101 protein-coding genes, 1 rRNA gene and 2 pseudogenes are annotated in these 103,486 nt (G+C 60.0%); 46 read left to right on the plus strand and 58 right to left on the minus strand.

The window, feature by feature from the left end:
- A 5S ribosomal RNA gene (gene rrf, locus ACJ8QI_RS23540) occupies positions 1–115 on the plus strand.
- A gap of 72 nt (positions 116–187) precedes the next feature.
- Here rrf and mobB read toward each other — a convergent pair.
- Positions 188–706: a molybdopterin-guanine dinucleotide biosynthesis protein MobB gene (mobB, locus tag ACJ8QI_RS23545; protein WP_442533170.1), complete on the minus strand. Its 519-nt coding sequence runs from the start codon at positions 704–706 to the stop codon at positions 188–190.
- Positions 703–1,293: a molybdenum cofactor guanylyltransferase MobA gene (gene mobA, locus ACJ8QI_RS23550; RefSeq protein ID WP_336844458.1), complete on the minus strand. Its 591-nt coding sequence runs from the start codon at positions 1,291–1,293 to the stop codon at positions 703–705. Before mobA ends, mobB begins: the two co-directional genes overlap by 4 nt.
- A 148-nt stretch (positions 1,294–1,441) precedes the next feature.
- Here mobA and ACJ8QI_RS23555 point away from each other — a divergent pair, with 148 nt between their 5' ends.
- The 3 genes from ACJ8QI_RS23555 (at position 1,442) to dsbA (ending at position 3,449) form a co-directional block, all read left to right on the plus strand.
- Positions 1,442–1,711, plus strand: coding sequence for a YihD family protein (locus tag ACJ8QI_RS23555; RefSeq protein WP_004931268.1), 270 nt, complete (start codon positions 1,442–1,444; stop codon positions 1,709–1,711).
- Positions 1,712–1,809: 98 nt separating this feature from the next.
- Positions 1,810–2,796, plus strand: coding sequence for a serine/threonine protein kinase (locus ACJ8QI_RS23560; RefSeq protein ID WP_084827033.1), 987 nt, complete (start codon positions 1,810–1,812; stop codon positions 2,794–2,796).
- A 29-nt stretch (positions 2,797–2,825) separates the two neighbouring features.
- Positions 2,826–3,449 (plus strand): thiol:disulfide interchange protein DsbA, encoded by a 624-nt coding sequence (dsbA, locus tag ACJ8QI_RS23565; RefSeq protein ID WP_004931264.1) that lies wholly within the window; start codon positions 2,826–2,828, stop codon positions 3,447–3,449.
- Positions 3,450–3,492: 43 nt separating this feature from the next.
- Here dsbA and ACJ8QI_RS23570 read toward each other — a convergent pair whose 3' ends face one another.
- Positions 3,493–4,389, minus strand: a complete 897-nt coding sequence (locus ACJ8QI_RS23570; protein WP_015379457.1) for an acyltransferase — start codon at positions 4,387–4,389, stop codon at positions 3,493–3,495.
- A gap of 497 nt (positions 4,390–4,886) precedes the next feature.
- On the opposite strand from ACJ8QI_RS23570, the gene polA reads away from it, so the two are divergent.
- Both polA and ACJ8QI_RS23580 read left to right on the plus strand, forming a co-directional pair.
- Positions 4,887–7,685: a DNA polymerase I gene (polA, locus tag ACJ8QI_RS23575; RefSeq protein ID WP_164268752.1), complete on the plus strand. Its 2,799-nt coding sequence runs from the start codon at positions 4,887–4,889 to the stop codon at positions 7,683–7,685.
- 191 nt (positions 7,686–7,876) lie between these two features.
- A complete protein-coding gene (locus ACJ8QI_RS23580; protein WP_071892919.1) occupies positions 7,877–7,924 on the plus strand; it encodes a spot 42 RNA, inhibition of DNA synthesis in 48 nt (15 codons plus the stop codon).
- A gap of 276 nt (positions 7,925–8,200) precedes the next feature.
- Here the strand turns inward: ACJ8QI_RS23580 and yihA are convergent, their stop codons facing one another.
- On the minus strand, positions 8,201–8,845 hold the full coding sequence (yihA, locus tag ACJ8QI_RS23585) for a ribosome biogenesis GTP-binding protein YihA/YsxC (RefSeq protein ID WP_019452177.1): 645 nt from the start codon (positions 8,843–8,845) through the stop codon (positions 8,201–8,203).
- A 734-nt stretch (positions 8,846–9,579) separates the two neighbouring features.
- Between yihA and yihI the strand changes: the two genes are divergently transcribed.
- Both yihI and hemN read left to right on the plus strand, forming a co-directional pair.
- Entirely contained in the window at positions 9,580–10,119 is a 540-nt protein-coding gene (gene yihI / locus ACJ8QI_RS23590; RefSeq protein ID WP_071890410.1) for a Der GTPase-activating protein YihI, read from the plus strand.
- Between the two features lie 182 nt (positions 10,120–10,301).
- Entirely contained in the window at positions 10,302–11,675 is a 1,374-nt protein-coding gene (gene hemN, locus ACJ8QI_RS23595) for an oxygen-independent coproporphyrinogen III oxidase (RefSeq protein WP_100397012.1), read from the plus strand.
- A gap of 34 nt (positions 11,676–11,709) precedes the next feature.
- On the opposite strand, the gene ACJ8QI_RS23600 is transcribed toward hemN, so the two are convergent.
- The 4 genes from ACJ8QI_RS23600 to glnA all read right to left on the minus strand — a co-directional run bounded on the left by ACJ8QI_RS23600 (position 11,710) and on the right by glnA (position 16,018).
- Positions 11,710–11,832, minus strand: a complete 123-nt coding sequence (locus ACJ8QI_RS23600; RefSeq protein ID WP_015379453.1) for a YshB family small membrane protein — start codon at positions 11,830–11,832, stop codon at positions 11,710–11,712.
- A gap of 112 nt (positions 11,833–11,944) precedes the next feature.
- Positions 11,945–13,357 (minus strand): nitrogen regulation protein NR(I), encoded by a 1,413-nt coding sequence (gene glnG, locus ACJ8QI_RS23605; RefSeq protein WP_015379452.1) that lies wholly within the window; start codon positions 13,355–13,357, stop codon positions 11,945–11,947.
- Positions 13,358–13,365: 8 nt separating this feature from the next.
- A complete protein-coding gene (gene glnL, locus ACJ8QI_RS23610; protein ID WP_004931246.1) occupies positions 13,366–14,415 on the minus strand; it encodes a nitrogen regulation protein NR(II) in 1,050 nt (349 codons plus the stop codon).
- 193 nt (positions 14,416–14,608) lie between these two features.
- A complete protein-coding gene (gene glnA, locus ACJ8QI_RS23615; protein ID WP_019452181.1) occupies positions 14,609–16,018 on the minus strand; it encodes a glutamate--ammonia ligase in 1,410 nt (469 codons plus the stop codon).
- A gap of 370 nt (positions 16,019–16,388) precedes the next feature.
- On the opposite strand from glnA, the gene typA reads away from it, so the two are divergent.
- From typA to fabY, 5 genes are all read left to right on the plus strand, one after another.
- Complete coding sequence (gene typA / locus ACJ8QI_RS23620; protein ID WP_004931243.1) at positions 16,389–18,212, plus strand: ribosome-dependent GTPase TypA; 1,824 nt, start codon at positions 16,389–16,391, stop codon at positions 18,210–18,212.
- Between the two features lie 166 nt (positions 18,213–18,378).
- Positions 18,379–18,969, plus strand: coding sequence for a glucose-1-phosphatase (gene yihX / locus ACJ8QI_RS23625; RefSeq protein WP_060425015.1), 591 nt, complete (start codon positions 18,379–18,381; stop codon positions 18,967–18,969).
- 51 nt (positions 18,970–19,020) lie between these two features.
- Positions 19,021–19,914, plus strand: a complete 894-nt coding sequence (locus tag ACJ8QI_RS23630) for a virulence factor BrkB family protein (RefSeq protein WP_049201866.1) — start codon at positions 19,021–19,023, stop codon at positions 19,912–19,914.
- Positions 19,911–20,348, plus strand: coding sequence for a D-aminoacyl-tRNA deacylase (gene dtd / locus ACJ8QI_RS23635; protein WP_025304712.1), 438 nt, complete (start codon positions 19,911–19,913; stop codon positions 20,346–20,348). The genes ACJ8QI_RS23630 and dtd overlap by 4 nt, the downstream gene beginning before the upstream one ends.
- Before the next feature lie 21 nt (positions 20,349–20,369).
- Positions 20,370–21,317, plus strand: coding sequence for a fatty acid biosynthesis protein FabY (fabY, locus tag ACJ8QI_RS23640; protein ID WP_004931235.1), 948 nt, complete (start codon positions 20,370–20,372; stop codon positions 21,315–21,317).
- 38 nt (positions 21,318–21,355) lie between these two features.
- Here the strand turns inward: fabY and ACJ8QI_RS23645 are convergent, their stop codons facing one another.
- Both ACJ8QI_RS23645 and ACJ8QI_RS23650 read right to left on the minus strand, forming a co-directional pair.
- Positions 21,356–23,017: an AsmA family protein gene (locus tag ACJ8QI_RS23645; RefSeq protein WP_442533171.1), complete on the minus strand. Its 1,662-nt coding sequence runs from the start codon at positions 23,015–23,017 to the stop codon at positions 21,356–21,358.
- A 128-nt stretch (positions 23,018–23,145) separates the two neighbouring features.
- Positions 23,146–24,546 carry a nucleobase:cation symporter-2 family protein gene (locus tag ACJ8QI_RS23650; RefSeq protein WP_019452186.1) on the minus strand — a complete coding sequence of 467 codons (1,401 nt, stop codon included), beginning with the start codon at positions 24,544–24,546 and terminating at the stop codon, positions 23,146–23,148.
- Between the two features lie 240 nt (positions 24,547–24,786).
- On the opposite strand from ACJ8QI_RS23650, the gene gltS reads away from it, so the two are divergent.
- On the plus strand, positions 24,787–25,998 hold the full coding sequence (gene gltS, locus ACJ8QI_RS23655) for a sodium/glutamate symporter (RefSeq protein WP_038872558.1): 1,212 nt from the start codon (positions 24,787–24,789) through the stop codon (positions 25,996–25,998).
- Positions 25,999–26,040: 42 nt separating this feature from the next.
- Here the strand turns inward: gltS and recG are convergent, their stop codons facing one another.
- The 6 genes from recG to ACJ8QI_RS23685 form a co-directional block, all read right to left on the minus strand.
- On the minus strand, positions 26,041–28,122 hold the full coding sequence (recG, locus tag ACJ8QI_RS23660) for an ATP-dependent DNA helicase RecG (protein ID WP_060441442.1): 2,082 nt from the start codon (positions 28,120–28,122) through the stop codon (positions 26,041–26,043).
- Positions 28,119–28,814, minus strand: coding sequence for a tRNA (guanosine(18)-2'-O)-methyltransferase TrmH (gene trmH / locus ACJ8QI_RS23665; RefSeq protein ID WP_060425007.1), 696 nt, complete (start codon positions 28,812–28,814; stop codon positions 28,119–28,121). Before trmH ends, recG begins: the two co-directional genes overlap by 4 nt.
- 5 nt (positions 28,815–28,819) lie before the next feature.
- Entirely contained in the window at positions 28,820–30,931 is a 2,112-nt protein-coding gene (gene spoT / locus ACJ8QI_RS23670; RefSeq protein ID WP_019452189.1) for a bifunctional GTP diphosphokinase/guanosine-3',5'-bis pyrophosphate 3'-pyrophosphohydrolase, read from the minus strand.
- 18 nt (positions 30,932–30,949) lie between these two features.
- Positions 30,950–31,225 (minus strand): DNA-directed RNA polymerase subunit omega, encoded by a 276-nt coding sequence (gene rpoZ / locus ACJ8QI_RS23675; RefSeq protein WP_004931221.1) that lies wholly within the window; start codon positions 31,223–31,225, stop codon positions 30,950–30,952.
- A gap of 54 nt (positions 31,226–31,279) precedes the next feature.
- Positions 31,280–31,903, minus strand: coding sequence for a guanylate kinase (gene gmk / locus ACJ8QI_RS23680; RefSeq protein ID WP_004931218.1), 624 nt, complete (start codon positions 31,901–31,903; stop codon positions 31,280–31,282).
- A gap of 205 nt (positions 31,904–32,108) precedes the next feature.
- A complete protein-coding gene (locus ACJ8QI_RS23685; protein WP_089186608.1) occupies positions 32,109–33,632 on the minus strand; it encodes an MFS transporter in 1,524 nt (507 codons plus the stop codon).
- Between the two features lie 115 nt (positions 33,633–33,747).
- Here ACJ8QI_RS23685 and ACJ8QI_RS23690 point away from each other — a divergent pair, with 115 nt between their 5' ends.
- Entirely contained in the window at positions 33,748–34,644 is an 897-nt protein-coding gene (locus ACJ8QI_RS23690) for a LysR family transcriptional regulator (protein ID WP_336844449.1), read from the plus strand.
- On the opposite strand, the gene ACJ8QI_RS23695 is transcribed toward ACJ8QI_RS23690, so the two are convergent.
- Positions 34,638–35,255, minus strand: a complete 618-nt coding sequence (locus tag ACJ8QI_RS23695; RefSeq protein ID WP_025304704.1) for a trimeric intracellular cation channel family protein — start codon at positions 35,253–35,255, stop codon at positions 34,638–34,640. The genes ACJ8QI_RS23690 and ACJ8QI_RS23695 overlap by 7 nt on opposite strands.
- Positions 35,256–35,508: 253 nt before the next feature.
- On the opposite strand from ACJ8QI_RS23695, the gene ACJ8QI_RS23700 reads away from it, so the two are divergent.
- Positions 35,509–35,943 carry a DUF3574 domain-containing protein gene (locus tag ACJ8QI_RS23700; RefSeq protein WP_055317175.1) on the plus strand — a complete coding sequence of 145 codons (435 nt, stop codon included), beginning with the start codon at positions 35,509–35,511 and terminating at the stop codon, positions 35,941–35,943.
- A gap of 34 nt (positions 35,944–35,977) precedes the next feature.
- Here the strand turns inward: ACJ8QI_RS23700 and ACJ8QI_RS23705 are convergent, their stop codons facing one another.
- Entirely contained in the window at positions 35,978–37,162 is a 1,185-nt protein-coding gene (locus ACJ8QI_RS23705; RefSeq protein WP_102779649.1) for a NupC/NupG family nucleoside CNT transporter, read from the minus strand.
- 360 nt (positions 37,163–37,522) lie between these two features.
- Here ACJ8QI_RS23705 and ACJ8QI_RS23710 point away from each other — a divergent pair, with 360 nt between their 5' ends.
- Positions 37,523–37,912: a hypothetical protein gene (locus ACJ8QI_RS23710; protein ID WP_442533172.1), complete on the plus strand. Its 390-nt coding sequence runs from the start codon at positions 37,523–37,525 to the stop codon at positions 37,910–37,912.
- Positions 37,913–37,967: 55 nt separating this feature from the next.
- On the opposite strand, the gene ACJ8QI_RS23715 is transcribed toward ACJ8QI_RS23710, so the two are convergent.
- Positions 37,968–38,831 (minus strand): YicC/YloC family endoribonuclease, encoded by an 864-nt coding sequence (locus ACJ8QI_RS23715; RefSeq protein ID WP_015379441.1) that lies wholly within the window; start codon positions 38,829–38,831, stop codon positions 37,968–37,970.
- 126 nt (positions 38,832–38,957) lie between these two features.
- On the opposite strand from ACJ8QI_RS23715, the gene rph reads away from it, so the two are divergent.
- Both rph and pyrE read left to right on the plus strand, forming a co-directional pair.
- Entirely contained in the window at positions 38,958–39,674 is a 717-nt protein-coding gene (rph, locus tag ACJ8QI_RS23720) for a ribonuclease PH (RefSeq protein WP_025160305.1), read from the plus strand.
- Between the two features lie 96 nt (positions 39,675–39,770).
- Complete coding sequence (gene pyrE / locus ACJ8QI_RS23725; RefSeq protein ID WP_004931204.1) at positions 39,771–40,412, plus strand: orotate phosphoribosyltransferase; 642 nt, start codon at positions 39,771–39,773, stop codon at positions 40,410–40,412.
- A 31-nt stretch (positions 40,413–40,443) separates the two neighbouring features.
- Here the strand turns inward: pyrE and slmA are convergent, their stop codons facing one another.
- The 3 genes from slmA to coaBC form a co-directional block, all read right to left on the minus strand.
- On the minus strand, positions 40,444–41,040 hold the full coding sequence (slmA, locus tag ACJ8QI_RS23730; protein WP_004931203.1) for a nucleoid occlusion factor SlmA: 597 nt from the start codon (positions 41,038–41,040) through the stop codon (positions 40,444–40,446).
- Positions 41,041–41,291: 251 nt separating this feature from the next.
- Positions 41,292–41,750: a dUTP diphosphatase gene (gene dut / locus ACJ8QI_RS23735; RefSeq protein WP_016929680.1), complete on the minus strand. Its 459-nt coding sequence runs from the start codon at positions 41,748–41,750 to the stop codon at positions 41,292–41,294.
- Positions 41,728–42,945 carry a bifunctional phosphopantothenoylcysteine decarboxylase/phosphopantothenate--cysteine ligase CoaBC gene (coaBC, locus tag ACJ8QI_RS23740; protein ID WP_442533173.1) on the minus strand — a complete coding sequence of 406 codons (1,218 nt, stop codon included), beginning with the start codon at positions 42,943–42,945 and terminating at the stop codon, positions 41,728–41,730. The genes dut and coaBC overlap by 23 nt, the downstream gene beginning before the upstream one ends.
- 183 nt (positions 42,946–43,128) lie before the next feature.
- Here coaBC and radC point away from each other — a divergent pair, with 183 nt between their 5' ends.
- The 4 genes from radC to mutM all read left to right on the plus strand — a co-directional run bounded on the left by radC (position 43,129) and on the right by mutM (position 45,387).
- On the plus strand, positions 43,129–43,812 hold the full coding sequence (gene radC, locus ACJ8QI_RS23745) for a RadC family protein (RefSeq protein WP_025304698.1): 684 nt from the start codon (positions 43,129–43,131) through the stop codon (positions 43,810–43,812).
- 262 nt (positions 43,813–44,074) lie between these two features.
- On the plus strand, positions 44,075–44,311 hold the full coding sequence (rpmB, locus tag ACJ8QI_RS23750; protein ID WP_004931195.1) for a 50S ribosomal protein L28: 237 nt from the start codon (positions 44,075–44,077) through the stop codon (positions 44,309–44,311).
- A gap of 11 nt (positions 44,312–44,322) precedes the next feature.
- Complete coding sequence (rpmG, locus tag ACJ8QI_RS23755; RefSeq protein ID WP_002442576.1) at positions 44,323–44,490, plus strand: 50S ribosomal protein L33; 168 nt, start codon at positions 44,323–44,325, stop codon at positions 44,488–44,490.
- A gap of 81 nt (positions 44,491–44,571) precedes the next feature.
- Positions 44,572–45,387 (plus strand): bifunctional DNA-formamidopyrimidine glycosylase/DNA-(apurinic or apyrimidinic site) lyase, encoded by an 816-nt coding sequence (gene mutM, locus ACJ8QI_RS23760; protein ID WP_004931185.1) that lies wholly within the window; start codon positions 44,572–44,574, stop codon positions 45,385–45,387.
- A gap of 3 nt (positions 45,388–45,390) precedes the next feature.
- Here the strand turns inward: mutM and coaD are convergent, their stop codons facing one another.
- Genes coaD through waaA form a run of 3 tightly spaced genes read right to left on the minus strand, consistent with a single transcriptional unit; the run spans position 45,391 to position 47,931 of the window.
- On the minus strand, positions 45,391–45,876 hold the full coding sequence (gene coaD / locus ACJ8QI_RS23765) for a pantetheine-phosphate adenylyltransferase (protein ID WP_004931181.1): 486 nt from the start codon (positions 45,874–45,876) through the stop codon (positions 45,391–45,393).
- A 3-nt stretch (positions 45,877–45,879) separates the two neighbouring features.
- Entirely contained in the window at positions 45,880–46,653 is a 774-nt protein-coding gene (locus ACJ8QI_RS23770) for a glycosyltransferase family 2 protein (RefSeq protein ID WP_038872579.1), read from the minus strand.
- Positions 46,654–47,931: a lipid IV(A) 3-deoxy-D-manno-octulosonic acid transferase gene (waaA, locus tag ACJ8QI_RS23775; RefSeq protein ID WP_025304695.1), complete on the minus strand. Its 1,278-nt coding sequence runs from the start codon at positions 47,929–47,931 to the stop codon at positions 46,654–46,656.
- A gap of 125 nt (positions 47,932–48,056) precedes the next feature.
- On the opposite strand from waaA, the gene ACJ8QI_RS23780 reads away from it, so the two are divergent.
- Positions 48,057–49,070, plus strand: coding sequence for a glycosyltransferase family 9 protein (locus ACJ8QI_RS23780; RefSeq protein ID WP_049201837.1), 1,014 nt, complete (start codon positions 48,057–48,059; stop codon positions 49,068–49,070).
- 44 nt (positions 49,071–49,114) lie between these two features.
- On the opposite strand, the gene ACJ8QI_RS23785 is transcribed toward ACJ8QI_RS23780, so the two are convergent.
- Genes ACJ8QI_RS23785 through rfaQ form a run of 3 tightly spaced genes read right to left on the minus strand, consistent with a single transcriptional unit; the run spans position 49,115 to position 52,424 of the window.
- Entirely contained in the window at positions 49,115–50,215 is a 1,101-nt protein-coding gene (locus ACJ8QI_RS23785) for a glycosyltransferase (RefSeq protein WP_142110688.1), read from the minus strand.
- Between the two features lie 2 nt (positions 50,216–50,217).
- Complete coding sequence (locus ACJ8QI_RS23790) at positions 50,218–51,345, minus strand: glycosyltransferase family 4 protein (protein WP_343181987.1); 1,128 nt, start codon at positions 51,343–51,345, stop codon at positions 50,218–50,220.
- Positions 51,342–52,424: a putative lipopolysaccharide heptosyltransferase III gene (gene rfaQ / locus ACJ8QI_RS23795; RefSeq protein WP_147840659.1), complete on the minus strand. Its 1,083-nt coding sequence runs from the start codon at positions 52,422–52,424 to the stop codon at positions 51,342–51,344. The genes ACJ8QI_RS23790 and rfaQ overlap by 4 nt, the downstream gene beginning before the upstream one ends.
- Before the next feature lie 210 nt (positions 52,425–52,634).
- Here rfaQ and ACJ8QI_RS23800 point away from each other — a divergent pair, with 210 nt between their 5' ends.
- Both ACJ8QI_RS23800 and ACJ8QI_RS23805 read left to right on the plus strand, forming a co-directional pair.
- Entirely contained in the window at positions 52,635–53,591 is a 957-nt protein-coding gene (locus tag ACJ8QI_RS23800) for a polysaccharide deacetylase family protein (protein WP_442533174.1), read from the plus strand.
- Between the two features lie 8 nt (positions 53,592–53,599).
- The gene (locus tag ACJ8QI_RS23805) at positions 53,600–54,694 is read left to right on the plus strand and encodes a glycosyltransferase family 9 protein (RefSeq protein WP_060424994.1); all 1,095 of its coding nucleotides are present in this window, start codon (positions 53,600–53,602) and stop codon (positions 54,692–54,694) included.
- A 36-nt stretch (positions 54,695–54,730) separates the two neighbouring features.
- Here ACJ8QI_RS23805 and ACJ8QI_RS23810 read toward each other — a convergent pair whose 3' ends face one another.
- From ACJ8QI_RS23810 to rfaD, 6 genes are read right to left on the minus strand one after another with little or no spacing between them, the layout of a single operon-like run.
- Positions 54,731–55,708 carry a glycosyltransferase family 2 protein gene (locus ACJ8QI_RS23810; RefSeq protein ID WP_442533175.1) on the minus strand — a complete coding sequence of 326 codons (978 nt, stop codon included), beginning with the start codon at positions 55,706–55,708 and terminating at the stop codon, positions 54,731–54,733.
- Positions 55,705–56,946 (minus strand): O-antigen ligase family protein, encoded by a 1,242-nt coding sequence (locus tag ACJ8QI_RS23815; RefSeq protein WP_442533176.1) that lies wholly within the window; start codon positions 56,944–56,946, stop codon positions 55,705–55,707. The genes ACJ8QI_RS23810 and ACJ8QI_RS23815 overlap by 4 nt, the downstream gene beginning before the upstream one ends.
- A gap of 28 nt (positions 56,947–56,974) precedes the next feature.
- Positions 56,975–58,141, minus strand: coding sequence for a glycosyltransferase family 4 protein (locus tag ACJ8QI_RS23820; protein WP_442533177.1), 1,167 nt, complete (start codon positions 58,139–58,141; stop codon positions 56,975–56,977).
- On the minus strand, positions 58,138–59,103 hold the full coding sequence (rfaC, locus tag ACJ8QI_RS23825) for a lipopolysaccharide heptosyltransferase RfaC (RefSeq protein ID WP_047729607.1): 966 nt from the start codon (positions 59,101–59,103) through the stop codon (positions 58,138–58,140). Before rfaC ends, ACJ8QI_RS23820 begins: the two co-directional genes overlap by 4 nt.
- A 2-nt stretch (positions 59,104–59,105) precedes the next feature.
- On the minus strand, positions 59,106–60,152 hold the full coding sequence (rfaF, locus tag ACJ8QI_RS23830) for an ADP-heptose--LPS heptosyltransferase RfaF (RefSeq protein WP_047729608.1): 1,047 nt from the start codon (positions 60,150–60,152) through the stop codon (positions 59,106–59,108).
- 22 nt (positions 60,153–60,174) lie between these two features.
- The gene (rfaD, locus tag ACJ8QI_RS23835) at positions 60,175–61,104 is read right to left on the minus strand and encodes an ADP-glyceromanno-heptose 6-epimerase (RefSeq protein ID WP_047729609.1); all 930 of its coding nucleotides are present in this window, start codon (positions 61,102–61,104) and stop codon (positions 60,175–60,177) included.
- 239 nt (positions 61,105–61,343) lie between these two features.
- Here rfaD and kbl point away from each other — a divergent pair, with 239 nt between their 5' ends.
- Together kbl and tdh are read left to right on the plus strand one after the other, a co-directional pair.
- The gene (kbl, locus tag ACJ8QI_RS23840) at positions 61,344–62,540 is read left to right on the plus strand and encodes a glycine C-acetyltransferase (protein ID WP_004931154.1); all 1,197 of its coding nucleotides are present in this window, start codon (positions 61,344–61,346) and stop codon (positions 62,538–62,540) included.
- Between the two features lie 9 nt (positions 62,541–62,549).
- Positions 62,550–63,575 (plus strand): L-threonine 3-dehydrogenase, encoded by a 1,026-nt coding sequence (gene tdh / locus ACJ8QI_RS23845; protein WP_025304682.1) that lies wholly within the window; start codon positions 62,550–62,552, stop codon positions 63,573–63,575.
- Positions 63,576–63,615: 40 nt separating this feature from the next.
- On the opposite strand, the gene ACJ8QI_RS23850 is transcribed toward tdh, so the two are convergent.
- The 3 genes from ACJ8QI_RS23850 to gpmM are packed head-to-tail and all read right to left on the minus strand — an operon-like array spanning position 63,616 to position 67,460.
- Entirely contained in the window at positions 63,616–64,569 is a 954-nt protein-coding gene (locus tag ACJ8QI_RS23850; RefSeq protein WP_442533178.1) for a divergent polysaccharide deacetylase family protein, read from the minus strand.
- Between the two features lie 2 nt (positions 64,570–64,571).
- Positions 64,572–65,906, minus strand: a complete 1,335-nt coding sequence (gene envC, locus ACJ8QI_RS23855) for a murein hydrolase activator EnvC (protein ID WP_049201812.1) — start codon at positions 65,904–65,906, stop codon at positions 64,572–64,574.
- 9 nt (positions 65,907–65,915) lie between these two features.
- Positions 65,916–67,460, minus strand: coding sequence for a 2,3-bisphosphoglycerate-independent phosphoglycerate mutase (gene gpmM / locus ACJ8QI_RS23860; protein ID WP_100397026.1), 1,545 nt, complete (start codon positions 67,458–67,460; stop codon positions 65,916–65,918).
- A 297-nt stretch (positions 67,461–67,757) separates the two neighbouring features.
- Between gpmM and ACJ8QI_RS23865 the strand changes: the two genes are divergently transcribed.
- From ACJ8QI_RS23865 to cysE, 5 genes are all read left to right on the plus strand, one after another.
- Positions 67,758–68,192, plus strand: a complete 435-nt coding sequence (locus ACJ8QI_RS23865; RefSeq protein ID WP_038872623.1) for a rhodanese-like domain-containing protein — start codon at positions 67,758–67,760, stop codon at positions 68,190–68,192.
- A gap of 28 nt (positions 68,193–68,220) precedes the next feature.
- The gene (gene grxC / locus ACJ8QI_RS23870) at positions 68,221–68,469 is read left to right on the plus strand and encodes a glutaredoxin 3 (protein WP_004931142.1); all 249 of its coding nucleotides are present in this window, start codon (positions 68,221–68,223) and stop codon (positions 68,467–68,469) included.
- A 57-nt stretch (positions 68,470–68,526) separates the two neighbouring features.
- Positions 68,527–68,997: a protein-export chaperone SecB gene (gene secB / locus ACJ8QI_RS23875; RefSeq protein WP_025304678.1), complete on the plus strand. Its 471-nt coding sequence runs from the start codon at positions 68,527–68,529 to the stop codon at positions 68,995–68,997.
- The gene (gene gpsA / locus ACJ8QI_RS23880; RefSeq protein WP_038872626.1) at positions 68,997–70,016 is read left to right on the plus strand and encodes an NAD(P)H-dependent glycerol-3-phosphate dehydrogenase; all 1,020 of its coding nucleotides are present in this window, start codon (positions 68,997–68,999) and stop codon (positions 70,014–70,016) included. The genes secB and gpsA overlap by 1 nt, the downstream gene beginning before the upstream one ends.
- Positions 70,017–70,119: 103 nt before the next feature.
- Positions 70,120–70,941 carry a serine O-acetyltransferase gene (gene cysE, locus ACJ8QI_RS23885; RefSeq protein WP_149571895.1) on the plus strand — a complete coding sequence of 274 codons (822 nt, stop codon included), beginning with the start codon at positions 70,120–70,122 and terminating at the stop codon, positions 70,939–70,941.
- Between the two features lie 61 nt (positions 70,942–71,002).
- Here the strand turns inward: cysE and ACJ8QI_RS23890 are convergent, their stop codons facing one another.
- The 5 genes from ACJ8QI_RS23890 to cpxR all read right to left on the minus strand — a co-directional run bounded on the left by ACJ8QI_RS23890 (position 71,003) and on the right by cpxR (position 75,220).
- Positions 71,003–71,674 carry a DUF3313 domain-containing protein gene (locus ACJ8QI_RS23890; protein WP_038872629.1) on the minus strand — a complete coding sequence of 224 codons (672 nt, stop codon included), beginning with the start codon at positions 71,672–71,674 and terminating at the stop codon, positions 71,003–71,005.
- Between the two features lie 104 nt (positions 71,675–71,778).
- Positions 71,779–72,552 (minus strand): CHAD domain-containing protein, encoded by a 774-nt coding sequence (locus ACJ8QI_RS23895; RefSeq protein WP_442533179.1) that lies wholly within the window; start codon positions 72,550–72,552, stop codon positions 71,779–71,781.
- Between the two features lie 61 nt (positions 72,553–72,613).
- Positions 72,614–73,087 carry a tRNA (uridine(34)/cytosine(34)/5-carboxymethylaminomethyluridine(34)-2'-O)-methyltransferase TrmL gene (trmL, locus tag ACJ8QI_RS23900; RefSeq protein WP_004931130.1) on the minus strand — a complete coding sequence of 158 codons (474 nt, stop codon included), beginning with the start codon at positions 73,085–73,087 and terminating at the stop codon, positions 72,614–72,616.
- A 43-nt stretch (positions 73,088–73,130) separates the two neighbouring features.
- Positions 73,131–74,525 carry an envelope stress sensor histidine kinase CpxA gene (gene cpxA, locus ACJ8QI_RS23905; RefSeq protein ID WP_048232185.1) on the minus strand — a complete coding sequence of 465 codons (1,395 nt, stop codon included), beginning with the start codon at positions 74,523–74,525 and terminating at the stop codon, positions 73,131–73,133.
- Positions 74,522–75,220: an envelope stress response regulator transcription factor CpxR gene (gene cpxR, locus ACJ8QI_RS23910; protein ID WP_004931124.1), complete on the minus strand. Its 699-nt coding sequence runs from the start codon at positions 75,218–75,220 to the stop codon at positions 74,522–74,524. The genes cpxA and cpxR overlap by 4 nt, the downstream gene beginning before the upstream one ends.
- Positions 75,221–75,368: 148 nt before the next feature.
- Here cpxR and cpxP point away from each other — a divergent pair, with 148 nt between their 5' ends.
- The 4 genes from cpxP to ACJ8QI_RS23930 all read left to right on the plus strand — a co-directional run bounded on the left by cpxP (position 75,369) and on the right by ACJ8QI_RS23930 (position 79,253).
- Positions 75,369–75,848: a cell-envelope stress modulator CpxP gene (cpxP, locus tag ACJ8QI_RS23915; protein WP_004931122.1), complete on the plus strand. Its 480-nt coding sequence runs from the start codon at positions 75,369–75,371 to the stop codon at positions 75,846–75,848.
- Positions 75,849–75,980: 132 nt separating this feature from the next.
- Complete coding sequence (gene fieF, locus ACJ8QI_RS23920) at positions 75,981–76,883, plus strand: CDF family cation-efflux transporter FieF (RefSeq protein ID WP_033649885.1); 903 nt, start codon at positions 75,981–75,983, stop codon at positions 76,881–76,883.
- Positions 76,884–77,114: 231 nt separating this feature from the next.
- Positions 77,115–78,077 carry a 6-phosphofructokinase gene (pfkA, locus tag ACJ8QI_RS23925; protein ID WP_004931116.1) on the plus strand — a complete coding sequence of 321 codons (963 nt, stop codon included), beginning with the start codon at positions 77,115–77,117 and terminating at the stop codon, positions 78,075–78,077.
- Positions 78,078–78,263: 186 nt separating this feature from the next.
- Positions 78,264–79,253: a sulfate ABC transporter substrate-binding protein gene (locus ACJ8QI_RS23930; RefSeq protein ID WP_025160374.1), complete on the plus strand. Its 990-nt coding sequence runs from the start codon at positions 78,264–78,266 to the stop codon at positions 79,251–79,253.
- A gap of 65 nt (positions 79,254–79,318) precedes the next feature.
- Here the strand turns inward: ACJ8QI_RS23930 and tpiA are convergent, their stop codons facing one another.
- On the minus strand, positions 79,319–80,086 hold the full coding sequence (tpiA, locus tag ACJ8QI_RS23935; RefSeq protein ID WP_004931113.1) for a triose-phosphate isomerase: 768 nt from the start codon (positions 80,084–80,086) through the stop codon (positions 79,319–79,321).
- 127 nt (positions 80,087–80,213) lie between these two features.
- Positions 80,214–80,798, minus strand: a complete 585-nt coding sequence (locus ACJ8QI_RS23940) for a DUF1454 family protein (RefSeq protein WP_047729614.1) — start codon at positions 80,796–80,798, stop codon at positions 80,214–80,216.
- A gap of 199 nt (positions 80,799–80,997) precedes the next feature.
- On the opposite strand from ACJ8QI_RS23940, the gene ACJ8QI_RS23945 reads away from it, so the two are divergent.
- Positions 80,998–81,417 carry a DUF805 domain-containing protein gene (locus tag ACJ8QI_RS23945; protein ID WP_019452229.1) on the plus strand — a complete coding sequence of 140 codons (420 nt, stop codon included), beginning with the start codon at positions 80,998–81,000 and terminating at the stop codon, positions 81,415–81,417.
- Between the two features lie 11 nt (positions 81,418–81,428).
- Here the strand turns inward: ACJ8QI_RS23945 and fpr are convergent, their stop codons facing one another.
- Both fpr and ACJ8QI_RS23955 read right to left on the minus strand, forming a co-directional pair.
- Positions 81,429–82,175 carry a ferredoxin--NADP(+) reductase gene (fpr, locus tag ACJ8QI_RS23950; protein WP_149571897.1) on the minus strand — a complete coding sequence of 249 codons (747 nt, stop codon included), beginning with the start codon at positions 82,173–82,175 and terminating at the stop codon, positions 81,429–81,431.
- Between the two features lie 3 nt (positions 82,176–82,178).
- Positions 82,179–82,790 (minus strand): helix-turn-helix transcriptional regulator, encoded by a 612-nt coding sequence (locus ACJ8QI_RS23955; RefSeq protein ID WP_060424972.1) that lies wholly within the window; start codon positions 82,788–82,790, stop codon positions 82,179–82,181.
- Positions 82,791–83,087: 297 nt separating this feature from the next.
- On the opposite strand from ACJ8QI_RS23955, the gene emrD reads away from it, so the two are divergent.
- From emrD to ACJ8QI_RS23970, 3 genes and pseudogenes are all read left to right on the plus strand, one after another.
- Positions 83,088–84,272: a multidrug efflux MFS transporter EmrD gene (gene emrD, locus ACJ8QI_RS23960; protein ID WP_004931102.1), complete on the plus strand. Its 1,185-nt coding sequence runs from the start codon at positions 83,088–83,090 to the stop codon at positions 84,270–84,272.
- A gap of 134 nt (positions 84,273–84,406) precedes the next feature.
- Positions 84,407–84,691: pseudogene (locus ACJ8QI_RS23965) on the plus strand (dicarboxylate transporter/tellurite-resistance protein TehA); the annotation flags it as partial.
- A gap of 35 nt (positions 84,692–84,726) precedes the next feature.
- Positions 84,727–84,939, plus strand: a pseudogene (locus ACJ8QI_RS23970) (dicarboxylate transporter/tellurite-resistance protein TehA); the annotation flags it as partial.
- 40 nt (positions 84,940–84,979) lie between these two features.
- On the opposite strand, the gene glpX reads toward ACJ8QI_RS23970, so the two are convergent.
- From glpX to ACJ8QI_RS23985, 3 genes are all read right to left on the minus strand, one after another.
- On the minus strand, positions 84,980–85,990 hold the full coding sequence (gene glpX, locus ACJ8QI_RS23975; protein WP_070913792.1) for a class II fructose-bisphosphatase: 1,011 nt from the start codon (positions 85,988–85,990) through the stop codon (positions 84,980–84,982).
- Between the two features lie 127 nt (positions 85,991–86,117).
- Positions 86,118–87,626, minus strand: a complete 1,509-nt coding sequence (gene glpK / locus ACJ8QI_RS23980; protein WP_019452234.1) for a glycerol kinase GlpK — start codon at positions 87,624–87,626, stop codon at positions 86,118–86,120.
- A 42-nt stretch (positions 87,627–87,668) separates the two neighbouring features.
- On the minus strand, positions 87,669–88,514 hold the full coding sequence (locus ACJ8QI_RS23985) for an MIP/aquaporin family protein (protein ID WP_038872721.1): 846 nt from the start codon (positions 88,512–88,514) through the stop codon (positions 87,669–87,671).
- A 524-nt stretch (positions 88,515–89,038) separates the two neighbouring features.
- On the opposite strand from ACJ8QI_RS23985, the gene zapB reads away from it, so the two are divergent.
- Positions 89,039–89,278 carry a septal ring assembly protein ZapB gene (zapB, locus tag ACJ8QI_RS23990; protein WP_004931092.1) on the plus strand — a complete coding sequence of 80 codons (240 nt, stop codon included), beginning with the start codon at positions 89,039–89,041 and terminating at the stop codon, positions 89,276–89,278.
- Positions 89,279–89,338: 60 nt separating this feature from the next.
- On the opposite strand, the gene rraA is transcribed toward zapB, so the two are convergent.
- From rraA to priA, 7 genes are all read right to left on the minus strand, one after another.
- Positions 89,339–89,824 carry a ribonuclease E activity regulator RraA gene (gene rraA, locus ACJ8QI_RS23995; protein ID WP_038872664.1) on the minus strand — a complete coding sequence of 162 codons (486 nt, stop codon included), beginning with the start codon at positions 89,822–89,824 and terminating at the stop codon, positions 89,339–89,341.
- A gap of 75 nt (positions 89,825–89,899) precedes the next feature.
- On the minus strand, positions 89,900–90,817 hold the full coding sequence (locus tag ACJ8QI_RS24000) for a 1,4-dihydroxy-2-naphthoate polyprenyltransferase (RefSeq protein ID WP_015379416.1): 918 nt from the start codon (positions 90,815–90,817) through the stop codon (positions 89,900–89,902).
- 96 nt (positions 90,818–90,913) lie between these two features.
- Positions 90,914–92,248, minus strand: a complete 1,335-nt coding sequence (hslU, locus tag ACJ8QI_RS24005) for an HslU--HslV peptidase ATPase subunit (RefSeq protein WP_025304663.1) — start codon at positions 92,246–92,248, stop codon at positions 90,914–90,916.
- A 12-nt stretch (positions 92,249–92,260) separates the two neighbouring features.
- Complete coding sequence (gene hslV / locus ACJ8QI_RS24010; protein WP_004931085.1) at positions 92,261–92,791, minus strand: ATP-dependent protease subunit HslV; 531 nt, start codon at positions 92,789–92,791, stop codon at positions 92,261–92,263.
- Positions 92,792–92,893: 102 nt separating this feature from the next.
- Positions 92,894–93,823, minus strand: a complete 930-nt coding sequence (gene ftsN, locus ACJ8QI_RS24015; protein ID WP_070913791.1) for a cell division protein FtsN — start codon at positions 93,821–93,823, stop codon at positions 92,894–92,896.
- Between the two features lie 65 nt (positions 93,824–93,888).
- Positions 93,889–94,917: a DNA-binding transcriptional regulator CytR gene (cytR, locus tag ACJ8QI_RS24020; RefSeq protein WP_038872675.1), complete on the minus strand. Its 1,029-nt coding sequence runs from the start codon at positions 94,915–94,917 to the stop codon at positions 93,889–93,891.
- Positions 94,918–95,208: 291 nt separating this feature from the next.
- Positions 95,209–97,404, minus strand: a complete 2,196-nt coding sequence (priA, locus tag ACJ8QI_RS24025; RefSeq protein WP_442533180.1) for a primosomal protein N' — start codon at positions 97,402–97,404, stop codon at positions 95,209–95,211.
- 199 nt (positions 97,405–97,603) lie between these two features.
- On the opposite strand from priA, the gene rpmE reads away from it, so the two are divergent.
- Positions 97,604–97,819 carry a 50S ribosomal protein L31 gene (gene rpmE / locus ACJ8QI_RS24030; RefSeq protein ID WP_004931078.1) on the plus strand — a complete coding sequence of 72 codons (216 nt, stop codon included), beginning with the start codon at positions 97,604–97,606 and terminating at the stop codon, positions 97,817–97,819.
- A gap of 77 nt (positions 97,820–97,896) precedes the next feature.
- On the opposite strand, the gene metJ is transcribed toward rpmE, so the two are convergent.
- Entirely contained in the window at positions 97,897–98,214 is a 318-nt protein-coding gene (metJ, locus tag ACJ8QI_RS24035) for a met regulon transcriptional regulator MetJ (RefSeq protein ID WP_006317756.1), read from the minus strand.
- A gap of 304 nt (positions 98,215–98,518) precedes the next feature.
- Between metJ and metB the strand changes: the two genes are divergently transcribed.
- From metB to metF, 3 genes are all read left to right on the plus strand, one after another.
- Complete coding sequence (gene metB, locus ACJ8QI_RS24040; protein WP_060448501.1) at positions 98,519–99,679, plus strand: cystathionine gamma-synthase; 1,161 nt, start codon at positions 98,519–98,521, stop codon at positions 99,677–99,679.
- A 2-nt stretch (positions 99,680–99,681) separates the two neighbouring features.
- Positions 99,682–102,117 carry a bifunctional aspartate kinase/homoserine dehydrogenase II gene (locus ACJ8QI_RS24045; RefSeq protein ID WP_201966961.1) on the plus strand — a complete coding sequence of 812 codons (2,436 nt, stop codon included), beginning with the start codon at positions 99,682–99,684 and terminating at the stop codon, positions 102,115–102,117.
- A gap of 228 nt (positions 102,118–102,345) precedes the next feature.
- Positions 102,346–103,242, plus strand: a complete 897-nt coding sequence (metF, locus tag ACJ8QI_RS24050) for a methylenetetrahydrofolate reductase (RefSeq protein ID WP_089186590.1) — start codon at positions 102,346–102,348, stop codon at positions 103,240–103,242.
- 110 nt (positions 103,243–103,352) lie between these two features.
- Here metF and ACJ8QI_RS24055 read toward each other — a convergent pair.
- A partial coding sequence (locus tag ACJ8QI_RS24055) for a phosphoenolpyruvate carboxylase (protein WP_268629757.1) occupies positions 103,353–103,486 on the minus strand: 134 nt, incomplete at its 5' end.

The following is a 103,486-nucleotide window of genomic DNA, read 5'->3' on the forward strand; positions in this document are numbered from 1 at the left end:
CTGGCGGCAATAGCGCGGTGGTCCCACCTGACCCCATGCCGAACTCAGAAGTGAAACGCCGTAGCGCCGATGGTAGTGTGGGGTCTCCCCATGCGAGAGTAGGACACTGCCAGGCATCAAACAAAGCAAAAAGCCCTGAACATCAGTTCAGGGATTTTTGCTATGCGTAAAATGCAAAAAAGCGCAGCTACGCTGCGCCGTTCAACCACTCGACAATAAAATCGGCGATGCTTTCCGGTTGATTGAGATCCAATTGCTTAGCCGCGATGGATAGCGGCCGATCGCTGGCTACCGCCACGACAAACTGATCCAGCATGCCTTCCAACGGTCTGCCGATCTCGGCCCGATAAAGCAGGATCTTGCTGACCGGCTCATGTTTGAACCCTTCCACCAGAATCAAATCGACCTTATCGGCATCAAAACGTTCTGCCAGGTAGAGCAGGTCCAAAGGTTGTTGTTCCGGCGTTTCGGTCATTAATGCCCAGCGGCGATCGCTGGCGACCAGCGTTTGGTCGGCACCCGCTTTGCGCAGCTCATAGCTGTCTTTGCCCGGCGTATCCACATCCATGTCATGATGCGTATGCTTTATCAACCCAACCCTCACCTGGCGCTGTTTCAGCATCGGGATCAGCTGTTTGAGCAGGGTGGTTTTTCCCGTTCCACTATAGGCAGCGATGGCCAGCAAGGGGGGCAATGAACGATTCATTTCTTTAGCTCTCGTGCTTGCTGCCAATTCCGGCAGTCTTCCGGCGTATTCAGATTATGAAATGCCGCTTGTTGCCCGCGGAACACCACGCGTTGTGCGTTAATCTGATGCAAGAACAGCATCAGCTTGCGTTCACCCCGCGTCAGATAGTCAGCCAGCTGCGGCGCTGTTTGGGTATGCAATAACGCCAGCGTAGGGTGATCTCGTTCACCATCGCTGGCAAAGGCCGCTGGCGCTGCGCCTTTTTGCTGCCATAGCTGCGCGACTAAGTCGGCGGGAAAGTCGGGGACGTCACAAGGGACGAAGGCCACCCACTCGTTGGGAGATTGCTTGAGCCCGGCGAGCATCCCGGCCAACGGCCCGGCGAAATCGGGCGTCAGATCGCCAATCACCGGCAAACCGCTCGCCTGGTAGCGTGCCTGATTGCGGTTGGCGCTGATGGCGACGGAAGCCACCTGCGGCCGTAACCGGGCCAGAACATGCTGATAGAGTGCGATACCGCCAATCGACACCAGTCCTTTATCCTCACCGCCCATGCGCGTGGCTCGCCCGCCGGCCAAAATTACGCCGCTGATTTCTTTATGCATCTCGTTTATCCCGCCTTGTCGATGCGCTGATTGTAGCGCTAAAGCCGGCGAGACATCAGGATTTACCTTTATTGACAAGCCGGTTCTTTCACTGCGTGGGTAAGCCTGTTACTTTGTGAGTTTATTCATGCTATTGGACGATATTGAGATGAAAACGCATCGCGTAAACGAGTTGATCGAGCTGTTGCACCCGGCCTGGCAGGAAGATCCCGATCTCAATTTGATGCAGTTTTTGCAAAAACTGGCGAAGGAAGCGGGCTTCCAGGGCGAGTTGTCCGAGCTGAGCGATGATATTCTTATTTATCACCTGAAAATGCGCGGCAGCGCCGGCACGGATCAGATCCCGGGCCTGAAGAAAGATTACGAAGAAGATTTTAAAACGGCGCTGTTGCGCGCTCGCGGGGTTATTAAGGACTGACCTTCGTGCGGTGCGAGAAAGCATAGCTCGTGAAACGTGCCATTAATGCTACTATTTCTCATTCCCGGCACCGTGCTGTCAGCGATCAAACGAACGTTATGAATAACTCTGCTTTTAATTTCGACACTCTGTCGCCCGACTTGATTATGGACGCGCTAGAAGGGGTTGGCCTGCGCGTCGACTCCGGTCTGACGGCGCTGAACAGCTACGAGAACCGCGTCTATCAGTTTATGGATGAAGATCGCCGGCGCTACGTAGTGAAGTTTTACCGCCCGGAGCGCTGGAGCGCTGCGCAGATCGGTGAGGAGCACCAGTTCGCTCTGGATCTGGCGAAGGCGGAGATCCCGGCGGTAGCGCCGTTGGCGTTGCAAGGCGCTACGCTGCATACGCACGCTGGGTTCTTCTTTACCCTGTTCCCCAGCGTGGGCGGGCGGCAGTACGAGATAGACAACCTGGATCAGTTGGAATGGGTGGGTCGTTTCTTGGGGCGTATCCATCAGGTCGGTGGTGAGCGTTTGTTCGCCGAGCGGCCGACGATGGGGGTTGAAGAGTATCTCACCGCCCCGCGTCAGGTGTTGGCCGGTTGCGAGCTGTTGCCGGCAGCGCAGCGTGAGGGGTTCCTGCAGGCGACGGATAACCTGATCGCGGCGATCAAGCCGCACTGGCATCTGAACTGGCAGCCGCGCCGTTTGCACGGTGATTGCCATCCGGGCAATATTTTGTGGCGCGACGGCCCGCTGTTCGTCGATCTTGATGACGCACGTAATGGCCCTGCGGTGCAGGACTTGTGGATGCTGCTGCACGGCGAACGCCGCGATCAACTGATGCAGTTGGACGTCTTGCTGGAGGCGTACGGTGAATTTGCCGAGTTCGATCAGCGCGAGTTGGCGTTGATCGAGCCGCTGCGGGCGATGCGCATGGTGTATTACCTGGCCTGGGTCGCCCGCCGTTGGCAGGATCCGGCCTTTCCTAAGAGTTTTCCGTGGATGGCGGAGTCTGATTTCTGGTTGTCTCAGACTGCGGCCTTCACCGAACAGGTTAAGCTGTTGCAGGAGCCTCCTCTGCAGCTGACGCCAATGTATTGAAGCTTTAACACAATGGAGAGTTTAGTCTTATGAAAAAAATATGGTTGGCGCTCGTTGGCATGGTGATGGCATTCAGTGCCTCGGCGGCACAGTTTAGCGATGGCGCTCAGTACGTGACCCTGGACAAGCCGGTGACCGGCGAGCCGCAGGTGCTGGAGTTCTTCTCCTTCTACTGCCCGCACTGCTACCAGTTCGAGCAGGTCTATCACGTGTCTGAAAACGTGAAGAAGGCCTTGCCTGCCGGCACCAAAATGACCAAGTACCACGTGGAGTTCCTGGGGCCGTTGGGCAAACAGCTGACTCAGGCATGGGCGGTTGCGATGGCGCTGGGCGTGGAAGACAAAGTAAGCCCGCTGATGTTTGAAGCGGTACAGAAAACCCAGACCGTGCAAACGCCGGACGATATCCGTAACGTCTTCGTGAAAGCGGGCGTGACCGCCGCTGATTATGACGCGGCCTGGAACAGCTTCGTGGTGAAATCTCTGGTGGTTCAACAGGAGAAAGCCGCGGAAGATCTGCAGCTGCGCGGTGTGCCGGCGGTATTCGTGAACGGCAAATACATGGTTAAAAACGATGGCCTGGACACCAGCTCGATGGACGCGTACGTGAAGCAGTTCGCCGACGTGGTTAAATTCCTTAGCCAGCAGAAATAAGCCTGATTCAGCATGAAAAACGCCGGCATTGCCGGCGTTTTTTTTACCCGTATTGCCGCTTCAATTTATCCAGCAACCGATCTTTTTCCTGCCACAGCGTATTCAGCCACAGCTGGAAGCGCCGCTTGAACTGTTTGTCGTTGAAGTAGTCCCCGTGCAGGGTTTCATCGATCGGCAGCGTTTCTATTCTTACCACGATACGCGTCAGCCGCCCACACAGCATATCCATAAAGGGCCGTTGGTTATTTTCCGGATAGAGCAGGGTAACGTTCAACACTTTGTCGAACTGATTGCCCAGCGCGCTGAGCGTAAACGCAATGCCGGCGGCTTTGGGCGCCAGCAAATTGCGATACGGCGAATTGCTTTTAATTTTCTTGGCTTCCGTGAAGCGCGAACCCTCGACGAAATTGACGATGGTGGTTGGACGCTGACGGAATTTTTCGCAGGAACGGCGCGTCGTTTCGATATCCTTGCCGCGTTTCTCCGGATGCTTGAGTAAATAGGCGCGGGAGTAACGTTTCATGAATGGCATGTCCAGCGCCCAACAGGCCAGACCTACAAAAGGCACCCAGGCTAACTGTTGCTTGAGGAAGTACTTATTCATTGGAATATGATTTCTGAACAGCACGCACAATACGACAATGTCCGACCAACTTTCGTGGTTGCTGATCAGCAGATACCAGTTTTTTCGATCCAGCCCCTCCAGCCCTTCAATATCCCAACGTAATTGCCCGTTAATGCGCAATAACAGCGCCAGCCCCTGACACCAGCACCACATCATGAAATCGGCAAAAGCCGAGATATATCGCCAAACGGCGGGAATGGGCACCAGGAGTTTCACGATGCCGGCCAGCGTGATGGGGATGGAGCACAACACCGTCACCAGAATCGTGAGTATGACGGAAATGATAAAGATAACAGGCGTTAACAATCTTGGCATGGTTATGGGCTGACGGTTGTTGAGAACATCGTTGCATGCCGAAGCGCATGAACAAAAACATATTTTAACAGAAATCGCCGGGGTAAAGCGCCGCTAAAAATGACTGTTTTTCGTCTCATTGGATAACCATTTGCTGAGTTTTCGTGCAACTTTCCCAGCTTGTGCTAGGGTAATTGAGGCGCCGAATTTGATTAATAGTGCGATTAAAATCCGGCGAAAGTTATATCCACAAATCCAATAAAAGCCAGTAATAAAGCGTCGCCGGAATTCGTTCTTTTAACGCGGTGATTTAAATAGGAATTTTATTCGCCGTTATAACGATAATCGGAGCGTTATAATTCGGTCTCTTTTCTATGCACAAAGTTATCCACAGGTAAGATCTTGCGGATCCTCACGCACCATCACATCATTTTCGTCCGTAATGCACGCTAAGGTTCGTCTCCGGCGGCCAGCTATGGCATGCTTACCCCTATGTCCGATCACGATAAAGAAACGCTATGGCCCAGATTGCAGAAAACCCACTAATCCTGGTTGACGGTTCCTCCTACCTCTACCGCGCTTATCACGCCTTCCCGCCGCTGACCAACTCGGCGGGCGAGCCGACCGGCGCGATGTACGGCGTGCTGAATATGCTGCGCAGCCTGTTGCTGCAGTATCAACCGAGCCACGTTGCCGTGGTGTTTGATGCCAAAGGGAAGACTTTCCGCGATGAGCTGTTCGCCGAATACAAGTCGCACCGGCCGCCGATGCCGGACGATCTGCGAGCGCAGATCGAGCCGTTGCACAACATGGTCAAGGCGATGGGCCTGCCGCTGCTGGTGACGCCCGGCGTTGAGGCGGACGACGTTATCGGTACGCTGGCGCTGGAGGCCGAAAAGGCCGGCCACGCGGTGCTGATCAGCACCGGCGACAAAGACATGGCGCAGCTGGTGACACCGAACGTCACCCTGATCAACACCATGAACAACACGATCCTCGGCCCGCAGGAAGTGTGCGACAAGTACGGTATTCCGCCGGAGCTGATCATCGACTTCCTGGCGTTGATGGGCGATTCGTCGGACAACATTCCCGGCGTGCCGGGCGTGGGCGAGAAAACCGCCCAGGCGTTGCTGCAGGGCATCGGTGGGCTGGATGCTTTGTACGGCAATCTGGAGAGCATCGCCACGCTGAGCTTCCGCGGTGCCAAAACCATGGCGGCCAAGCTGGAGCAGAATAAAGAGGTCGCGTATCTCTCCTATAAGCTGGCGACGATCAAAACCGACGTCGAGCTGGATCTGACCTGCGCTGAGCTGACGGTGTCCGAGCCGGATGTCGATACGCTGCAACAGCTGTTCAAACAGTACGAGTTCAAACGCTGGTTGGCGGACGTGGAAGCCGGCGTATGGCTGGAAAACAAGAAAGGCGCGGGTGCGAAAGCTGCCGGCGCCGCCAAACCGGCCGCCGCGGCGGAAGCGCCGAAGGCGCTGGCGGAGGCCAAGCTGTCCCAGGAGGGGTATGTCACTATCCTGGATGAAGCGACCTTTACCGACTGGCTGGCGCGGCTGAAAAAGGCCGACGTGTTTGCCTTCGATACCGAAACCGACGGCCTGGATACCCTGACCGCCAACCTGATCGGTCTGTCCTTCGCGATTGCACCGGGCGAAGCGGCTTATTTGCCGGTGGCGCACGATTATCTGGATGCCCCGCCACAGCTGGATCGCGCCTACGTGCTGGAAGCGCTCAAGCCGCTGCTGGAGGACGATAAAGCGCTGAAGGTCGGGCAAAACCTGAAGTTCGATATGAGCCTGCTGGCGCGCTACGGCATTGAGATGCGCGGTATCGCCTACGACACCATGCTGGAGTCCTATGTGCTGGACAGCGTCGGCGGCCGTCATGATATGGACAGCCTGGCCGATCGTTATCTGGGCCACAAAACCATCACCTTCGAAGAAATCGCTGGCAAGGGCAAGAACCAGCTGACGTTCAACCAGATCGCCCTGGAGCAGGCGGCGCCTTACGCCGCCGAAGACGCGGATGTCACGCTGCAGCTGCACCTGGCGATGTGGCCGCAGCTGAAGCAGAGCGCAGAGCTGCTGACGGTGTTCAACGAGATTGAAATGCCGCTGCTGCCGGTGCTCTCGCATATTGAACGCACCGGGGTGCTGATCGATCCGGCCATTTTGTCGGCCCACTCCCAGGAGCTGGCCAAGCGTCTGGCGGAACTGGAGGCGCAGGCCCATGAGCTGGCGGAAGAGCCGTTCAACCTGGCGTCGACCAAGCAGCTGCAGGCTATCCTGTACGAAAAACAAAAGCTGCCGGTGCTGAAGAAAACCCCGGGCGGGGCGCCCTCCACTAACGAAGAAGTGCTGGCCGAGCTGGCGCTGGACTACCCGCTGCCGAAGGTGATCCTGGAATACCGCGGCCTGGCGAAGCTGAAGACCACCTATACCGACAAGCTGCCGCTGATGATCAATCCGGTCAGCGGCCGGGTGCATACCTCGTACCATCAGGCGGTGACCGCGACCGGGCGTCTCTCCTCGAGCGATCCGAACCTGCAGAACATCCCGGTGCGCAACGATGAAGGGCGACGCATTCGCCAGGCCTTTATCGCGCCGGAAGGTTACCGCATCGTCGCGGCCGACTACTCGCAGATCGAGCTGCGCATCATGGCGCATCTGTCACAGGATGAAGGGCTGCTGAAGGCCTTCGCCGAAGGGAAAGACATTCACCGCGCCACGGCGTCGGAAGTCTTCGGCGTGCCGTTGGATAAAGTGACCGGCGAACAGCGCCGCAGCGCCAAGGCGATTAACTTCGGTCTGATTTACGGCATGAGCGCCTTCGGCCTGGCGCGTCAGCTGGGGATCCCGCGTGGGGAAGCCCAGCGCTATATGGATCTGTACTTCGAGCGTTACCCGGGCGTGCTGGACTACATGGAGCGCACCCGCCAGCAGGCTTCCGAACAGGGCTATGTCAGCACGCTGGATGGGCGCCGCCTGTATCTGCCGGACGTCCGCTCCAGCAACGCCATGCGCCGCAAGGCGGCCGAGCGTGCCGCCATCAACGCCCCGATGCAGGGCACGGCGGCCGACATTATCAAACGTGCGATGATCGAGGTCGACGCCTGGCTGCAAGGGCAGGAGAAGCCGCTGGTGCGCGCGATCATGCAGGTGCACGATGAATTGGTGTTTGAGGTGCACGAGTCGGTGATCGAAGAAGCCAGCCAACGTATCCGCCAATTGATGGAGGGCAGCATGACGCTGGCGGTGCCGTTGAAGGTCGACGTGGGCGTCGGCATGAACTGGGATGAGGCGCACTGATCGCCGGTTTATCGCCGGATGTGCTAACTGGCGAGAACCTAAGCATTTTTCGTAATTAAGCTACAAGATGCGGCGATAGTTTCCCCAACTTCGCCGTTCTTGCGCCGCAAATTGTGTAAGTAAACTACAAAAAATTCTTTTTCCCTGCGAAAAAATGATGTAGAGTTACAGGCGTAGGGTACAGAGGTAAGATGTTCTATCTTTCAGACCTTTTACTTCACGTAATCGGATTTGGCTGAATATTTAGCCGCCCCAGTCAGTATTGACTGGGGCGTTTTTTATTGTAAAAACAGCAGCAAACCATACTTTTTTCCTATCTCTTCGCACCGTTTTTCGTTCCCGCTCCCGCTCCCTCAACGCCGTGATTTGGTGAGATCAGCCTGCCTGGCGATAAGTTTTTATGATGGCTTTATTTCAGAACTGTAATTAGATAACAAAAAATCCCGCCTGTGGCTGAACTGCGGGCATAAAAAAGCCGATGCGGTGAGGCATCGGCTCTGGCGTTCAGCCTGGGCTTATTCGCCGGCTTCGTCTTCCGGCAGCACTTCCGGCGGGATCTCGTTAAACCAGGTATCCAGCTTCTGGCGCAGCTTGTCGACGCCGATTTTCTTCAGCGACGAGAAGGCTTCAACCTGGATATCCCCCATAAACGGCAGCACCGCTTCACGCACCATATTGAGCTGCGCCTTGCGTGCGCCGGAGGCCAGTTTGTCGGCCTTGGTCAGCAGCACCAGCACCGGGGTGCCGACGTCGACCGCCCACTGGATCATCTGCTGGTCGAGATCTTTCAGCGGATGGCGGATATCCATCAGCACCACCAGGCCCTTCAGGCTGTTGCGCATCTGCAGGTATTCGCCCAGCGCGCGCTGCCATTTGCGCTTCATCTCTTCCGGCACTTCGGCGTAGCCGTAACCCGGCAGGTCGACCAGGCGGATGCCGTCTTCCACTTCGAACAGGTTGATCAGCTGGGTGCGCCCCGGCGTTTTACTGGTGCGCGCCAGGCTTTTTTGGTTGGTCAGGGTATTCAGCGCGCTGGATTTCCCGGCGTTGGAACGGCCGGCAAAGGCGACTTCAATTCCTGCATCCCCCGGCAGATGGCGAATATCGGGTGCGCTGGTGACGAAATGGGTCACATGATAGTTGTAGTTCTTGCTGGTCAAAATTTTTCGTCTCCGTGAGGATGGCTAACTGGTTGGCGATTATAACTGCATCAGCGGTAAAAATGGCGTGTTTCTCGGTTTTTAAGCGGTGGGACGCGATAAAACGACAGTTATGCCGCGCGTAGGTTGTGAGACATTTGCCATTCGAATCGCGGGTAATGTCGCTTTATTCGAAAGTGATATTTCTGTTTTTATTTTAAAAACAACATGTTGTTTTTTCGTTGTAGGGAAATGTCATCCAAAACGGTGTCAGGTGCCTTGAGCCTTCGCAACAATAACGTAAAGTAGTCGTTAACGCAGGGTTGCGCAGGATTAGGGAACATCCGGGAAGGATGACAAATCTCAGGGAACGCACAGGGCGTGCAATGAGTGCCAGGATGAACGCAAAAGGAAGTGACCCTTTCGCACCGGAATAGGCGGCAGGCACATCGGATGGTGAAGTATCGGCAATTTGGATGCCCGCAGGAAGCGCGCTCGGGAAGAGCGGATGCGAATGGATTGCGCCATGGACGATTTTTCTTTCAGGATGAAGGACGTAGTGGCAGGGAATGCGGTTATAGCAGAGGGAAAAACCGGGATGTTGCATGTACGCAAGGAGCGCGTAACAGGAATACCCTTCGCGAGAAGGTGCGAAATAGGCGGCAGGTTTAACCTGCCGCCTTTTTTCTTTGTCCGCTTTCTGCTAGATTCCGCCGCAATTCTATACTGAATCTACATACCTAAGAGCACACGCTATGAACCAGCCATCAAAAGCACCTCGCGGCAGCGCGGCGAAGTCAAAAACGAAAAAGAAAAGCCGTATGGAGCTCGATCAGGAAGCGCGCGAGCGCAAACGCCTGAAAAAGCGCCGTGGCCTCGCTTCCGGTTCGCGCACCCAGGTCGAGTCCGGCAGCCAGAAAAACAAATCGGCGGCGGCAGCCAAAGATCCGCGTATCGGCAGTAAAGTGCCGGTTGCGCTGGTGGTCGACGAGACCAAAGTGAAGGCCAAACCGCAGCCGAAACCAAAGGCCGAAGCGAAACCGCGCCTGTCGCCGGAAGAAGAGCTGGCGAAGCTGGAAAATGACGAGCGCCTGAACGCGCTGCTGGATCGCATCGACGACGGCGAAACGCTGAACGCGGAAGAGCAAGCGTATGTCGACAAGACGCTGGATCGCATCGATGTGCTGATGGACGTGCTGGGCATCGAACTGGGCGAAGACGACGACGAAGAAGAAGAGAAGCAGGAAGATATTCTGAAGCTGCTGAAAGGCGGCAATCCGAAAGACGCCTTTTAACGCGCTATGTGGCTAATCCCGACAATAGCCCTACTCTTGATGTGTTATCTGCTGTGGTTATTCGGTAAACTATGGCGGCTGTCTAAGCGCAAAGCGCGTTTTCGCAGCGCTTCCGTGGCCAGACAGCGCAGACAACCGCCCCTCTCCCGGCCCGGTAGAAAAAGATATCGGAAGGAGTGAGCATGTCAGAGCAGACGATTGTCTGGGATTTGGCCCTGATCCAAAAATATAACTACTCAGGGCCGCGTTATACCTCATACCCCACGGCGCTGGAGTTTAACCAGCGCTACGACGAAGCGGCGTTTCAACGCGCCGCTGCGCGCTACCCTGAGCGGCCGCTGTCGCTGTACGTGCATATCCCTTTCTGCCATAAGCTGTGCTACTTCTGCGGCTGCAACAAGCTGGTGACGCGCCAGACGCACAAGGCCGACGAATACCTGAACGTTTTGGCGCAAGAGATCGCCTGCCGTGCGCCGCTGTTCGCCGGCCGTAAGGTCGGCCAGATGCACTGGGGCGGCGGTACGCCGACCTACCTGGATAAAGCGCAAATCAGCCGGCTGGTGGCGTTGCTGCGCGAACACTTTGATTTCCTGCCCGATGCGGAGATGTCGATCGAGGTCGATCCGCGCGAGATAGAGCTGGATGTGCTCGATCATTTACGCGCAGAAGGCTTTAACCGTCTGAGCATGGGGGTGCAGGATTTCGACAAGCAGGTGCAGCAGCTGGTCAACCGCGAGCAGGATGAGGCCTTTATCTTCGCCCTGATAGAGCGGGCTAAAGCGCTGGGCTTCCGCTCGACCAATATCGATCTGATCTACGGCCTGCCGAAACAGACGCCGGAAAGCTTCGCTTTCACGCTGCAGCGGGTGGCTGAGCTGAATCCCGATCGCCTCAGCGTGTTCAACTACGCGCATATGCCGAACTTGTTCGCTGCCCAGCGCAAAATCAAAGACGCCGATCTGCCGGGCGCGCAGCAGAAGCTGGATATCCTGCAGCAGAGCATCGCTTTCTTGACCGGCACCGGCTATCAGTTCATCGGCATGGATCACTTTGCGCGCCCGGACGACGAGCTGGCAATCGCCCAACGCGAAGGCAAGCTGCACCGCAATTTCCAGGGCTACACCACCCAGGGCGACAGCGATCTGCTGGGGCTGGGCGTGTCGGCCATCAGCATGCTAGGCGACAGCTATGCGCAGAACCAGAAAGAGCTGAAGCATTACTATGACAGCGTACAGGCGCAGGGTAATGCGCTGTGGCGCGGGCTGGCGTTGACGGACGACGATTGCCTGCGGCGCGATCTGATCAAAACCCTGATCTGCAATTTCCGGTTGGCGTATCAGCCGCTCGAACGGCAATACGGCATCGACTTTACCGCTTACTTCGCCGAAGACTTGCAGCTGCTGGCGCCGTTTGAACGCGATGGGCTGGTGGAGCGGGACGAGCAGGGCATCCGCGTCACGCCGCGCGGGCGCTTGCTGATCCGCAATATCTGCATGTGTTTTGACCGCTATCTGCGGCAACAGGCGCGCAGCCAGCAATTCTCACGGGTGATTTGAGGATGAAAAAACAGCCGCTGATGCGGCTGTTTTTTTAACTGAAGAAGTTAATCAGCGCGGCGCACAACACCGCGGCAACCGCCGCCTGCGGGGTGTGACTGGCAGCGGAGCCCAGCTCCGCGCCCTGAGAAATGAATACGATGAAAGAGTCCAGCATCGTCAACCTCCAGAGTGTGCGACACGATCATACTGCGCCCGCACCGGCTGTAAAGCCTGCGATTGGCGTTTTTTTGTGCGCCGGACTGCGTTTTTCATCATCCATCCTGCTCCTATTCCATGCCCAGCTCTTTAAGCTTGCGGGTCAGGGTATTGCGCCCCCAGCCCAGCAAGCGCGCGGCTTCCTGTTTGTGCCCCTGAGTGTGGCGCAGCGCGGTGGTGAGCAGCGTGCGCTCCATTTCCGGCTGCGCTTCCGACAGCAGGTTTTGATGACCGGAACGCAGCGCGCGATCGGCCCACTGCGCCAGCAGCGTGGCCCAGCTGTCCGGCAAACTGTGGCTGGGGCTTTCCGGCGCGGCGGTTTCGAACAGCTCACCCGGCAGATCCTGGATCAGCACTTCCTGCCCGGCGGCCATCACCGTCAGCCAGCGGCAGGTGTTCTCCAGCTGGCGCACGTTGCCCGGCCAGGGCAGGCGGGTCAGCGCGGTTTCGGTTTCCGGGTGCAGGTTCTTGGCTTCGACGCCTAACTCTTTGGCGGCGATCTGCAGGAAGTGGCGCGCCAGCCGCGGGATGTCTTCACGGCGCTCGCGCAGCGGCGGCAGGTGTACGCGGATCACGTTCAAGCGGTGGAACAGATCCTCGCGGAACTTGCCTTCCTGCACCCGCAGCTCCAGGTTCTGGTGCGTGGCGGCGATGATGCGCACGTCGACCTTCACCGGCGCATAGCCGCCGACCCGGTAGAACTGGCCATCCGCTAGCACCCGCAGCAGGCGCGTTTGCACGTCGAGCGGCATATCGCCGATCTCGTCGAGGAACAGCGTGCCGCCGTCGGCCTGTTCAAAGCGGCCCTGACGGATTTGGTTCGCGCCGGTGAAGGCGCCTTTCTCGTGGCCGAACAGCTCGGACTCGATCAGATCCTTGGGGATGGCGGCCATGTTCAGGGCGATGAACGGCGACTTGGCGCGCGGGCTGTGTCGGTGCAGCGCATGCGCCACCAGTTCCTTGCCGGTGCCGGATTCGCCGTTGATCAACACGCTGATCGACGAACGCGACAGCCGGCCGATGATGCGAAACACGTCCTGCATCGCCGGCGCTTCGCCGATGATGTCCGCCGCCGGATCGCTGGCCGGCTGGCTGCGCACCGGCTGCTGCTGCTCCTGATAATGGCTGATGGCGCGCTCGACCAGCGCCACCGCTTCGTCGATGTCGAACGGCTTCGGCAGGTAGTCGAAGGCCCCTTGCTGATAGGCGCTGACGGCGGCGTCCAAATCCGAATGCGCGGTCATGATGATCACCGGCAGCATCGGATGGCGCTGTTTGATCTGCTTGAGCAGCGCCAGGCCGTCTATACCCGGCATGCGGATATCGGACAGCAGCACGTCGGGGGTTTGCGTGGCCAAGGCTTCCAGCACGTCATTGCCGCCTTCGAAGGTGGCGCAGCTCAGGCCCGCGCCGGTGAGCGCACGCTCAAGCACCCAGCGGATGGAGCTATCGTCATCGACGATCCAGACTATCCCTCGTTGCATAGCAAACCTCACTGACGAATGGGCAGGTAGACCGAGAATTCGGTATGACCTGGCCAACTGTTGAATTCAATTTTTCCGCAATGCTGATCGATAAGATTGCGGGCGATGGATAATCCCAGGCCGGTACCGCCTTCACGGCCGCTGACCATCGGGTAGAACAGCGTGTCCTGCAGCTGCGCCGGTACGCCGGGGCCGTCGTCTTCGACGTCGATGCGCGCCGCCAGGCGGTAGCGGGTGCCGTGCAACGTAATCTGAAACGCGGTGCGGGTGCGCAGCGTGATGGTGCCGCCCGCTTCGCCCAGCGCCTGCAGCGCGTTGCGGGTGATGTTCAGCAGCACCTGTTCAATCTGATCCGGGTCGTGGGCCATTTCCGGCAGGCTCGGATCGTAGTCGCGCACCAGCGTGACGTTATCCGGCATTTCCAGCGACACCAGCTGGCAGACGCGCTCCGCGACCTGATGAATGCTCTGGGTAATGTGCTGGCCGGGCCGCTGTGGGCCGAGCAGGCGATCCACCAGATTGCGCAGCCGATCGGCCTGCTCAATGATCACCTTGGTGTATTCGGTCAGCGCCGGATCGGGCAGCGCCTTGGCCAGCAGCTGCGCCGCGCCGCGCAGGCCGCCCAGCGGATTTTTAATCTCGTGCGCCAAACCGCGCACCAGATCGCGGGCCGCCACCTGTTGGGCATGCTGCAGCTGTTCCTGGCTCAGGCGGCGCTGATTGTCCATCGGCGCCAGCTCGACCAGGATATAGCCTTCCGGCAGCGCCTGAGCGGTCAGGGAAAGGATATGCGCGCGGCCGTCGACCACCAGGGTCACTTCGTTGTCGGTGAAGCCCTGACCGGCGCGCAGGCTTTCGCGCATCAAAGAGACGTTCAGCGAAAAATAACCGAGCAAATCGGGCAGCGGCGTGCCGAACAGCTTGCGGGAGCTTTGCGCCAGCAGCTGCTGTGCCGCCGGGTTGGCGTAGTGAACCGCCAGTGAGTCATCCAACAGCAGGATGCTGTTGATGAGTGAATTGAGGATCTGCCCAGCATCGGGCAGCTTGCCAGTTGCCATACAGCAGACTCCTGCACCTTTTTAGTGCATCTATCCTACTCCATCCGGGATCGGCGCGGTATGGAATAGTTTTGCAGAAAATACGGTGGAGAAAAAAACCCATCCGAAGATGGGCTGAAAGTTTCCACGGCAACAAAAAAGCGATAACAAAAATGTGGGCGCCGCCCGCCTGTGCAGACGGCGCGGGTAGGGCTTAGACGCTGTAGTACAGTTCGAACTCAACCGGGTGTGGCGTCATGCGAACGCGGTCCATCTCTTCTTTGCGCAGTTCGATGTAGGCATCGATCGCATCGTCGGTGAACACGCCGCCGCGGGTCAGGAACTCGCGGTCTTCGTTCAGTGCGGCCATTGCTTCGTCCAGCGAGCCGGCCACTTTTGGGATCTCGGCTTCTTCTTCCGGCGGCAGGTCGTACAGGTTTTTGTCCATGGCGTCGCCAGGGTGGATCTTGTTGATGATGCCGTCCAGGCCGGCCATCAGCAGCGCGGCGAAGCACAGGTATGGGTTAGCCGCCGGATCCGGGAAGCGGGCTTCGATGCGGCGCGCTTTCGGGCTGGAGACCACCGGGATACGGATGGACGCGGAGCGGTTACGGGCGGAGTAAGCCAGCATCACCGGCGCTTCGTAGCCTGGCACCAGACGCTTGTACGAGTTGGTGGTCGGGTTGGCCAGGGCGTTGATCGCTTTGGCGTGCTTGATGATGCCGCCGATGTAGAACAGCGCGGTTTCAGACAGGCCGCCGTATTTGTCGCCGGCGAACAGGTTGGTGCCGTTCTTGGACAGCGACATGTGGCAGTGCATGCCGGAACCGTTGTCGCCGAACATAGGCTTCGGCATGAAGGTCGCGGTTTTGCCGAAGGCGTGCGCCACGTTGTGCACCACGTATTTGTAGATCTGAATTTCGTCGGCTTTCTTGGTCATGGTGTTGAAGCGGGTTGCCACTTCGTTCTGACCGGCGGTCGCCACTTCGTGGTGGTGCGCTTCAACCACCAGGCCCATCTCTTCCATGGTCAGACACATGGTAGAACGCAGATCCTGCGAAGAGTCGACCGGTGGAACCGGGAAGTAACCGCCTTTCACCGCCGGACGGTGGCCTTTGTTGCCGCCGTCGTATTTTGTGCCGGAGTTCCAGGCGCCTTCGATGTCGTCGATGGCCACGTGGGAACCGCGGATGCTGCTGCCGAAGCGGATGTCGTCGAACAGGAAGAATTCAGGCTCTGGCCCGAACAGCACGGTGTCCGCGATGCCGGAAGAGCGCAGGAAGTCTTCGGCGCGTTTGGAGATGGAGCGCGGGTCGCGATCGTAGCCTTGCATGGTGCCCGGCTCGAGAATGTCGCAGCGAATGATCAGCGTAGGTTCTTCGAAGAACGGATCCAGAACCGCCGTGCTGGCGTCCGGCATCAGCACCATGTCAGATTCGTTGATGCCCTTCCAACCACCGATAGAGGAGCCGTCAAACATTTTACCTTCTTCGAAGAAGTCGGCGTTTACCTGGTGAGCCGGGATAGTCACGTGCTGTTCCTTACCCTTGGTGTCAGTGAAACGCAGGTCTACGAATTTCACTTCATGCTCATTCAGCATCGTCAAAACGTGTTCAGCGGACATACTTAACTCTCCCGGTTTATCATTGTCGTCGTCGTGGAACGAATCTGTGGAACTGGCTTTTTTTCGCCTTGAAAAGACTAAAGCGAAAAGCGTGCCAACTTTTAGAAAAGGCTTTTATCGCCTCTCTGCGCGGGTTTTACCCAGCCACAGTATGCACCATCAACGATAAATTGCACTGTTATGGTGCAATAAGGGTGGGTGCGGGCACCGAAATGGTGCAAAAGTGCAACGATTGCGGCTTTTTGCACCGTGAAAGGGATCACAAACTGACCGGTACGCGGTTGTTTATAAGAGATGGTTGTGATCTTGTTTAGTCCCTCGCTTAATACGTGTACAATAGCGCGCTATTTCTAATGCCCGAGGCAAAGCTGTGATCGAAAATTTGCGTAACATCGCCATTATTGCCCACGTTGACCATGGTAAAACCACCCTGGTTGATAAGCTGCTGCAACAATCCGGTACTTTCGGAGAGCGTGCGGAAGCGACCGAACGCGTAATGGACTCCAACGATTTGGAGAAAGAGCGTGGGATTACCATCCTCGCAAAAAACACCGCCATTAATTGGAACGGTTACCGTATCAACATCGTGGATACCCCAGGACACGCCGACTTCGGCGGCGAGGTAGAGCGCGTGATGTCGATGGTTGACTCGGTGCTGCTGGTTGTGGATGCAATGGATGGCCCTATGCCGCAAACCCGCTTCGTGACCAAGAAGGCCTTCGCCAACGGTCTGAAGCCGATCGTGGTCATCAACAAGGTTGACCGTCCTGGCGCGCGCCCTGACTGGGTTGTGGATCAGGTGTTCGACCTGTTCGTGAACCTCGACGCGACCGACGAGCAGCTCGACTTCCCGATCATCTACGCTTCTGCGCTGAACGGCATCGCCGGCGTCGACCACACCGACATGGCGGAAGACATGACCCCGCTGTATCAGGCGATCGTCGACCACGTGTCTGCGCCGCAGGTTGAGCTGGAAGCGCCATTCCAGATGCAGATCTCCCAGTTGGACTACAACAACTACCTGGGCGTTATCGGCATCGGCCGCATCAAGCGCGGTAAAGTGAAGCCGAACCAGCAGGTCACCATCATCGACAGCGAAGGTAAAACTCGCAACGGTAAAGTGGGCAAAGTGCTGGGCCACCTGGGTCTGGAACGTATCGACAGCACCCTGGCGGAAGCGGGCGACATCATCGCCATCACCGGCCTGGGCGAGCTGAACATCTCCGACACCATCTGCGACACCAACGCCGTAGAAGCGCTGCCGGCGCTGTCCGTCGACGAACCGACCGTCACCATGTTCTTCAACGTCAACACCTCGCCATTCTGCGGTAAAGAAGGTAAGTACGTGACCTCGCGTCAGATCCTTGATCGTCTGAACAAAGAGCTGGTGCACAACGTGGCGCTGCGCGTTGAAGAAACCGACGATGCGGACGCCTTCCGCGTATCCGGCCGTGGCGAACTGCACCTGTCGGTGCTGATCGAAAACATGCGTCGCGAAGGTTTCGAGCTGGCGGTTTCCCGTCCGAAAGTTATCTTCCGTGAAATCGATGGCCGCAAGCAGGAGCCATTCGAGAACGTAACGCTGGATATCGAAGAGCAGCATCAGGGTTCCGTGATGCAGGCGATGGGTGAGCGTAAAGCCGACCTGAAAAACATGGATCCGGACGGTAAGGGCCGCGTGCGTCTCGACTACGTGATCCCAAGCCGCGGTCTGATCGGCTTCCGTAACGAATTCATGACCATGACTTCGGGTACCGGCCTGCTGTACTCCACCTTCAGCCACTACGACGACGTGCGTCCGGGCGAAGTGGGCCAGCGTCAGAACGGCGTGCTGATCTCCAACGGCCAGGGCAAAGCGGTAGCGTTCGCGCTGTTCGGCCTGCAGGATCGCGGCAAGCTGTTCCTGGGCCACGGTGCAGAAGTGTATGAAGGCCAGATCATCGGTATTCACTCACGCTCTAACGACCTGACCGTAAACTGCCTGACCGGTAAGAAGCTGACCAACATGCGTGCTTCCGGTACTGACGAAGCGACTACCCTGGTTCCGGCCATCAAAATGACCCTGGAGCAAGCTCTGGAGTTCATCGATGACGACGAACTGGTAGAAGTGACGCCAACCTCGATCCGTATCCGTAAGCGTCACCTGACGGAAAACGATCGTAAGCGTGCCAGCCGCGGTCCTAAAGACGCTTAATCGCTGATTGAGTGTCTCATGCTTAGGGCGCGGTTCTCGCGCCCTGAGTTTTTTCCTCTGTTGTTCCCCGTTTGTGCGGCGCGCTATGCGCTTTTCCGTTCGCTCCCTGTTCAGCTGTTCCTTTTCCCGCTACAGTGAAATCTCACCGGCCCATCAGGAGAGGACTATGCTGTATATCTTTGATTTAGGTAATGTGATCGTCGATATCGATTTCAAGCGTGTGCTGGGCGTGTGGAGCAATTTGAGCGGCACGCCGTTGGCGGTGCTGTCCGATCGTTTCACCATGGGTGAGGTATTCCAGCAACATGAACGCGGTGAAATCAGCGACGAAGACTTCGCCGGCAAGCTGTGCGATGAAATGGGCATCGCGCTCAGCTTCGAGCAATTCGCCACCGGCTGGCAGGCGGTATTTGTCGCGCTGCGCCCGGAAGTAATCGACATCATGCAGCGCCTGCGCAACGAGGGTCACCGGGTGGTGGTGCTGTCGAACACCAACCGTCTGCACTGCAACTACTGGCCGCAGCACTATCCTGAAGTGGCCGCCGCCGCCGATCATCTTTATCTGTCGCAAGATCTCGGCATGCGCAAGCCGGAGGCCGATATCTATCAACATGTGCTGGCTGCGGAAAACACCGCCGCCGCCGACGCGGTGTTCTTCGACGATCACCCGGCGAACGTCCTCGCCGCGCAGGCGCTGGGGATCAAGACGGTGCACGTCACCGATCGCGACGTGGTGCCGGCCTATTTTGCCCAATGAGCGCAGGGCGCGTTAAGCTTAAGGCGTATCAACTGACATCAAGGAGTGACCATGTCGTTTTTCCGCCGCAAGAAGCTGCCCTCTGCGATTAAGCCCGGCGTCACCTTCGGACGGTTGCTGTACCAGCGTATCGATCACGATGGCCTGACGATGTTGGCGGGCCATCTCGCCTATGTTTCCCTGCTGTCGCTGGTGCCGCTGGTCACCGTGGTGTTCGCGCTGTTCGCCGCTTTCCCGATGTTTTCCGACATCAGCGAACAGCTGAAGAGCTTCATCTTTTCCAATTTCGTGCCGGCCGCCGGCAACGTCATACAGAACTACCTGGAACAGTTCGTCGCCAACTCCAACAAGATGACCGCCGTCGGCACCTGCGGGCTGATCGTCACCGCGCTGCTGCTGATCTCCTCGGTGGACAGCGTGTTGAACACCATCTGGCGCAGCAAGAACAAGCGGCCGATCGTCTTCTCCTTCGCCGTGTACTGGATGGTGCTGACGCTGGGGCCGCTGCTGGTGGGTGCCAGCATGGCCATCAGCTCCTACCTGCTGTCGCTCAACTGGCTGGCACAGACCGGCGTCAACGGTTTGGTGGATCAGGTGCTGCGCATCTTCCCGCTGATTTTGTCGTGCATCTCCTTCTGGCTGCTGTATTGCATCGTGCCGACGGTGCGGGTGCCGCCCAAAGACGCGCTGATTGGCGCGGTGGTGGCCGGATTGCTGTTCGAGCTGGGCAAGAAGGGATTCGCGCTGTACGTCACCATGTTCCCCTCCTATCAGCTGATTTACGGCGTGCTGGCGGTGATCCCGATTTTATTCCTGTGGGTCTACTGGAGCTGGTGTATCGTGTTACTCGGCGCGGAAATCACCGTGACCATCGGCGAATACCGCGACTACCGCCGGCAGAAGGCGGAGCAACAGGAACAGAAACCAGAAGGGCAGCAGGAATGATTGCGTTGATTCAACGGGTGTTAAACGCCAGCGTCACGGTGGGTGGCGAGACGGTAGGCAAGATTGGCCCCGGTTTGTTAGTGTTATTGGGCGTGGAGCAGGGCGATAACGAGCAAAAAGCGCAGCGCCTGTGCGAACGCGTGTTGGGATACCGCATTTTCGGCGACGAGAACGACAAGATGAATCTCAACGTCCAGCAGGCCGGGGGCAGCGTGCTGGTCGTTTCGCAGTTCACCCTGGCGGCGGACACCCAAAAGGGCATGCGGCCCAGCTTCTCGCGCGGTGCTGCGCCGCAGGAAGCCGATCGGTTGTATCAATATTTTGTTGGCCAGTGCCGCGAACGCGGCGTAGAGACCCAGACCGGCGAGTTCGCCGCCGACATGCAGGTGGCGCTGGTCAACGATGGTCCGGTGACATTCTGGCTACAGGTCTAAGCATTCGGAGAACAGGCGTCTATGTATCACCTACGAGTACCCGTAACAGAGCAAGAACTGAAGGAGTATTACCAGTTTCGCTGGGAAATGCTGCGCAAGCCGCTGCACCAGCCGGTGGGTTCGGAAAAGGATGCCTATGACGCCATGGCCCATCACCAAATGGTGGTGGACGAGGCCGGTAAAATCGTCGCCATCGGGCGGCTGTACATCAATGCCGACAACGAGGCGGCGATCCGTTTTCTGGCGGTAGACCCGACGCTGCAGGATAAAGGGCTGGGGACGCTGGTGGCGATGACGCTGGAGTCCGTTGCGCGGCAGGAGGGCGTGAAGCGGGTGGTGTGTAGCGCTCGTGAGGACGCGGTGGACTTCTTCGCCAAGCTGGGGTTCGTCAATCAGGGGGAGATCACTGCGCCGCAGACCACCCCGATCCGCCACTTTTTGATGATCAAACCGGTAGCGACGCTGGACGATATCCTGCATCGCCCCGACTGGTGCGGCCAACTGCAGCAGGCCTGGTATGAACATATCCCGCTGAGCGAAAAGATGGGCGTGCGCATCAGCCAATACACCGGCCAGCGCTTCGTCACCACCATGCCGGAGATCGGCAACCAGAATCCACACCATACGCTGTTCGCCGGCAGCCTGTTCTCGCTGGCGACGCTGACCGCCTGGGGGCTGATTTGGCTGCTGCTGCGCGAGCGCCATCTCGGCGGCACCATCATTCTGGCGGACGCGCACATTCGCTACAGCAAACCGATCACCGGCAGGCCGCGGGCGGTGGCGGATCTCGGCTCGCTGAGCGGCGATTTGGCGCGTCTGGCGCGCGGCCGCCGCGCGCGCGTACACGCCGAAGTGCATCTGTTCGGCGACGAGGATAAAGGTGCGGTGTTCGAAGGCACCTACATGGTGTTGCCGGCCGAGCCGGATGTGCCGTTGGATCAGGGCGGTTCTGAAGCGCTGGAAGAATAAGGCGGCGGCCCTGCCCTGAGGGCGGGCCGCGCAGTGCATTACGGCAGTTGTTGGTTCACCGCTTGGCCGTCGCCGGCGGTGGCCTGCAGATTGCCCTTCAACGAGGCTTTGAACGGCCCATCGCTGTTCAGCAGCCCTTTCAACTGCAGCTCAAGATTGCCGTCGCCCGTCAGCGGCACCGGCTGCCATCCCCATTGCTGCAAAGTGTTGATCGGTACCGATCGGCCGTGCAGCGTCAGCTGGAACGGCTTGCCCGGCAGCTGATCGACGGTCGCTTTGGCCTCAAGCAACCCATTAGGCATAAAGGCGCTGAGCTCGGTGACGGCGATCTGATTGGCGTCGGCGTTCAGCGCCAGCGAAGGGCGCCGCACGTCTATCTTGTTGAAGGTCGCTTCGCTGCCGTTCAGGTTCAGCGAGCCGGACCAGATGCCCCATTGGCGATCGCGCGCCAGCAGCAGGTTGCTGCCGTAGCCGTCCAGCGCGGTGATCTGGAACGGGAATGCCGGGTTGATATCGATGATCAGATTGCGGTTGGTGGTCAGTTTAGTGACGTACACCTCCGCCAGCCAGTCCGGCAGCGGTTTCAGCCACAGCTCGCGCCAGTCGATCGGCAGGGTGTACTCCAGCGCCGCCATGGCCACTTCATCCAGCTGCAGGCGTTTGCCGGCGCGCAGCCAGTTGCCGGAGGTGCGCAGCAGCCCGCCTTCCCAGCGGGTGGTGAATTGCTGAATGGCGATGCCGGCGGAAGAGAGCCGCAGGGTGGCGATCGGGTCGATCAGGTGGAAACTGCCGTTGATCACGTCGCCGGCGTTGACGTTGAGCGAGCCGTCTTCGCTGCGCCAGTCGCCTTTTTCGATGCTGACGTTTTGCAACGACAGATCGAGATCGTTAAACGCCCATGCCTTGCCTTCCAGGCGCGCGTCGATCAGATCGAAACGCTTGAGGGTGACCGGCGGCAGCGTGGTAAAGCGCTGCATGAATTCCGCCAGCGTCAACGGGGTCTGCATGCGCACGCCGCTCAGCCGCAGGCGATCCACCTGCCAACTGCCGTCGGCGGCGCGGCTGGCCACGCCGGTCAGGTCGCCCTGCGCCAGATTGGCGCCGAAGTTGTTCAACCGCAGCTGGCCCTGTTTTTGCTCCCCCTGCACCAACACCTTCGAGGCGGGTATGCCGTTCAGCGTCATCGAACCGGCGCTGAACTGGAACTGGTTGTTGTCCCCCAGCAGATGGCCGGCCAGCGGGCGCCACGGCGTGATGCCGGCAGTGACCTGCTGCGCGTTGAGCTGCCACTCGCTATCGTTGGACTGCAACGCCATGTTGCTCAGCTGCAGCACGTCGGCCTGTACAGGCAGCGCCGCCGCCTGGGGCTGCACGTTCAACGTGCCGTCGCGCAGCGTGACGCTGTGGAAATAGCGCGGTTCGGTGATTTGGCGCAGGCTGAGGCCGAGATCGACGCGTTTGGCGACCAGCGCCTGCGGCTGGCCGTTGCGCGCCAGCTGCACGTCTTCCAGAGCGATCTGGTCCGGCTGGCTCCACGAATGGGTGATTTTTCCTATCGACAGGCGGTATTCGCTGTTGTCGCTGATCCAGGCGCTCAGGCGGCCTGCCGCCCAGCGAGTTTGCCCCACCAGGTACAGCACCACCACCGCCAACACGATCAGCAGCAGCAACGTCAGCAACAGCTTTCCGATAAATTTCATCGTCTACATCCGCATCGGTCAAAAAAGATACCCTGTTTATGCCGCAATTGGCCGGGCATCTCAAGGGCAATGGTCTGATAGACAATAAAAAACGGCCGCAAGCGGCCGTTTGAACATCAATGGACGGGTTACTTTTTCTCGTGTTCCTGAGGGAACACCAGGTTCAGCACGATGGCGGTAATACCGCCGGCGGCGATGCCGGAAGAGAGCAGGGTTTTCAGCCAGTCCGGCGCGAACTGCAGGATCAGCGGCTGCTGGGAGACGCCCATGCCGACGGCCAGCGACAGCGCCATGATCATGATGGCGCGACGGTTCAGACGCTCGCGCGACACGATGCGCACGCCGGAGGCGGCGATGGTGCCGAACATCACGATGGTCGCGCCGCCCAGGACCGGCTCGGGAATGTGCTGTACGAAGCCGGCCACCGCCGGGAACAGCCCCAGCGCGATCAGCATCAGCGCCACCACGAAGCCAACGTAGCGGCTGGCGACGCCGGTCAGCTGGATCACGCCGTTGTTCTGGCCGAAGCAGGAGTTGGGGAAGGTGTTGAACACTGCCGACAGCATCGAGTTCAGGCCGTTGGCCAGCACGCCGCCCTTCAGGCGCTTCATGTACAGCGGCCCGCTGACCGGCTGTTCGGAGACGTCGGAGGTGGCGGTGATGTCACCGATGGTTTCCAGCGAGGTGACCATAAAGATCAGCATCAGCGGCAGCAGCAGGTTCCAGTCGAAGCCCAGGCCGTAATAGAGCGGCGTGGGGATGGTGATCGCCGCTGTGGGGGCCGCCGGTGCGTCGGCGGGCAGCATGTCCATCGCCCAGGCCAACAGATAGCCGACCGCCATGGCGATCACCAGCGAAGCCACGCGCAGATAAGGGTTGCGCTGGCGGTTCAGCAGGATGATCACCGCCAGCACCGCGCCGGCCAGCAGCAGGTTTTTCGGCGAGCCGAAGCTGTGATCGTTCATCGCGGCGTAGCCGCCGCCGATCGAGGTCAGGCCGACCTGAATCAGCGACAGGCCGATGATCATCACCACGATGCCGGAAACCAGCGGGGTGATGATGCGGCGCGCCAGATGCAGCACGCGCGACAGCAAAATTTCGGTGCAGGAAGCGACCATCAGGGTGCCGAACAGCGCGGCCATCATGGTCGGCACGTCGGCGCCGCCGTTTTTCAGCGCCAGACCGCCCATGATCAGCGGCGAAACGAAGTTGAAGCTGGTGCCCTGAATCGACAGCAGCCCGGAACCCACCGGCCCCCAGGTTTTGATTTGCAGAATGGAAGCCAGACCGGAGGCGAACAGCGACATGCTGATGATGTGCTGGGTATCCTGTGCCGGCAGGCCCAGCGCCTGGCAGATCAGCAGGGCCGGAGTGATCACCGCGACGAACATCGCCAGCAGATGCTGGCCGGCGGCAAACAGCGTTTGCGGCAGCGGCGGGCGATCTTCCAGGCGATAAATCAGTTCACTGGCGCGGGGTTCTGAGGCGGCTTGGCGCGCGGCATCAAGCTCGGAGGATGACATGCTCATGGTGTGGCGTTTCCAGATACGGCAAAGCAGGCATTTTAATGCTCCGCCCCGCAAAAGCAAACGGTTGCGCGTAAATATTATGTTGCCGACTTTCTCGCTTATGTCGCATTTTCATTCATTTTTTCTTGTCATCTCAGCGTTTTTTACTTTTAATCCTGCACTCATCAAGTTTAAAAACTAAGTGGTTTTCTATAACTTATTATTTTTATTTGGATCTTTTCCCTTACATGGAGTACCTGGATGTTTCATCTTGATACTTATGGCACGTTAGTCGCGGCGACGCTGGTTTTGCTCCTCGGGGGCAAGTGCGTCAGAACCATTCCTCTGCTGCGAAAATATACCATTCCTGCTCCCGTCGCCGGCGGTTTGCTGGTGGCTCTCCTGCTGTTAGCCCTGAAAAAGCTCGTCAACTGGGAAATCAGTTTTGACATGTCGCTGAAGGACCCGCTGATGCTGGCCTTCTTCGCCACCATCGGCCTGAACGCCAACCTGGCGCGTTTGCGCGCCGGCGGCAAGGTGCTGGTGGTGTTCCTGTTCGTGGTGCTGGGGTTGCTTATCGTGCAGAACGCCATCGGTATCGGCATGGCGAAAATGCTGGGGCTGGATCCGCTGATGGGCCTGATCGCCGGGTCGATCACCCTGTCGGGCGGGCATGGTACCGGGGCGGCCTGGAGCAAGCTGTTCATCGAGCGCTACGGTTTTGAAAACGCGACGGAAGTCGCCATGGCCTGCGCCACCTTCGGGCTGGTGCTGGGCGGCCTGATCGGTGGCCCGGTGGCGCGCTATCTGGTCAAGCACTCCTCCACGCCGGAGGGCACCCCGGAAGACAGCGTGCAGCCGAGCGGCTTCGAGAAGCCGGAAAGCGGTCGCCTGATCACCTCGCTGGTGATGATCGAAACCATCGCCATGATCGCCATCTGTCTGAGCCTGGGGCAGCTGATTGCCGGCCTGCTGAGCGGCACGGTGTTTGAACTGCCGAACTTCGTTTGCGTGCTGTTCGTCGGGGTGATCCTCAGCAACACGTTGGCCTTCACCGGTTTTTATACCGTGTTCGAGCGGGCGGTATCGGTGCTGGGCAACGTCAGCCTGTCGCTGTTCCTGGCAATGGCACTGATGAGCCTGCGCCTGTGGGAGCTGGCCTCGCTGGCGCTGCCGATGTTGGCGATCCTGGCGGTGCAGACGCTGGTCATGGCGCTGTATGCGATCTTCGTTACCTACCGGGTGATGGGTAAAAACTACGACGCGGCGGTGCTGGCTGCCGGCCACTGCGGCTTCGGCATGGGCGCCACGCCGACGGCGATCGCCAACATGCAGGCGATCACCGATCGCTTCGGCCCGTCGCACGTGGCGTTTTTGGTGGTGCCGATGGTGGGGGCGTTCTTTATCGATATCGCCAACGCCATCGTCATCAAGCTGTATCTGCTGCTGCCGGTGTTCCCGGCGGTGGGGTGATATCGCGAGTCATAATGAAAAGGGCGCCTGCGGCGCCCTTTTTTATGCGTTGGAGTAGCGTGCCTTCTCCGGCAGCCAGCGTTCGATCAGCGCCTGGGCGTGCTCCGGATAGTGCTGATGGAGATGGCGAGCGACGCGCTGCACTTCGGGGATCATCGCCTGGTCGCGCAGCAGGTCCGCCACCTTGAATTCGGCGCTACCGGTCTGGCGGGTGCCCAGCAGCTCGCCCGGGCCGCGGATCTCCAGATCGCGCTGCGCGATGACGAAGCCGTCGTTGCTGTCGCGCAGCACCTGCAGGCGCGTTTGCGCAGTCTTGCTCAGCGGCGTTTTGTACAGCAGCACGCAGTGTGAGGCCACGGCGCCGCGTCCTACGCGGCCGCGCAGCTGGTGCAGCTGCGCCAGGCCCAGCCGCTCCGGGTTTTCGATGATCATCAGGCTGGCGTTCGGCACGTCGACGCCGACTTCGATCACCGTAGTGGCGACCAACAGCTGCAGCTCGCCCTGTTTAAACGCCTGCATCACCGCCTGCTTTTCCTGCGCTTTCATGCGGCCGTGCACCAGCGCCACCTTCAGCTCCGGCAGCGCGGTTTTCAATTCTTCCCAGGTGGCTTCCGCCGCCTGCGCTTCCAGCAGTTCGGACTCTTCGATCAGCGTGCACACCCAGTAAGCCTGCCGCCCCTCTTCCAGACAGGCGCTCTTCACCCGTTGAATGATGTCGGCGCGGCGGGTATCGGGAATGGCGACGGTGGTCACCGGCGTGCGGCCCGGCGGCAGCTCGTCGATGACCGAGGTATCGAGATCGGCATAGGCGGTCATCGCCAGCGTGCGTGGGATCGGCGTGGCAGTCATGATCAGCTGATGGGCGTGGAAGCCCTGTTCTTCGCCTTTCTCCCACAGCGCCAGCCGCTGATGCACCCCGAAGCGGTGCTGCTCATCGATGATCACCAGCGCCAGGCCGTTAAATTGCACCTGCTCCTGGAAGATGGCGTGGGTGCCGACCACCATCGACACCTGACCGCTGGCGATGGCCTCCTGCTGCGCGATGCGCGCCTTGCCTTTCTGTTTGCCGGCCAGCCAGCCGACCTCCAGCCCCAGCGGTTCGAACCACTGGCGGAAATTGTTGGCGTGCTGCTCGGCCAGCAGCTCGGTCGGCGCCATCAGCGCCACCTGCTTGCCGTGCGCGATAGCGCGCAGCGCCGCCAGCGCCGCCACCAGCGTTTTGCCGGAGCCGACGTCGCCCTGCACCAGTCGCATCATCGGGAAGTCTTTTTGCATATCGGCTTCGATGTCGGCCACCACGCGCGTTTGCGCGCCGGTCGGCGAGAACGGCAGCTGGGCGAGAAAACGGTTTTTCAGCCGATCGTCTGGCAGCAGCGGCTGCGCCTGGTAACTCTGGGCGCCGGCGCGCACCGCCAGCATGCTGAGGTTATGCGCCAGCAGCTCTTCGAGGATCAGGCGTTTTTGCGCCGGGTGTTTGCCCAGCTCCAGATCCGCCAGCTGGATATCCGGCGGCGGGCGATGCAGGGTGTGCAGCGCCTGCGGCAGGCTCATCAGGCCGCCGCTCAGCTCCGACGGCAGCAGTTCGGCGATGGCGCAGGTATCCAGCAGCTCCAGCGCCTGATCGGTCAGCTTGCGCAGCGTGGCTTGCCGCACCCCTTCGGTGGTGGGGTAGACCGGCGTCAGCGACTCCTGCAGCTCGACTTCGCTGGCTTCGCCCTGAATGCGGTATTCCGGATGGATGATCTCCGCGCCGTGGTTGCCGCGTTTGATCTCGCCGTAGGCGGTCACGCGGCGGCCGGTGGCCAGGCTGTTCTTCATCGCGGCGTTGAAGTTGAAGAACCGCATGGTGAGGATGCCGGTACCGTCGCTGATCTGGCAGGTCAGCATGCGGCGGCGGCCGAAGCTGATGTCGCTGCGCAGCACTTCCCCTTCTACCGTGGCGTAGATGCCCGGCAGCAGATCGTTGATCGGGTAGAGGCGAGTGCGGTCTTCGTAGCGCAGCGGCAGGTGCAGCAGCAGATCCTGAATGGTCTCGAGGCCAAGCTTGGCCAGTTTGCCCGCCTGGCTGGCGCCAACCCCGGAAAGCGTGGTGAGTGGGACAGCATCCAGCAGGCGGCCTTTCATTTGCGCACCGTCGCCTGCATGGCCGCCCACCATTCGGCGCTGGCGATCACCTGGCCCTGCTCGTCAATCTGCGGGCGTGGCAGCCCTTTGCGCTTGGCCACGTTGGCCAGCACCGGGTAGCCACCTTCGAACAGCAGACGCTGCTGCTCTTCTTCATCCAGCATGCTGTTGTCGCGGCGATACAGGCCGGCGTTCTGCCGCTGGCGCTGCGCTTCATACAGGATCAGTGCCGAGGCCACGGAGACGTTGAGCGATTGCACCATGCCGATCATCGGAATGACGATGTCCTGATCGGCCAGCGCCAGCGCTTCTTCGGTGATGCCGGTTTTTTCCTGGCCGAGCAGCACGCAGGTGGGCCGGGTGTAATCCACCTCGCGGAAATCGACCGCGCGCGCAGACAGATTGGTGGCCAGAATTTGCATGCCCTGCGCTTTCAGGTGACCGACCGCGTCGCCGATGGAGCGATGGGTTTTGACGCTCACCCAGCTGTTGCTGCCGGCGGCGGAGGAAACCAGGGTGCGCATGCGGGTGGTGGGCCACACGGCGTGGACCTGATGCACGCCGACGGCGTCGGCGGTGCGGATAATGGCGGAGACGTTATGCGGCTTGTGCACTTGCTCCAGGCAGACCGTCAAATCCGGCTGCCGGGTCGCGAGCATTTCACAAATCCGCGCATAGCGTTCAGGACTCATAAGCGCTAGTTTCGGTTGCGGTTAACTTTGATCACATCCGGCATGATACGGATTTTACGCATGATGTTTGCCAGATGGATGCGATCGCGGGTGGTCAAGCGGATAAAGGCGCTATAAACCCGACCGTCTTTCTCTTCGGTGTTCAGGCTCTGAATATTGGACTCGGCTGCGTTGATCGCCGCCGTCAGGTTGGCCAGCGCGCCCTGGTGGTTGAACATGTCCACCTTGATCTCGGCGATGAACTCCTGCTCGGTCTCTTTATCCCACTCGACCGCCATGAACTTCTCAGGCTCTTTCTGATAGCCGCGAATATTGCGGCAGGATTCATGGTGGATCACCAGCCCTTTGCCCGGGCTGACGTGAGCGATAATCGGGTCGCCCGGAATCGGACGGCAGCACTTGGCGAAGGTGATCAACACCCCGTCGGCGCCCTTGATGGCCAGGTTACGCACGCCGGAGGAAGCGCCCAGGCTGGACTGATCGCCCTGCAGGTTCTTCGCCACCACCACGCTCATGGCGTTGCCGAGGCCGATTTCCGCCAGCAGATCGTCCAGCGTCGCCAGCTTCATGCGGTCCAGCTCGTGCTGAATGTTTTCCTGCGGGATTTCGGCCAGCTTGCGGCTGCCGCCCAACGCGTGGTTGAGCAGACGGCGGCCGAGGCCGACGGAGTCGTCGCGCTTGAGATTCTTCAGCATCTGGCGAATTTTGGCGCGCGCTTTCGAGCTGACTACGAAGTTCAGCCAGGCGGCGTTGGGCCGCGCGCCCGGTGCGGTGATGATCTCGACGGTCTGGCCGCTGGTCAGCGACTGCGACAGCGGGTATGGCTGACGATCGACGCGCGCGCCGACGCAGGCATGGCCGATATCGGTATGCACCGCATAGGCGAAATCGACCGGCGTGGCGCCGGCGGGCAGCTCGACGATGCGGCCTTCCGGGGTGAAAACGTAAATCTCATCCGGGAACAGATCGGATTTGACGCTCTCGATAAATTCAAACGAACTGCCGGCGCTTTGCTGCAGCTCCAGCAGGCTTTGCATCCAGCGCTGGGCGCGGATCTGCGCCGTGGTGCCGGTTTCGCCCTGTTCTCTTTCCTTGTAAGCCCAGTGCGCGGCCACCCCCATCTCAGCCATCTGATCCATGTCTTCGGTGCGGATCTGCACTTCGACCGGCACGCCGTGCGGGCCGATCAGCGAGGTATGCAGCGATTGATAGCCGTTGGCCTTGGGAATGGCGATGTAATCTTTCACTCGCCCCGGGCGCGGTTTGTACAGGCTGTGCACCTGGCCGAGCACGCGGTAGCAGGTATCGACCTCTTTCACGATCACCCGGAACGCGTAGATATCCATGATGGAATGGAAACGCTGTTCTTTGAGGTGCATCTTGAGGTAGATGGAGTAGAGGTGTTTTTCCCGCCCGCTGACGCGGCAGGCGATGCCGGCTTCGGTCAGCCGCCCTTCGATCTCGGAGAGGATTTTTTGAATCATCTCTTTGCGGTTGCCGCGCGCGGCTTTCACCACTTCCTTGATCACGCGATAGCGGTTCGGGTACAGCGCCTCGAAGCCCAGCTCTTCCAGCTCGGTCTTCAGGTGATGAATACCCAGACGGTGGGCGAGCGGGCTGTAGATTTCCAGGGTTTCACGCGCGATGCGCCGGCGTTTGTCGGGGCGCAGCGAACCGAGGGTGCGCATGTTGTGCGTACGGTCGGCCAGCTTGATCAGCACGACGCGGATATCCTGCACCATCGCCATGATCATCTTGCGGAAGTTTTCCGCCTGCGCTTCTTTCTTGTCCTGGAACTTCAGCTTGTCGAGCTTGGAGACGCCCTCAACCAGTTCGGCGACGCTCTTGCCGAACAGCTGTTCCATATCTTGATAGGTGGCTGGGGTGTCTTCGATGACGTCGTGCAGCAATGCCGCCATCAGCGTCTCGTGATCGAGACGCATTTCCGCCAGGATGCAGGCCACGGCGACCGGGTGAGTAATGTAAGGCTCACCGCTGGAGCGTGTCTGGCCCTCGTGCGCGTCGCGCGCGACGAGGTATGCCTGTTTGAGGCGCTTAATCTGCTCCTCGGGCAGGTAACGTTGAATCAGCAGATTCAGGCTTTCAAACAGGTACAAGGCGGACTCGCAGTCTAATTAACGACGACCTTCAGCAATCGCGGTAACCGCTTGAATCTCTGCGGCTTCCTGCTCTTGCTGTTCCTGGCGCTCACGCACGTCGAGGATCTGGCTGGTGATCAGGCCTTCTTCGATTTCGCGCAGGGCGATAACGGTGTACTTGTCGTTCTCTTCCGGAACCAGTGCATCTTTACCGCCGGTCTGGATCTGACGCGCCCGACGAGCAGCGACCAACACCAGGTCAAAACGGTTACCAATTTTCTCTACAGCGTCTTGAACAGTTACGCGTGCCATATTTGTGCTACTCCACAGGTGACGAAAAGACTGGGCATGATACTGAAACTGCCTTCAGTCTGCCAATAGTTTGCTGATTAAAGCGTCATGCCGCAGCAACTGGCGGCCCAAACGCAGGCGTTCGGCGCGAATGATGGTCTTCAGATCGGACAGCGCCAGATCGAAATCATCGTTCACAATCAGGTAATCGTACTCCGCATAATGCGTCATTTCCGCCACGGCCTGAGCCATGCGCTTGGCGATCACCTCTTCGGAATCCTGCCCGCGCCCGCGCAGGCGGCGGCCCAGTTCTTCCTTCGACGGCGGCAGAATGAAGATGCTGCGCGCCTGCGGCATTTTGGCGCGGATTTGCTGCGCGCCCTGCCAGTCGATATCCAGAAACACGTCTACGCCGGTCGCCAACACTTGTTCGATGGCGGCGCGCGAGGTGCCGTAATAGTTGCCGAACACTTCGGCGTGCTCAAGAAACGCGTCCTGCTCGATCATCCGGCGGAATTCGTCTTTCGAGACGAAGAAATAGTGTTCGCCGTGATTTTCACCCGGGCGGCTGTCGCGCGTGGTGTGCGAAACCGAAACCTGCGTGTCGTACAGCGGTTGCGTCTTTAACAAAGCCTGAATCAGACTTGATTTACCTGCGCCACTGGGAGCAGAGACAATATAAAGCGTGCCTTGAGCCATGATGATGTTCGTTGATAACGGTTGATATGCCAATAACAGCGGATGTGTATTTTCTCCGCACAGTATACACGGCTAACGCGCCGGGTGCAGCGTTAGCTCGCATTTTGCCCGCCGCTTTGCGCGGAAAAAGCGGCGAATGAGCGAATTTGCGCGTCGAAGGGCAACATTTCAGCTGTTTTGGCCTCGGCGGCGAGGCCATGTCAGATTACGGCGCGTCGGTAATGCGGGGGGCGGACGAAGGGGTTTCCCGTGCGGGGTGGCGGAGAAAGAGAAAGATAATGACGGCGGACGCCAGCGTCGTCAGGGCGAGTAGGTACAGCAGATTCTGGAAAGCCAGTTCGTAGGCGTGCTTCAGCCGTGCGGCGTCCGCATTGAGCAGGGCGGTCGCCCGCGGCATATCCCCCATGGCCAGGGCGTGCGCGCCGGCGGCGTTTGCGGTTGGGGGAGCGAGATGGCGCCCAACCAACAAGGCCAACAGGGCACCGACGATCGCCAATGCAATGCCTTCCCCCGCGACGCGAACGGTGCTGAAAATGCCGGTCGCCATGCCCGCTCGCTCTCGTGGCACGACGCTGACGGCTAAACCGTCCATCAATCCCCAGGGCAAGCTGATGCCGCAACCGATGGTCAGCATCGGCAGCAGTAACCGCGCGAGCGATTGCCCCGGCGCATAGTGCGCCAGCCATGCCAGCCCGGCGGCGCAAATCAACAAGCCGAGGCTGGAAACGGCGCCGGCGGAAAAGCGGTGAGCGAATGCCCCGGTCAGCAGCGGCAGCGCCAGCATTGGCGCGGACAACGTCAGCATCATCATGCCGGTTTCCACGGTGCCGTAACCCTCGATGCCGATAAATCGGAGGGGAAGCAGCACCAGCAACACCACGTATGAATAGGCCGGCGCTGCCGCCAACAGCTGTACGCCGACAAAGCGCGGGTAGCGAAACAGCGACAGATCGAGCATCGGCCGAGCGGTGCGGCGTTCAATCAGGATAAAAGCCAGCATAAACAGCAGCGCGCCGGTCAGCGGCCTAATGACTTGCGCGCTGCTCCAGCCGCTGTCGGGCGCCAGCAGCACGGCGTAAGTCAACAGCGACAGCGCCAGCGTAAAGACGATGGCGCCGGGCCAATCGAGGCGAGAGGCGGCGGGATCGCGCGATTCGGGCATATCGCGCTGGCCGCTGAACAACGCAATGGCGCTGAGCAGCGCCAGGCAGAGAAAAAGCGCACGCCAGCCGAAGAGCTGCGTCAGCGTGCCGGCCAGCAGCGGACCGAATGCCAGCCCGATGCCGAACGTGGTGCCCAGCAGGCTGAAGGCCTTGCTTCTCTCCGGCCCGTTAAATACCTGGGCCAGGCTTGCGGTTCCGCCGGCCAGTGCGGCCGCGGCGGAGATGCCTTGCAGCGCGCGTATCGCGTCGAAGGACATAATGTCTTGCGCCGCGCTCATGAGCAGAGCGCTGAGCGCGAGCGCCGCCAATCCACAGATAAACACGCGCTTGCGGCCAAAACGATCGGCGAGCGCTCCGGCGAGCATCAGGCTGCAGCCGAAGGTCAGCATAAACGCGTTGGTGACCCAACTGAGCGCGACCAGTCCGCCGCCCAAATCTTTGGCGATTGCGGTGAGCGCGACTGCGGGGCCGGTAAAGCTCAGCGGCATGATCAGGCCCGCGAGACACACGGAAAAGAGTATGAGCCAGCGCTGCGGGGGCACATTCCGGGATGGATGAGCGTTCATGGGCGATTCCTGATGCGGTGGTTTCGATGGGTATGGATGATAAATAAGACTGAATAGGTTAAAAATAAGGCTGAATTCCACACTTTCAGGACAAAAACGCTCTAATGGGGGCCATATGGAAAGTTTGAGCGGGCTGCTGGCGTTTGTTCGCGCTGCCGAATCGTGCAGCTTTGTCGCTGCTGGGGAGCGATTGGGGGTGTCGGCCTCGGCGGTGGGTAAAAGCGTGGCGCGGCTGGAGGCGTCGTTGGGCGTTAGGCTGTTCAACCGCAGCACCCGGCGCATCAATTTGACGGAGGAAGGGGCGCTATTTTACGAACGCTGCCGGCGTATTGTTAGTGACATCGAGAACGCTGAAGCCGAGATGGCACGTATTTCAGAGGCGCCGCGCGGCAAGCTGCGCGTCAGCATGCCCGCCATCGGTTACCGCATGCTGGTGCCGCTGTTGGCTGATTTTACCGCGCGTTATCCTGAGATTGAGTTGGATGTGGACTTCAACGATCGCATCGCGGATCTGATCGCCGAGGGCGTTGATGTGGCGGTTCGCGGCGGAGAGCTGGCTGATTCCCGCCTGATGGCGCGGCGTCTTGGACCGTTTCGCCAGGTTTTGGTCGGCGCGCCGGACTACTTCCGCCGGCGCGGAACGCCGTTGAAACCGGCGGATCTGCTCGAGCATGCTTGTTTGCGTTATCGCTTCCCGGGCGGGCAGCAGTTGCAGGCGTGGCGGCTGAGCGCCGACGATGAGGCGCTGTCGTTAAGGTTGCCGGTGACGATGAGTTTCAGCAGCGTTGAGGCGCTAATCCATGCGGCGCAGCAGGGATTGGGCATCGCCTACCTGCCGGATTTCACTTTGAGCCAGGCCCTGCGCGGCGGGCAGCTGACGGCGGTGCTGCAAGACAGCACGCCCGAGCGCGGCGCGTTTTCTGCCGTGTGGCCCTCTAATCGGCACATGTTGCCGAAAGTCCGGGTGTTCGTGGATTATCTGGCGCGGTACATGCTGCCGGACGATCAGTGATCCGGATGCTGGTAGTTGAACACCGGCAGGCCGAGGCGGAAGCGCAGGGCGATCAGGCGCGCGCTCAGGCCGGCGACCAGCGTGAGGATCACCACCAGATTGTGCGGCAGGCTGAGGTGCTGCAGGCCGATATACAGCCAGGCGGCGCTGAAGGAGATGCCGGCGTAGATCTCTTTCTGGAAAACCAGCGGGATACGGTTGCAGAACATATCGCGCAGCACCCCGCCGAAGACGCCGGTGATCACCGCGGCGATGGCGGCGATAATCGCGCTGTGCCCCATATCCAGCGCCACCTGCGCGCCGATGATGGAGAAGACGATCAGGCCGACGGCGTCGAGCACCAGGAACAGGCGGCGCAGATGGCGCATCAGGGGGGCCACCCAGGTGGTGACGATCGCCGCTATCGCGACGATGACGATGTATTCCGGGTGTTTGACCCAGCCCAATGGAAAATGCCCGAGCAGCATATCGCGCACCGACCCGCCGCCGATCGCCGTGACCGAAGCGATGATGATCACGCCGAACATGTCCATTTGGCGGCGGCCGGCCGCCAGCGCGCCGGTCATGGCTTCGGCGGTGATGCCGATGATATAAAGGATGCTCAGTAACATAAGGGATTCACAGCGTACTTGCGTCAGAATGATGGCCGGCAGGGTAATCGCCGCCGATGGCGCGCGCCACTGAGTTTTTTTCACCGATGGCGTTTCGGATTAATTTAGCTAATCCAAACTCCGTTTTTATTGCCGATAACCAGCCTTTTTTAACATCTGGCTGTTGATGAAAGCATTAGAAATTTCGCGCTGGTTTCCATCGCTGACTATGCTTTTTGCAGCTAATCCTTCAACCGAGAAACCGAGACTGCAGATGAAAAACTCCCCGAAACTGGCCGCCGGCGCCGTGGTGGCCGCCCTGCTGCTGAGCGGCTGCGTGGCACCAGGCCACCAGGCTGTGTCACCCGCTCCGGCTTGCCACACCGGCGATCCGATGATGCAAACAACGCTCTACTTCGGCCTGAATCGCCCGGCGGGGCCGGCGATCACCGCCGCCGAGTGGCAAACCTTCGTCGACAGCCAGGTGACGCCGCGTTTTAAAGACGGGTTGACGGTCTTTGATGCCAAAGGGCAGTGGCTGGGCCACGACGGCAAGCTGGCGCGCGAGAACAGCAAGGCGCTGCTGTTGATCCATGCGCCGGGCAAAGAGAGTGAGGCGAATATCGAGGCGCTGCGCAGCGGCTATAAGCAGCAGTTTGCGCAGGATTCGGTGATGCGGGTGGATGCGCCGGTGTGCGTGGCGTTTTAAAGCGAACTCCCGGCCATGCGGCCGGGAGTGGGGATTACAGCACCAGGCCGGCGATGGCCGCCGACAGCAGGCTCACCAGCGTCGAGCCATAAACCAGCTTCAGGCCAAAACGGGAAACTACGTTGCCTTGCTGCTCGTTCAGCCCCTTGATGGCGCCGGCGACGATGCCGATGGAGGCGAAGTTGGCGAACGACACCAGGAACACCGACAGAATACCCAGCCCGCGCGGCGACAGCTCCGCCGCGATTTTCTTCAGCTCAATCATCGCCACGAATTCGTTGGCCACCAGCTTGGTCGCCATGATGCTGCCCGCCTTCAGGGCCTCCTCCGCCGGGATGCCGATCAGCCAGGCCAGCGGATAGAACACATAGCCGAGGATCTGCTGGAAGCTGATACCGAGCACCGCGGAGAACAGCGCATTGACGGCGGAGATCAGCGCGATAAAGCCGATCAGCATCGCCGCGATGATCATCGCAATCTTGAAGCCGGCCAGAATGTACTCGCCCAACATTTCGAAGAAGCTCTGATCTTCATGCAGTTTGTTCAGCTTCAGCTCCGGCTCGTCTTCGACCTGATACGGGTTGATGATCGACAGAATGATGAAGGTGCTGAACATATTAAGGATCAATGCCGCCACAACGTACTGCGCGTCGATCATCGACATGTAGGCGCCGACGATGGAGAGCGATACCGTCGACATGGCGGTCGCGGCCATGGTGTACATGCGGCGCGGCGAGATATCGCCGATGATGCCTTTATAGGTGATGAAGTTCTCCGACTGCCCCAGCACCAGCGTGCTGACGGCGTTGAACGACTCCAGCTTGCCCATGCCGTTGACCTTGGATAGCAGGGTGCCGACCAGGCGGATGATCAGCGGCAGGATGCGGAAATGCTGCAAAATGCCGATCAGGGCGGAAATAAAGATGATAGGGCACAAAACGCCGAGGAAGATGAACGCCAGGCCATCCTTGCTCATGCCGCCGAACACGAACTCCGATCCTTGGGCGGCGTAGGCGAGCAGGGTGTCGAAGAAGCCGGCGACGTGTTTGATCACGCTGAGCCCGCTGGCGGAGTGCAGGAAGAAATAGGCCAGCGCGCCTTCGATCACCAGCAGCTGGATGATATAGCGCAGGCGGATTTTCTTGCGATTATTGCTGACCAGCAGCGCCAGGGCGATGATCACCACCAGAGCCATAATAAATTGCAGAATTTGTGGCATAAACGGTCCGTACGGTTCACGGGCAGAGAAAAAACACATTTAGCCACAGCATCGACGTCCTTTCATTACCTTGCGTGATAATTAGAACAAAATACTTATGGCATGCGGGATATCTTGCCAAATGTCATCCACACGTGCTGTCCGGCAGTTTTTCATAAGCTTCCCGGTGAGCCGGTTCCCCAGGGGCTTGCCGGCTCGCAACCTGATGCAATCACTGTCACTCGCATGCAAACGCCTGGAATCTGGCTCGCAACTGGTGCTTTTTCATGGCGTAAAGCGTGGTTTTCTCGAGGGAGGCAAAGAAAAATGCCTGAACAAGGCGCCACGACCGGCGCATCTTCTCGGATAAGGAGGCGAACAATGAATACCGGCACGTTGCTCAGGGCGCTGGCCAACGGGGTTAATCCCGACACCGGCGAGCTGTTGAGACCGGCTTCGGCGGCCTGCGCGCCGGAGGCTATCCGCCTGTTGTTCGCGTTGGCCAACGAGTTCGACGGCGAAGCCGAACTGCAGAAAAAAGCCCGGCTGACGCCGGAGGAGAAGCGGCAGAAGAATCTGGCCGAGGGGTGGCCGGCCAATGCCTACTTCCCTTGGCCGGAAGAGGAAAAGCTGAGGTTGCGCGAGAGCCATGCGGCCGGGGCGACGCTGGAAGCGCTGAGCGATGAGTTTGAACGCTCAACCTGGAGCATTGCGGTGCAGCTGCAGAAAATGGGGCTGATGGGCGAAGAACAGGTGGCCGCTTATCGCTGAGCTGCAGCCATAAAAAAGCCCGCTTGGCGCGGGCTTGATGGCGTGCGGGGCAGGATCACTCGATGTTCTGGATCTGCTCGCGCATTTGCTCGATCAGCACTTTCAGCTCGATGGCGGAAGCGGTGACGTCGGCATTGATCGACTTGGAGGCCAGGGTGTTCGATTCGCGGTTGAACTCCTGCATCATGAAGTCGAGGCGGCGGCCGACGGCTTCTTTCTTCTTCAGGATGTTGTGCGTCTCTTTCACGTGCGCTTCCAGACGATCCAGCTCTTCGGCGACGTCGATGCGCTGCGCCATCAGCACCAGCTCCTGCTCCAGGCGGGTGTTTTCCAGCTGTACCTGCGCCTCTTCCAACTTGCTGACCAGGCGTTCGCGCTGCCATTGCAGGATGTTCGGCATCTGGGCGCGCACTTTGACCACTTCGGCGCTGACGCCGTCGAGGCGTTGTTCGATCAGCGTTTTCAGCGCGGCGCCTTCGCTTTCGCGTGCGACGATGAAGTCATCCAGCGCGCCGTCCAGCGCCTGCATCAACTCGGCGCTGATGGCGTCCAGATCCTGCTCCTGCGCGGACATCACGCCCGGCCAGCGCAGCACGTCGATCGGGTTGATTTCCCCTTCGTCGCTCTGCATTTTCACCCAGTTGGCGGCTTCAACCAGCTGTTTGGCCAGTTTTTCGTTCAGGATCAGCGAGCTTTGCGCGCTTGGATCCAGTTCGAAACGCAGGTTGCATTCGACTTTGCCGCGGGTCAGGCGGCCACGGATACGTTCACGGATCACCGGCTCCAGGCTGCGGAATTGTTCCGGCAGGCGGATGTAGGTTTCTAAGTAGCGCTGGTTAACGGAACGCAGCTCCCAGGCTGCGCTGCCCCATTCACCCTTGATTTCACGCCGGGCGTAGGCGGTCATGCTGCGGATCATTGATGCGTACCCGTAATAGGAAAAGATGGGGCGATTATAGCGTCGCGGCTGCGGGCAGGATAGGCATTACGTCACGAAGCCCGTATAATGCGCAGCCAATAGTTGATTTGAAGCCGGAGAGAGCCCATGCGTCCTGCAGGCAGAGCACCACAGCAAGTTCGCCCCCTGACACTGACCCGTCACTATACCAAACACGCTGAAGGTTCAGTGCTGGTTGAGTTTGGCGATACCAAAGTCTTGTGCACCGCCACGGTAGAAGAGGGCGTTCCGCGCTTCCTGAAAGGCCAGGGGCAAGGTTGGATCACCGCCGAGTACGGTATGCTGCCGCGCTCCACCCACAGCCGCAATGCCCGTGAAGCCGCCAAAGGCAAGCAGGGTGGCCGCACGCTGGAGATCCAGCGCCTGATCGCGCGCTCGCTGCGCGCCGCGGTGGATCTGAAAAAGCTCGGTGAATTCACCATCACCCTCGACTGCGACGTACTGCAGGCCGACGGCGGTACCCGCACCGCCTCCATCTCCGGCGCCTGCGTGGCGCTGGCCGATGCGCTGAACACGCTGGTGGCCAACGGCAAGCTGAAAGCCAACCCGATGAAGGGCATGGTGGCGGCGGTTTCCGTCGGCATCGTCAATGGCGAAGCGCTGTGCGATCTGGAGTATGTGGAGGATTCCGCGGCGGAAACCGACATGAACGTAGTGATGATGGAAGATGGCCGCATGATTGAAGTGCAGGGTACCGCCGAAGGCGAGCCGTTCAGCCACGATGAGCTGTTGGCGCTATTGGCGCTGGCCCGAGGGGGCATCGAAACCATCTTCCAGGCGCAGAAAGCGGCGCTGGCGGACTGATTTTTTAAGGCGACTGAGAAGTCGCCTTTTTTATGCCCGACGATCGGGCGGCAGTAATGACAAGACCCAAGCAGATTCAGACGAGGAGAAGCAGTAATGAAAGCCTATCAGCGCCAGTTTATCGAGTTCGCGCTTAACAAGCAGGTATTGAAATTCGGCGAGTTCACCCTGAAGTCCGGCCGCACCAGCCCGTATTTCTTCAATGCCGGCCTGTTTAATACCGGGCGCGATCTTGCGCTGTTGGGGCGCTTCTACGCCGAAGCCCTGATGGACTCCGGCATCGATTTCGACCTGCTGTTTGGCCCGGCCTATAAAGGTATTCCTATTGCCACCACTACGGCGGTGGCGTTGGCGGAACACCATGAGCGCGACGTGCCTTACTGCTTTAACCGAAAGGAAGCCAAGACCCACGGCGAAGGCGGTTCGCTGGTAGGCAGCCCGCTGCAGGGGCGCGTGATGTTGGTAGACGATGTGATCACCGCCGGCACCGCGATCCGCGAGTCGATGGAAATCATCGGCGCCAGCGGCGCTTCGCTGGCGGGCGTGCTGATCTCCCTCGACCGTCAGGAACGCGGCCGCGCGGATATCTCCGCCATTCAGGAAGTGGAACGCGACTATCACTGCAAGGTGATTTCAATCGTGACGCTGAAGGACCTGATCGCCTATCTGGAAGAGAAACCGGAAATGGCGGACCACCTGGCGGCGGTGCGCGCTTACCGCGAGCAGTACGGGGTGTAAGTAAAAACGCCGGGCATGCCCGGCGTTATCTTTATTGCAGCTGGGCCGCCAACAGCGGCCAGCGGGCGTCAAATTCCTGCGTTGGGCGATAGCGGAATTCCGAACGCACATAGCGCGACAACATGCCTTCGCAGAAGGCCAGCAGCTGGCTCGCCAGCAGCGTTTCATCGACGATAAAGCCTTTGCCTTCGCGCAATTTACGCTCTTTCAACACCTGGCGCAGCTGCGCCTCGATGCGTTCGAACAGCTGGTTGATGCGGCCCTGCAGGCGATCCTGTTCAAACATCAGCGCGTGGCCGGTCATGATGCGCGTCAGCCCCGGGTTGCGTTCCGCAAAGCCCAGAATCAGCAGTAAAATCAGGCGCAGACGATTAAACGTCTCTTTCTCGTCCTGCAAGATCAGGTTGATGCGGGTGATCAGGCTGTCTTCGATAAACTCGATCAGGCTGTCGAACATCCGTGTCTTGCTGGGGAAATGCCGATACAGCGCAGCTTCAGAAACACCCACGTTCGCGGCGAGCTTGGCGGTGGTGATGCGTTGGCTGCCGTCGCTGGACTCCAGCATCTGGGCTAACGCCTGCAATATTTCCTCGCGCCGATTCCTTTTCGTCTTTTCTTTTTCTGCCATGTCTGATTAGACCCTTGCTAAAACTTAACTGACGGAAACCCGCGCACCGGCCGCTGCAGAGCAGGCTCTGTGCGGCTTATGTGATAGCTTTTTTACGATGCTGGGGTCAGCGGCCTTAACGGCCTTTTTCCGCGCTGCCTGGTGTGCGCTGCAATTGTCGCGGTAAAACCTTGCCGCAGAGACATCCTTCTCCCCGGAAAGGCAAGGTTCAGGCGACGTTTCCCTGCCGGCCATCGTGCATTAGGTGGCGCTTAGTGGCGCCCCGAGTGGCCGAAGCCGCCTTCGCCGCGCTCGCTGCTGTCGAACTCTTCCACCAGGTTGAATTCGGCCTGCACCACCGGCACGAAGACCATCTGAGCGATACGTTCGCCCGGCTCGATGGTGAAGTGTTTCTGGCCGCGGTTCCACACGGACACCATCAGCTGGCCCTGATAATCGGAGTCGATCAGGCCGACCAGGTTGCCCAGCACGACGCCGTGCTTGTGGCCCAGGCCGGAGCGCGGCAGGATCACCGCCGCCAGGCCGGCGTCGGCGATGTGGATCGCGAGGCCGGTAGGCAACAGCGTGGTTTCACCCGGCGCCAGCTCCACCGCGCTGTCCAGGCAGGCGCGCAGGTCGAGACCGGCGGAGCCCGGCGTGGCGTAGGTCGGTAGCGGGAAATCCTGACCGATGCGCGGGTCGAGGATCTTAACGTCGATTTTTTTCATCATAACGGCTGACTATCTCGTCTATTAAACGTTGGCCAAGGAGTGCCTTGTCGCTCAGCGCCAGGCGCTTTTCTCCATCCTGCCAAAAAAGATGCAGGGCATTGGTGTCGCTGTTGAACCCGTGCTCTGCAAGCGATACATCGTTAGCGCAAATCAAATCCAGCTTCTTACGCGCCAGTTTTTGCCGCGCGTATTCTTCCACATTCTGGGTTTCGGCGGCAAACCCCACGACAAACGGTCGATTTTTGGTCATCGCCGCCACGCCGGCGACGATATCGGGGTTTTTTACCATCTTGAGGACGATTTCATCACCCTGTTTTTTTATTTTTTCATCGGCGATCCGCTCGGGACGGTAGTCAGCCACGGCGGCGCAGGAGATGAAAATCTGCTGCTGCGCGGCGCGCTGTTGCACCGCCTGCTCCATCTCCAGCGCACTGGTGACGTCCACTCGGGTGACCGATGGCGGCGTCGGCAGGCTGACCGGTCCGGCGATCAGCGTCACCTGCGCGCCGCGGGCGGCGGCGGCGCGGGCAATGGCGAAGCCCATTTTGCCGGAGCTGTGATTGCTGATGAAACGTACCGGATCCAGCGCCTCACGCGTCGGGCCGGCGGTGATCATAACCTGTAAATGTTGCAGATCCTGCGGGGCGGAGAAATGCGCGTTCGCCAGGTCGACGATGTCCAGCGGATCCAGCATGCGGCCCGGGCCGACGTCGCCACAGGCCTGGCTGCCGCTGTCCGGCCCCCAGAGCAGCATGCCGCGCGCCTGCAGCGTTTGCAGGTTGGCCTGCGTGGCGGCGGCGCGATACATCTGCTGGTTCATGGCCGGGGCGGCGGCGATAGGGGCGTCGGTCGCCAGGCAGACGGTGGTCAACAGATCGTTGGCCATGCCGGCGGCGACGCGCGCCAGCAGATCGGCGGTCGCCGGCGCCAGAATCACCAGATCCGCCCACTTGCCGAGTTCGATGTGGCCCATGGCGGCTTCGGCGGCGGGATCCAACAGATCGTCGGACACCGGGTAGCCGGAAACGGCCTGCAGCGTCAGTGGCGTAATGAACGCCTTGGCGGCGTGGGTCATCACCACGCGCACTTCTGCGCCCCTGTCGCGCAGGCGGCGCACCAGCTCTGGGCATTTGTAGGCGGCGATGCCGCCGCTGATGCCAAGCACAATATGTTTGCCGGAAAGTCCCGTCATCATCATTGTCCGATTGAAAGCCGAAAGATGCGCCATTTTAGCATATCCGCCGTTCAGGTGAGCGATTCCGCAATGGCTGCAGGGCGTTACATTGTGCTTTGCGAAACACTTCGCAATGTTATCAAACACCTGTCGAACGCGCCGGGCAGCACATGGCATGCTGTAGCCCTTTCAGGGAGGAACACGATGAGCAACCCGATTGTGGCGTGCTGGCCGGGCGCGCTGGCGCCGCGTGAAAAGCTGTTGATGCAGGGGGCGGCGGCGCTGTCCGACGCAGAACTGTTGGCCATTTTTTTGCGTACCGGGCTGCCCGGCGTGCACGTGATGCAGCTGGCGGAGCAGCTGCTGCGCCGGTTCGGCTCGCTTTATCACCTGATGTCGGCCGATCATCAGGCTTTTTGCAGCCAAAAAGGCCTGGGGGACGCCAGCTATACGCAGCTGCAGGCGATTGCCGAGCTGGCGCTGCGCTTCTTTTCCAGCCATTTGTCGCAGGAAAACGCCATGCTCAATCCGCGCGTCACCCAGCATTATCTGCAAAGCCTGCTGGCGCATCGCGAGCGAGAGGTCTTTTTGGTATTGTTTTTAGACAATCAGCACCGGGTTATTCGCCATCAGGAGATGTTTGCTGGTACCATCAGCAGCGTCGTCGTCTACCCGAGAGAAATTGTGCGCGAAGCGTTGAAGGCTAATGCCGCCGCGCTGATTCTCGCGCATAATCACCCTTCGGGTAAGGCTGAACCCAGTCATGCCGACCGTTTGATAACGGAACAGGTGGTGAAAGCCTGTCAGTTATTGGAGATCCGAGTGCTTGATCATTTGGTGATCGGTCGGGGTGAATGCGTCTCTTTTGCCGAGCGCGGATGGCTTTAAGCGATTTTTTCGCGATCCTTGTGGGATCTTTAGCTGTTCGGGACTTGAGCACTTACGCTTCAGAGCGTATACTACGCCACCTTTGAGAATCTTGGGTTTGGCGCAAGAGCCTATCTCAGCAGGTTTCTGACCTGATGTGTGGTTTCTACCTGATGACGAGAGTCTCCTCAGTATGAAGTTTGCTGAGATGGGCTCTAAAAGCCTGACGAGGCGGCCATACCCTATACGAAGCTCGAGCTGATTTGATTTTTGGAGAATAGACATGTCCCGAGTCTGCCAAGTTACTGGCAAGCGCCCGGTGAGCGGTAACAACCGTTCCCACGCAATGAACGCGACCAAACGCCGTTTTCTGCCTAACCTGCACTCACACCGTTTTTGGGTTGAGGCTGAGAAGCGCTTTGTAACTCTGCGTGTATCTGCTAAAGGTATGCGTGTTATCGATAAGAAGGGTATTGAGACGGTTCTGGCCGATCTGCGTGCCCGTGGTGAGAAGTATTAAGGAACTGAATCATGGCTAAAGGTGTTCGCGAGAAGATCAAGCTGGTTTCTTCTGCTGGTACTGGTCACTTCTATACCACCACGAAGAACAAGCGTACTAAGCCGGAAAAATTGGAACTGAAGAAATTCGATCCAGTTGTCCGTCAGCACGTAGTATACAAAGAAGCTAAAATTAAATAATTTTAGTGGATTAATGAAAAACCCGGCCAAGGCCGGGTTTTTTGTTTTATAAAGGGTAGAAAACGTCGGAGGGGAAGCCAGATGCCTGAATTACCGGAAGTTGAGACGAGCAGACGCGGTATAGAGCCTTATCTTGTCGGCCACAGCATTCAGTATGCGGTGGTGCGCAACGCGCGCCTGCGCTGGCCGGTTTCCGAGCAGATCCTGACGCTGAGCGATCGGCCGGTGCTCAGCGTGCAGCGCCGGGCTAAATACCTGCTGATCGAGCTGGAGAACGGTTGGATTATCGTGCACCTGGGCATGTCGGGCAGCTTGCGCATGTTGCGCGAGGAAAACGAAGATGAAGCCGGCAAACACGACCACGTCGATCTGGTGATCAGCAACGGCATGATCCTGCGCTATACCGATCCGCGCCGTTTCGGCGCCTGGCTGTGGTGCGAAGATTTGGCGACCAGCAGCGTGTTGGCGCACCTGGGGCCGGAACCGCTGAGCGAAGCGTTCAACGGCGACTACCTGTATGAAAAATCACGCAATAAGCGCACGTTGATTAAACCGTGGCTGATGGATAACAAGCTGGTGGTCGGGGTCGGCAATATTTACGCCAGCGAATCGCTGTTCAGCGCCGGGATCTTGCCCGATCGTCCGGCGGGATCCTTGAGCAAAGCCGAAGCGGAACTGCTGGTGAAGACCATCAAGGCGGTGTTGCAGCGTTCTATCGAGCAGGGCGGCACGACATTGCGCGACTTTTTGCAGTCGGACGGCAAACCGGGGTATTTCGCACAGGAGCTGCAGGTTTACGGGCGGGCGGGAGAACCGTGCCGCGCGTGCGGCACGCCGATCGAATCCGCCAAGCACGGGCAGCGCAGCACCTTCTTTTGCCGCCGCTGCCAGCGCTGAGCATCACTCGGCGGCGAGCTTCGCCATCAGTGCCTGGGTGACCACGTCAGGCAGGAAAGGCGCGATATCGCCGCCGTGACGGGCGACCTCCTTCACCAGTGAGGAGGAGATGAACGACCACTCTTCGGAAGGCATCAGGAACACGCTTTCCAGCGTCGGCATCAAATGGCGGTTCATGTTCGCCAGCTGCAATTCGTATTCAAAGTCAGACACCGCACGCAGGCCGCGCACCAGGATATTGGCATTTTGGTGAGCGGCGAAGTGCGCCATCAGCTCGCTGAAGCCCAGCACTTCCACATTGTCCAGATGCGAGGTGACCTGCGTCGCCAACGCCACGCGTTCATCCAGGCTGAACAGCGGCTTTTTACTCGGGCTGGCGGCGATGGCCAGAATCACGTGATCGAACATCAGTGACGCGCGCGTCACTAAATCCAGGTGGCCGTTGGTCATGGGATCGAAGGTCCCGGGATAGATGGCTTTGCTGGTCATGATTCACTTCTCTGAGTAGTTGCGGCCCAATGCCCATAATGCGGCATATTTATTGAAGGTATATTGCGCGTTGACCACCGCTAACAGCAACCCCTGTTTGCCATCCAGGAAGCCGGCGCGCAGCAGCCAGGTTTTGACGAAGGCGCCGAGCGTGTGGGTCAGGATAGACAGATAGCCGCAGCGCTTGCCGGCCCGGTGGCGCTGCGTGGCCCACTCTTCGGCGTAGCGCAGCTGTTTGCGCTGGAAGGCGAAGAAGTCGCGGCAGGTCAGGTGCAGCATATCACCGCTGAGGGGGATCACTTTGGCGCCGCCGATGTTCAGCGATTCGTGCACCAGATCGTCGTTATAACGATAGCGTTGGTTGGCGTACAGGCGGTTGACGCGGTCGGGATACCAGCCGCTGTGGCGCATGAAGCGGCCTAGAAACAGGTTGCGCCGCGCACAGCTGTAGACGGCGCCGTCGTCCGGCGCATTCAACACCCGCTCGATGGATTGCCGCAGCTCGGGCGTGACGCGTTCGTCGGCGTCGATCATCAAAACGTAGTCATGGCTGGCATAGCTTTGCGCCAGCTGACGCTGCTTGCCGAACCCTTGCCAGTCGGTGTGCGTGAAGACTTTGGCGCCCAGGCCTTCGGCGACGGCGACGCTGTCGTCCTCGCTGCCGGAGTCCAGCACGATGATTTCATCGGCCCATTCGACCGAACGCAGACAGTCCGGCAACAGCCCGGCTTCGTTTTTGGCGATCATCACCACCGACAGGCTTTTGCGGCTGCTCATTCAGTGACTCCGGGGCGGCAGGTGCGGTTCCAGCAGCTGCAGCAGGCGCTGCAACGCTCCCTGATTCTGATACAACACTTCCACCGCATGGCGGCCGTAGTAGCGCCGGTAGTCTTCGTCGGTCAGCAGGGTTTCCACTTCCTTCACCAGCGAATCCACGTCGGTCACGGTGATCAGGCCTTCGGCCTGCGAGAGCTTGGCGCAGATGTCTTTGAAGTTGAAGGTATGCGGGCCCATCAGCACCGGGATGGCGTGCGCGGCGGCTTCCAGCGGGTTGTGCCCGCCGCGTTCCACCAGACTGCCGCCGACAAAGGCCAGATCGGCGATGCCGTACAGCAGCATCAGCTCGCCCATGGTATCGCCGATCACCACCTGGGTGCTGCCGGACGGGATTTCGCCGCTGCTGCGCAGGGTGTAGCTGAAGCCGGCCTTCTGCACCAGCTCTTTGGCGGTCGGGAAGCGTTCCGGGTGACGCGGCACCAGGATCAGCAGCAGGTCGGGGTGTTTTTCCAGCAGTTTGCGGTGTGCTTCCAGCAGGATGGTTTCTTCACCGTCATGGGTGCTGGTAGCGATCCACACCGGGCGGCGCGGCGCCCATTGGCGACGCAGCGTAACGGCGCGGGCGGCCAGTTCCGGGGTGACGGAGATATCGAACTTCAGGCTGCCGGTTACGGCCAGCTGCGAGCGCTTCAGGCCCAGTTCGATAAACCGATCGCCGTCTTCCTGGTTCTGTGCGGCGATCAGCGTAATGCGGCGCAGCATATCGCGCATGAACCCGCCAATTTTCTTATAGCCGGCGGCGGAGCGGGCCGACAGGCGCGCATTGGCGATCACCAGGGGGATCTGCCGCTGATGCAGCGCGTTAATCAGGTTAGGCCACAGCTCGGTTTCCATGATGATCACCAGCTTGGGATTCACCTGGTCGAGGAAGCGGTTCATGGAACCGGGCAGATCGTAGGGCAGATAGACATGATGTACGTCTTTGCCGAAAGCGGACTGGACGCGTTCTGAACCTGTTGGGGTCATTGTGGTCACAGTTATCGGCAAAGCGGGGTAACGGTGGCGCAGTGCCCGTACCAACGGGATGGCCGCCAGCGTTTCGCCGACGGAGACAGAATGCAGCATGATGCCGCCTGGCACGACTTTCCCGGCGCAGAAGCCATAGCGTTCCGCCCAGCGTTTACGGTAGGCTGGAGCTTTGCGGCTGCGCAGCAGTAAGCGGAGCCAGATCAGGGGTTGGATGAGGTAGAGTAGTACCTGATATAAACGCAGCAACATTCTATCAATTTCATTTATATGGGTTATTCGGAATAGTACCATAACTGGAAGGGAAAGGCGCTAATTTGGTAACCTTGGGTGTCAGTTTCAGACAACCGGCGAGCGATTTCGCCGACAGGCTCGGAATGAAGAATATTTTAATTATTCGCCGCGACAACATCGGCGATCTTGTTTGCACCACGCCTCTGATTGAAGGGGTGAAAATTGCCTATCCGGACGCTAAAGTTTATCTGCTGATCAATAAAGTCAGCCAGGACGTTGTTAAAAACAATCCTCATCTCGAGAAAGTCTTTGTCTATAAAAAGGCCAAGCACAAGGCGAAAAATGAAACGACGTTGGGCGTTTATTTCGAACGCTTGATGATCTTCCTGAAGCTGCGAAAAATAAAGTTCGATGCGGTCATTCTGGCCAACCCGGTGCCTTGCAAATACAGCCTGCGTTTAGCGAAAATGGCCGGCGCCACCCATATCATCGGCGCCGATTTGGGCACGAAAGATATCCATCGCCCGTTCCGCAAGGACGATTTCCACGGTCAACATCAGGTCGAACATACCTACAGCTATTTATCGGCGATAACCGATCAATCCATTCCGATCCCGCCGGTGCGGGTGTTTCTGACGCCTGAAGAGCGGCAATTGGCGGCGCAACGGCTACAGGAGCGTCTGCCACCGGTCGAGCGCGTATGCGCCGTGCACATCAGCAGCCGCAGCCCGAAAAGGCGTTGGCCGGTTGAACGCTATGCCGAAATCATCAACCGTCTGGTTGCCGATCCCCACACCGGCGTGCTGATCTTCTGGTCGCCGCAGGGCACGCTGGCGCCGGACGACATCGGCGACCAGCAGCGCGCCGAACAGCTGTTGGCGCTGTGCCAAAACGAACGCGTCGCGCTTTATCCGACGGCCTCGGTGCGCGAGCTGTTGGGTGGGTTCGATTTATGCGACCGGGTGCTGTGCAGCGACGGTGGGCAGATGCATCTTGCTGCCGCGCTGAATAAGGACATGGTGGTGTTCTTTGGCGATACCGATAAAGCCTCCTGGCATCCATGGACCGGCCGTCATCATATTTTGCAGAGTGAGTCGGGGCACTGTGAAGATGTTTCTGTCGATGAGGTTTGGCAGAAAATGCAGGCGCTCAGCTAACGAAGAAAATAAGGCAGGTACCCCCTGCCTTATTTATTTCTCTATTATTTTTCTTTCAGCTCAATATATTGACGGCAAATAGGCTCCAGCCCATAACTCAGCAATTGCTGTTGATTTATCTGGGGCGGATTGGCGTAAATTTCCGCCATTTTTTCTGCCAGCGACGCTTCGTTTAATTCCGCCAGCGCGTTAGCCATGCCGGCTTTTTCCAGAATTTCCGCAGGGCCGCCCGGGCAGCGAGTGCTGACCACCGGCGTGCCGCACAGCAGCGATTCCACCAGCACGTTACCAAACCCTTCGCTGTCGGAGCTGAGCACCAGCAGCGAGGCATGGCGAATAAACGGGTAAGGATTGGCCTGGAAACCGAGGAAGAGCACGCGCTCTGCGATGCCCAGCTCTGTCGCCAGACGTTTGACCTCGGCGACTCTGGCATCATTCCCGGTGCCGATCAAGGCCAGCGGTGCCTGAATGCCCGAGTGCGCATAGGCTTTCAGCAGACGGTCATGCCGTTTGGTGGCGTGAAAGCGGCCGACGTGCACCAGATAGTCCTGGCCGGCCAGTTCGCAAGGCGCCGCCGCCTGTTGCTGGATGGCGTCGATGTCGAACGGGTTGTTGATGACCGCCAGCCGGCGTGGGCGAATCGGCAAGTTCTGCTGCAGATCGTCGCCAACCGCCCGTGAAACGGCGACGATATTTCTTCCTTGGTAAACGTTGGCGATTTTGCGCTGCTTCAGCCAGCGATCCAGGCCCTTGCGGTGGCCGAGATAGGAGGTGGAGAGAATGCCGTGAATGCAGAACCACAGGCGATCCGCGGCCAACCGCTTGCTGCGGCTGACGATGCGATCGGTTTTATGCAGATTGGAGAACACCAGATCGAACGCGCCGCGTTGGCGCTCGTGTTCGGCTATTGCCCGATCCAGCGCGGCGGCACGGCGCGACAGCTCGGTCAGCTTGCGCCAGGGGGCACGGCTGCGATCGGCCACCACCTGATAATCAATGCCTGACGGGATAGGGTAATTGCAGACGTCGCGCAGCGAGATCAGACTGACGTCATGCCCCTGTTGCTGCATGCCCTGGCATAGGGTCAGCACCACTTTTTCCGCGCCGCCTCCCGGCAGGCCGTCGATGATCATCAGAATACGCATAGCTAATCCAGTAACCGGTTATAGAGGGAAATCAGCTGTTCGGACAGATGCGCCGGCGTAGCCGTCATAATGCGCAATCTCGCCGCTTCGCCCATGGATGATCCCAGCGCCTGGCGCGGCAGCGCCCGAATGGCCTCCGTGATGGCCGGTACGTCGAGCGCGTCGGTCACGAAGCCGTTCTGGCCGGGGGTGATAAACTCGGCGCCGCCGCAGGTGGTGCTGGTGATAACCGGCAGGCCGCACGACATCGCTTCCAGAATCACATTCGGGAACGGATCGTACAGCGTCGGCAGGAGCAGCGCGTCCGCGGCCTGATAGAACGGCAAGGTCTGCTTCTGCACGCCCATAAAGTGAACCTGCTCGCCGCAGCCCAGCGACTGTGCCAGCGCTCGATAGCGTTTTTCGGCCTTGTCTTTGCCGACCACCAACAGGTGGCTGTCGGTCGCCGCCACGGCGCGGATGGCGGCGGCCAGCCCTTTGCGCTCGAAACCGGAGCCGACGAAGATCAGGCAGTGCGCCCGTTGTGGGATCTGATACTGCTCGCGCAGACGTTGGCGCTGGGCCTCGTCGGCGGGCGGGAATTTTTGATTGTCGATGGCGTTATAGATCACCGTGATTTTGTCGGCAGGCACGCCAAAGTCGGCGATGATTTCCTGCTTGATCATCTCGGCGTTGCAGATGACGGCTTTCAGCTCCGGCGCGGCGTACATGGCGCGTTCGGCGCACATCACATAGCGGTGATAGCGATTGGAGAACAGCCATTTGCGGCGCCATTCCGGCAGCAGACGCGCGCGTTGCAGCAACCAGCGGCGGTGTACGCCGTCGCCGGCGCGGTAGATGTCGCAGCCGGGAATGCGCTCGTGGCTTTGCACCAGATCGAAACGCTCTTTCTGCCACAGCGCCCTGGCTGCCACGGCGAAGCCTCGCTCGCGGCTGATGCGGCCGAGTTTTAACGGGTTGCACAGGTGGATATGCCAGTTGGGATTGGCGTCACCCTGCCATTCGCGGGTGATGACGTTCAGATCGAGATTCTGTTGCTCCAGCGCCTCCAGGGCGCGGGAAACGAAACGTTCGGCCCCGCCGTCCGGGCGGTATTTTTGGCGAACGATCGCCAAACGAAATGCTTTCATGCCAGCGTGCTCCGCGCGGCTGCAATCACCGCGTCTGTAGGAATAAGGTCGAGATACCGTTCGTCGGTGCCGGTATCAATGGCGTCCGGATCGGGCAGTTCGCCGAAGTCGCCGGCCCAGATCACGGCGCCGGTAGCCTGCCATGGCCGCCAGAAAGTCAGCTTGGAAGGGCCGAACAGCGCCACACACGGCGTTTGCAGCGCGGCGGCCATGTGCATCGGCACCGAATCCACGCCGATAAACAGCTTGGCGTGGTCGATCAGGGCGGCCAGCTGGCGCAGCGTCAGCTGGCCGGCCAACGAGATCACGCCCTGCGGCGGGCAGAGCGCCAAAATGCGTTCTACCATGGCTTGTTCTCTGGCGTCGGGGCCGGAGGTGATCACCAACTGATGGCCATCGGCCTGCAAGGCGGCGAGGGTGGCGGCCATTTTCTCTTCGCTCCAGCATTTGAAGAACCAGCGCGAGGTGGGCTGCACCACAATATAACTGCCGGCGACGCCCTGTTTCTGCAACCGTTGCTCACAGGCCTGCCAATCCTGCGGATCGTAACTCATGGTCACATGATCACTGAGCGCGGGCAGGTTCAGCGGCGCCAGCAGCGAGAGATTTTGTTCGACGGTATGCAGGTGGGCGTGATTGTCGACCGGCACCAGCTGCGTGTGGCAGTGGCGCCACAGGAAGCCGCGGCGTTTGGGGAAATCGAAGCCCAGACGGATGCGCGCGCCGGTCAGGCGCGTGATAATGGCGCTGCGCCACTGATCGGCCAGGTTGACCACCAGATCGTAGCGCTGCGCCTTCAGGCGGCGCAGCAGCGCCAGCTCGTGCCCCAGATGCGCGCGGGTGCCCTGTTTTTTCCATTGGCGGTCGATGGCGAACAGCGTCGACAGTTCCGGATTGCTGGCCAGCATCTCCTGCGTTTCCTGATACAGCAGCACATCGATCTGCGCCTGCGGGTAGTTTTGCCGCAGGCTGCTGATGACCGGCGTGACCAGCAGCATATCGCCGTGATGGCGCAGTTTTATGATCAAAATACGCTGTACGGATGGGGCGGAAGTTGGGGCTGGCGCGTCGTTCATCATGAGTCGCTTTCTGGGAAACCAATCTTTGATTCTAAATGACCCGATCGCATGTGGCTACTGTTGCAAGGTTTTCTTGCCGGGCCGCAAAAAAATCGTCGGGCCGGGGACGAATGCGCTTCAACGTTGTCCAAACCAGGCAGCAAAGTCGTTTGCCCTGGCGAAACGGCCTGCGTAACATAGTGCATTCTGTTGATATCAGGCTCGATATTCATGACTAAACCGGCGTTTCTCATCACCATTGATACCGAAGGCGATAATCTGTGGCAAAACCACGATCGCATCGCGACCGAAAACACGCGTTTCTTGCCGCGCTTTCAGGCATTGTGCGAAAAATACGCCTTCAAACCGGTTTATCTCACCAACTATGAAATGGCGATGGATCCGGCTTACGTCGAGTTCGCGCGCGACGTGATCGCCCGCGGCGCGGGAGAAGTGGGCATGCACCTGCACGCCTGGAACAGCCCGCCGCTGACGCCGCTCACCGACGACGACTGGCGCCACAAGCCTTATTTGATCGAGTATCCCGCCGATCAGATCCGCGCCAAGGTCGATCACATGACCAAGCTGCTGGAAGATGCCTTCCAGACCAAAATGCTCAGCCATCGCGCCGGCCGCTGGGCGTTCAACGAATATTATGCCTCGCTGCTGCTGGAATACGGCTATCAGGTGGACTGTTCGGTGACGCCGCGGGTCAACTGGCAGTTTTCGCCGGGCAACCCGCAGGGTAACGGCGGTACGGACTATAGTCGGTTCCCGTCGCAGGCCTATTTCATCGATCCGCAGAATATCGCCAGGCCGGGCGCTTCGTCGCTGCTGGAAGTGCCGATGAGTACCCAGTATAAGCACTCCGCATTCGTTAATGCATTCAAGCAAGGGTACGATCGGCTGCGTGGCAAACGGCGCCCGACATCAGTCTATTGGTTGCGGCCAAGCGGCAGCAACCTGGATCTGATGAAAACTGTAGCTGAAGCATCGTTTTCTCAAGGTAATGATTTTGTTGAGTTTATGCTGCACTCCTCCGAATTTATGCCGGGCGGCAGCCCGACGTTCAAAACCGAGCAGGATATCGAAGGGCTGTACCGCGATCTGGAGCAGCTGTTTGACTGGCTGCAGCAGCGTACGGTGGGCATGACGCTGGCCGAGTATTATCAACTTAAAGCGAACTAAGCACGCACATGTCGAAGAAATGGAAAATCAAGGTTGCCGACTGGTTCTTGCGGCGCTATACGGCGAAGTACGGCCGTTTTCAGGACAAGGCGACGTTCGACGGCGCCCAGCAGTTTGACAATATCGTCATCTATTCCACCACGGCGTTGGGCGACTTCATGTTCAACACGCCGGCATTGAGGGCGATGAGGGAACGCTACCCCAATGCGCACATCACGCTGGTGGTGCACAAGAAAAACCGCGAGCTGGTGGAAAACGGCCGTTATTACGATCGCGTGGTGTATTGGGACAGCAAGATCAAGACGATACGCCCATTGCTGAAATCGCTGCGCGAACATCAGCCGGATTTGGCGCTGATTCTGCACTCCCACCTGCCTTATGACATCATCAGCGCCGTACTGGCCGGGGCGAAGTACATTATCAGGGATAACTACAGCTCGGGCATTTGCGGGCTGGAGCCTTGGCTGACCAACTATATCTTCCATTATTACGGCCACTTTGTACGCCGCAAACTGGAGCTGATTTCCATCTTAGGCTGCCGCAGCGACGATCCGACGATGGAAATTCCCGTGGATTATCAGCGCGGCGTCAAAAGCAGCGAGCATCCCACCATCGGTTTTCAGCTGGGGGCGTCAACAGAGTCGCGTTGCTGGCCGGTTTCGCACTATGCGCGGCTGGCCGATGAGCTGGTGGCGAAGCACCCCAATGTGCGCATCGTGCTGATTGGCGCACCGTTCGACGACGGCAAGGCCAAACAGTTTATGAGCCTGATCGGCCCGCAAACGCAGGCCTGCGTGGATAACCAGATCGGTAAAACGGGACTGCAAGGCTTGCTGACGTTGATCGACAGTTTCCATGTTCTGGTCACCGGCGATACCGGGCCGCTGCATCTGGCAGTGGCGTTGAAGGTGAAAACCATCAGCCTGTTCGTGACCGCCGACTCACGCTCCACCGGCCCGATTCAGGATGCTGAACTGCACCGCATCATTCAGGTGTCGCGTACCGGCTATACGATGCCGCTGGAGGCGGAAAGCCCGATGGGGGTCATCCAGCCGCAGCGGATTTATGAGGAGCTGGTCGCGCACGTGCCTTTAGCGCGCTGAGGGAGCGACGACGCATCGGCCGCCCGGCCGATGCGGTTAGCGCGGCTTGCGCCCGCGCAGCTTCGAAAGAAAGGTATCCACTCGCGCATAGCGCATCTGGCGGACTTTTTTGCCCGGCACGTCGCTGTTGCGGCAGATATCGGCGGCGCGGCGCAGGATGTGCAGCGTTGCCGGCGCGTAATGATAATAGCCATACACCACCTTCGACATGCTTTTCACCTCGGAAAAGCAGTTGGCCAGCATCAGGGCGGCCAACCGGCGCAGCGGCTCATCCCCGGGATGCTGCGCCACAAAACGCAGCATCTTCTCCATGGCGAACAGCAGATCTTCAATATCTTTGGGTTTGATATTGCGAGTGATGCCTTGGCTGTTATCCCGATAGAAATAGAGCTCGCAGTCCAGATGGGCGATGCGGCGGGTTTTGAAATACTGAAAAGGCGTGAAAATCACGTCTTCATAGCGCCTGCCGTCTTCGAACGCTTCCCCTTCCAGCAGCGTGCGTTTATACACGCGGCTCCAGAGATGCCACATCGAGCGTGCGAACAGGGGTTGCAGGCAGCTCAGCCCCAACTGTGAAAAGTCGTAGGCTACGGGCTGCGCCGCGCGGTTATCCGGCGTCGGCGGTTGTTCGGTGAACTTCTGATAATTAAAGTCGATCAGGTCATATTCACCGGTGGTAAGCAGGGGCCGCAGGATTGCCAGATAGTCGTCGCTCAGCAGATCGTCGCCGTCGAGGAAGGTGAGATAGCGGCCGGTGGCCAGCCGTAAGCCGACATTGCGGGCGTGCGCAATGCCGCCGTTGGCCTGTGAAGTAAAGACCACGCGCGGGTGCCGCCGCTGCGCCAGATATTGGTTGACCTGCGCACCGGAGGCGTCGGTGGAGCCATCGTCGATGATCACCACCTCGATATCGTCGCTAATCTGCGCAAATAACGAATCCAGCGCAGCGATAACGAACGCTTCATTATTATAAAACGGCACGATAACGCTGAGCAGCGGCTCCTGAGGATTCACGGGGTGGGCTCCTGAACAGGGGGCTGTTTCGTGACGGAAAGAACGGCGGCGATCAGCGCCAGGCAGAACATGGCGGTGCCTTCCGTGCTGAAGAAGATGACGTCGCTCAGGCCGTAAACGAACAGGCTGACGCTAACGCTCAGCAGCAGCGCGTTGCGCTGTGGCCGGAACGAAGAGAAGAACAGACAGACATAGAGCGCCAGCAGCAGCAGTACGCCCCAGACGCCCTTGAGCGAGTAGGTTTCCAGCAGCTCGTTGTGCAGGTGGACGTTGATGTAGGGCATGACGCCAGACAGGCGAGGTTGCTGTGCGACCATTGCACGGATCTCTTCGCCGCGCTGTTCGGCGGATTGGCCCCAAGGGGCTTGTGAGCCGGTGCGCCATGCCAGCGTTTGCATCGACAGCCGTGAAATGATCGAGTTTTCAGTCTGTGGCTGATCCATCAGACGCATATCGGTCTCAAAGGCCTGAATGCGTTCTTCTATCTGCGGTTTAAACACCAGGCCGCAGGCTACGAGCAGCAGCGGTACCGAGGCCACCAACGCGAGTTTGTGTTTCCTGGAAACCAGCTGCTTGGTCGCCAGCAGCGACAGGCAGACCGCTACCGGGTAGACCAACATGGCCGCGCGCGTGCCGGTGAGCACCAGTGCAGAGAAGGACAGCAGGAATGCCGCAATGTACAACACCAAGCGGTAGCGGGTGCGCAGCATCAGGATGGCTTGCATCATGACCAGATCGATGGCGGTCATCAGGTAGGCGGCGACCGTGGCGCGATCGAAGTTGAGCTCTACGCGCGGGATATCCAGACGCAGCCCCTGATAGAGGGAATAACCGTTGATCGCCAGGCCGGTGGCGAGAGCTACAACGATCAGCAGGCGCTGCACGCACAACCGCTCATTGAGTGCGATCAGCAAGATGAAGGCGGTCGCGAGCTGCAGTTTGCCGGTCGACATATAAGAGCGATAAATATTGATGTACTCACCCGGCTGTTTGAAGTGATGCATCCAGAGGATGGTTCCCATGCCCACGCTGAACATCAGCGCGGGCAGCAGCAGATTTCTCGCGTTGCTGAAGTAGTAGCGCGGGTACAGGCAAACGGCGATAAAGGCGATGTAGCTGGAAACGTAAAACAGATTGCGTCCGGTCGCGGAACCGAAAGGGATGGTGCAAAAAGCGATGGCGCACCCCAGATAGGTCAGATAGCTGAAGGCAGGGTGCGGCGTTCTGTGTTTTAGCATCGGGCGTGTTTTCCGGCTCACGTTTCAATTAAGCGATAAAGGATCGCAGCGTGTCGTCGAACTCAGCTTTGAACTGAGCATAGTTGAAATGTTCCGCAGGATAGCGCTGCGCATTTCGGCTCAGAGTCTGGTAGGTTTCGCGCGCCAGCAATTTCTCAACCGCATCCGCACAGTCGAGATGCGACAGCAGCTTGGGCGCGACCAGGCTGTCGGTCAACGGATCGTAGACCTCATGCGGGAAGTCGACCTCGATATTGGTGAGCTGCCGGTGTTGTTCGACGGTGACCGACGGCGTCAGGCCAATGCCGCAGACGCCGTCCTTGACCGCTTCCGGCTGGCCGTCAACCTGCGGGAAAATGACCGGCACGCCGAAATAGAGCGATTCCATGCAGGACAAGCCGAACGGCTCGGTGATCGGCGTGCTCATGTAGATGTGCGTGCGATTGAAGAAGCCGGCGACGTCATCCTGATAACCGCTGAAGGTGATGCGGTCGCCGAGCTGAAGCCGGGCCGCCAGCGCCTCGAACGCCGCGCGATCCGGCCCTTTGCCGGCCACTTCCAGCGTGACGTCATGCCCGCGCCGCAGCAGTTCCTGCATCATTAATAATGAAACGCTGATGCCTTTCAGGCTGACCAGGCGTGAAGCGGTGCCGATCCTGACCGGCTGCGACAGCGTTTTCGGCGCAGTGTCGATCCCCGCCGGCGTCTTGATGCGGTTGATCACCACGTGATTTGGGCAAGGCAGATTAAAACGCAGCTCCATCACCCGCTTCGACGCGTGCGAGGCGGAAATGACGCCGTCCAGCATGGCGAAGAAACTCAGCGTCTTTTTATTCTTGGGGTAACGCCAGGAGCAGCCGTGATCGTAGTAAACCAGTTTGCCGCGTTTGGGTTTGGCCGCCAGCCCCGGCACCAGGTCCCAGACGATCACCACGTCGGCGTTCGCCCGCTCGATTTTCCACTTCAGCAAAAATTTGCGCAGGAACTGCGGGCAGCGTAACGGCAGCGCATTGATCAGGCGGTTGGCGAAGGTGACGGGCTGATGCGCAGGCAGCTGGCGGCGGATCTCTTCGCCAATGTCGCCGCTGATGCACAAGACCTGGTTGCTGCCGTCGGTGGTATCGTTGATGTACTGCAGGAACAGGCGTTCGACGCCGCCCATTTTACCCAGGTTGATAATATGCAGTTTTTTCATGCTATAACCTTTTGCAACGCCTGCCATGCCGTATCGGCGTCGATTGTCGCCATGCTTTTTTCCGGCGAAATCAGCGAGTGCTGATTTTGCCCGTAGCCGCCGATCAGGCCGGGATCGGTCGGCCCGAACAGCGTGATGTTGGGTTTGTCGAGCGCGGCGGTCAAATGGCTGAGCCCGGTGTCGACCGAGACCACGCCCTTGGCGCCGGCCAGCACCTCGGCCACCTGCTGCAGGCTGAGCTTCGGCAGCACTTCGACATGTGAAAAACCTTCCGCCAACCGCAGCGCGCGCTGATGTTCATGCTCTGCGCCCCACGGCAGTTTGATCTTCAGCCCGCTGTCGGCCGTCAGCGCGATCAGCTCGCGCCAGTTCTGCTCCGGCCAGTGCTTGTCGTCACGCGTCGTCGCGTGCAGAAACACCAAATACTGCCCGGCATCGGCCGGCGGGCGGCTGAGAAAGCGCGCGGCGATGGCGTAATCGCCGTAGCTGCCCGGTTTGTCGTAACCGAGGCTTTTGGCGAACAGCTCACGGGTGCGTTCCACCGCGTGCTGCTGTTTGTCTATCTCATGGCGCACGTTGTAGAACCAGCTGGCGAACGGCTCGCGCGCGCTCTTGCAGTCCGGGCCATGTTTGTTGCCTTTGGCGATGCGCGTGATCAGCGCGGCGCTTTTGATCAGGCCCTGAGCGTCGATCACCACGTCGTAACGGCGTTCTTGCAGCGCGCGCTTGAAGTCGCAGCGCTGTTGCCGGGTGTCGTTGCCGAACCAGTTCTTGCGCCAGCGGCGAATGGCCACCGGGATCACGCGATCCACCGCCGGGTGCCAGGTGGGGATTTGGCTGAAGCCTTCTTCCACTACCCAGTCGAAGCGGATATCGGGAATGGCCTGCAGCGCGTCGGTCAGGGCGGGCAGCGTATGCAGCACGTCCCCCATCGAGGAGGTTTTTACGATTAACACCTGCATGACTATTCCTCGCTGGCGACAAGTAACGGCGTCAGCGCGTCCAACACTTGCTGCGGCTGAATATCGATCAAACTTTGGTGGTACCCCTGCTCGGCATCGCCCTTACGCACCTTGTGGTAGCCGCTGATCAAGCGAATGACCCGCGCCTTGTCGGAGAGCGGCGGCGTGAAGTCGGGGCTGCTTGGGCCGTACAAGGCTATCAGCGGTTTGTTCAACGCTGCGGCAACGTGCATTAAGCCCGAGTCGTTGCTGACCACTGCCCGGCAGGCCGCGATCAGGATCACCGCCTGCTCCAGCTGGGTTTTTCCGGCCAGGTTAAGGCAGAAATCGCGCGCGTCTTCCTGCAGCGCGGCGCGGATCTGTTCGCCGGCCTCGTGGTCTTTCGCCGAACCGAACAGCGCTATTTGATAGCCGCTCTCGATCAGCCGCTGAGCCAGCGCCGCGTAGTGATAGTGCGGCCAGCGTTTGGCGGGGCCGAACTCTGCGCCCGGGCAGAAGCCGACGATCGGTCGGCTGCCGGTCAGGTTGAACGCTGCGGTGGTGTCGGCGATTTCTTCGTCGCTCACCTGCAGCTGCGGCCACAGCAGCGGCTGCGGCAGATCGTCGGCGCGCTGAATGCGGCCTTTATCATAGGCCAGCGCCACGTAGCGCTGCACCATCAGCGGGAAGGCCGCCTTGTCGAGTACGCGGACGTCGTTCAGCAGGCCGTAACGCATTTCGCCCCGCCAGCCGGTACGCTGCGGGATATCGGCAAAGAAAGGCACCAGCGCGGATTTGAACGAGTTGGGTAGAACGTAAGCGCGATCGTAACGGTTGGCGCGCAGGGCGCGCCCCAGGCGGCGACGCTCGCCGAGCCCCAGCGCGCCGTGGCCCAGCGGCATCGCCAGCGCCTGATTGACTTCCGGCATGCGCGCCAGCAGCGGGCGGCACCAGGCCGGCGCCATCACATCGATCTCCGCCGACGGGTATTCGGCCTTCAGGGTGCGATAGAGACTTTGCGACATCATCATGTCGCCAACCCAAGAAGGGCCGATAACCAGTATTTTCATACCCAGCGTTAATTCCTTCAGCTTATGCGGTGCGGTTCAACCAGGCCATGTACTCTTTCACGCCTTCGGCGACCGTTTTGAACGGTGCGTCGTAGCCGGCGGCGCGCAGCTTGGTCAGATCGGCCTGGGTGTAAGCCTGATAGCGGCCCTTCAGCTTCTCCGGGAACTCGATGTATTCCACCGCGCCCTTCTGGTGGAAGTCCACCACCGCGTCGGCCACCGCCTGGAAGGTTTCCGCCCGGCCGGTGCCGCAGTTGAAGATCCCGGATTTGCCGGTTTCCCAGAACCACAGGTTAACCGCCGCTACGTCGCCGACGTAGATGAAGTCACGCTTGAAGTTTTCGCTGCCGGCGAACAGCTTCGGGTTTTCGCCGCGGTTGATCTGGGTATTCAGGTGGAAGGCGACGCTGGCCATGCTGCCTTTGTGGCCTTCGCGCGGGCCGTAAACGTTGAAGTAGCGGAAGCCGCAGATCTGCGAGTCCGCTTCCGGCAGAATCTCGCGCACGTACTGGTCGAACAGGAATTTGGAGTAGCCGTACACGTTGAGCGGCGCTTCATACTCCCGCTCTTCGATGAACTCTTCGCGGCCGCCGTAAGTGGCGGCGGAGGAGGCGTACAGGAACGGGATTTCGCGATCCAGGCAGTAGTGCAGCAGGTCTTTGGAGTACTGATAGTTATTGTCCATCATGTACTTGCCGTCCCACTCGGTGGTCGCGGAGCAGGCGCCTTCGTGGAAGACCGCTTCGATATCGCCCAGATCGTCGCCGGCCACGATGCTGGCGACAAAGTCTTCTTTATCGATATAGTCAGCGATGTCCAGATCGACCAGGTTGACGAACTTGGTGCCGTCTTTCAGGTTATCCACCACCAGGATATCGCGATATCCCTTGTCGTTCAGTGCCTTAATGATGTTGCTGCCGATCATGCCGGCGCCGCCTGTGACGATAATCATTGGGTTACCCCTGCTAAGCTGCTGGCGGGGCACAATGCCCCACGCTCAATGGCGGTTATCATAGCATTTCATGCCGCGGCAAACAGCGGAAGGGCTCCGAATATCCCGCATTGCCATTGAAGCCCGCCTTTTGCCGTGATATCTGCTGCAATTTTAATATTCTCTCCCGCGCATTCTCGTCAGTTTGGTTACAAATCAGTAAAATATGCCGCAAATAGCCCAATCCTGGAGATAACCGAATGTCAGCGTCTTTTTATCAGCAGTTGGAACAACAGCTTGCCGCCACTCGCAGTGAAGGGCTGTTCAAGGAAGAACGCATCATCACCTCCGCGCAACAGGCGGATATCGCCGTTGCCGACGGCAGCCATGTGATCAACTTCTGCGCCAATAACTACCTGGGTTTGGCCAATCATCCGGCGCTGATCGCCGCCGCCAAGTCGGGAATGGACAGCCACGGTTTCGGCATGGCGTCGGTGCGCTTCATCTGCGGCACCCAGGACAGCCACAAGCAGCTGGAACAGAAACTGGCGGCTTTCTTGGGCATGGAAGACGCGATCCTGTACTCCTCCTGCTTCGACGCCAACGGCGGGCTGTTCGAAACCCTGCTGGGCCCGGAAGACGCCATTATCTCCGATGCGCTGAACCACGCGTCGATCATCGACGGCGTGCGCCTGTGCAAGGCCAAGCGCTATCGCTACGCCAATAACGACATGACCGAGCTGGCCGCACAGCTGAAGCAGGCCAAAGCCGACGGCGCGCGTCACATCCTGATCGCCACCGACGGCGTATTCTCGATGGACGGCGTGATCGCCAACCTGAAAGGGGTCTGCGATCTGGCGGACGAGTATCAGGCTCTGGTGATGGTGGATGATTCCCACGCGGTGGGCTTTGTCGGCGCCAACGGGCGTGGCACCCATGAATACTGCGAAGTGATGGGCCGCGTCGATATCATTACCGGTACGTTAGGCAAAGCGCTGGGCGGCGCTTCCGGCGGCTACACCGCCGCCAAGAAAGAAGTGGTGGAGTGGCTGCGCCAGCGTTCGCGCCCGTACCTGTTCTCCAACTCGCTGGCGCCGGCGATCGTCGCCGCGTCGATCAAAGTGCTGGAACTGCTGGAAGAGGGCGACGCCCTGCGCGATCGCCTGTGGGCTAACGCGCGTCTGTTCCGCGAAAAAATGACCGCCGCCGGCTTCACATTGGCCGGCGCCGATCACGCCATCATCCCGGTCATGCTGGGTGAGGCGAAGCTGGCGCAGGAATTCGCCAATGCGTTGCTCAAGGAAGGCATCTATGTGACCGGTTTCTTCTATCCGGTGGTGCCGAAAGGCCAGGCGCGCATCCGCACCCAGATGTCCGCCGACCACACCCCGGAGCAAATCGAACGCGCAGTGGCGGCGTTTACACGTATCGGTAAGGATCTTGGCGTTATTGCATAAGGTAAAACCATGAAAGCACTGTCAAAACTGAAAGCGGAAGAAGGGATTTGGATGACCGACGTGCCTCAGCCGGAGCTGGGCCACAACGACATCATGATCAAAATCCGCAAAACCGCGATCTGCGGCACCGATGTGCATATCTACAACTGGGACGAGTGGTCGCAAAAAACCATTCCGGTTCCGATGGTGGTCGGCCATGAATACGTGGGCGAAGTGGTGGCGATCGGTCAGGAAGTCAAAGGTTTCAGCATCGGCGATCGCGTGTCCGGCGAAGGCCATATCACCTGCGGCCACTGCCGCAACTGCCGCGGCGGCCGCACGCACCTGTGCCGCAACACCGTCGGCGTGGGCGTGAACCGTCCAGGCAGCTTCGCGGAATACCTGGTGATCCCGGCGTTCAACGCCTTCAAGATCCCGGATAACATCTCCGACGAACTGGCTTCGATCTTCGATCCGTTCGGCAATGCGGTGCACACCGCGCTGTCGTTCGATCTGGTCGGTGAAGACGTGCTGGTCTCCGGCGCCGGCCCGATCGGCATCATGGCGGCGGCGGTGTGCAAACACGTTGGCGCCCGTCATGTGGTGATCACCGACGTTAACGAATACCGTCTGGAACTGGCGCGCAAGATGGGCGTGACCCGCGCGGTGAACGTCAGCAAGGAAAATCTCAACGACGTGATGGCCGAGCTGGGCATGACCGAAGGGTTCGACGTCGGTCTGGAAATGTCCGGCGCGCCGCCGGCGTTCCGCACGTTGCTCAATGCGATGAACCACGGCGGGCGTATCGCCATGTTAGGCATTCCGCCTTCGGACATGTCGATCGACTGGAACCAGGTCATCTTCAAGGGGCTGTTTATCAAAGGGATTTACGGCCGCGAAATGTTCGAAACCTGGTACAAGATGGCGGCCTTGATCCAGTCCGGTCTGGATTTGACCCCGATCATCACCCACCGCTTCTCGATCGACGAATTCCAGCAGGGCTTCGACGCCATGCGCTCCGGCAAATCGGGCAAAGTGGTGCTGAGCTGGGATTGATCTCGGCAAACGTGAAAAGGGCCGGCATGCCGGCCCTTTTTTATGCTTGCGGTTTGGCTTGCGTCCAGTGCTGCCAATGACGCTTGATGAAGGTCACCGGCGGCGAGCTGGCGATGCTGTCGGCGATGACGCCCAGCGCGGTACCGGCGTTGGTCTTTTCCTTCGGCGGTTTGACCTTGCACTGCTTGATGCCGCCGCTGAACGGGTTCTTCGGCTGCGGTTTTTGCGGTTTGACCGGCGGCGGGACGTAGCTGCCGCCAGCGTTGCCCTGCGGTTCGTTCAGCAGCGCGCTCGGTTTGACCAGCACGATATCGGCGGGCAGCGATGGCAGCATCTGCTGCAGCACCTTTACCGTCGCCGGGCGCGGGTGGCCGATGGCGATGGCGGAGCCGTTGCGCCGCGCCAATTCGACCGCGCGGTTGAACTGGCGGCGGATGTCGGCTTCGTTCGCGGTATCGTCGAGAAACACCTTGCGTTTGATCACTTTCACGCCGGTGCCGGCCGCGGCGCGGGTCGCCTGGCTGCTGCCGATGGTCATGCTGTCGAGGAAGTACAGGCGGTAGCTTTCGAGCGCCTGCATCACTTTCTGCATGCCCGGCAGGCTGGAGGTCATGGCGCTGCCCATGTGGTTGTTCATGCCGACCGCGTAGGGCACGTTGTTCACCGCATTGCGGATGATGCGCTGGATCTCTTCGCTGCTCATGGAAGGCTGCAGGGTATCGCGCTCCAGCGGCTGCTTGCTGAGCGGCGCCATCGGCATGTGGATCAAGACTTCGCGGCCCTGGCTGTGGGCGCGGGTGGCCATCAGGCGGGCATGCGGCGCGTTGGGCAACACCGCGACCGAGATCGCCGTCGGCATTTGCAGCACCGCGTTTTCTTCGTGAGGGCGGTAGCCCACGTCATCGATGACGATGGAGAGTTTTCCTGCCTGCGCAGCGTAAACCTGCAGCAGACAGCCTATTAACAGAGCTGTTCGGATTTTGACATAGCGCAAATCTATCTTCCCAACCACGGCAGTGGGTTAACCGCCTGTCCCTGACGACGGATTTCGAAATAGAGCGACGGCGTTCCCTGGCCGCCGCTGGTGCCGACCAGAGCGATCGGCTGACCGGCGCGCACCTGCGCCCCGACGTTGACCAACGCGCTTTGGTTGTAGCCGTACACGCTCATGTCGCCTTTACCGTGTTCGACCACCACCATCAGGCCATAGCCTTGCAGCCAGTCGGCCAGCAGCACGCGGCCATCGGCGACGGCTTTCACTTCGCTGCCTTCGCGGGCTTCGATCACCATGCCTTTCCAGCGTAGCTCGCCCTGCTGCTGTTCGCCAAAGCCGTGCAGCGTGCGGCCGCGCACCGGCCACATCAGCTGGCCGGCCGGACGACCGAGGCCGCCGGTTCGCGCCATCAGCGAGCGATCGGCTTCGCTAGGTTTGTAGGTCGTGCCGGTTTTCTTCGCCTGCTGCTCCTTGATGCGCACCTGTTCGCGCACCTTGGCCGCTTCACGCGCTTCGCGTTCGGCGCGCGCACGGGCTTCGCGCTCCGCCCGAGCGATCTTGTCGCGCATGCGGGCTTCGTTCTGGCGCAGTTCCACCAGGCGTTGTTGGTCTTTTTCCAGCGAGGCTTCCAGCGCGGTCAGCGTTTTCTTGCGGGCGCCACGCGCCTGCTCCAGCTTCTGCTGCTGCGTCTGTTGCTCGCCCAGTAAGGATTTTTGCTGGCCCTGTTTGGCCACCAGCGTGGTTTTTTGCTTCGCCAGCTCGGCGCGGGTCTGCTTCAGCTCTTCGATGGTTTTCTGACGCGCTTCGTTCAGATAGCCGAAATAGGCCAGAATACGTTCGCTGCGCTGGCTTTCTTCACCGCTGAGGATCAGCTGCACGGCGCTGTGCTGCCCTTGCCGGAAGGCGGCGTCGAGCTGTTTGGCGAGGAGGTTTTGTTGGGTCGATTGCTGCTTTTGCAGTTTGGCTATCGAGGCGTTCAGGCCGGAAATGTCTTTGCCCAGTTGGGTGAGCGTGCCCTGGGTGTCGCGCAACTGGCGGCTGGCCTGGGCGATGGTTTTTTCCTGCTGACGCAGCTGATCCTGCAGCGAGCTGCGCTGCTGTTGCTGCTGCTTCACCGCTTTTTCTTTCTCGGCGATGCTCTGCTGGATGTCTTTCAGCTGGGATTTATTGTCTTCCGCCGCCTGGCCGGCGAGCGGCAACAGCAAGACGCCAGCGCAAAATACGCTGGCGCACATGGCGGTGAACGTCCTTGGCGCGGTGCGTTCAGGCAGCGGTCGGCTGCCTGCGTTTGCGCTTCGGGTTACCCTTGATAGTGCAAAAAACGCCTTCTCCCTCATGGAGAAGGATTATTCCACGATGAACAGCGGCTTACCAGTCATCTCTTGCGGGATTTCCATTCCCATCAGCGTTAACAGGGTTGGCGCGATGTCCGAAAGCTTGCCGCCTTCGACCGCCCGCGCCGGTTTGCCGACGTAAATCAATGGCACCGGCAGGCTGGTGTGGGCGGTGTGCGCCTGGCCGGTGGCCGGATCGCGCATCTGCTCGGCGTTGCCGTGATCGGCGGTGATCAGCAGCTGGCCGTCGACGTCGCGCACTGCATCAACCACCTGGGCGATGCAGGCGTCCAGCGTCTCCACCGCTTTGACCGCCGCTTCATACACGCCGGTATGCCCTACCATGTCGCCGTTCGGGTAGTTGCAGATAATGGCATCGTATTTGCCGCTGCGGATGGCGCTCAGCAGCTTGTCGGTCAGCTCGGCGGCGCTCATCTCCGGCTGCAGATCGTAGGTGGCGACCTTCGGCGAGTTGACCAGCACGCGGTCTTCGCCCTTGAACGGCGCTTCTACGCCGCCGTTATAGAAGAAGGTGACGTGGGCGTATTTTTCGGTTTCCGAGATGCGCAGCTGGGTTTTGTCGTGCTTCATCAGCCATTCGCCGAAGGTGTTGGCCAGCGACGCCGGCGGATAGGCGCAGGCGGTCGCGATGTCGGCGGCGTATTCGGTCAGCATCACGAAATCGCCGAACTGTACCTGCTTGGCGCGTGGGAAACCGTCGAAATCCGCGTTCACGAAGGCGCGGGTGATCTGGCGCGCGCGGTCGGCGCGGAAGTTCATGAAGATCAACGCGTCGCCGTCCTGCATTGCGGCATCGGCCTCACCGGCGGCGCGGATCACGGTCGGTCTGACGAACTCGTCGTTTTCACCGCGCTGATAAGCGGCCTGCAGGCCGGCGATCGCATCCTCGGCCACGGCGTCGCCTTTGGTCGCGGTCAGCAGGTCATAGGCCAGCTGCACGCGATCCCAGCGGTTGTCGCGGTCCATCGCGTAGTAGCGGCCGATCAGCGAGGCGATGCGCCCGACGCCCAACGCGGCGAAGGCGTCACGGCAGCGTTGCAGCGGGGCTTCGGCGCTGCGCGGCGGCGTGTCGCGCCCGTCGAGGAAGGCATGCAGATAAACGGCTTTGGCGCCGCGTTGGGCGGCTAGCTTGATCATGGCCAGGATGTGCTCGTCGTGGCTGTGCACGCCGCCCGGCGACAGCAGGCCCATGATATGCACCGCCTTGTCGGCCGCTACGGCCTTATCGACGGCGGCGGTCAGCACCGGGTTGGCGAAGAAGTCGCCGTCGGCGATCGCTTTGTCCAGCCGGGTCAGATCCTGGTACACGATGCGCCCGGCACCCAGATTGACGTGGCCGACTTCGGAGTTGCCCATTTGGCCGTCGGGCAGGCCGACATCCAGCCCGGAAGCGGCGATCAGCGTATGCGGCTGCTCCCGCCACAGGCGATCCATCACCGGGGTGCCGGCGTTCAGGATCGCGTTGTCCTGCCGCTCTTCACGATGGCCGTAACCGTCCAGGATCACCAGTACCATCGGTTTTTTGTTGCTCGACATTGCATTGACCTCTTATGAACTTTTTAAGCTGCGAATAGCCATGCGCCCGCCGCAGGCATGGCTATTCACCCTCGAAAAACCGGCTGATTTTACACCGCCGGCGGCGATAAATAGCCCAAAGAGATCAAGGTTGCGGCGAATCGCGCGGGCTTTTATGCTCTGACGTCGGGAATTTCTCAGCGCAGCCCGCAGTTTCTACAATCGCGCTTGCTTATTGGCTGTATTTGCCGCACTCGGCAGGTATACTCTGGAACCTTGACTTATTTATCCCTTAACTGACGGGAGTTGTTACACCCCATGCTGCAAGAAATTATGCCATTCGTAAGCAGACACCCTATTCTGAGCCTGGCTTGGATCGCTCTGCTGGTCGCCGTGATCGTCATGACCTTCAAAAGCCGTTTCTCCAAGGTTAAAGAGATCGCCCGCGGTGAAGCTATTCGCCTGATCAACAAAGAAGAAGCCGTGGTGGTCGACACCCGCAGCCGCGACGATTTCCGCCGTGGTCACCTGGCCAACGCCATCAACCTGACCGCCAGCGAAATCAAAAACGGCAGCCTGGGCGAGCTGGAAAAACACAAAGCGCAGCCGATCATCGTCGTGTGCGCCAACGGCACCGCCTCCCGCGAGCCGGCGGAGAACCTGAGCAAGGCCGGTTTTGAAAAGGTCACTATGCTGAAAGACGGCATTTCCGGCTGGAGCGGAGAAAACCTGCCGCTGGTGCGCGGTAAGTAACCGTTTAACCTATTTGAGGTGGCAATCCATGGCTAACATTGATATCTACACCAAAGCGACCTGTCCGTTCTGCCATCGCGCCAAGGCGCTGTTGAACAGCAAGGGCGCGGCGTTTAACGAGATCGCCATCGACGGCGATAACGCCAAGCGCGAAGTGATGATCGAGCGCAGCGGGCGCACCACGGTGCCGCAGATTTTCATCGACGGCCGGCATATCGGCGGCTGCGATGATTTATATGAACTCGATGCTCGCGGCGGCCTGGATCCGCTGCTTTAAGCAGCTTGCCGGTTCACCGAGTGTCAATAAGGACGTTTAACCAAGGGTATTACTCACATGTCAGAACAAAACAGCACCGAAATGGCTTTCCAGATCCAACGTATTTATACCAAGGACATCTCCTTCGAAGCGCCGAACGCGCCGCAGGTTTTCCAGCAGGAATGGCAGCCGGAAGTTAAACTTGATCTGGATACCGCGTCCAGCCAGCTGGCTGACGAAGTGTATGAAGTGGTACTGCGCGTAACAGTGACGGCGAGCCTGGGCGAAGAAACTGCGTTCCTGTGCGAAGTGCAACAGGCGGGCATCTTCTCGGTAGCAGGCATCGAAGGCACGCAGCTGGCGCATTGCCTGGGTGCATACTGCCCGAACATCCTGTTCCCGTATGCGCGCGAGTGCATCACCAGCCTGGTTTCCCGCGGTACATTCCCGCAGCTGAACCTGGCACCGGTCAACTTTGACGCGCTGTTCATGAACTATCTGCAGCAGCAGGCGGAAGGCGAAGGTGCCGCACCACATCAGGATGCCTGATGAACACCGTCAATGCTTCAATGACTGTCATCGGTGCCGGCTCGTACGGCACCGCATTGGCCATTACGCTGGCGCGTAACGGCCACTCCGTGGTGCTGTGGGGGCACAACCCCGCGCAAATTCAAACGTTGCAGCAAGATCGCTGCAATCAGGCGTTTCTGCCCGACGTTCCCTTCCCCGATACCCTGCTGCTTGAAGCCGATTTGGCGCGTGCGCTGGCGGCCAGCCGCGACGTGCTGGTGGTGGTGCCGAGCCACGTGTTCGGCGACGTGCTGCGCCAGCTGAAGCCGCATCTGCGCCCGGACGCCCGCATCGTGTGGGCCACCAAGGGGCTGGAAGCGGAAACCGGCCGGTTGCTGCAGGACGTGGCGCGTGAGGCGTTGGGCGAGACGATCCCGCTGGCGGTGCTCTCCGGGCCGACGTTCGCCAAAGAGCTGGCCGCCGGCCTGCCGACGGCGATCGCGCTGGCGGCGACCGATGCGCAGTTCGCCGACGATCTGCAACAGCTGCTGCACTGCGGCAAGAGCTTCCGTGTCTATAGCAATCCCGACTTCATCGGCGTGCAGCTTGGCGGCGCGGTGAAGAACGTGATCGCCATCGGCGCCGGCATGTCCGACGGCATCGGTTTCGGCGCCAACGCCCGCACCGCGTTGATTACACGCGGGCTGGCGGAAATGAGCCGTCTGGGTTCTGCGCTCGGCGCCGATCCTTCGACGTTCATGGGCATGGCGGGGCTGGGGGATCTGGTGCTAACCTGCACGGACAACCAATCGCGCAACCGCCGCTTCGGCATTATGCTGGGGCAGGGCAAAGGCGTGCAGGAAGCGCAGGACAGCATCGGCCAGGTGGTCGAGGGCTATCGCAATACCAAAGAGGTGTTGGCGCTGGCGCAGCGGCACGGCGTGGAAATGCCGATCACCGAACAGATTTATCAGGTGCTTTACTGCCATAAAGACGCCCGCGAAGCGGCGCTGAGCCTGCTGGGGCGAGCCCGAAAGGACGAAAAACCCAGCGCGTGACATAAAACGATATGCCGGGGCAGCGTGCTGACCCCGCAAATGACCTGGGCCGCTCCGCGCTACCGTGTGAAGCGGCCCGTTTGGCAAGGCAGAGGGGAATGTGATGTCGTCAGAAGAGTTGGAGCAGGTCTGGAACAGCATTAAATCAGAAGCGCGAGCACTGGCTGATTGTGAACCGATGCTGGCCAGCTTTTTCCATGCGACGTTGCTCAAGCACGAGAACCTGGGCAGCGCGCTCAGCTATATGCTGGCCAACAAGCTGGCGACGCCGATCATGCCCGCCATCGCGGTGCGCGAGGTGGTGGAAGAGGCGTACAAGTCCGACAACCAGATGATCGTTTCGGCGGCGCGCGATATCCTTGCGGTGCGGCTGCGCGACCCGGCGGTCGATAAATATTCCACGCCACTGCTTTACCTGAAAGGGTTCCATGCGCTGCAGGCTTACCGTATCGGTCACTGGCTGTGGCAGCAAGGGCGGCAAGCGCTGGCTATCTACCTGCAAAATCAAATTTCCGTCGCCTTCGGCGTGGACATCCACCCGGCGGCGTCCATCGGCTGCGGCATCATGCTCGACCACGCCACCGGCATCGTGATCGGTGAAACGGCGGTGGTGGAGAACAACGTCTCTATCCTGCAGTCGGTCACTCTGGGCGGTACCGGTAAAACCAGCGGCGACCGTCACCCGAAAATTCGCGAAGGGGTGATGATTGGCGCCGGCGCCAAAATTCTCGGTAATATCGAAGTGGGCAAGGGCGCGAAGATCGGTGCGGGCTCGGTGGTCTTGCAGGCGATACCGCCGCACACCACCGCCGCCGGCGTACCGGCGCGCATCGTCGGGCGTCCGGAGAGCGATACGCCGTCGATGGATATGGACCAATACTTCAACGGCACCAATCACGGCTTTGAGTACGGCGACGGCATTTGAGTGCCGTCTGCGCAGCCATTCAGGGGGAGCTTCGGCTCCCCCTGTGTTTTTCAGGCGGCGGTCAGCCCTGTTTCGGGAAGTTGGTGATATCGGTAACGATGTCGTCGATCGCCGCCTTGACGTCATCCGCCGTGACCGGCGTGCTGTCGTTGTTGACGGTTTTGCCGTAAGCCTTGCGTACCACTTCCATCACCGTTTTACCGGTATCCTGGTCGATCAGCTCGCCTTCGATATACAGCGCGGTATTTTGCGTCCGGTGCCCGGTCGCCGCCATGGTGCTGGCAACGACCGCCGCGACCGGTACCACCTCATAGAACTTCATGTCTTCGTTTTCGGCGGAAACGGCGGTGATGGCGAGTTTGGCTACTAATACACGTGAGCCTGCCGGGCTGGGCAGAATGGTGAAGCGGTTCTGTAGCGCGGCTTTAATCCGCTGGGTCGCATACGCCTTGATTTTGTTCAGCGTGTCCTGGCTGACGCGCGTGGTCGGTTTTTCCGCCGGGAAATAGACCACCGGTTGGAAATAGAGGCCGCGGTAGTTGGATTCCTTGTAGTTTGGATCTATCCAGCGCAGCGTTTTATGGCCGCTTGGCGAGGTGGTTTCCTGCAGTTTGCTGTAATCGGACAAGAAGCCCGAATATTGAGACGTTTGGGTGACTTTGGACGAACAGCCCGCCAGCAACAGGCCCGCTGCCAGAACCGCCATGGCAACGCTCAAGCGTTGTTTCTTCATATGGTTTCCTATGATGAGTGGTGATTACCCTTACAAAAAATAGCGCATTATCTGTGCCTCATCGGGCATTTTCGGGGCCGGGTGTGCCCTGCCGCGGCCTTTTTTCAGGATCGTGATGCGCCGCCGGTTTTCGCCGCCAGCGCCGGTGATAAGGCGGCGAGTAGGGTATCCGCTCTGGCCAGCGCCTGGCGTTGCTCAACTTGCCATAGGGGCAACAACGGCCAGAGATCCGCCTGATGCTCGGCCTGCAGGCACCAGACCTCCCGATCGTGCCAGTCGCCGAGGGCGTTTTGCGCCGCTTTGAGGCCCGCCGTCGCTTCGGCAGAGAGGGAAAGGCGTTGCGGATAGGCTTCGGCGGCGTAACGCAGGCGTTTTATCAGCAGCCGCAGACGGTGGCGATCGTAGCCGGTATCGGCCAATGCCCGGCGCAGCTGCCGCTGCTGGCGCTGTAGGCGCCGGTTCAGGCGGTATTTGGCGGTGCGTCGCGCGGTGCGGCGGAAGCGGCGCGGCCAGGCGTGCAACAGCAAGGGAAAGTCGATGAGCTGCGGATGGGCGAGCAGTTGACGGCAGCGAGCCTGAAGATCGCTCCGGCGCACGTTGGTCTGCCAATCGAGGCGATGGCGTGCCAGTTCGGCGCTCAGCACCTCGAGATCGCGCAGCGGCGTCGTGAGCCGCCCTAACTCGGCGGCGGCCCGATCGAGCCGCGTTGCGCCGGGGCAGCCGCGCAACGGGCGCAGCAGGCTGCGAATGCGGCGCAGACAGACGCGCAGGTCGTGCAGCGCTTCGCTGTCTTGCGCCTGCTGCAGCCGCAGCAGCGCCTCGTTCAGCGCCGTCTCGAGGCGGCGAAGCTGGGTGACAATATCCTCGATGAAAGCCATGTGCCGTTCCTGGAAAGAACATTGCAGCGATGATGCTTCCAGTATGGCGCGTCGTCGCGGATTATGCCTTGATCAGCGCGCCGGCATAGTCCAGCTGTCGCCAGGCCTCATACACCACCACCGATACGGCATTCGACAGGTTCATGCTGCGGCTTTGCGCCTGCATCGGGATGCGGATTTTTTGCTGCGCAGGCAGCGCATCGAGGATGTCGGCGGGCAACCCGCGCGTTTCCGGGCCGAACAGCAGATAGTCGCCGGCCTGATAGCTGACGGCGCTGTGCGCCGGCGTGCCTTTGGTGGTCAGGGCAAACAGCCGCTGTGGGTTTTCGGCGGCGAGAAAGGCGGCGTAATCGGCATGGCGGCTGACGCGGGTGAACTCATGGTAGTCCAACCCGGCGCGGCGCAGGCGCTTGTCGTCCCACGGGAATCCCAGCGGTTCGATCAGGTGCAGGTTAAAGCCGGTATTGGCACACAGGCGGATGATATTGCCGGTGTTGGGTGGAATTTCGGGTTCAAATAAAACGATGTTCAGCATGTTGCAGGCCCCTCGTGAACGAGGGGCGCAGGATAGCAAACTCTTACTGTTCTGTCTTAGTCGACAGACGTTGATGATGCAGCGGCAGCCACAGCACCAGCCGCAGGCCGCCAAGCGGGCTGTCTTCGGCCTTCACCCAGCCGCGATGCTGGTTGACTGCCGCTTCGACGATCGCCAGGCCGAGGCCGGTGCCGCCGGATTCGCGGTCGCGCGCTTCATCGGTGCGGTAGAACGGACGGAAGATCTGCTCGCGATCTTCGGCGCTGACGCCGGGGCCGTCGTCGTCAACCTGGATGGTCACGCCCTGATTGTCGGCGCTGAACGCCACGGCAATGCGGGTGTGCGAATAACGCAGGGCGTTGCGCACGATGTTTTCCAACGCGCTGTCCAGCGCACTCGCGTTGCCGAACAGCGTCCAAGGGCCGGGCGGCGCGGTGATCTCCAACTGCTTGCCCATCTGTTCCGCTTCGAAACGGGCATTGTCCAGCACGTCGGCCCACAGGTCGTTGGCCTTCAGCTGCTCGCGCGCCAGCTCGCCTTTTTGCTGCCCGCGCGACAGCGCCAGCAGATCGTTGATCATCGAATCCAGCCGCTGCGCTTCGGTTTCGATGCGCGCCAGCTCGTGGCCTTCACCATGGCGGCGACGCATCAACGCGGTGGCCAGCTGCAGGCGCGTCAGCGGCGTGCGCAGCTCGTGCGAGATGTCCGAGATCAGCCGTTGCTGTGCGTTCATCATGCGCTCCAGCGCGCTGACCATCTGGTTGAAGCTGGCGCCGGTGGCCAGAAACTCCTGCGGGCCGGCCTCCAGTTCCGGATGCTGCTTCAGGTTGCCACGCGCCACGTCATCGGCGGCGTTCTTCAGCTTGCGTGCCGGTTTCGCCAGGCTCCAGGCCAGCCACAGCAGCAGCGGGGCGCTGATCAGCATGGTGACGATCAGCAGCAGCAGCGGCCGGTCGAACATCAGGTTGATGAAATCGGATTGCGGGCTGTTGGCGGGGCGGATCAGGTACAGCTGGTAGTTGTCTTCGCCGTCGCGCACCGCGAACGGCCCGACCAGCTCGACGCGACCGTACTTTTTCTTCTTCGGATGATCTGAATTATCGGATTGGCCGATGAAGTTGCGGACGATCTGCATTTCATTGCGCTGCGCGCCGATCACCCGGCCTTCGCTGGTGACCAGCAGCAGGCGTTGGCCCGGCGGCGCCCATTTGTCGATGGCGCGGAACAGGCGGCGCCACCACATCAGATCGTTGGCCGGATCGTTTTGCAACTCGGCCTCGACGTGCTGTTCCAGCATCAACCCCTGCCGCTGCTCGCTGTCGAGCAGCGAGGTCATTTGGCGGGAGTCGAGCTTGGGCACCATCAGCACCAACATTAGCACCAGGGCTAACGTGAACCAGAAAATGGCGAAGATGCGTGCCGTCAAACTGTTGATCATGTTGCAGATACCATCAAATAACCCCGCCCGCGCAGGGTTTTGAACCACGGATGCCCGTCTTTGCGATCCGGCAGCTTACGCCGCAGGTTGGAAATGTGCATGTCGATGGCGCGATCGAACGGGGTCAGGCGTTTGCCCAGCACTTCCTGGCTCAGCAGTTCGCGCGACACCACCTGGCCGAGATGCTGCGCCAGCAGGTAAAGCAGGGTGAATTCGGTGCCGGTCAGATCCAGTACCTGACCGTCGAAGCTGGCCTCCTGGCGGCCGGGGTTGAGCTGCAGGCCATCGACATCCAGCGTCGGGGCGCCGCTGTCGACCTGCTGCTGCTGTTCGCTCCAGTTGGAACGGCGCAGAATGGCGCGAATGCGCGCGACCAGTTCGCGATCGTTAAAGGGTTTTGGCAGGTAATCATCGGCGCCCAGCTCCAGGCCCAGCACGCGGTCCAGTTCGCTGCCGCGCGCGGTCAGCATGATGACCGGCGTTTGGTGATGTTGGCGCAGTTCTTTCAGCGTATCGATGCCGTTTTTCTTCGGCATCATGATATCGAGCAGCAGCAGATCGACGGAGCTGTCCAGCAGCGACAACGCCTGCTCGCCATCGTGCGCGACGACGATATTAAAACCTTCCATTTCAAGCAGTTCTTTTAACAGCGAGGTCAACTCGCGGTCGTCGTCAACTAACAGAATCTTGTTCATTATGATTTACCTCCAGACGCAAAATACGTCATCAACTGTTGCCATTCCATGACTTTACGTAGTTTTACATGCACTGACGCAGGTTTTCAGGTGTAGCGGTACACTGCTCCTCGTTGATTCGCAAAGTGAGAAAGCTTGAGGAGTTGAAATGCGTAAGGTGACCGCATTAGTTATGGCATCACTGCTGGCAATTGGTTCGACCGCTGCCTTCGCTGCCGACACTATACCGGACACAGCCCAACCTCCCGGCAACGACGCGATGACCCGAATACCCGGCCAGCACCATATGTTCGACGGTGTCAGCCTCAGTGAACAGCAGCGCCAGCAAATGCGCGATTTGATGCGCCAGGCCCGGCACGATCTGCCTGGTGTCAATGTAGCTGAAATGGAAGCCATGCATAAACTGGTGACCGCAGAGAAATTTGACGAAGCCGCCGTGTATGCCCAGGCGGAAAAGATGGCCCAACAGCAGGTCAAGCGCCAGGTCGAAATGGCCCGGGTGCGCAACCAAATGTATAACCTGCTGACGCCAGAGCAAAAAAGTGTTTTAGACCAGAAACATCAGCAGCGTATGCAGCAGATGGAGCAACAAATTTCTGGTTTGCAGCAAGCTTCTGCCCAGAAGTGAAGTACGACTGAGTAGTCCCCTGTTTTTCCTTGCCATAGACACCATCCCTGTCTTCCCCGCCATGATGGCGGGGTTTTTTTTATCCGACATTTCGCTATATTGAGCGCCACACCTTTTGACCGGGATCCCTTCATGGAACAGCGCTATGCACGCCTGGTAAAGTCCGCTGCGTTGGCCGCTACCGCGCTGGCGTCGTCGCTGCTGTTGATCAAAATCGTCGCCTGGTACCACACCGGTTCGGTCAGCCTGCTGGCGGCGCTGGTGGATTCGCTGGTCGATATTGCCGCCTCGCTGACCAACCTTCTGGTGGTGCGCTATTCGCTGCAGCCGGCCGATGCCGAGCACACCTTTGGCCACGGCAAAGCGGAGTCGCTGGCGGCGCTGGCGCAAAGCATGTTTATTTCCGGCTCCGCCCTGTTTCTGTTCCTCACCGGCTTCCAGCATTTGTATGCGCCGCAAACGCTGCGCGATCCCGGCGTCGGGATCGTCGTGACGGTGATCGCGTTGATCAGCACCCTGATTCTGGTCACCTATCAACGTTGGGTGGTCAGAAAAACGCGCAGCCAGGCAGTGCGCGCAGATATGCTGCATTATCAGTCAGATGTCATGATGAATGGTGCTATTCTTATCGCTCTTGGGCTAAGCTGGTACGGCTTCCAGCGGGCGGACGCGCTGTTCGCGCTGGGCATCGGCGTTTACATCCTGTATAGCGCGCTGCGCATGGGCTACGAAGCGGTGCAGTCGCTGCTGGATCGGGCGTTGCCGGATGACGAACGCCAGGCGATTATCGAGGTGGTTTCCTCTTGGCCCGGGGTGAAAGGCGCGCACGATCTGCGCACGCGGCAGTCGGGGCCGACGCGTTTCATCCAGTTGCATCTGGAGATGGAAGACACGCTGCCGCTGCGTGAGGCGCATCGGTTGGCCGATCAGGTGGAACAGGCGTTGCGGCACCGTTTTGCGGGGGCGGACGTCATCATTCACCTGGATCCGTGCTCCGTGGTGCCGCCGGGTAGGCAGGGGCATTGGGAGCTATAATCAGATAGAGGCATAGATCGAAGTATTATCATGAATATCTGAGTTAGCTCAGCGTGCCATGCGGTGTTTTTACCGTTATATTGCGTGACTTGAATCAATTCAGCTGGGTGTTTTTGATATAATATCCAGCAATAAGCCGTAAAGCTGGTTTTCTGCAGCCGGAGAGGTTTCAAGACGATCGGCGGAGACAGAATTCTTAAGAAATTGCATCTACACAGTTCAGAGGTAGTCATGATCAAGAAAATCGGTGTACTGACGAGCGGCGGTGATTCGCCGGGTATGAACGCTGCAATCCGCGGCGTTGTGCGTTCTGCGCTTTCAGAAGGTCTGGAAGTTTTTGGTATTTACGATGGCTACCTTGGCTTGTACGAAGATCGCATGGAGCAGCTGGACCGCTATAGCGTGTCCGACATGATCAACCGCGGCGGCACCTTCCTTGGCTCGGCCCGCTTCCCGGAGTTCAGGGATGAAAACGTGCGCGCCAAGGCGATTGAAAACCTGAAGAATCGCGGCATCGACGCGCTGGTGGTGATCGGCGGCGACGGTTCCTACATGGGCGCCAAACGCCTGACGGAAGAAGGCTTCCCGTGCATCGGCCTGCCGGGCACCATCGATAACGACGTTGCCGGCACCGACTACACCATCGGTTACTTCACTGCGCTGGAAACCGTGGTGGAAGCGATTGACCGCCTGCGCGATACCTCCTCTTCGCACCAGCGTATCTCCATCGTGGAAGTGATGGGCCGTTACTGCGGCGATCTGACGCTGGCGGCGGCGATTGCCGGCGGTTGCGAATTCATCGTGCTGCCTGAAATCGAATTCAACCGCGAAGACCTGGTGTGCGAAATCAAGGCCGGTATCGCCAAGGGTAAAAAACACGCCATCGTGGCGATCACCGAGCACATCTGCGATATCGATGAGCTGGCGCGCCACATCGAGCAGGAAACCAAGCGTGAAACTCGCGCTACCGTGTTGGGCCACATTCAACGCGGCGGTTCGCCGGTTGCCTACGACCGCATCCTGGCCTCGCGCATGGGCGCCTACGCCATCGAGCTGCTGCTGCAGGGCTACGGCGGCCGCTGCGTCGGTATCCAGAACGAAAAAATGGTGCATCACGACATCATCGACGCGATCGAAAACATGAAGCGTCCGTTCAAGGGTGACTGGCTGGAAACGGCGAAAAAACTGTACTGATATGCCGCTCACCGCACGACAAAAAAGCCTCCGCTCGCGGGGGCTTTTTTATGCCCGTCGGCGATATATTCCGGAATCATCTATCCCAAAATTTTTTATTCTTTAATTGCCGGGAAAGTTTCTGGCAGGCTCTGATGCTAAATCAACCGATTGAGGTTGCGCTTAATTTTCTGGGAGAGCCTGTCGATGCGTAAATGGGGTGTTGGTCTGACATTGGTGCTGTTGGCGTCCGGCGCCATGGCGAAGGATATTCAACTGCTGAACGTGTCATACGATCCGACGCGTGAGTTCTATCAGGCTTACAACACGGCATTCAGCAAGCACTATCAGGCGGAAACCGGCGACAAGGTGACGGTGCGCCAGTCGCATGGCGGCTCCGGCAAACAGGCGACCTCGGTGATCAACGGCATCGAGGCCGACGTGGTGACGTTGGCGCTGGCCTATGACGTCGACGCCATCGCCGAACGCGGGCGTATCGAGAAAGACTGGATCAAACGCCTGCCGGACAACTCGGCGCCTTACACCTCGACCATCGTCTTCCTGGTGCGCAAAGGCAACCCGAAACAGATTCACGATTGGCCCGATCTGCTCAAGCCGGGCGTGTCGGTGATCACCCCGAACCCGAAAACCTCCGGTGGCGCCCGCTGGAACTACCTGGCCGCCTGGGGCTACGCGTTGCACCACAACAACAACGATAAGGCCAAGGCGCAGGATTTCGTCAAAAACCTGTACAAGAACGTCGAAGTGCTGGATTCCGGCGCGCGCGGCTCGACCAACACCTTCGTTGAGCGCGGCATCGGCGACGTGCTGATCGCCTGGGAAAACGAAGCGCTGCTGGCGGAGAAAGAGCTGGGCAAAGACAAGTTCGAGATTATCACCCCGAGTGAATCGATCCTGGCCGAACCGACGGTGTCGGTAGTGGATAAGGTGGTCGATAAACGCGGTACCCGCGATGTGGCGACCGCCTACCTGAAGTATCTGTATTCGCCGGAAGGGCAGACCATCGCGGCACAGCACTATTACCGTCCGCGCGATGCGGCGGTGGCGGCCAAGTTTGCCGGGCAGTTCCCGCAGCTGAAGCTGTTCACCGTGGATGACACCTTCGGCGGCTGGACCGAAGCGCAGAAGGTGCACTTCGCCACCGGCGGCGTGTTCGATGAGATCAGCAAACGCTGATGCCGGCTGAGCGGCAATAAAAAACCCCGGCAAGCCGGGGTTTTTTTATGACAAGCCTAAGACAATCAGGCTTTTTTCGCTGCGGCAGCGGCTTTGACGATCACGGCGAAAGCGTCGGCTTTCAGCGAAGCGCCGCCAACCAGCGCGCCGTCGATGTCCGGCTGAGAGAACAGCTCTGCGGCGTTCTTGTCGTTCACCGAACCGCCGTACTGGATGATGATTTCAGCGGCAACCGCGGCATCGTGTTTGGCGATGTGGTCACGGATAAATTTGTGCACGGCCTGCGCCTGCGCAGGGGTAGCGGACTTGCCGGTACCGATGGCCCAGACCGGCTCATAGGCGATCACGGTGCCTTTCATCGCCGGTGCGCCCAGCGTTTTCAGCACGGCGTCGATCTGGCGCGCACACACTTCTTCAGTTTTGCCCGCAGCGTTTTCCGCTTCGGTTTCACCGATGCACAGTACCGGGATCAGGCCGGCTTCTTTCAGCACGGCGAATTTCTCGGCGATGACTTCGTCGCTCTCTTTGTGGTAGGTGCGACGCTCGGAGTGGCCGATGATGATGTACTGGGCGCCGACGTCTTTCAGCATGTTGGCGGAAACTTCACCGGTGAAGGCGCCGGACAGGTTAACGTCCACGTTCTGCGCGCCCAGCGCGATGCGGCTGCCGGCCAGCGCGTGCTTGGCCTGATCCAGATACATCACCGGCGGGGCGATGGCGACGCCACAGCCGTCAACGCTGCTCAGCTCATTGCGCAGGCCGGCGATCAGTTCGTTGACCATGTGGGTGCTGCCGTTAAGCTTCCAGTTACCCATAACTAATGGATGACGCATGTTTTTTCCTCCAACTAGAAAACGCGAGAGTCGAAATGACAACTGCCGGACCGGCAGTTTACCTGCCCAACAGTATAGAGATCATTAAGCGCGAAGGCTTTGCTTTTCGTCATTAAATGCCGCGCCGTTACGGCTCGGAAAGCGCCAGCTTAATCGGTTCAACCGCGAAGGTTACGCCTTTATCGCCGTTGTCCGAGACGACATAGCGAATGGCGCCGACCTGCTGTTGGTAAAAGCGCGACCCTTTGCCTTTTTCCAGCAGGCTGTTCACCTTGTTCTGGCTCTGTTCCACCGTCAACGCCGGTTCGAACTGGCGCATCAGCGCCGCCATGTAGCTGATGGCGATGGCGCGCGCGGCTTTTTCTTCATTGGCCTGCTGCAGCGGCAGGTGAGTGATCTGCAACGTTTTGATTTTACCGGTGCCTTTCTCCAGCGCGGTGGAGGCGTACAGGTTTTCGTTGAGTTTGCTGGCGGCGCGCGTCAGCAGCGGCGAATCGTCTTCGGCGGCGGGAATGGCGCGGAATTCGCCAATCGGCAGCTTCGGGTTATCGCGGTTGTATTTTTCGCGGAATTTGACCACCGTCAGATCGAACGTCGGTGCCCCGGCCAGCAGGTAAGGTGCGGCGGGCGTCGCATCGGCGGGCGGCGGATCGGCCCAGGCGCTGGCGGCCACCTGAAGCAGGCAGGCGATGACGAGGGTTTTTCTCAGCATGGCGTATGGCATCAAGGACAAAGATGGCTCCGATTAAAGCGATAACCCGCGGGGCTTGTCAAAGATCCCACGCCATTATCGGTTCGCTGACGAGAAAGCTGTGCGGCGCACCGCGTTATGCGAGGCGGAAAACTCGGCCCGGCAGCGCCTATGTTACACTGCGGCGCAGAATATGGGCAGGCTTAGAGCGCAGGAATCGATGACGTTACAACAGTGGTGTTTTTCTTTTAAGGGCCGCATCGGGCGGCGCGACTTCTGGATTTGGATGGGGCTGTGGTTGGTGCTGATGGCGGCGGCGTTTACGCTGGCCAATTATCAGCTGGTCGCCATCCAATCCATCGCCTTCTTTATCGTGGCGCTGCTGTGGCCGACGGCGGCGGTGCTGGTCAAGCGCCTGCACGATCGCAACAAGGCCGGCTGGTGGGCGCTGCTGCTGATCCTGGCGTGGATGCTGGCGGCGGGGAACTGGCAGATGCTGGCGCCGATCTGGCAATGGGGCGTTGGGCGCTTCATTCCGACGCTGATTATCGTGATGATGATGATCGATCTGGGTGCCTTCGTCGGCACGCCGGGAGATAACCGGTTTGGCCCGGAAGCCGAACCGGTGAAGTTCCGCTGACCCTCGCCGGGTTACCAGTAGTGTTCGCTGGTGATGTGGCCCGGCTTGCGGCGCAGGTGCTTGCGCATCTGGCGGTGGTCTTTCAGCGTTTGCTGGGTGTCCCGCACCATTTGCGGGTTGCCGCACAGCATCACGTGGCTGGTTTCGGCGTCGATAGTCAAACCGATCGCCGCTTCCAGCCGGCCGTCCTCGATCAGCGCCGGTACGCGGCCGGTCAATGAGCCGGGCGCCTCTTCGCGGCTGACGACGGTCTGGATGCGCAGCTTGCCGTTGTAGCGTTGCTGCAGTTGCTGCATCAGCGGCAGGTAGCTCAGGTCACGCGCAAAGCGCGCGGCGTGCACCAGCACCAGGTTGTTGAAGCGCTCCAGGCCGGCGCCCTGCTGCAGAATCGATAAATAGGGGCCGATGGCGGTGCCGGTCGCCAGCATCCACAGCGTATCGCAGTCGGGCACCTCGTCCAGCACGAAGAAGCCGGCCGCTTCTTTGGTTACCATCACGTCCGAGCCCGGCTGCAGCTGACTGAGGCGCGGGCTCAGCTTGCCTTCCGGCACGGTGACCAGATAGAACTCCAGATTGGCGTCGTCGGGGGCATTGACGTAGGAGTAGGCACGTTGCACCCGTTCGCCGTCGATCTCCAGCGCCAGCTTGGCAAATTGCCCGGCGGTGAAAGGATCGATGGGGGCCTTGACCACCAGGCTGAACAGCCCGTCGGTCCATTGTTTTACCTGCGTAACCTTGCCGTTTACCCATTCAGCCATACTCTAAAGCTCCCGTGGTCGAATCAAATAAGCACAATGTCGTGAGCCGGAAATGGCGTGCGCGGTGCGCTCTACCCGGTAGTCGTTGCCGAACAGGCGGTGAAACAGCTGCAGCTCGGAATTGCACAGGCTGCTGCAGCTGGAACCGGCCACGCCAATCGGGCAGTGGTTTTCCACCAACAGCGTGCCGTGCGGGTGGTCGAACAATTCGGCCATGTAACCGTCGTGTTGCCGCAGGCGCACCAGGCGGGCTAACCGGTCCTGATGGCTGCGCTCGGCGGACAGCTCTTCGGCATAACGCAGATAAAGCTGCTCTTCGCGCGCGTTGAGCAACGGCTCCACCCCGGCGCCGCCAAACAGCTGCAGCGCGGATGCCCGCAGCCGCTCCTGATCGGCGGCGGCAAAGGCGTGCCCTCGCTCGGTCAGCGACCAGTAGCGCGTCGGGCGGCCGACCTTGCTGCGCGCTTCTTCGTAACAAACCAACTCACGTTTTTCCAGGGATTGCAGATGTTGTCGGATGCCCATCGGCGTAATGTCCAGACGCTCCGCCAGCATTTTGGCCGAGTGCGGGCCGAGAGCCTTTAACTGCAATAAAATCAGCTCAGGTGTTTTCATGAACCAAATCCCTATGGTGTTATTTTATTTCAAGTTGATGAAAAGAATTATCGATTAAATGCTAAAGCGCGGCTACTGCAAGGGCGCTATTTTTAACTCCAAAGCGTTAGACGTACAGTTTAATTTACGAGCCTGGTCGGGTTTGCTGCCAGTGTGACCTGGATCAATATCTGCCTGAAACTCGCTAAAAAAATCAGATTTGATTAGTTTATGCCGCCATAGAGGGCTGCTCGCCGTTCTGGCTGCTGCAACGGCCATACCGGGACGCTGTGACGAGTTGAAACGTTAACGAAGATAATGAGAAAACTAGAGAATTTTCACCTGCTGGTGATGCTTATCCTGTTGGTCGCCGTCGGCCAGATGGCGCAAACCATTTATGTTCCCGTGATTGCTGATATCGCCCACGATCTGTCGGTTCGCACCGGCGCCGTGCAACGGGTGATGGCGGCGTATCTGCTGACCTACGGTTTCTCCCAGCTGATTTACGGTCCGATATCGGACCGTATCGGACGTCGTCCGGTGATCCTGACCGGCATGATGATCTTCCTGGTCGGTGCGCTGGGCGCGCTGCTGTCCACCAACCTGACGATGCTGGTCGCCGCCAGCGCGATTCAGGGCATGGGCACCGGCGTGGCGGGCGTGATGGCGCGCACCATGCCGCGCGATCTGTATGCCGGCACCGCGCTGCGCTACGCCAATAGCCTGTTGAACATGGGGATTCTGGTTAGCCCGCTGCTGGCGCCGGTGATCGGCGGCGCATTGGCAATGGTGTTCGGCTGGCGCGCCTGTTATGCCTTCCTGTTGGCGCTGTGCGCCTGCGTCGCCTTCGCCATGTTTCGCTGGTTGCCGGAGACCCGCCCGGTGCAGACGGAAAAACGCCGCATGCTGGCCAGTTTTCGCCAGCTGCTGGGCGACAGCACCTTCAGCTGCTATCTGGTGATGCTGATCGGCGCGCTGGCGGGGATTGCGGTATTCGAGGCCAGCTGTGGCGTGTTGATGGGCGGCGTATTGGGGCTGAGCGGTCTGACCGTCAGCATCCTGTTCATTCTGCCGATCCCGGCGGCGTTTTTCGGCGCCTGGTACGCCGGGCGCGACGGCAAGACCTTCCACACCCTGATGTGGCATTCGGTGATTAGCTGCCTGCTGGCGGGGGCGATGATGTGGATCCCGGGCTGGTTCGGCGTGATGAACATCTGGACGCTGATCGTGCCGGCCGCGCTGTTCTTCTTCGGCGCCGGCATGCTGTTCCCGCTGGCGACCACCGGGGCGATGGAGCCGTTCCCTTACCTGGCCGGCGCGGCGGGCGCGTTGGTGGGCGGCATGCAGAACATGGGATCGGGGCTCGCGACCTGGCTTTCCGCCATGCTGCCGCAAACCGGGCAGTTCAGCCTCGGATTGCTGATGTTCGCGATGGCGCTGCTGATCCTGCTGTGCTGGTGGCCGCTGTCCAACCGGATGCAACATCAGGGGCATACCGCATAACCCTCTTCCTGAACCGGCGCAGGCCTTAGTCTTGCAAGACGACTAAGGTCCTGCCGCCGGTTTGACCCAGGTTATTACTGCGCTGAGGCGATCGGTATACACTTTACCGACAGTATTTTTCCGGGTTATTCGCTATGTCATCACTGCAGTGCATTCAACGTGTTCCCGTCGGTTTCTTTGGGATGGTTCTGGGGGTTTTCGGCCTCGGCAGCGCCTGGCGATACGCCGCCACGCTCGGCTATGGGCCCGGCTGGCTGGGTGAGTCGCTCATCTTTCTCGGCAGTGCTATCTGGCTGGCGTTGGCGCTGATCTATCTCTGCCGCTGCCTGATTGACCCACGCGCGGTGCGTGACGAGTTTCGCAGCAACACTCAGTTCAGTTTTATCAGCTTGCTTCCGGCAGGCGGCGTGTTGGTGTCCATCGGTTTGCACCCCTACAGCCTGCCGGTGGCTTCAGCCCGGGCATGTGGGCTTTCTCGTTCGGCTTATCGGCGATGGCGAACGCGTCGCTGCGGTTGTTGCAGAGCCAGCGCGGGGCAGATATGCAAGTGCTGGCCTGGGGGCTGTTCGCGTTGGCTAACCTGCTGCTCGTCGGCCTGATGGTGAAGACGCTGTGGCTGCTGTTGCGTGGGAAACTGCTGCCCGCCAAAACGCCGGTGGCGGGATGAACCCGCCCTCAGCGGAGGCTGGGGGCGGTCTCTTGTCGGCTTACAGCAAAAACTCGTGCAGCGCCGGGTCTTTGCGATCCAGATAGTGGGTCGAACGGATGCGGCGGATGGTGCGCGACTTGCCGCGGATCAGCAGGGTTTCGGTCGTGGCCATGTTGCCCTGGCGGCTGATACCCTCCAGCAGATCGCCCTTGGTGATGCCGGTGGCGGAGAAGATCACGTTGTCGTTGCGCGCCATCTGGTCCATGCGCAGCACCTGACCGGCCTCGATACCCATTTCCCGGCAGCGTGTCAGTTCCTGTTCGCCGATGCGGCGGTTCTCGGCGCTGTCGCCTTTCACCTCATGGCGCGGCAGCAAACGCGCCTGCATGTCGCCGTCCAGCGCGCGGATCACCGCGGCTGAGATCACCCCTTCCGGCGCGCCGCCGATGCCATACATCACATCGACCTCGCTTTCCGGCATGCAGGTGAGAATGGAGGCCGCCACGTCGCCGTCAGGAATGGCGAACACCCGCACGCCCAGCTGCTGCATCTGCGCGATGACGCCGTCGTGGCGCGGTTTGGCCAAGACGATCACCGTCAGCTGCGACAGCGGTTTGCCCAGCCGTGCGGCGACGTTCTGCAGGTTCTCCGCCAGCGGCAGGTCGAGATCGATGGCGCCGCGCGCCGCCGGGCCGACCACCAGCTTCTCCATGTACATGTCCGGCGCGTGCAGGAAGGTGCCGCGATCGCCCACCGCCAATACCGCCAGCGCATTGGACTGGCCCATGGCGGTCATGCGGGTGCCTTCGATCGGATCGACCGCGATGTCGACTGCGTCGCCCTGGCCGGTGCCGACCTGTTCGCCGATATACAGCATCGGCGCTTCGTCGATCTCGCCTTCGCCGATCACGATGCGGCCATCGATATCCACTTTGTTGAGCATGATGCGCATGGCGTGGACCGCCGCGCCGTCGGCGGCGTTCTTGTCGCCGCGTCCCAGCCATTTGTAGCCCGCCAGCGCGGCGGCTTCGGTAACGCGGGAAAATTCGATGGCTAATTCACGTTTCATGGCAAACCTGTCTGTGAGAAAGGGAAGAAAATATCGGCAAAGTCTATCACAGCACGGTGGCGGCGGGGCGGGGCAAAAAAAGCGCCGCCCGCAGGCAGCGCTTGTTGGAGAAACGGCAGCGTCGAGATTACTCGTGATCTTCCCATGCCTGAGCACGAGCCACCGCTTTTTTCCAGCCGCTGTAGCGGTAGTTGCGTTCGGTGGTTTCGATGCTTGGGCGGAATTCGCGCTCAATCACCGCTTTGCTCTTCACTTCATCCAGATCGTTCCAGTAGCCGATGGCCAGGCCCGCCAGGAACGCGGCACCCAGCGCCGTCGATTCACGCACCTCAGGGCGTTCTACGCGGGTGCCGAGGATATCGGACTGGAACTGCATCAGGAAGTTGTTGGCGACCGCGCCACCGTCCACGCGCAGCGATTGCAGGCGGGTGTTGGCGTCGGCCTGCATGGCGTCCAGCACGTCACGGGTCTGGAAGGCGATGGATTCCAGCGTGGCGCGGATGATGTGGTTGCTGTTGGCGCCACGGGTCAGGCCGAAGATGGCGCCGCGGGCATACGGATCCCAGTAAGGGGCGCCCAGGCCGGTAAAGGCCGGCACCACATAGACGCCGTTGCTGTCTTTCACCTTGGTGGCGAAGTATTCGGAGTCGGCGGCGTCGCTGATCAGTTTCAGCTCATCGCGCAGCCACTGGATAGACGCACCGCCGATGAACACCGCGCCTTCCAGCGCATAGTTCACTTCGCCGCGCGGGCCGCAGGCGATGGTGGTCAGCAGGCCATTTTTCGAGCGCACCGCTTCTTTGCCGGTGTTCATCAGCAGGAAGCAGCCGGTGCCGTAGGTGTTCTTCGCCATGCCCGGTTGAACGCACAGCTGGCCGTACAGCGCTGCCTGCTGGTCACCGGCGATACCGGCGATAGGAATACGCGTGCCGCCTTTACCGCCGATGTTGGTCTGGCCGTACACCTCGGAGGAAGGACGGACTTTCGGCAGCATGGCACGCGGGATATCCAGCACTTCCAGCATGCGCTCATCCCAGTCCAGCTCGTGGATGTTGAACATCATGGTGCGTGAGGCGTTGGTGTAATCGGTAACGTGTACGCGCCCCTGGGTCATTTTCCACACCAGCCAGGTATCGACGGTGCCGAACAGCAGTTCGCCGCGCTTGGCGCGCTCGCGGGCGCCTTCGACGTTGTCCAGGATCCACTTCACCTTGGTGCCGGAGAAGTACGGGTCAACCACCAGGCCGGTGTTGTGACGGATGTACTCTTCCAGGCCGTCGCGCTTGAGCTTCTCGCAGATGTCGGCGGTGCGGCGGCACTGCCAGACGATGGCGTTGTAAATCGGCTTGCCGGTCTCTTTTTCCCAGACGATGGTGGTTTCGCGCTGGTTGGTGATGCCAATGCCGGCGATCTGATCGGAACTGATGTCGGCTTTCGCCAGCACTTCTACCAGCGTCGAGCTTTGCGACGCCCAGATCTCCATCGGGTCGTGCTCAACCCAGCCGGCCTTTGGATAGATCTGCGGGAATTCGCGCTGCGATACCGCAACGATGTTGGCGTCGTGATCGAGCACGACGGCGCGTGAACTGGTGGTCCCTTGGTCGAGTGCGACAATGTATTTTTTTTCTACAGTCATGGTAATTATCCTGCTGTTGTTAACCGTGTAAAACTGCACCCATCACGCTTTGCGCTGCTGGGTCTTGGCATCAGGCTCTTCTTCCGTCACGCAGACGTCGCACGGCAGGTGGCGGCCAATCAGCGCACGGTAACCGAAAGCGCCCAGGCCACAGCCGACGATAGGGGCGAAGATCGGCACCAGGAAGTACGGGATGTCCCGTGCGCCGGTGAAGGCGACTTTGCCCCAGCCGGCCAGGTAGGCAAACAGTTTCGGCCCGAAGTCACGCGCCGGGTTCAACGCAAAGCCGGTCAATGGTCCCATGGAGGCGCCGATCACGGCAATCAGAATACCGATCAGCAGCGGGGCCAGCGGGCCGCGCGGAATGCCGTTGCCGTCGTCGGTCAGCGCCAGGATCAGGCACATCAGAATGGCGGCGATCACCGTTTCTACCAGGAAGGCCTGGCCGACGGAGATGTGCGCGTTAGGGTAAGTCGAGAAGATGCCCGCCAGTTCGAGGCTTTCGTTGCTGCCGCGCACCATGTGGTGAGCCGCTTCAAAGTCGAAGAACAGGTTGTAGTACAGCCCATAGACCAGGGCAGCGGCGCAGAAGGCACCGGCGACCTGTGCAATGATGTAAGGCACCACTTTGCGCCCGTCGAAGCAGGCGAACAGCCACAGAGCGAGGGTGACCGCAGGGTTGAGATGCGCGCCGGAAATGGCGGCGGTCAGATAGATGGCCATGGCGACGCCCAGGCCCCAAATGATGCTGATTTCCCACTGGCCGAAGCTGGCGCCCGCCAGTTTCAGCGCGGCAACGCAGCCTACGCCAAAGAAGATCAGCAGCGCCGTGCCGAGGAACTCGGCGATGCACTGGCCTTTTAATGTCGGACTGGTGGTTTGGCTCATAATGTTGTTGTCCTGCAAAACGGCGGTTGTTGGTTTATAGGCTCAGTTGGGTATACATCCGGCCTATGGGCACAGTTTTTTTCATCTCGTCCAATTATTGAATAAGGACGTGATGTAAATTTATCGTTAACGAACATAAACGAGAAATAGCGAAATCAAAATGTGTGTGGCGCGTCATAAAATTGAGCGATTTCGCGTCGTTTAGTGTTCTTTCTGAGCCATAAAAGTGTGATCTGACCAGTGGTTTGGCGAGGGTTGTTAACAACTCGCGGCGGTGGCGGCGGGGATTTTCAGTTTTTGCTGATGGCGGGGGCAGGAAAATTGCAACAGACTGCGCGATGATCCGGTATGTTGCTAGACAGGCGGAGACTGGCTACTTACAATCGTTTTTAACGAATCGAGACTGGCGCGCCTTCTGTAACGGCGCGCGTCACTGAGCGCGATGCAATATTCGCAGTAGCTGCAGCCGACGTTGCGGCCGCTACTTATAGATGTACGCCTTGCTATCATGAGGGGACTGAAGCATGTCATTTGAAGTATTTGAGAAACTGGAAGCAAAAGTACAGCAGGCGATTGATACCATCACCTTGTTGCAGATGGAAATTGAAGAGCTGAAAGACAAAAACAACTCTCTGTCGCAGGAAGTTCAGGCTGCCTCCGGCAACCACGAGGCGCTGGTGCGCGAAAACCAACAGCTGAAAGAAGAACAGCACGTATGGCAAGATCGCCTGCGCGCTCTGCTGGGCAAAATGGAAGAGGTCTGATTCCTCACGCCATGCAGCAACGAAAAGGGCGCCTCAGGCGCCCTTTTTCATGACCGAAAATCACTCGATGTCGAGCGGGTCTTCGGAGAGGATGATGCCGGTGTTGTCGGCATACAGGTGATCGCCGGAGAAGAAGGTGACGCCACCGAAGTTGACGCGGATATCGCTTTCGCCCACGCCTTCGCTCACGGCACCCACCGGGATCGCCGCCATCGCCTGAATGCCGATGTCGAGCTCTTCCAGATCGTCCACCTGACGCACCGCGCCGTACACCACGATGCCTTCCCATTCGTTCTGGGCGGCCAGGCGCGCCAGTTCGGCGTTGATCAGCGCCCGGCGTACCGAACCGCCGCCGTCGACCAACAGCACGCGGCCGCGGCCGTTTTCTTCAAGCAGATCGAACAACAGGCCGTTATCCTCAAAGCATTTCACCGTGGTGATCTGCCCGCCAAATGAAGTACGCCCGCCAAAATTGGAGAACAGAGGTTCAACAACGTTCACCTCTTCATGATAGATGTCGCAAAGTTCGGAAGTATCGTATTTCATAGGATTTTACGTCTGTTTGCCGCTGGAATGTTCAGTATATCCCTTTATTCGCCCTGTTGGCAAAATCATCAGTTTTTAACTGAGCGCCACGCCGATGGCGAACAGCAGGTTGGCCAGCAACGCCGCCTTGACCATGTGTTCCAGCATCGGCCGCATGCCGACCGGCGTCGGATCGCGCAGCACGCGCAGGCCGTGGCGCACCAGCAGCGGGATCGCCAGCACGAACAGCCAGCCCCACGGGCTGTGGAGATTGAACAGCGTAAACAGCGCGAAACACAGCACCGCGCCGCCGAGCAGCAGGGCATGGTAAATGCGCGCCTTGTGCGGGCCGAGGCGCACCGCCAGCGTGTTCTTGCCGTTTTCGCGATCGCTCTCGATATCGCGCAGATTGTTGATGTTGAGCACCGCCGTCGCCAGCAGGCCGCAGGCGGTGGCCGGCAGCATCACGACGCTGTCGAAGGTGTGCGTTTGCAAATAGTAGGTGCCGGCCACGCTCAGCCAGCCGAAGAACACCAGCACCGAGATGTCGCCCAGCCCCAAATACCCGTAGGGCTTGTTGCCGACGGTATAGGTGATGGCCGCCACGATAGACAGCCCGCCCAGCACCAGGAAGCCCACCACGTCGCTGGGTTGCTCGCAGGCGACGGCGATCAGCGAACAGCCGGCGAGGGCGATCAGCACCACCGTCACCACCAGCGCCCGTTTCATCTGCGCCTGAGTGATCATGCCTTTTTGCATGCCGCGCAAGGGCCCGATGCGATCTTCTTTGTCGCTGCCTTTGACCGCATCGCCGTAGTCGTTCGCCAGGTTGGAGAGGATCTGCAGCAGGCCGGCGGTCAACAGCGCCAGCAGCGCCACTTCAGGTTTCAGGCTGCCGTGCCAGGCGGCGATGGCCGAGCCGACCACGATGGAGGCAAAAGCCAACGGCAGGGTGCGGGGGCGTAGACTTTCCAGCCAGGCGGAGATCGGGGTGGTGGAGGTTGATGAGCTCATGTTTCGCTTCTGTCAGTGAGTTGCGGTGTCCGTTAGAAATAATTGTGGGAGGCAATGCCTCCCACACAGATGACTGACAAGACAATGATTGAGCGATTATAGGATAAAACGACTCAAATCTTCATCCGCCACCAGTTCATCCAGATGACTGCGCACGTAATCCGCATCAATTGTAATGGATTGGCCATTAATTTCACTCGCATCGTAGGAAATATCTTCCATCAGACGTTCCAGCACGGTGTGCAGACGACGCGCGCCGATATTCTCGGTGCTTTCGTTGACCTGCCACGCGGCTTCGGCGATGCGGCGGATGCCGTCGGCGGTGAACTCGATGTTGACGCCTTCGGTGCCCATCAGCGCTTTGTACTGCTCGGTCAGCGACGCGCTCGGCTCGGTCAGGATGCGCTCGAAGTCTTCGGTGGTCAGCGCCTGCAGCTCAACGCGGATCGGCAGACGGCCCTGCAGTTCCGGGATCAGATCCGACGGATTGGCGGTCTGGAACGCGCCGGAAGCGATGAACAGGATGTGGTCGGTCTTCACCATACCGTGCTTGGTCGATACGGTGCAGCCTTCCACCAGCGGCAGCAGATCGCGCTGCACGCCTTCGCGCGAGACGTCCGGACCGGAGCTCTGGCCGCCGCGCTTACAGATTTTGTCGATCTCGTCGATAAACACGATGCCGTGCTGTTCAACCGCTTCGATCGCCTGCTCTTTCAGCTCTTCCGGGTTCACCAGCTTGGCGGCTTCTTCTTCCACCAGCAGCTTGAAGGCTTCTTTGATCTTCACCTTGCGCGGCTTTTGCTTCTGGCCGCCGAGGTTCTGGAACATCGACTGCAGCTGGTTGGTCATCTCTTCCATGCCCGGAGGCGCCATGATTTCCACGCCCATCGGCGCCGCGGCCAGATCGATTTCGATCTCTTTGTCGTCCAGCTGGCCTTCGCGCAGTTTCTTGCGGAATGCCTGGCGGGCGGCGGACGGCTCCTGATGCTCTTCCGGCTGGCCCCAGTTGTTCTTAGCCGGCGGGATCAGCACGTCGAGAATGCGCTCTTCGGCCAACTCTTCGGCACGGGTGCGGTTTTTCTCGATCGACTGCATGCGCACCATTTTGATGGCGGCATCGGTCAGATCGCGGATGATGGAGTCCACTTCTTTGCCCACATAGCCCACTTCGGTGAACTTGGTGGCTTCAACCTTGATGAACGGCGCGTTGGCCAGCTTCGCCAGACGACGGGCGATTTCGGTTTTACCGACGCCGGTCGGGCCGATCATCAGAATGTTTTTCGGGGTCACTTCGTGACGCAGCATCTCGTTGAGCTGCATCCGGCGCCAGCGGTTGCGCAGGGCAATGGCGACAGCGCGTTTGGCCTTGTTTTGGCCAATGATATAGCTGTCCAGTTCGCTGACGATCTCGCGCGGGGTCATTTCAGACATGGTATTCGATCCTTACGCTTTGGAAGGCAATTCTTCAATGGTGTGGAAATGGTTGGTGTAAATACAGATGTCGCCGGCGATGTTGAGGGATTTCTCAACGATGTCGCGGGCGCTCAGCTCGGTATTTTCCAACATGGCGCGGGCTGCGGCCTGGGCGTACGGGCCGCCGGAACCGATGGCGATCAGATCGTTTTCCGGCTGCACCACATCGCCGTTGCCGGTGATGATCAGCGAGGCGGTTTCATCGGCGACCGCCAGCAGCGCTTCGAGCTTGCGCAGCATGCGGTCGGTGCGCCAGTCTTTCGCCAGCTCGACGGCAGCTTTCACCAGGTGGCCCTGATGCATTTCCAGTTTGCGTTCAAACAGTTCAAACAGCGTGAAGGCGTCAGCGGTGCCACCGGCGAAACCGGCGATCACTTTGTCGTTATACAGGCGACGCACTTTCTTGACGTTACCCTTCATCACCGTATTACCCAGGGTTGCCTGGCCATCACCACCGATGACGACCTGGCCGTTGCGGCGTACGCTTACAATTGTTGTCACGAGCAGACCCTCGTTAAAGACGGAAAGAAGTCCCCGCAGCGCCTGCTTTCGCAGACGCTACGAGGCATATTGAGAGTATAGATGGGGGGGGATTGACGCTTTTCAACCCCCAACGGAGAGGGGAATGCAACTCGACATGCCGACGCCCTTCAGGCGCGAAAGGGTTTTGTCCGCGGCGGCGCGGCTGCTGTACGGGCCGAGCACCACGCGATTCCAACCACCGCCGGCGGTGATGCGGCTCTCGATGCCTTCGAACGCCAGGCGCGCACGCACGGATTCAGCCTGATCGGTGGCGCGGAACGAACCGCATTGCACCATCCACTTCTGCTTCGACTCCGGTTTGGTTTCCTGCTTGGCCGTTTCCTGCTTCACTTCCGGTTTGGGCTCCGGCTTCGGTTGCGGCTTCGGCTCAGGCTGTTTCACCTGCACCGGTTGCTGGGCAGTCGGTTTTGGCTGCGGGTGCACCGGCGCGGTAGTGGCCCCGTTGCTGAACGGGTTGCGCGGCGGCTGGCTGACCTGCTGCTGTTGCTGTACCGGCTGCTGCTGCATTTGCTGTTGTTGCATCTGCTGCTGCTGGCGGGTGCTGCGCGCGTTGGCCTGGCCCGGATCGTTATACGGCACTTCGTTCAGCTGCGTCGGGCGCTGCTGCATATCGGCCTGCATCTGCTCCAGCAGCTGCCGCTGTTCGGCGGTCAGCTGAGTTTTGGAATTGAGCTCGCCGCCGGCCGTCGGTTCGGTCGGGGTTTGCACGCCGATCTGCCGGTTTTCCAGCTCTTTGATGTAGCGCCAGCGCTCTTCCGGCTTCGGCGGCAGGCCGTTGCCGGGGCGCGTGGTGTGCGCAGGCAACAACGGCGCGTCTTCCGGCTTGTTGTGCGTAATGAAATAGAGGCCACCGACAAAGACAACCAGCAACGCGGCGGCTAACGCCAGCACGGTTTTGGAAACCTTCGGAGAACTGCGTTTTTTACGGCTGGGGGTTTTACGCTTAGCTCCTGCTGCGCGCCCACGGCTTACATAGTCTTTTTGTGCCACTATTATTCCGCTGTGTCCTGATGAGAGGATAAGTCCGTCATGTTACTGAACCCTAAAATATTTGACTAGCGTTTCGGGGCAGCGGTGCTGCCTCTGATAATCAATTCACTGTCCAATAGCCGGGAGCCGCTGGCCACCGTCTGGCCGTTCAACTGCTCCAACAGCAACAACATCGCCTGCTGGCCGATCTGGAAGCGCGGCTGCGCCACCGTGGTCAGCGGCGGATCGCAATACTGCGCCAGCTTGAGGTCATCAAAGCCGACGATCGACAGATCCTGCGGTATCCGCAGCCCCATTTTCTTCGCCTGGGACAGCACGCCGATCGCCATGACGTCGCTGTGGCAGAATACCGCCGTTGGCGGTTTCGGCTGCGCCATCAGCGCCGTCAGCGCTTGCGCGCCGGCTTCGTAGGTAAAATCACCCCGGGTAATATAGCTGCTTTCGACGGTAATGCCATTACGACGTAGCGCTTGAACGTAACCCTGCAGCCGATAATGGCTCAGCGGCATCTGTTCCGGCCCGGCGACGCAGGCGATCTGCCGGTGGCCCAATTGATGCAAATAATGCACGGCTTCAAAGGCGGCGGTCAGGTTGTCGATGTGCACCGTCGGCAGTTCCAGCTCGGGGGCGAACTCGTTGGCCATCACCATCGGCGGCAGGTTGCGCTGTTCTTCCTTGCTGGCGTCGAACGGCAGGTTGGAGCCCAGCAGCAGCATGCCGTCGATCTGTTTGGTGATGATCAGATTGACGAAGGTGCGCTCTTGCTGGTTTTGCTGCGCGCAGTCGCCGATCAGCACCAGATAGCCTTGTTGGGCGGCGGTCTGTTCGATCCCCTGGATCACATCGGCGAAAAACGGATCGCAGATGTCGGGCACGATCACCAGGATGGTGCGGGATTCGTTGCGCTTGATATTGCGTGACAGAGCATGAGGAGAATAACCCACGGCCAGGACGGCCTGTTCCACCTTCTGGCGCGTTGGCGTTGACACCTTTTCCGGGTTCATCAGCGCACGCGATACGGTAGCCGTTGAAACGCCCGCCATTTCGGCGACGTCTTTCATGGTCGCCATGGATAACTCTTTCTTGTGTTCCAACGCCTTTCTCCTTGCGTCAGCCCCATGCCGACGCCACTACTGCTGTTTGCTCACAATGTCCGGCATGCGGTGGCGAGATTGTTGTCATTGAGCGCCACTCGCGTTCGGGCACTCCGTCGCGCTGCGATGTGGCGACAAAATTTGCCCTCGCAGACATTCTAAACAGAATACGCCCCGCCTTTGTTACCTAATTTGCATAAAAAATGTGACCTGAGAAGGTTTTTTAGCGTTCGCTCGCAATTCCAAGGGTAAACGTTTGCACTGCGGCAGCTAAATCGGACTTTTCCGGGATCAGCTGTCGATCGGATCGACATCCAGCGTCCATTTCACCTTGCGCGTTTGCGGCAGGGTGCCGATCAGCGGCAGCGAGCTTTTCATCAGCTGTTGCAGGACGCGCCGCGTCGGGTGCTGCAGCAGCAGCTGCCAGCGGAAACGGCCGCCGCGTTTGGACTGCAGCGCCGGCACCGGGCCCATCACCCACAGCGAATCGTCCTTCAGCGGGCTGGCTTCCAGCAGGTTGCGCAGCTGCTGCAGGAACAGCGGGGCCTGCTGGTTGTCGTGATCTTCGGCGCGCACGATGATGTGGCTGGTGTAAGGCGGCAGAAACACGCTGTTGCGCTCCGCCAGCGTCTGTTTGGCGAAGGCGTCGTAACCCTGTTGCAGTAGCACCTGCAGCAGCGGGTGCTCCGGATGGTGGGTTTGCAGCAGCACTTCCCCCTGCTTGCCCGCCCGGCCGGCCCGCCCGGAGACCTGGGTATACAGCTGAGCGAAACGCTCGGCGGAGCGGAAGTCGGCGGAGAACAGCGCGCCGTCCACGTCCAGCAACGCCACTAGGGTGACGTCGGGAAAATGGTGGCCCTTGGCCAGCATCTGCGTGCCGATCAGAATGCGCGCTTCGCCGCGATGGATATCCGCCAGGTGCTGCTCAAGCGCGCCTTTACGGCTGGTGGTGTCGCGATCGATGCGGGTGATCGGCGTATCGGGGAACAGCGGCGCCAGCTCCTGCTCCAGCTGTTCGGTGCCGACGCCGACCGACACCAGGTGGGTGGAGCCGCACTGCGGGCACTGGTGCGGCACCGGCCGCTGGCTGTCGCAGTGGTGGCAGCGCAGCTGGCGCTGATGCTGGTGGAAGGTGTAGTAGTGATCGCAGCGCTGGCATTCGGCGATCCAGCCGCACTCGTGGCACAGCAGCGCCGGGGCGTAACCGCGGCGGTTGAGGAACAGCATCACCTGATTGCCGGCTTTTAAATGGTGCTGCATGCTCTTCAGCAGCGGCTGCGACAGGCCGACCTTCAGCGGAAGCCCCTTCAGATCGATCAGGTGCTGCGCCGCCGGCTTGGCGTTGCCCGCGCGCTGGGTGAGCTTCAGCTGGCGATATTTGCCCAGCTGCACGTTGTGCAGCGTTTCCAATGCCGGGGTCGCGGAGCCCATCACCATCGGGATATCCTCTTCCCGGGCGCGGAACACCGCCAGATCGCGGGCGTGGTAGCGCCAGCCTTCCTGTTGTTTATAAGAGCTGTCGTGCTCTTCGTCGATGATGATCACGCCCAACTGACGGAACGGCGTGAACAGCGCCGAGCGGGTGCCGATGACGATGGCGGCTTCGCCGCTGCGCGCGCGCAGCCAAACCGCCAGCCGCTCGCTGTCGTTCAGCCCGGAGTGCAGCACGTCTACCGGCGCGTTGAAGCGCTCGCGAAAGCGGGCGATGGTTTGCGGCGTCAGGCCGATTTCCGGCACCAGCACCAGCGCCTGCCGGCCTTTGGCCAGCACGTTCTCCAGCACGCTGAGGTAGACCTCGGTCTTGCCGGAGCCGGTCACCCCGGCCAGCAGCCAGGCGGCGAACTGCTCATCCTCGCTTCTGATCGCCCCGACGGCGGTAGCCTGTTCAGTGTTCAGCCGCAGCCGATCGCCGAGCACCGCGAAGTTGGGGCGCCAGTCGTGCGTATCCGCGACCTGAGCGCGCAGATCGATCAGCCCTTTGGCGCGCAGCGCCTGCAGGGCGCTTTCCGTCAGCTCCAGCTGGCTGACCTGGTGGCGATAGACCGGGCGTTGCAGCAGCGCCGCCAGCGCCTGCTGCTGTTTCGGCGCGCGTTTCAGGCTTTCGGGCGGGGTGGCACGCCCCTCTTCGGTGGCGAACCATTGCCACAGCGGTGCGGCCTCGGCCGGTTTGCCTTGCCGCAGCAGGATCGGCAGCGCATGGAACAGCACCTCGCCGATGGGGTAGTGATAGTAATCGCTGGCCCAGCGCAGGATGCGCCACAGGCTGGGGGAGAACAGCGACTCGGCGTCGATCACGCTGTCGATCGGTTTGAGCTTGTCCAGCGGCAGTTCGCTGGTGTCGCTGCAGCCGGTGACGATGCCGATCGCATGCTGCCTGCCCCAAGGGACGCCCACGCGCGCGCCGGCCACCGGCTGCATGCCGGGCGGCAGCAGATAGTCGAAGGTGCGGGCGAGGGGGACCGGCAAGGCAACGTGTACGACGGGCATGATCTCATCCAAATTGAAAAAAGTGGGCATCAGTTTACACGGCGCATCGGCAAATGTACGGTTCCGATTGCGCGCCCCGACTAATGCTGTATAATTTGCCGCCTTTGGTATAATTCGATACCAAAATTCTATTATCAACCACGTGTGGTGTCTGGCGAAACAGGGCTGGATAGCGACACGGCCTTAACTGAGGTTTCCCATGAAACAAGGTATCCACCCAAAATACGAAGAAGTTACTGCTAACTGCTCTTGCGGTAACGTGATGAAGATCCGCTCCACCGTGGGCCACGATCTGAACCTGGACGTTTGTGGCGCATGCCACCCGTTCTACACTGGCAAGCAGCGTGACGTTGCTACCGGTGGCCGCGTTGACCGCTTCAACAAGCGTTTCAGCGTACCAGGCGCTAAGAAATAAGATTTCTTATCGTCCGATGAAAAAGGCGCCTTTGGCGCCTTTTTTCGTTTCTGCCGCCGGCGTTCGCCGAGCGGTTCTCAATATTCCCAGGTATCGGGATCGACACCCAGTTCGCGCATCAACACTTTTGCGGCTTCCGGGATTTCATCGCTGCGCTCTTTGCGCAGGTCTTCATCGTTCGGCAGCGGCTGGCCGGTAAAGGCATGCAGAAACGCTTCGCACAGCAGTTCGCTGTTGGTGGCGTGGCGCAGGTTGTTCACCTGGCGACGGGTCCGTTCGTCGGTGAGGATTTTCAGGACCTTCAGCGGAATGGATACCGTGATCTTTTTGACTTGCTCGCTTTTTTTACCGTGTTCAGCGTAAGGGCTGACATACTCGCCGTTCCACTCAGCCATGGGACACCTTAACTTTGTCAGAAAAATTACAAAATTCTAAAAACCGGCCAATTATGCCCGATCTTCACTGTTCTCACTAAATAAATGTCAATTTTACGCGACCAGGGTCACTGAATGCCCCGCCTCGGCGGGACATTGTGGCTTAACATCTTATCGTCATGTCATATCGGCATAATTTTAGCGGGTATTGTGCCATTGCTCAATCTATACGCAGAGAAGTTTAGATGTCCAGATGTATTGACGTCTATCAATCCTGCGATTACTCTTTAGGCCTCATTCACCGAACCGAGAGCCGAGCGAGCCCATGACGCGTAAACCAGCCACGATTGCCGTACGCAGCGGCCTGAACGACGACGAACAGTATGGCTGCGTTGTCCCGCCGATTCATCTGTCCAGCACCTATAACTTTACCGACTTCAACCAACCCCGAGCCCATGATTATTCGCGTCGCGGCAACCCGACGCGTGACGTGGTGCAACGCGCGTTGGCGGAGCTGGAAGGCGGCGCCGGCGCGGTGATGACCGGCAGCGGGATGTCGGCGATCCATCTGGTGACCACCGTGCTGCTGAAGCCCGGCGATCTGCTGGTGGCGCCGCACGACTGCTACGGCGGCAGCTATCGGTTGTTCGACAGCCTGAGCAAGCGCGGCGCCTATCGCGTGCTGTTCGTCGATCAGGGTAATGAAGAAGCCCTGCAGCAGGCGCTGGCGCAAAAGCCGAAGCTGGTGCTGATTGAAAGCCCCAGCAATCCGCTGCTGCGGGTGGTGGACATCGCGGCGATCTGCGCCGCCGCACACGCGGCGGGCGCGTTGACGGTGGTGGACAACACTTTCCTCAGCCCGGCCCTGCAACAGCCGATCGAACTCGGTGCCGATCTGGTGGTCCATTCTTGCACCAAATACCTGAACGGGCATTCGGACGTGGTGGCCGGCGCGGTGATTGCCAAAGATCCCGAGCTGGCGGTCGAATTGGCCTGGTGGGCGAACAATATCGGCGTGACCGGCGGCGCGTTCGACAGCTATCTGCTGCTGCGCGGCATGCGCACGCTGTCGCCGCGCATCAAGGCGGCGCAGCAAAACGCCGAAGCGATTGTCGGCTATTTACAGCAGCAACCGCTGGTGAAAAAGCTGTATCATCCCTCCCTGCCGGAAAACCCGGGGCATGAGATCGCCCGCCGGCAGCAGCGCGGCTTCGGCGCGATGCTGAGTTTTGAACTGGACGGCGATGAAGCGGTGCTGCGCCGTTTTCTCTCTGCCCTTGAGCTGTTTACTCTGGCAGAATCGCTGGGCGGCGTAGAAAGCCTGATCTCGCATGCAGCGACCATGACTCACGCCGGCATGGCGGCGGAGGCGCGGGCAGCGGCCGGCATCTCCGAGAGCCTGCTGCGCATTTCCGTGGGTATTGAAGACAGTGAAGATTTGATTGCCGATCTGGAACGCGCGTTCCAGGCGGCGGCAACGAGGTAAGCATGAATGCAATTGCTGTAGCAGGGCCGGTGAGCGGGCGTCAACTGCACAAGTTTGGCGGCAGCAGTCTGGCGGATGTGAAGTGTTATCTGCGTGTGGCCGGGATTATGGCGGAATACAGCCAGCCGGGCGACATGATGGTGGTATCGGCCGCCGGCAGTACCACCAACCAGTTGATCAACTGGCTGAAGCTCAGCCAGAGCGATCGCCTGTCTGCGCACCAGGTGCAGCAGACGTTGCGCCGCTATCATAGCGATCTTATCGGCGGCCTGCTGCCGGCGGAAAGCGCCGAGCCGCTGATCGCCGAGTTCATTCAGGATCTGGAACGTCTGGCGGTGCTGCTGGACGGCAACGTCGACGAGGTGTGCTATGCCGAAGTGGTCGGGCACGGCGAGATCTGGTCGGCGCGCCTGATGGCGGCGGTGCTCAACCACCTGGATATGCAGGCGGCCTGGCTGGATGCGCGTGATTTCCTGCGCGCCGAGCGCGCCGCGCAGCCGCAGGTGGATGAAGGCCGTTCTTATCCGCTGTTGCAACAATTGTTGGCCCAACATCCGGGCAAGCGCCTGGTGGTGACCGGCTTCATTTCGCGCAACGACGCCGGGGAAACCGTGCTGTTGGGGCGCAACGGCAGCGACTACTCTGCCACTCAGGTCGGCGCGTTGGCCGGCGCGGCGCGCGTCACCATCTGGAGCGACGTGGCCGGGGTATACAGCGCCGACCCGCGCAAGGTGAAAGACGCCTGCCTGCTGCCGCTGCTGCGCCTGGACGAAGCCAGCGAGCTGGCGCGCCTGGCGGCGCCGGTGCTGCATACCCGCACCCTGCAGCCGGTCTCCGGCAGCGATATCGATCTTCAGCTGCGCTGCAGCTACCAGCCGGAGCAGGGCTCGACGCGCATCGAGCGCGTATTGGCGTCCGGCACCGGTGCCAAGATTGTCACCAGCCACGATGACGTGTGTCTGATTGAGCTGCACGTCGCCGCTCAGCATGACTTCAAACTGGCGCAGAAAGAGTTGGATCTGGTGCTCAAGCGCGCGCAGATCAAACCGCTGGCGGTGGGCATCCATCCTGACCGCAATCGGATACAGCTGTGCTACACCTCCGAGGTGGTCAACAGCGCGCTGGCGACCCTGCAGGCCTCGGCGCTGCCGGGTGAACTGCACCTGCGCGAAGGGTTGGCGCTGGTGGCGATGGTCGGCGCCGGGGTATGCAAGAACCCGCTGCACAGCCACCGTTTCTATCAGCAACTGAAAGATCAGCCGGTTGAGTTTATCTGGCAGGCCGAAGATGGCATCAGCCTGGTGGCGGTATTGCGCCAGGGGCCGACCGCGCTGCTGATTCAGGGGCTGCACCAAAGCCTGTTCCGCGCCGAGAAGCGCATCGGTCTGGTGCTGTTCGGCAAGGGCAACATCGGGTCGCGCTGGCTGGAGCTGTTCGCCCGTGAGCAGACCAATATCTCCGCGCGCAGCGGTTTCGAATTTATCCTGGCGGGGGTGGTGGACAGCCGCCGCAGCCTGCTGAACTACGACGGGCTGGACGCCAGCCGTGCATTGGCGTTCTTTGAGGACGAGGCGCAGGAACTCGACGAAGAGTCGCTGTTCCTGTGGATGCGCGCGCACCCGTTCGACGATCTGGTGGTGCTCGACGTGACCGCCAGCGAAGAGCTGGCCGGACAGTATCTGGATTTCGCCAGCTACGGTTTCCACGTGATCAGCGCCAACAAGCTGGCGGGTGCCTCGTGCAGCGATACCTATCGCCAAATTCGCGACGCCTTCGCCAAAACCGGCCGCCACTGGCTGTATAACGCCACCGTCGGCGCCGGGCTGCCGGTCAACCATACGGTGCGCGATCTGCGCGACAGCGGCGACAGCATTTTGGCGATCAGCGGCATCTTCTCCGGCACGCTTTCCTGGCTGTTCTTGCAGTATGACGGCACGGTGCCGTTTACCGAACTGGTGGATCAGGCCTGGCAGCAGGGGCTGACCGAACCGGATCCGCGGGTCGATCTCTCCGGTCAGGACGTGATGCGCAAGCTGGTGATCCTGGCGCGCGAAGCGGGCTACGACATCGAACCGAACCAGGTGCGGGTCGAGTCGCTGGTGCCGGCGGGCTGTGAGCTGGGCTCCGTCGATCAGTTCTTCGAGAACGGCGAGGCGCTGAACCAACAGATGCAGCAGCGCTTTGAGGCCGCCAGCGAAATGGGCCTGGTGTTGCGCCACGTGGCGCGTTTCGACGCCAACGGCAAGGCGCGGGTCGGCGTGGAGGCGGTGCGTCCTGAGCATCCTCTGGCCTCGCTGCTGCCGTGCGACAACGTGTTCGCCATCGAAAGCCGCTGGTATCGCGATAATCCGCTGGTGATCCGCGGGCCGGGCGCCGGCCGCGACGTGACCGCCGGCGCGATCCAGTCAGACCTTAACCGGTTGGCACAGCTGCTTTAATTCTCTGCGGGCGCGGGTTCACCGCGCCCCTTTGCTTTTCCTGCCATACTTATCCCTGCCGCCGTCATGAAATTCCCTCGTTGAGCGGGTGAAGATTAATCATCTTATTCCCCTCATTTTCCTGTTGACTCTTTAGCCAACATGCGGCATTTTCTATCTAGACGTCTAAACGTATAGACGCTCATAAAAATGAAATAAAAACAGTGATCGATAAGAGGTGAGCAGGGTATGAGCTTTTTCCACGCAAACCAGCGGGAAGCGCTGAATCAGAGTCTGGCGGAGTTGAACGGCCAGATTAACGTATCATTCGAGTTCTTCCCGCCGCGCACCAGCGAGATGGAAGAGACCCTGTGGCAGTCGATCGATCGTCTGAGCATCCTCAAACCCAAATTCGTTTCCGTCACCTACGGTGCCAACTCCGGCGAGCGCGATCGCACCCACAGCATCATCAAGGGGATCAAGGAGCGCACCGGCCTGGAGGCGGCGCCGCACCTGACCTGCATCGACGCCAGCCCGGCGCAGCTGCGCGACATCGCGACCGATTACTGGAACAGCGGCATCCGCCATATCGTGGCGCTGCGCGGTGATCTGCCGCCGGGCGCCGGCAAGCCGGAAATGTACGCGACCGATCTGGTGGCGCTGCTGAAAGACGTGGGCGACTTCGACATTTCCGTCGCTGCCTACCCGGAAGTGCACCCGGAGGCGAAGAGCGCCCAGGCCGATTTGATTAACCTGAAACGTAAGATCGATGCCGGCGCCAGTCGCGCCATCACCCAGTTCTTCTTCGACGTCGAGAGCTACCTGCGCTTCCGCGACCGCTGCGTCGCCGCCGGTATCGACGTGGAAATCGTACCGGGCATTCTGCCGGTGTCCAACTTCAAGCAGCTGCAGCGCTTCGCCACCATGACCAACGTGCGGGTGCCAAGCTGGATGACCAGCATGTTCGAAGGGCTGGACGACGATGCGGAGACCCGCAAAATGGTCGGTGCCAACATCGCCATGGACATGGTGAAGATCCTCAGCCGCGAAGGGGTGAAAGATTTCCACTTCTATACGCTGAACCGCGCCGAGATGAGCTACGCCATCTGTCACACGCTGGGCGTGCGCCCGGTGGCCGCCGCCTGACAGGCTTGTTCCATTGAAAAAGGGCGTCGCTTTACCGCGGCGCCCTTTTTTTGTGGGGAAGACAAGACATAAAAAAACGGCCCCGATAAACGGGGCCGCGATTAGGCTCACTAGCCGGTGTTGCGCATCCCGGCGGCGACGCCGGCGATGGTGACCATCAGCGCCTGCTCGACGCGGGCGTCCGGCTGCTCCTGCTGACGCGAACGATGCAGCAGCTCGGCCTGCAAGACGTTCAGTGGGTCGG

This window comes from Serratia sp. CY84636 (assembly GCF_052166245.1).
Classification (GTDB): Bacteria; Pseudomonadota; Gammaproteobacteria; order Enterobacterales; family Enterobacteriaceae; genus Serratia; species Serratia nevei.

What these genes read in the sequence shown, in the direction of transcription:
- ACJ8QI_RS23785 (WP_142110688.1), bottom strand. Translation starts at nt 50,215, where the DNA reads ATGCGTATTCTGATGATCATCGACGGCCTGCCGGGAGGCGGCGCGGAA.
- rph (WP_025160305.1), top strand. Translation starts at nt 38,958, where the DNA reads ATGCGTCCTGCAGGCAGAGCACCACAGCAAGTTCGCCCCCTGACACTG.
- zapB (WP_004931092.1), top strand. Translation starts at nt 89,039, where the DNA reads ATGTCATTTGAAGTATTTGAGAAACTGGAAGCAAAAGTACAGCAGGCG.
- ACJ8QI_RS23570 (WP_015379457.1), bottom strand. Translation starts at nt 4,389, where the DNA reads ATGCCAAGATTGTTAACGCCTGTTATCTTTATCATTTCCGTCATACTC.
- ACJ8QI_RS23690 (WP_336844449.1), top strand. Translation starts at nt 33,748, where the DNA reads ATGGAAAGTTTGAGCGGGCTGCTGGCGTTTGTTCGCGCTGCCGAATCG.
- ACJ8QI_RS24045 (WP_201966961.1), top strand. Translation starts at nt 99,682, where the DNA reads ATGAATGCAATTGCTGTAGCAGGGCCGGTGAGCGGGCGTCAACTGCAC.
- metB (WP_060448501.1), top strand. Translation starts at nt 98,519, where the DNA reads ATGACGCGTAAACCAGCCACGATTGCCGTACGCAGCGGCCTGAACGAC.
- ACJ8QI_RS23955 (WP_060424972.1), bottom strand. Translation starts at nt 82,790, where the DNA reads ATGAAAACACCTGAGCTGATTTTATTGCAGTTAAAGGCTCTCGGCCCG.
- trmL (WP_004931130.1), bottom strand. Translation starts at nt 73,087, where the DNA reads ATGCTGAACATCGTTTTATTTGAACCCGAAATTCCACCCAACACCGGC.
- glnG (WP_015379452.1), bottom strand. Translation starts at nt 13,357, where the DNA reads ATGCAACGAGGGATAGTCTGGATCGTCGATGACGATAGCTCCATCCGC.
- ACJ8QI_RS23700 (WP_055317175.1), top strand. Translation starts at nt 35,509, where the DNA reads ATGAAAAACTCCCCGAAACTGGCCGCCGGCGCCGTGGTGGCCGCCCTG.
- ACJ8QI_RS23820 (WP_442533177.1), bottom strand. Translation starts at nt 58,141, where the DNA reads ATGAAAAAACTGCATATTATCAACCTGGGTAAAATGGGCGGCGTCGAA.
- waaA (WP_025304695.1), bottom strand. Translation starts at nt 47,931, where the DNA reads ATGTTGCTGCGTTTATATCAGGTACTACTCTACCTCATCCAACCCCTG.
- kbl (WP_004931154.1), top strand. Translation starts at nt 61,344, where the DNA reads ATGTCAGCGTCTTTTTATCAGCAGTTGGAACAACAGCTTGCCGCCACT.
- rraA (WP_038872664.1), bottom strand. Translation starts at nt 89,824, where the DNA reads ATGAAATACGATACTTCCGAACTTTGCGACATCTATCATGAAGAGGTG.
- pyrE (WP_004931204.1), top strand. Translation starts at nt 39,771, where the DNA reads ATGAAAGCCTATCAGCGCCAGTTTATCGAGTTCGCGCTTAACAAGCAG.
- cpxA (WP_048232185.1), bottom strand. Translation starts at nt 74,525, where the DNA reads ATGATCAACAGTTTGACGGCACGCATCTTCGCCATTTTCTGGTTCACG.
- dsbA (WP_004931264.1), top strand. Translation starts at nt 2,826, where the DNA reads ATGAAAAAAATATGGTTGGCGCTCGTTGGCATGGTGATGGCATTCAGT.
- gltS (WP_038872558.1), top strand. Translation starts at nt 24,787, where the DNA reads ATGTTTCATCTTGATACTTATGGCACGTTAGTCGCGGCGACGCTGGTT.
- fpr (WP_149571897.1), bottom strand. Translation starts at nt 82,175, where the DNA reads ATGGCTGAATGGGTAAACGGCAAGGTTACGCAGGTAAAACAATGGACC.
- mobB (WP_442533170.1), bottom strand. Translation starts at nt 706, where the DNA reads ATGAATCGTTCATTGCCCCCCTTGCTGGCCATCGCTGCCTATAGTGGA.
- trmH (WP_060425007.1), bottom strand. Translation starts at nt 28,814, where the DNA reads ATGAGTCCTGAACGCTATGCGCGGATTTGTGAAATGCTCGCGACCCGG.
- dut (WP_016929680.1), bottom strand. Translation starts at nt 41,750, where the DNA reads ATGATGAAAAAAATCGACGTTAAGATCCTCGACCCGCGCATCGGTCAG.
- fabY (WP_004931235.1), top strand. Translation starts at nt 20,370, where the DNA reads ATGTATCACCTACGAGTACCCGTAACAGAGCAAGAACTGAAGGAGTAT.
- rfaF (WP_047729608.1), bottom strand. Translation starts at nt 60,152, where the DNA reads ATGAAAATACTGGTTATCGGCCCTTCTTGGGTTGGCGACATGATGATG.
- gpsA (WP_038872626.1), top strand. Translation starts at nt 68,997, where the DNA reads ATGAACACCGTCAATGCTTCAATGACTGTCATCGGTGCCGGCTCGTAC.
- ACJ8QI_RS23780 (WP_049201837.1), top strand. Translation starts at nt 48,057, where the DNA reads ATGAAGAATATTTTAATTATTCGCCGCGACAACATCGGCGATCTTGTT.
- ACJ8QI_RS23800 (WP_442533174.1), top strand. Translation starts at nt 52,635, where the DNA reads ATGACTAAACCGGCGTTTCTCATCACCATTGATACCGAAGGCGATAAT.
- glnL (WP_004931246.1), bottom strand. Translation starts at nt 14,415, where the DNA reads ATGGCAACTGGCAAGCTGCCCGATGCTGGGCAGATCCTCAATTCACTC.
- gmk (WP_004931218.1), bottom strand. Translation starts at nt 31,903, where the DNA reads ATGGCTCAAGGCACGCTTTATATTGTCTCTGCTCCCAGTGGCGCAGGT.
- ACJ8QI_RS23865 (WP_038872623.1), top strand. Translation starts at nt 67,758, where the DNA reads ATGCTGCAAGAAATTATGCCATTCGTAAGCAGACACCCTATTCTGAGC.
- ACJ8QI_RS23705 (WP_102779649.1), bottom strand. Translation starts at nt 37,162, where the DNA reads ATGCCACAAATTCTGCAATTTATTATGGCTCTGGTGGTGATCATCGCC.
- tpiA (WP_004931113.1), bottom strand. Translation starts at nt 80,086, where the DNA reads ATGCGTCATCCATTAGTTATGGGTAACTGGAAGCTTAACGGCAGCACC.
- radC (WP_025304698.1), top strand. Translation starts at nt 43,129, where the DNA reads ATGAGCAACCCGATTGTGGCGTGCTGGCCGGGCGCGCTGGCGCCGCGT.
- rpmB (WP_004931195.1), top strand. Translation starts at nt 44,075, where the DNA reads ATGTCCCGAGTCTGCCAAGTTACTGGCAAGCGCCCGGTGAGCGGTAAC.
- glnA (WP_019452181.1), bottom strand. Translation starts at nt 16,018, where the DNA reads ATGTCCGCTGAACACGTTTTGACGATGCTGAATGAGCATGAAGTGAAA.
- cpxP (WP_004931122.1), top strand. Translation starts at nt 75,369, where the DNA reads ATGCGTAAGGTGACCGCATTAGTTATGGCATCACTGCTGGCAATTGGT.
- hslU (WP_025304663.1), bottom strand. Translation starts at nt 92,248, where the DNA reads ATGTCTGAAATGACCCCGCGCGAGATCGTCAGCGAACTGGACAGCTAT.
- rpmG (WP_002442576.1), top strand. Translation starts at nt 44,323, where the DNA reads ATGGCTAAAGGTGTTCGCGAGAAGATCAAGCTGGTTTCTTCTGCTGGT.
- metF (WP_089186590.1), top strand. Translation starts at nt 102,346, where the DNA reads ATGAGCTTTTTCCACGCAAACCAGCGGGAAGCGCTGAATCAGAGTCTG.
- ACJ8QI_RS23715 (WP_015379441.1), bottom strand. Translation starts at nt 38,831, where the DNA reads ATGATCCGCAGCATGACCGCCTACGCCCGGCGTGAAATCAAGGGTGAA.
- ACJ8QI_RS24000 (WP_015379416.1), bottom strand. Translation starts at nt 90,817, where the DNA reads ATGAGCTCATCAACCTCCACCACCCCGATCTCCGCCTGGCTGGAAAGT.
- rfaD (WP_047729609.1), bottom strand. Translation starts at nt 61,104, where the DNA reads ATGATTATCGTCACAGGCGGCGCCGGCATGATCGGCAGCAACATCATT.
- ACJ8QI_RS23895 (WP_442533179.1), bottom strand. Translation starts at nt 72,552, where the DNA reads ATGGCTTTCATCGAGGATATTGTCACCCAGCTTCGCCGCCTCGAGACG.
- priA (WP_442533180.1), bottom strand. Translation starts at nt 97,404, where the DNA reads ATGCCCGTCGTACACGTTGCCTTGCCGGTCCCCCTCGCCCGCACCTTC.
- rpoZ (WP_004931221.1), bottom strand. Translation starts at nt 31,225, where the DNA reads ATGGCACGCGTAACTGTTCAAGACGCTGTAGAGAAAATTGGTAACCGT.
- secB (WP_025304678.1), top strand. Translation starts at nt 68,527, where the DNA reads ATGTCAGAACAAAACAGCACCGAAATGGCTTTCCAGATCCAACGTATT.
- cysE (WP_149571895.1), top strand. Translation starts at nt 70,120, where the DNA reads ATGTCGTCAGAAGAGTTGGAGCAGGTCTGGAACAGCATTAAATCAGAA.
- ACJ8QI_RS23710 (WP_442533172.1), top strand. Translation starts at nt 37,523, where the DNA reads ATGAATACCGGCACGTTGCTCAGGGCGCTGGCCAACGGGGTTAATCCC.
- glpX (WP_070913792.1), bottom strand. Translation starts at nt 85,990, where the DNA reads ATGAAACGTGAATTAGCCATCGAATTTTCCCGCGTTACCGAAGCCGCC.
- mutM (WP_004931185.1), top strand. Translation starts at nt 44,572, where the DNA reads ATGCCTGAATTACCGGAAGTTGAGACGAGCAGACGCGGTATAGAGCCT.
- emrD (WP_004931102.1), top strand. Translation starts at nt 83,088, where the DNA reads ATGAGAAAACTAGAGAATTTTCACCTGCTGGTGATGCTTATCCTGTTG.
- ACJ8QI_RS23945 (WP_019452229.1), top strand. Translation starts at nt 80,998, where the DNA reads ATGACGTTACAACAGTGGTGTTTTTCTTTTAAGGGCCGCATCGGGCGG.
- ACJ8QI_RS23815 (WP_442533176.1), bottom strand. Translation starts at nt 56,946, where the DNA reads ATGCTAAAACACAGAACGCCGCACCCTGCCTTCAGCTATCTGACCTAT.
- ACJ8QI_RS23805 (WP_060424994.1), top strand. Translation starts at nt 53,600, where the DNA reads ATGTCGAAGAAATGGAAAATCAAGGTTGCCGACTGGTTCTTGCGGCGC.
- ACJ8QI_RS23645 (WP_442533171.1), bottom strand. Translation starts at nt 23,017, where the DNA reads ATGAAATTTATCGGAAAGCTGTTGCTGACGTTGCTGCTGCTGATCGTG.
- ACJ8QI_RS23555 (WP_004931268.1), top strand. Translation starts at nt 1,442, where the DNA reads ATGAAAACGCATCGCGTAAACGAGTTGATCGAGCTGTTGCACCCGGCC.
- yihX (WP_060425015.1), top strand. Translation starts at nt 18,379, where the DNA reads ATGCTGTATATCTTTGATTTAGGTAATGTGATCGTCGATATCGATTTC.
- yihI (WP_071890410.1), top strand. Translation starts at nt 9,580, where the DNA reads ATGAACCAGCCATCAAAAGCACCTCGCGGCAGCGCGGCGAAGTCAAAA.
- ACJ8QI_RS23940 (WP_047729614.1), bottom strand. Translation starts at nt 80,798, where the DNA reads ATGCTGAGAAAAACCCTCGTCATCGCCTGCCTGCTTCAGGTGGCCGCC.
- grxC (WP_004931142.1), top strand. Translation starts at nt 68,221, where the DNA reads ATGGCTAACATTGATATCTACACCAAAGCGACCTGTCCGTTCTGCCAT.
- mobA (WP_336844458.1), bottom strand. Translation starts at nt 1,293, where the DNA reads ATGCATAAAGAAATCAGCGGCGTAATTTTGGCCGGCGGGCGAGCCACG.
- metJ (WP_006317756.1), bottom strand. Translation starts at nt 98,214, where the DNA reads ATGGCTGAGTGGAACGGCGAGTATGTCAGCCCTTACGCTGAACACGGT.
- cpxR (WP_004931124.1), bottom strand. Translation starts at nt 75,220, where the DNA reads ATGAACAAGATTCTGTTAGTTGACGACGACCGCGAGTTGACCTCGCTG.
- ACJ8QI_RS23930 (WP_025160374.1), top strand. Translation starts at nt 78,264, where the DNA reads ATGCGTAAATGGGGTGTTGGTCTGACATTGGTGCTGTTGGCGTCCGGC.
- pfkA (WP_004931116.1), top strand. Translation starts at nt 77,115, where the DNA reads ATGATCAAGAAAATCGGTGTACTGACGAGCGGCGGTGATTCGCCGGGT.
- rfaQ (WP_147840659.1), bottom strand. Translation starts at nt 52,424, where the DNA reads ATGATGAACGACGCGCCAGCCCCAACTTCCGCCCCATCCGTACAGCGT.
- coaD (WP_004931181.1), bottom strand. Translation starts at nt 45,876, where the DNA reads ATGACCAGCAAAGCCATCTATCCCGGGACCTTCGATCCCATGACCAAC.
- ACJ8QI_RS23890 (WP_038872629.1), bottom strand. Translation starts at nt 71,674, where the DNA reads ATGAAGAAACAACGCTTGAGCGTTGCCATGGCGGTTCTGGCAGCGGGC.
- recG (WP_060441442.1), bottom strand. Translation starts at nt 28,122, where the DNA reads ATGAAAGGCCGCCTGCTGGATGCTGTCCCACTCACCACGCTTTCCGGG.
- envC (WP_049201812.1), bottom strand. Translation starts at nt 65,906, where the DNA reads ATGAGGGAGAAGGCGTTTTTTGCACTATCAAGGGTAACCCGAAGCGCA.
- ACJ8QI_RS23600 (WP_015379453.1), bottom strand. Translation starts at nt 11,832, where the DNA reads ATGCTGGACTCTTTCATCGTATTCATTTCTCAGGGCGCGGAGCTGGGC.
- polA (WP_164268752.1), top strand. Translation starts at nt 4,887, where the DNA reads ATGGCCCAGATTGCAGAAAACCCACTAATCCTGGTTGACGGTTCCTCC.
- ACJ8QI_RS23560 (WP_084827033.1), top strand. Translation starts at nt 1,810, where the DNA reads ATGAATAACTCTGCTTTTAATTTCGACACTCTGTCGCCCGACTTGATT.
- gpmM (WP_100397026.1), bottom strand. Translation starts at nt 67,460, where the DNA reads ATGTCGAGCAACAAAAAACCGATGGTACTGGTGATCCTGGACGGTTAC.
- ACJ8QI_RS23985 (WP_038872721.1), bottom strand. Translation starts at nt 88,514, where the DNA reads ATGAGCCAAACCACCAGTCCGACATTAAAAGGCCAGTGCATCGCCGAG.
- rfaC (WP_047729607.1), bottom strand. Translation starts at nt 59,103, where the DNA reads ATGCAGGTGTTAATCGTAAAAACCTCCTCGATGGGGGACGTGCTGCAT.
- glpK (WP_019452234.1), bottom strand. Translation starts at nt 87,626, where the DNA reads ATGACTGTAGAAAAAAAATACATTGTCGCACTCGACCAAGGGACCACC.
- ACJ8QI_RS23630 (WP_049201866.1), top strand. Translation starts at nt 19,021, where the DNA reads ATGTCGTTTTTCCGCCGCAAGAAGCTGCCCTCTGCGATTAAGCCCGGC.
- ACJ8QI_RS23685 (WP_089186608.1), bottom strand. Translation starts at nt 33,632, where the DNA reads ATGAACGCTCATCCATCCCGGAATGTGCCCCCGCAGCGCTGGCTCATA.
- slmA (WP_004931203.1), bottom strand. Translation starts at nt 41,040, where the DNA reads ATGGCAGAAAAAGAAAAGACGAAAAGGAATCGGCGCGAGGAAATATTG.
- ACJ8QI_RS23790 (WP_343181987.1), bottom strand. Translation starts at nt 51,345, where the DNA reads ATGAAAGCATTTCGTTTGGCGATCGTTCGCCAAAAATACCGCCCGGAC.
- rpmE (WP_004931078.1), top strand. Translation starts at nt 97,604, where the DNA reads ATGAAACAAGGTATCCACCCAAAATACGAAGAAGTTACTGCTAACTGC.
- tdh (WP_025304682.1), top strand. Translation starts at nt 62,550, where the DNA reads ATGAAAGCACTGTCAAAACTGAAAGCGGAAGAAGGGATTTGGATGACC.
- hemN (WP_100397012.1), top strand. Translation starts at nt 10,302, where the DNA reads ATGTCAGAGCAGACGATTGTCTGGGATTTGGCCCTGATCCAAAAATAT.
- ACJ8QI_RS23650 (WP_019452186.1), bottom strand. Translation starts at nt 24,546, where the DNA reads ATGAGCATGTCATCCTCCGAGCTTGATGCCGCGCGCCAAGCCGCCTCA.
- coaBC (WP_442533173.1), bottom strand. Translation starts at nt 42,945, where the DNA reads ATGATGACGGGACTTTCCGGCAAACATATTGTGCTTGGCATCAGCGGC.
- dtd (WP_025304712.1), top strand. Translation starts at nt 19,911, where the DNA reads ATGATTGCGTTGATTCAACGGGTGTTAAACGCCAGCGTCACGGTGGGT.
- ACJ8QI_RS23770 (WP_038872579.1), bottom strand. Translation starts at nt 46,653, where the DNA reads ATGAGCAGCCGCAAAAGCCTGTCGGTGGTGATGATCGCCAAAAACGAA.
- ACJ8QI_RS23695 (WP_025304704.1), bottom strand. Translation starts at nt 35,255, where the DNA reads ATGTTACTGAGCATCCTTTATATCATCGGCATCACCGCCGAAGCCATG.
- fieF (WP_033649885.1), top strand. Translation starts at nt 75,981, where the DNA reads ATGGAACAGCGCTATGCACGCCTGGTAAAGTCCGCTGCGTTGGCCGCT.